108 protein-coding genes and 1 pseudogene (1 of these 109 cut by a window edge) are annotated in these 110011 nt (G+C 71.5%); 57 read left to right on the forward strand and 52 right to left on the reverse strand.

Annotated elements, in window-relative coordinates:
• Window positions 1-171 precede the first annotated feature (171 nt).
• From V6M57_RS05115 to V6M57_RS05125, 3 genes are all read right to left on the reverse strand, one after another.
• The gene (locus tag V6M57_RS05115; protein WP_332813906.1) at window positions 172-1284 is read right to left on the reverse strand and encodes a 5-methyltetrahydropteroyltriglutamate--homocysteine S-methyltransferase; all 1113 of its coding nucleotides are present in this window, start codon (window positions 1282-1284) and stop codon (window positions 172-174) included.
• A 139-nt stretch (window positions 1285-1423) separates the two neighbouring features.
• Entirely contained in the window at window positions 1424-2380 is a 957-nt protein-coding gene (locus V6M57_RS05120) for a PDR/VanB family oxidoreductase (protein WP_332813907.1), read from the reverse strand.
• A 100-nt stretch (window positions 2381-2480) separates the two neighbouring features.
• Complete coding sequence (locus tag V6M57_RS05125) at window positions 2481-3524, reverse strand: aromatic ring-hydroxylating dioxygenase subunit alpha (protein ID WP_332813908.1); 1044 nt, start codon at window positions 3522-3524, stop codon at window positions 2481-2483.
• A gap of 152 nt (window positions 3525-3676) precedes the next feature.
• Here V6M57_RS05125 and V6M57_RS05130 point away from each other — a divergent pair, with 152 nt between their 5' ends.
• The 11 genes and pseudogenes from V6M57_RS05130 to V6M57_RS05180 form a co-directional block, all read left to right on the forward strand.
• Window positions 3677-4414 carry a GntR family transcriptional regulator gene (locus V6M57_RS05130; RefSeq protein ID WP_332813909.1) on the forward strand — a complete coding sequence of 246 codons (738 nt, stop codon included), beginning with the start codon at window positions 3677-3679 and terminating at the stop codon, window positions 4412-4414.
• Between the two features lie 181 nt (window positions 4415-4595).
• Entirely contained in the window at window positions 4596-5771 is a 1176-nt protein-coding gene (locus V6M57_RS05135; RefSeq protein ID WP_332813910.1) for an ABC transporter substrate-binding protein, read from the forward strand.
• Window positions 5772-5952: 181 nt separating this feature from the next.
• The gene (locus V6M57_RS05140; RefSeq protein WP_332813911.1) at window positions 5953-6825 is read left to right on the forward strand and encodes a branched-chain amino acid ABC transporter permease; all 873 of its coding nucleotides are present in this window, start codon (window positions 5953-5955) and stop codon (window positions 6823-6825) included.
• Window positions 6822-7850, forward strand: coding sequence for a branched-chain amino acid ABC transporter permease (locus V6M57_RS05145; protein WP_332813912.1), 1029 nt, complete (start codon window positions 6822-6824; stop codon window positions 7848-7850). Before V6M57_RS05140 ends, V6M57_RS05145 begins: the two co-directional genes overlap by 4 nt.
• Window positions 7847-8626 (forward strand): ABC transporter ATP-binding protein, encoded by a 780-nt coding sequence (locus V6M57_RS05150; protein WP_332813913.1) that lies wholly within the window; start codon window positions 7847-7849, stop codon window positions 8624-8626. Before V6M57_RS05145 ends, V6M57_RS05150 begins: the two co-directional genes overlap by 4 nt.
• Window positions 8619-9323 carry an ABC transporter ATP-binding protein gene (locus V6M57_RS05155; protein WP_332813914.1) on the forward strand — a complete coding sequence of 235 codons (705 nt, stop codon included), beginning with the start codon at window positions 8619-8621 and terminating at the stop codon, window positions 9321-9323. The genes V6M57_RS05150 and V6M57_RS05155 overlap by 8 nt, the downstream gene beginning before the upstream one ends.
• Window positions 9324-9377: 54 nt before the next feature.
• Window positions 9378-10355, forward strand: a complete 978-nt coding sequence (locus V6M57_RS05160; protein ID WP_332813915.1) for a tripartite tricarboxylate transporter substrate binding protein — start codon at window positions 9378-9380, stop codon at window positions 10353-10355.
• Window positions 10356-10364: 9 nt separating this feature from the next.
• Entirely contained in the window at window positions 10365-11264 is a 900-nt protein-coding gene (locus tag V6M57_RS05165) for a DUF1932 domain-containing protein (protein WP_332813916.1), read from the forward strand.
• Window positions 11265-11270: 6 nt separating this feature from the next.
• The gene (locus tag V6M57_RS05170; protein WP_332813917.1) at window positions 11271-12236 is read left to right on the forward strand and encodes an AEC family transporter; all 966 of its coding nucleotides are present in this window, start codon (window positions 11271-11273) and stop codon (window positions 12234-12236) included.
• 52 nt (window positions 12237-12288) lie between these two features.
• Window positions 12289-13281 carry an acrylyl-CoA reductase family protein gene (locus V6M57_RS05175; RefSeq protein WP_332813918.1) on the forward strand — a complete coding sequence of 331 codons (993 nt, stop codon included), beginning with the start codon at window positions 12289-12291 and terminating at the stop codon, window positions 13279-13281.
• A 66-nt stretch (window positions 13282-13347) separates the two neighbouring features.
• Window positions 13348-13632: pseudogene (locus tag V6M57_RS05180) on the forward strand (LmrA/YxaF family transcription factor); the annotation flags it as partial.
• Here the strand turns inward: V6M57_RS05180 and V6M57_RS05185 are convergent.
• Window positions 13599-13952, reverse strand: a complete 354-nt coding sequence (locus V6M57_RS05185) for a DUF1428 domain-containing protein (protein WP_332813920.1) — start codon at window positions 13950-13952, stop codon at window positions 13599-13601. The pseudogene V6M57_RS05180 and the gene V6M57_RS05185 overlap by 34 nt on opposite strands.
• Before the next feature lie 225 nt (window positions 13953-14177).
• On the opposite strand from V6M57_RS05185, the gene V6M57_RS05190 reads away from it, so the two are divergent.
• A complete protein-coding gene (locus V6M57_RS05190; RefSeq protein WP_332813921.1) occupies window positions 14178-14717 on the forward strand; it encodes a hypothetical protein in 540 nt (179 codons plus the stop codon).
• A 40-nt stretch (window positions 14718-14757) separates the two neighbouring features.
• Here V6M57_RS05190 and V6M57_RS05195 read toward each other — a convergent pair whose 3' ends face one another.
• Together V6M57_RS05195 and V6M57_RS05200 are read right to left on the reverse strand one after the other, a co-directional pair.
• Complete coding sequence (locus tag V6M57_RS05195; RefSeq protein WP_332813922.1) at window positions 14758-15762, reverse strand: cysteine synthase A; 1005 nt, start codon at window positions 15760-15762, stop codon at window positions 14758-14760.
• An 83-nt stretch (window positions 15763-15845) separates the two neighbouring features.
• Entirely contained in the window at window positions 15846-16580 is a 735-nt protein-coding gene (locus tag V6M57_RS05200) for a Mut7-C RNAse domain-containing protein (protein WP_332813923.1), read from the reverse strand.
• 126 nt (window positions 16581-16706) lie between these two features.
• On the opposite strand from V6M57_RS05200, the gene V6M57_RS05205 reads away from it, so the two are divergent.
• Window positions 16707-17870 (forward strand): SGNH/GDSL hydrolase family protein, encoded by a 1164-nt coding sequence (locus V6M57_RS05205; RefSeq protein ID WP_332813924.1) that lies wholly within the window; start codon window positions 16707-16709, stop codon window positions 17868-17870.
• A gap of 24 nt (window positions 17871-17894) precedes the next feature.
• Here the strand turns inward: V6M57_RS05205 and V6M57_RS05210 are convergent, their stop codons facing one another.
• From V6M57_RS05210 to V6M57_RS05240, 7 genes are all read right to left on the reverse strand, one after another.
• The gene (locus V6M57_RS05210) at window positions 17895-18653 is read right to left on the reverse strand and encodes an alpha/beta hydrolase family protein (protein WP_332813925.1); all 759 of its coding nucleotides are present in this window, start codon (window positions 18651-18653) and stop codon (window positions 17895-17897) included.
• Window positions 18650-19579, reverse strand: a complete 930-nt coding sequence (locus V6M57_RS05215) for a DUF5996 family protein (RefSeq protein WP_332813926.1) — start codon at window positions 19577-19579, stop codon at window positions 18650-18652. The genes V6M57_RS05210 and V6M57_RS05215 overlap by 4 nt, the downstream gene beginning before the upstream one ends.
• A gap of 10 nt (window positions 19580-19589) precedes the next feature.
• The gene (locus V6M57_RS05220) at window positions 19590-20147 is read right to left on the reverse strand and encodes an NADPH-dependent FMN reductase (RefSeq protein WP_332813927.1); all 558 of its coding nucleotides are present in this window, start codon (window positions 20145-20147) and stop codon (window positions 19590-19592) included.
• An 87-nt stretch (window positions 20148-20234) separates the two neighbouring features.
• Window positions 20235-20522 (reverse strand): hypothetical protein, encoded by a 288-nt coding sequence (locus tag V6M57_RS05225; protein ID WP_332813928.1) that lies wholly within the window; start codon window positions 20520-20522, stop codon window positions 20235-20237.
• A 221-nt stretch (window positions 20523-20743) separates the two neighbouring features.
• Window positions 20744-21184 (reverse strand): hypothetical protein, encoded by a 441-nt coding sequence (locus V6M57_RS05230; RefSeq protein WP_332813929.1) that lies wholly within the window; start codon window positions 21182-21184, stop codon window positions 20744-20746.
• 92 nt (window positions 21185-21276) lie between these two features.
• Window positions 21277-21639, reverse strand: coding sequence for a DUF4148 domain-containing protein (locus V6M57_RS05235; protein WP_332813930.1), 363 nt, complete (start codon window positions 21637-21639; stop codon window positions 21277-21279).
• Between the two features lie 283 nt (window positions 21640-21922).
• On the reverse strand, window positions 21923-23845 hold the full coding sequence (locus V6M57_RS05240; RefSeq protein ID WP_332813931.1) for an FAD-binding monooxygenase: 1923 nt from the start codon (window positions 23843-23845) through the stop codon (window positions 21923-21925).
• Window positions 23846-24157: 312 nt separating this feature from the next.
• On the opposite strand from V6M57_RS05240, the gene V6M57_RS05245 reads away from it, so the two are divergent.
• Window positions 24158-24601 (forward strand): hypothetical protein, encoded by a 444-nt coding sequence (locus V6M57_RS05245; RefSeq protein WP_332813932.1) that lies wholly within the window; start codon window positions 24158-24160, stop codon window positions 24599-24601.
• A 64-nt stretch (window positions 24602-24665) separates the two neighbouring features.
• Here the strand turns inward: V6M57_RS05245 and V6M57_RS05250 are convergent, their stop codons facing one another.
• The 6 genes from V6M57_RS05250 to V6M57_RS05275 all read right to left on the reverse strand — a co-directional run bounded on the left by V6M57_RS05250 (window position 24666) and on the right by V6M57_RS05275 (window position 28727).
• Window positions 24666-25148, reverse strand: a complete 483-nt coding sequence (locus tag V6M57_RS05250; RefSeq protein WP_332813933.1) for a DUF456 domain-containing protein — start codon at window positions 25146-25148, stop codon at window positions 24666-24668.
• 62 nt (window positions 25149-25210) lie between these two features.
• Entirely contained in the window at window positions 25211-25801 is a 591-nt protein-coding gene (locus tag V6M57_RS05255) for a DUF6064 family protein (protein ID WP_332813934.1), read from the reverse strand.
• Between the two features lie 3 nt (window positions 25802-25804).
• The gene (locus tag V6M57_RS05260; RefSeq protein ID WP_332813935.1) at window positions 25805-26695 is read right to left on the reverse strand and encodes an aldo/keto reductase; all 891 of its coding nucleotides are present in this window, start codon (window positions 26693-26695) and stop codon (window positions 25805-25807) included.
• A 100-nt stretch (window positions 26696-26795) separates the two neighbouring features.
• Window positions 26796-27458 (reverse strand): peroxiredoxin, encoded by a 663-nt coding sequence (locus tag V6M57_RS05265; protein WP_332813936.1) that lies wholly within the window; start codon window positions 27456-27458, stop codon window positions 26796-26798.
• A 158-nt stretch (window positions 27459-27616) separates the two neighbouring features.
• Window positions 27617-28054, reverse strand: coding sequence for an OsmC family protein (locus V6M57_RS05270; RefSeq protein WP_332813937.1), 438 nt, complete (start codon window positions 28052-28054; stop codon window positions 27617-27619).
• A gap of 88 nt (window positions 28055-28142) precedes the next feature.
• On the reverse strand, window positions 28143-28727 hold the full coding sequence (locus V6M57_RS05275) for a gamma-glutamylcyclotransferase (protein WP_332813938.1): 585 nt from the start codon (window positions 28725-28727) through the stop codon (window positions 28143-28145).
• A gap of 135 nt (window positions 28728-28862) precedes the next feature.
• Between V6M57_RS05275 and edd the strand changes: the two genes are divergently transcribed.
• Window positions 28863-30704, forward strand: coding sequence for a phosphogluconate dehydratase (gene edd / locus V6M57_RS05280; RefSeq protein ID WP_332813939.1), 1842 nt, complete (start codon window positions 28863-28865; stop codon window positions 30702-30704).
• Window positions 30695-31339 (forward strand): bifunctional 4-hydroxy-2-oxoglutarate aldolase/2-dehydro-3-deoxy-phosphogluconate aldolase, encoded by a 645-nt coding sequence (eda, locus tag V6M57_RS05285; protein WP_332813940.1) that lies wholly within the window; start codon window positions 30695-30697, stop codon window positions 31337-31339. Before edd ends, eda begins: the two co-directional genes overlap by 10 nt.
• On the opposite strand, the gene V6M57_RS05290 is transcribed toward eda, so the two are convergent.
• From V6M57_RS05290 to V6M57_RS05300, 3 genes are all read right to left on the reverse strand, one after another.
• The gene (locus V6M57_RS05290) at window positions 31302-33677 is read right to left on the reverse strand and encodes a hybrid sensor histidine kinase/response regulator (RefSeq protein ID WP_332813941.1); all 2376 of its coding nucleotides are present in this window, start codon (window positions 33675-33677) and stop codon (window positions 31302-31304) included. The two genes, eda and V6M57_RS05290, sit on opposite strands and share 38 nt — an antisense overlap.
• Window positions 33678-33756: 79 nt before the next feature.
• Window positions 33757-34638 (reverse strand): DMT family transporter, encoded by an 882-nt coding sequence (locus V6M57_RS05295; protein ID WP_332813942.1) that lies wholly within the window; start codon window positions 34636-34638, stop codon window positions 33757-33759.
• Window positions 34639-34668: 30 nt separating this feature from the next.
• A complete protein-coding gene (locus V6M57_RS05300) occupies window positions 34669-35445 on the reverse strand; it encodes an SDR family NAD(P)-dependent oxidoreductase (RefSeq protein WP_332813943.1) in 777 nt (258 codons plus the stop codon).
• A gap of 44 nt (window positions 35446-35489) precedes the next feature.
• Here V6M57_RS05300 and V6M57_RS05305 point away from each other — a divergent pair, with 44 nt between their 5' ends.
• The gene (locus tag V6M57_RS05305) at window positions 35490-35738 is read left to right on the forward strand and encodes a DUF3297 family protein (RefSeq protein ID WP_332813944.1); all 249 of its coding nucleotides are present in this window, start codon (window positions 35490-35492) and stop codon (window positions 35736-35738) included.
• Between the two features lie 60 nt (window positions 35739-35798).
• Here the strand turns inward: V6M57_RS05305 and V6M57_RS05310 are convergent, their stop codons facing one another.
• The 13 genes from V6M57_RS05310 to V6M57_RS05370 all read right to left on the reverse strand — a co-directional run bounded on the left by V6M57_RS05310 (window position 35799) and on the right by V6M57_RS05370 (window position 49695).
• Window positions 35799-36347 (reverse strand): hemerythrin domain-containing protein, encoded by a 549-nt coding sequence (locus tag V6M57_RS05310; protein WP_332813945.1) that lies wholly within the window; start codon window positions 36345-36347, stop codon window positions 35799-35801.
• Between the two features lie 129 nt (window positions 36348-36476).
• Complete coding sequence (locus tag V6M57_RS05315; RefSeq protein WP_332813946.1) at window positions 36477-37025, reverse strand: hemerythrin domain-containing protein; 549 nt, start codon at window positions 37023-37025, stop codon at window positions 36477-36479.
• Complete coding sequence (locus tag V6M57_RS05320; RefSeq protein ID WP_442968781.1) at window positions 37022-37573, reverse strand: nitroreductase family protein; 552 nt, start codon at window positions 37571-37573, stop codon at window positions 37022-37024. The genes V6M57_RS05315 and V6M57_RS05320 overlap by 4 nt, the downstream gene beginning before the upstream one ends.
• A 45-nt stretch (window positions 37574-37618) precedes the next feature.
• A complete protein-coding gene (locus V6M57_RS05325; protein WP_332813947.1) occupies window positions 37619-38884 on the reverse strand; it encodes an NnrS family protein in 1266 nt (421 codons plus the stop codon).
• Entirely contained in the window at window positions 38881-41292 is a 2412-nt protein-coding gene (locus tag V6M57_RS05330) for an adenosylcobalamin-dependent ribonucleoside-diphosphate reductase (RefSeq protein ID WP_332813948.1), read from the reverse strand. Before V6M57_RS05330 ends, V6M57_RS05325 begins: the two co-directional genes overlap by 4 nt.
• Before the next feature lie 15 nt (window positions 41293-41307).
• Window positions 41308-41451: a hypothetical protein gene (locus V6M57_RS05335; RefSeq protein WP_332813949.1), complete on the reverse strand. Its 144-nt coding sequence runs from the start codon at window positions 41449-41451 to the stop codon at window positions 41308-41310.
• 295 nt (window positions 41452-41746) lie between these two features.
• Window positions 41747-42988: a hypothetical protein gene (locus V6M57_RS05340; protein ID WP_332813950.1), complete on the reverse strand. Its 1242-nt coding sequence runs from the start codon at window positions 42986-42988 to the stop codon at window positions 41747-41749.
• A complete protein-coding gene (locus V6M57_RS05345; protein WP_332813951.1) occupies window positions 42988-43323 on the reverse strand; it encodes a metal-sulfur cluster assembly factor in 336 nt (111 codons plus the stop codon). The genes V6M57_RS05340 and V6M57_RS05345 overlap by 1 nt, the downstream gene beginning before the upstream one ends.
• Window positions 43320-43787 (reverse strand): RrF2 family transcriptional regulator, encoded by a 468-nt coding sequence (locus V6M57_RS05350; RefSeq protein WP_332813952.1) that lies wholly within the window; start codon window positions 43785-43787, stop codon window positions 43320-43322. The genes V6M57_RS05345 and V6M57_RS05350 overlap by 4 nt, the downstream gene beginning before the upstream one ends.
• A 58-nt stretch (window positions 43788-43845) precedes the next feature.
• Window positions 43846-46122 carry a nitric-oxide reductase large subunit gene (locus tag V6M57_RS05355; protein ID WP_332813953.1) on the reverse strand — a complete coding sequence of 759 codons (2277 nt, stop codon included), beginning with the start codon at window positions 46120-46122 and terminating at the stop codon, window positions 43846-43848.
• A 30-nt stretch (window positions 46123-46152) separates the two neighbouring features.
• A complete protein-coding gene (locus tag V6M57_RS05360; RefSeq protein WP_332813954.1) occupies window positions 46153-46434 on the reverse strand; it encodes a DUF2249 domain-containing protein in 282 nt (93 codons plus the stop codon).
• Window positions 46435-46594: 160 nt separating this feature from the next.
• Window positions 46595-48112, reverse strand: coding sequence for a copper-containing nitrite reductase (gene nirK, locus V6M57_RS05365; protein ID WP_332813955.1), 1518 nt, complete (start codon window positions 48110-48112; stop codon window positions 46595-46597).
• Window positions 48113-48276: 164 nt separating this feature from the next.
• Window positions 48277-49695 (reverse strand): NarK family nitrate/nitrite MFS transporter, encoded by a 1419-nt coding sequence (locus V6M57_RS05370; protein WP_332813956.1) that lies wholly within the window; start codon window positions 49693-49695, stop codon window positions 48277-48279.
• A gap of 169 nt (window positions 49696-49864) precedes the next feature.
• On the opposite strand from V6M57_RS05370, the gene V6M57_RS05375 reads away from it, so the two are divergent.
• From V6M57_RS05375 to V6M57_RS05415, 9 genes are all read left to right on the forward strand, one after another.
• Window positions 49865-51148 carry an MFS transporter gene (locus V6M57_RS05375; RefSeq protein WP_332813957.1) on the forward strand — a complete coding sequence of 428 codons (1284 nt, stop codon included), beginning with the start codon at window positions 49865-49867 and terminating at the stop codon, window positions 51146-51148.
• 109 nt (window positions 51149-51257) lie between these two features.
• On the forward strand, window positions 51258-55046 hold the full coding sequence (locus tag V6M57_RS05380) for a nitrate reductase subunit alpha (protein ID WP_332813958.1): 3789 nt from the start codon (window positions 51258-51260) through the stop codon (window positions 55044-55046).
• Window positions 55043-56572: a nitrate reductase subunit beta gene (gene narH, locus V6M57_RS05385; RefSeq protein ID WP_332813959.1), complete on the forward strand. Its 1530-nt coding sequence runs from the start codon at window positions 55043-55045 to the stop codon at window positions 56570-56572. Before V6M57_RS05380 ends, narH begins: the two co-directional genes overlap by 4 nt.
• Window positions 56569-57240, forward strand: coding sequence for a nitrate reductase molybdenum cofactor assembly chaperone (narJ, locus tag V6M57_RS05390; RefSeq protein ID WP_332813960.1), 672 nt, complete (start codon window positions 56569-56571; stop codon window positions 57238-57240). Before narH ends, narJ begins: the two co-directional genes overlap by 4 nt.
• Before the next feature lie 11 nt (window positions 57241-57251).
• Window positions 57252-58040 (forward strand): respiratory nitrate reductase subunit gamma, encoded by a 789-nt coding sequence (gene narI / locus V6M57_RS05395; protein ID WP_332813961.1) that lies wholly within the window; start codon window positions 57252-57254, stop codon window positions 58038-58040.
• Window positions 58037-59002, forward strand: a complete 966-nt coding sequence (locus V6M57_RS05400; protein WP_332813962.1) for a peptidylprolyl isomerase — start codon at window positions 58037-58039, stop codon at window positions 59000-59002. The genes narI and V6M57_RS05400 overlap by 4 nt, the downstream gene beginning before the upstream one ends.
• Complete coding sequence (locus V6M57_RS05405) at window positions 59002-59295, forward strand: hypothetical protein (RefSeq protein ID WP_332813963.1); 294 nt, start codon at window positions 59002-59004, stop codon at window positions 59293-59295. Before V6M57_RS05400 ends, V6M57_RS05405 begins: the two co-directional genes overlap by 1 nt.
• Complete coding sequence (locus tag V6M57_RS05410) at window positions 59270-59494, forward strand: hypothetical protein (RefSeq protein WP_332813964.1); 225 nt, start codon at window positions 59270-59272, stop codon at window positions 59492-59494. The genes V6M57_RS05405 and V6M57_RS05410 overlap by 26 nt, the downstream gene beginning before the upstream one ends.
• A gap of 160 nt (window positions 59495-59654) precedes the next feature.
• Window positions 59655-60272, forward strand: coding sequence for a DUF2231 domain-containing protein (locus V6M57_RS05415; protein WP_332813965.1), 618 nt, complete (start codon window positions 59655-59657; stop codon window positions 60270-60272).
• 47 nt (window positions 60273-60319) lie between these two features.
• Here V6M57_RS05415 and V6M57_RS05420 read toward each other — a convergent pair whose 3' ends face one another.
• Window positions 60320-61225, reverse strand: coding sequence for an acyltransferase (locus tag V6M57_RS05420; protein ID WP_442968782.1), 906 nt, complete (start codon window positions 61223-61225; stop codon window positions 60320-60322).
• A 212-nt stretch (window positions 61226-61437) separates the two neighbouring features.
• Between V6M57_RS05420 and V6M57_RS05425 the strand changes: the two genes are divergently transcribed.
• On the forward strand, window positions 61438-62631 hold the full coding sequence (locus V6M57_RS05425) for a hypothetical protein (protein WP_332813967.1): 1194 nt from the start codon (window positions 61438-61440) through the stop codon (window positions 62629-62631).
• A 45-nt stretch (window positions 62632-62676) separates the two neighbouring features.
• Here V6M57_RS05425 and V6M57_RS05430 read toward each other — a convergent pair whose 3' ends face one another.
• Together V6M57_RS05430 and V6M57_RS05435 are read right to left on the reverse strand one after the other, a co-directional pair.
• Complete coding sequence (locus V6M57_RS05430; protein WP_332813968.1) at window positions 62677-63102, reverse strand: universal stress protein; 426 nt, start codon at window positions 63100-63102, stop codon at window positions 62677-62679.
• 34 nt (window positions 63103-63136) lie between these two features.
• Window positions 63137-63580, reverse strand: a complete 444-nt coding sequence (locus V6M57_RS05435; RefSeq protein ID WP_332813969.1) for a universal stress protein — start codon at window positions 63578-63580, stop codon at window positions 63137-63139.
• A gap of 153 nt (window positions 63581-63733) precedes the next feature.
• On the opposite strand from V6M57_RS05435, the gene V6M57_RS05440 reads away from it, so the two are divergent.
• The 11 genes from V6M57_RS05440 (at window position 63734) to V6M57_RS05490 (ending at window position 73505) form a co-directional block, all read left to right on the forward strand.
• Window positions 63734-66040, forward strand: coding sequence for a heavy metal translocating P-type ATPase (locus tag V6M57_RS05440; RefSeq protein WP_332813970.1), 2307 nt, complete (start codon window positions 63734-63736; stop codon window positions 66038-66040).
• A gap of 13 nt (window positions 66041-66053) precedes the next feature.
• Window positions 66054-66191 carry a cbb3-type cytochrome oxidase assembly protein CcoS gene (gene ccoS, locus V6M57_RS05445; protein WP_271235053.1) on the forward strand — a complete coding sequence of 46 codons (138 nt, stop codon included), beginning with the start codon at window positions 66054-66056 and terminating at the stop codon, window positions 66189-66191.
• A 95-nt stretch (window positions 66192-66286) separates the two neighbouring features.
• Window positions 66287-67717, forward strand: a complete 1431-nt coding sequence (gene ccoN / locus V6M57_RS05450) for a cytochrome-c oxidase, cbb3-type subunit I (protein ID WP_332813971.1) — start codon at window positions 66287-66289, stop codon at window positions 67715-67717.
• A gap of 15 nt (window positions 67718-67732) precedes the next feature.
• Complete coding sequence (gene ccoO, locus V6M57_RS05455; protein WP_332813972.1) at window positions 67733-68362, forward strand: cytochrome-c oxidase, cbb3-type subunit II; 630 nt, start codon at window positions 67733-67735, stop codon at window positions 68360-68362.
• Between the two features lie 142 nt (window positions 68363-68504).
• Window positions 68505-68648: a cbb3-type cytochrome oxidase subunit 3 gene (locus tag V6M57_RS05460; RefSeq protein ID WP_332813973.1), complete on the forward strand. Its 144-nt coding sequence runs from the start codon at window positions 68505-68507 to the stop codon at window positions 68646-68648.
• Window positions 68649-68661: 13 nt separating this feature from the next.
• Complete coding sequence (gene ccoP / locus V6M57_RS05465) at window positions 68662-69579, forward strand: cytochrome-c oxidase, cbb3-type subunit III (protein WP_332813974.1); 918 nt, start codon at window positions 68662-68664, stop codon at window positions 69577-69579.
• A gap of 185 nt (window positions 69580-69764) precedes the next feature.
• Entirely contained in the window at window positions 69765-71204 is a 1440-nt protein-coding gene (ccoG, locus tag V6M57_RS05470) for a cytochrome c oxidase accessory protein CcoG (protein ID WP_332813975.1), read from the forward strand.
• A gap of 10 nt (window positions 71205-71214) precedes the next feature.
• Window positions 71215-71481 carry a nitrogen fixation protein FixH gene (locus tag V6M57_RS05475; protein WP_332813976.1) on the forward strand — a complete coding sequence of 89 codons (267 nt, stop codon included), beginning with the start codon at window positions 71215-71217 and terminating at the stop codon, window positions 71479-71481.
• 9 nt (window positions 71482-71490) lie between these two features.
• Entirely contained in the window at window positions 71491-71736 is a 246-nt protein-coding gene (locus V6M57_RS05480) for a hypothetical protein (protein WP_332813977.1), read from the forward strand.
• 69 nt (window positions 71737-71805) lie between these two features.
• Window positions 71806-72867 (forward strand): sensor histidine kinase, encoded by a 1062-nt coding sequence (locus V6M57_RS05485; protein WP_332813978.1) that lies wholly within the window; start codon window positions 71806-71808, stop codon window positions 72865-72867.
• A complete protein-coding gene (locus V6M57_RS05490; RefSeq protein ID WP_332813979.1) occupies window positions 72864-73505 on the forward strand; it encodes a response regulator transcription factor in 642 nt (213 codons plus the stop codon). Before V6M57_RS05485 ends, V6M57_RS05490 begins: the two co-directional genes overlap by 4 nt.
• A 5-nt stretch (window positions 73506-73510) precedes the next feature.
• Here the strand turns inward: V6M57_RS05490 and V6M57_RS05495 are convergent, their stop codons facing one another.
• From V6M57_RS05495 to V6M57_RS05505, 3 genes are read right to left on the reverse strand one after another with little or no spacing between them, the layout of a single operon-like run.
• On the reverse strand, window positions 73511-73870 hold the full coding sequence (locus tag V6M57_RS05495; RefSeq protein WP_332813980.1) for a hypothetical protein: 360 nt from the start codon (window positions 73868-73870) through the stop codon (window positions 73511-73513).
• Entirely contained in the window at window positions 73857-74708 is an 852-nt protein-coding gene (locus tag V6M57_RS05500; protein ID WP_332813981.1) for a hypothetical protein, read from the reverse strand. The genes V6M57_RS05495 and V6M57_RS05500 overlap by 14 nt, the downstream gene beginning before the upstream one ends.
• A gap of 14 nt (window positions 74709-74722) precedes the next feature.
• Window positions 74723-75154 (reverse strand): hypothetical protein, encoded by a 432-nt coding sequence (locus V6M57_RS05505; RefSeq protein ID WP_332813982.1) that lies wholly within the window; start codon window positions 75152-75154, stop codon window positions 74723-74725.
• A 295-nt stretch (window positions 75155-75449) separates the two neighbouring features.
• On the opposite strand from V6M57_RS05505, the gene V6M57_RS05510 reads away from it, so the two are divergent.
• The 4 genes from V6M57_RS05510 to V6M57_RS05525 are packed head-to-tail and all read left to right on the forward strand — an operon-like array spanning window position 75450 to window position 78260.
• A complete protein-coding gene (locus tag V6M57_RS05510) occupies window positions 75450-75839 on the forward strand; it encodes a response regulator (protein ID WP_332813983.1) in 390 nt (129 codons plus the stop codon).
• Between the two features lie 29 nt (window positions 75840-75868).
• Window positions 75869-76657 carry a fumarate/nitrate reduction transcriptional regulator Fnr gene (gene fnr / locus V6M57_RS05515; RefSeq protein ID WP_332813984.1) on the forward strand — a complete coding sequence of 263 codons (789 nt, stop codon included), beginning with the start codon at window positions 75869-75871 and terminating at the stop codon, window positions 76655-76657.
• Between the two features lie 11 nt (window positions 76658-76668).
• Window positions 76669-77274, forward strand: a complete 606-nt coding sequence (locus tag V6M57_RS05520; RefSeq protein WP_332813985.1) for a hemerythrin domain-containing protein — start codon at window positions 76669-76671, stop codon at window positions 77272-77274.
• A gap of 29 nt (window positions 77275-77303) precedes the next feature.
• Window positions 77304-78260: an aldo/keto reductase gene (locus V6M57_RS05525; RefSeq protein WP_332813986.1), complete on the forward strand. Its 957-nt coding sequence runs from the start codon at window positions 77304-77306 to the stop codon at window positions 78258-78260.
• A gap of 18 nt (window positions 78261-78278) precedes the next feature.
• Here the strand turns inward: V6M57_RS05525 and V6M57_RS05530 are convergent, their stop codons facing one another.
• The 5 genes from V6M57_RS05530 to V6M57_RS05550 all read right to left on the reverse strand — a co-directional run bounded on the left by V6M57_RS05530 (window position 78279) and on the right by V6M57_RS05550 (window position 85939).
• Entirely contained in the window at window positions 78279-79430 is a 1152-nt protein-coding gene (locus tag V6M57_RS05530; protein ID WP_332813987.1) for a PAS domain-containing sensor histidine kinase, read from the reverse strand.
• A gap of 151 nt (window positions 79431-79581) precedes the next feature.
• Window positions 79582-79848: a translation initiation factor IF-1 gene (gene infA / locus V6M57_RS05535; RefSeq protein ID WP_332813988.1), complete on the reverse strand. Its 267-nt coding sequence runs from the start codon at window positions 79846-79848 to the stop codon at window positions 79582-79584.
• A 296-nt stretch (window positions 79849-80144) separates the two neighbouring features.
• Window positions 80145-81527 (reverse strand): efflux transporter outer membrane subunit, encoded by a 1383-nt coding sequence (locus tag V6M57_RS05540; RefSeq protein ID WP_332813989.1) that lies wholly within the window; start codon window positions 81525-81527, stop codon window positions 80145-80147.
• Between the two features lie 11 nt (window positions 81528-81538).
• Complete coding sequence (locus tag V6M57_RS05545; RefSeq protein ID WP_332813990.1) at window positions 81539-84712, reverse strand: efflux RND transporter permease subunit; 3174 nt, start codon at window positions 84710-84712, stop codon at window positions 81539-81541.
• Window positions 84713-84727: 15 nt separating this feature from the next.
• Window positions 84728-85939 (reverse strand): efflux RND transporter periplasmic adaptor subunit, encoded by a 1212-nt coding sequence (locus V6M57_RS05550; protein WP_332813991.1) that lies wholly within the window; start codon window positions 85937-85939, stop codon window positions 84728-84730.
• Window positions 85940-86333: 394 nt separating this feature from the next.
• Between V6M57_RS05550 and V6M57_RS05555 the strand changes: the two genes are divergently transcribed.
• From V6M57_RS05555 to V6M57_RS05605, 11 genes are read left to right on the forward strand one after another with little or no spacing between them, the layout of a single operon-like run.
• Window positions 86334-87953: a serine/threonine-protein kinase gene (locus V6M57_RS05555; RefSeq protein ID WP_332813992.1), complete on the forward strand. Its 1620-nt coding sequence runs from the start codon at window positions 86334-86336 to the stop codon at window positions 87951-87953.
• On the forward strand, window positions 87950-88717 hold the full coding sequence (locus V6M57_RS05560; RefSeq protein WP_332813993.1) for a serine/threonine-protein kinase: 768 nt from the start codon (window positions 87950-87952) through the stop codon (window positions 88715-88717). The genes V6M57_RS05555 and V6M57_RS05560 overlap by 4 nt, the downstream gene beginning before the upstream one ends.
• Window positions 88714-89604, forward strand: a complete 891-nt coding sequence (locus tag V6M57_RS05565) for a response regulator (RefSeq protein ID WP_332813994.1) — start codon at window positions 88714-88716, stop codon at window positions 89602-89604. Before V6M57_RS05560 ends, V6M57_RS05565 begins: the two co-directional genes overlap by 4 nt.
• Window positions 89601-89972, forward strand: coding sequence for a response regulator (locus tag V6M57_RS05570; RefSeq protein WP_332813995.1), 372 nt, complete (start codon window positions 89601-89603; stop codon window positions 89970-89972). The genes V6M57_RS05565 and V6M57_RS05570 overlap by 4 nt, the downstream gene beginning before the upstream one ends.
• Before the next feature lie 13 nt (window positions 89973-89985).
• A complete protein-coding gene (locus tag V6M57_RS05575; RefSeq protein WP_332813996.1) occupies window positions 89986-92082 on the forward strand; it encodes a chemotaxis protein CheA in 2097 nt (698 codons plus the stop codon).
• Between the two features lie 27 nt (window positions 92083-92109).
• Window positions 92110-92616 carry a chemotaxis protein CheW gene (locus tag V6M57_RS05580; protein WP_332813997.1) on the forward strand — a complete coding sequence of 169 codons (507 nt, stop codon included), beginning with the start codon at window positions 92110-92112 and terminating at the stop codon, window positions 92614-92616.
• A 13-nt stretch (window positions 92617-92629) separates the two neighbouring features.
• Entirely contained in the window at window positions 92630-94198 is a 1569-nt protein-coding gene (locus tag V6M57_RS05585; protein ID WP_332813998.1) for a methyl-accepting chemotaxis protein, read from the forward strand.
• A gap of 9 nt (window positions 94199-94207) precedes the next feature.
• The gene (locus V6M57_RS05590) at window positions 94208-95521 is read left to right on the forward strand and encodes a methyl-accepting chemotaxis protein (protein ID WP_332813999.1); all 1314 of its coding nucleotides are present in this window, start codon (window positions 94208-94210) and stop codon (window positions 95519-95521) included.
• A 7-nt stretch (window positions 95522-95528) separates the two neighbouring features.
• Window positions 95529-96350: a CheR family methyltransferase gene (locus V6M57_RS05595; protein ID WP_332814000.1), complete on the forward strand. Its 822-nt coding sequence runs from the start codon at window positions 95529-95531 to the stop codon at window positions 96348-96350.
• A 3-nt stretch (window positions 96351-96353) separates the two neighbouring features.
• Window positions 96354-96959: a chemoreceptor glutamine deamidase CheD gene (gene cheD / locus V6M57_RS05600; RefSeq protein WP_332814001.1), complete on the forward strand. Its 606-nt coding sequence runs from the start codon at window positions 96354-96356 to the stop codon at window positions 96957-96959.
• Window positions 96956-98002, forward strand: a complete 1047-nt coding sequence (locus tag V6M57_RS05605) for a protein-glutamate methylesterase/protein-glutamine glutaminase (RefSeq protein ID WP_332814002.1) — start codon at window positions 96956-96958, stop codon at window positions 98000-98002. Before cheD ends, V6M57_RS05605 begins: the two co-directional genes overlap by 4 nt.
• A 263-nt stretch (window positions 98003-98265) precedes the next feature.
• Here V6M57_RS05605 and V6M57_RS05610 read toward each other — a convergent pair whose 3' ends face one another.
• From V6M57_RS05610 to V6M57_RS05630, 5 genes are all read right to left on the reverse strand, one after another.
• A complete protein-coding gene (locus V6M57_RS05610; RefSeq protein ID WP_332814003.1) occupies window positions 98266-100143 on the reverse strand; it encodes an ABC transporter ATP-binding protein in 1878 nt (625 codons plus the stop codon).
• Window positions 100133-101875 carry an ATP-binding cassette domain-containing protein gene (locus V6M57_RS05615; protein WP_332814004.1) on the reverse strand — a complete coding sequence of 581 codons (1743 nt, stop codon included), beginning with the start codon at window positions 101873-101875 and terminating at the stop codon, window positions 100133-100135. Before V6M57_RS05615 ends, V6M57_RS05610 begins: the two co-directional genes overlap by 11 nt.
• 189 nt (window positions 101876-102064) lie before the next feature.
• Entirely contained in the window at window positions 102065-103339 is a 1275-nt protein-coding gene (locus V6M57_RS05620; protein WP_332814005.1) for a hypothetical protein, read from the reverse strand.
• A 153-nt stretch (window positions 103340-103492) separates the two neighbouring features.
• Window positions 103493-103903 carry a PaaI family thioesterase gene (locus tag V6M57_RS05625; RefSeq protein WP_332814006.1) on the reverse strand — a complete coding sequence of 137 codons (411 nt, stop codon included), beginning with the start codon at window positions 103901-103903 and terminating at the stop codon, window positions 103493-103495.
• Window positions 103904-104038: 135 nt separating this feature from the next.
• Complete coding sequence (locus V6M57_RS05630; RefSeq protein WP_332814007.1) at window positions 104039-104875, reverse strand: sensor histidine kinase; 837 nt, start codon at window positions 104873-104875, stop codon at window positions 104039-104041.
• A 170-nt stretch (window positions 104876-105045) separates the two neighbouring features.
• On the opposite strand from V6M57_RS05630, the gene V6M57_RS05635 reads away from it, so the two are divergent.
• A complete protein-coding gene (locus V6M57_RS05635) occupies window positions 105046-105786 on the forward strand; it encodes a Crp/Fnr family transcriptional regulator (RefSeq protein ID WP_332814008.1) in 741 nt (246 codons plus the stop codon).
• A gap of 202 nt (window positions 105787-105988) precedes the next feature.
• The gene (locus V6M57_RS05640) at window positions 105989-106234 is read left to right on the forward strand and encodes a hypothetical protein (RefSeq protein WP_332814009.1); all 246 of its coding nucleotides are present in this window, start codon (window positions 105989-105991) and stop codon (window positions 106232-106234) included.
• Window positions 106235-106288: 54 nt separating this feature from the next.
• On the opposite strand, the gene V6M57_RS05645 is transcribed toward V6M57_RS05640, so the two are convergent.
• A complete protein-coding gene (locus tag V6M57_RS05645) occupies window positions 106289-106648 on the reverse strand; it encodes a cupin domain-containing protein (RefSeq protein WP_332814010.1) in 360 nt (119 codons plus the stop codon).
• Between the two features lie 147 nt (window positions 106649-106795).
• Between V6M57_RS05645 and V6M57_RS05650 the strand changes: the two genes are divergently transcribed.
• Both V6M57_RS05650 and fdhF read left to right on the forward strand, forming a co-directional pair.
• Entirely contained in the window at window positions 106796-108607 is a 1812-nt protein-coding gene (locus tag V6M57_RS05650) for an NADH-ubiquinone oxidoreductase-F iron-sulfur binding region domain-containing protein (RefSeq protein ID WP_332814011.1), read from the forward strand.
• Window positions 108594-110011 carry the start of a formate dehydrogenase subunit alpha gene (gene fdhF / locus V6M57_RS05655; RefSeq protein WP_332814012.1) on the forward strand. The gene runs 1456 nt beyond the window's last position, so only the first 1418 of its 2874 coding nucleotides appear in the window; the start codon lies at window positions 108594-108596; its stop codon lies off the right edge, out of view. Before V6M57_RS05650 ends, fdhF begins: the two co-directional genes overlap by 14 nt.

The raw sequence follows: 110011 nt of genomic DNA on the forward strand, positions 1-110011 counted from the left end.
GGCGCAAGCCGGGATCCATCTCCCGACGTCGGTGTGCCACAGCACGTGTTCGGACGACAGGAGATGGATTGCGGCTCGAGGCCGCAATGACATGGCAGGTGCCAGCCCGCCATGCCGACCCGGCGCGCATCCTGTCGGGCGACTGCGGCTCGAGGCCGCCAAGACTCCCGGTCAGGCGTCGCCCCAGACCTCCTGCGCCGTCTCGATCACCAGCCGCAGCTTGTTGCGCTGGTCTTCCACGGCGATGTTGTTGCCATGGACGGTGCTGGAGAAGCCGCACTGGGGCGACAGGGCCAGTTGCTCCAGCGGTGCGTGCCTGGCGGCCTCCTCGATGCGGCGCTTGAGCACGTCCTTGCTCTCGAGCTGCCCGAACTTGGTGGTCACCAGGCCCAGCACCACGGTCTTGCCCTTGGGCAGGTAGCGCAGCGGGCGGAAGTCGCCGGAGCGGTCGTCGTCGTACTCCATGAAATAGGCGTCGATGTCCATCTCCTTGAGCAGCGCCTCGGCCACCGGCTCGTAGTTGCCGGCGGCGGCGAAGGTGCTCTTGAAGTTGCCGCGGCACAGGTGCATGGCCAGCAGCATGCCCTCGGGCTTGTGCGCCACCACCTTGTTGATGAACTTGGCGTAGCGGTGCGGCAGTTCGTTGGGATCGTCGCCGCGCTGGCGCGCCGCCTCGCGCATCTTCTCGTCGCACAGGTAGGCCAGGTTGGTGTCGTCCATCTGCACGTAGCGGCAGCCGGCTGCGTACAGCGAGCGCAGTTCGTCGCCGTAGGCCTTGGCCACGTCGTCGTAGAACACCGGGTCCAGCTCGGGGTAGGCCTGCCTGCTGATGCCGGCGCGGCCGCCGCGGAAGTGCAGCATGGTCGGCGAGGGGATGCACACCTTGGGCGTGCGGCCGGCGCCGACCTGGGCCTTGAGGAACTCGAAGTCGGCCTTCTGGATGTCCTTCGCGTGGCGCACCTTGTCGATCACGCGGATCACCGGCGGGGCCAGTTCCTCGCTGCCGTCGGGCTTGCGGATGGTGACCGGGATGTCGGTCTTGACGCCGCCGAGTTGCTCCAGGAAGTCGATGTGGAAATAGGTGCGGCGGAACTCGCCGTCCGTGATGCTCTTGAGGCCCACGCCCTGCTGGAATTCGACCACCTCGGCAATGGCCTTGTCCTCGACTTCGCGCAGCTGGGCGGGCGTGATCTCGCCACGGGCCTTCTTCTCGCGCGCTTCCAGCAGGTACTTCGGGCGCAGGAAGCTGCCGACGTGGTCGAAGCGGGCGGGGAGTTTCATCATGGGGGTGTCCTCGGGGTGGTTGCGTGGTTGGCCAAAGATACTCCCTCCACCCCCGGGGGAGGGTGGGGGAAGGGGGCACGCCGCGGCCACGCATGCCCCCACTCCGGCTTCCCAGCGGGGAGGGAGGCATGCAGGGTCCTCACAGGTCCAGCACCAGCAGCGGGCTCTTGGCGCGCGAGCAGCACGGCGTGAACTGGTCGTTGCGGGCCTTTTCCTCGTCGGTGAGGTACAGGTCGCGGTGCTCGCATTCGCCTTCCAGCACGCGCGTCAGGCAGGTGCCGCACACGCCCTGTTCGCAGGACGTCAGGATCTCGACGCCGGCGGCGGCCAGGGCCTGCACCACGGTCTTGTCGGCCGGCACGGTGACCACCTGCCCGCTGCTGGCGATCCTCACCTCGAATGCACCGTCGCCGCGGGTGTCCTGCGGCGCCGCGCCGAAATACTCCAGGTGGATCTGCTCGGGCCGGAAGCCGGCCGCGCGGGCGCCCTGCACCGCGAAGTCGATGAACCCCATCGGCCCGCAGACGTGCACATGGGTGTCGGCGTCCGGTGCGCCCAGCGCGGCGCCCAGGTCGAGCTTCTGTGCCGCCTCGCCGTCGTCGAAGTGGAATTGCGCGCGGCCGGCCCAGGGCGAGGCCAGGATCTCGTCGCGGAAAGCCGTGCGCCCGACCGACCGCGTGCAGTAGTGCAGGTCGAAGTCGGCGCCGATCGCCGCCAGCCGCTGCGCCATGCACAGCAGCGGCGTGATGCCGATGCCGCCGGCCAGCAGCACGGTGCGCCGCACGTGCACCAGCGGGAAGTGGTTGCGCGGCTCGCTGATGGCGAGCGTGTCGCCCTCGCGCACGCGCTCGTGCATGCCGGCCGAGCCGCCGCGGCTGGCGGCATCGCGCAGCACCGCGATGCGGTAGCGGTGCTGCTCGCCGTCGTCGTTGCACAGCGAGTACTGGCGGATCGGCCCGCCCGGCACGTGCACGTCGACGTGCGAGCCGGCGCCGAAGGCCGGCAGCGGCCCGCCGTCGGGCCGCACCAGCTCGAAGCTGGCGATGTCCTGTGCTTCCTGCTTGCGGCGCAGGACCTTGACGATGATGTCGCTCATGGCCGGATGGTGCCCCGAATGCCGTTGCGGGGCTGACCCGCGACCCATCTCCTGCACGTGGTTCGCCTGCCTCGCGGGACGGGGCGCCAGGTTCGCGCTGTCATGCGGCCAGCTTCGCCGGCTGCTCGGCCGCGACCAGCCGGTCGATGATGCGGCGCGCCTGGACGCCGCCGGCATCGATGTTGAGCATCAGCAGCCGGCGGTCGGGCCAGGTGGCGAGGTTGCGCTGCTGGGCTTCCAGCACGGCCAGGTCTTCGGCGAACACCCTGCCCTGGCCTTCGCGGATCTGCGCCGTCAGCGCGGCGTCGCCCGGCCGGAAGTTGCGCGCCATGCCCCAGAAGTACCACATGGTGCCGTCGGTCTCGGGCGTGATGAAGTCGACCACGATGCTGGAGACCTTGTCCTTCGCGTCGGCGTGGTAGCCGCCCTTGCCGGCATGCGCCACGCCCACTTCGATCATCACGTGGCTGGGCGGGTAGAAGTGGCAGACCTGCCAGCGGTCCACCGGCACGTCGTCGGCCAGCCCGGCGCCGCGCAGGTTGGCGCGCCAGAACGGCGGGGCCATCACGTTCTCCATGAAGCGGCTGGTGATCACGTGCTCGCCCTCGGCGCGGGTGCCGACCGGCGCCTGGTCGATCTCCTTCTGGCCGATGCTGCCCACGTGCACGTAGGCCTCGTGCGTCAGGTCCATCAGGTTGTCCACCATCAGGCGCCAGTCGCAGGCGATGTGGTACAGCCCGCCGCCGTAGGCCCAGGCCGGGTTGTCGGCCCATTCCAGGTGGTGGATCGTCGCCGGGTCGGCCAGCACCGGATCGCCCGGCCAGACCCAGATGAAGCCGTACTTCTCGGCCACCGGGTAGGCCCGCACCTTGGGAAAGCCCTGCACGCGCTGGCCGGGCATGGACACGGTCTTGCCCTCGCAGCCCATCACCAGGCCGTGGTAGCCGCAGACCAGCTGGCCGTCGCAGACGCGGCCCAGCGACAGGGCGGCGCCGCGGTGCGGACAGAAATCCTCGACCGCCGCCACCTGGCCGGGGGCCGGGCGCCAGAAGACGATCTTCTCGTTGCAGACGGTGCGCCCCAGCGGTTTGGCTTCGATCTCGTCGGGGGTGCAGGCGACGTACCAGGCGTTCTTGGGAAACATGCAGCTTCGTGGAGGGGGGTCGGATCGGCCGGATTGTGCCACCAGGATACTGGTTGTATACATAAAATCGCAAAACTGCCAGAAAGTGGCTGGAAATCCAGCCGTTAGCCAGGAGATGTATACATGACGAGGGATACATGACGAGTGTTCCCATGGAAACGGAAGCGACCGCCTCCCAGGCCGTCAAGGCGCAGCTGCGGCTGCGCGAGCTGATCCTGTCCGGCGAGTTGCCGGGCGGCAGCCGCATCGCCGAACTGGCCATCGTCGAGAAGCTGGGGGTTTCGCGCACGCCGATCCGCACGGCCCTGATGCGGCTGGAGCAGGAGGGGCTGCTGGAAGCCCTGCCCAACGGGGGCTATGCGGTGCGCACCTTCAGCGAGCGGGACGTGGCCGACGCGATCGAGCTGCGCGGGACGCTGGAGGGCCTGGCCGCGCGGCTGGCCGCCGAGCGCGGCGCCCCGGCCGGGGTGCTGGCCGAAGCCCGGCAGTGCCTGGCCGGCATCGACGAAGTCCTGGCGCAGCCCGCGCTGGACGACGCGGCCTTCTTCCGCTACGTGGCCCTGAACAAGCGCTTCCACGCCCTGCTGGCCGAACTGGCCGGCAGCCCGGTGGTGGCGCGCGAACTCGAGCGGGTCGTCTGCCTGCCTTTTGCATCCCCCTCCGGATTCGTGGTCGTCCAGGCCAATTCGGCCCGCGCCCGCGACATGCTCATCGTGGCCCAGGACCAGCACCGCCAGGTGCTGGAGGCCATGGAGCAGCGCGAGGGCGCGCGCGCCGAAGCCATCATGCGCGAGCACTCCCGCCTGGCGCAGCGCAACCTGCGCGAGGCCGTGCAGACGCACGATCTCGACCGCATGCCGGCGGTCCGCCTGATCCGCAGGCGCGCCTGAGATCCCCCTGCCGGCTGGGCCGGGGCCTTGCGCTCGCCGGATATCGCACCGCCAGCTATGCTGAACCGGGATAGCTGATAGACAGGCCCCTGCCTTGGCCGGGGGACCGGCGCTATCCAGAATCACAGCCCGGCAGCGGATGCGCGGCCCGCGTTCATTTCCTTCCTTCGAGGAGACCTTCATGCACAAGAGAACCCTGCTGCGGGCCACTGCCTGCGCGGCCCTGCTGGCCGGCGGCGGCGGCCTGGCATTCGCCCAAGGCGCGCCCTTCAAGATCGGCCTGATCCTGCCCATGACCGGCCAGCAGGCCACCACCGGACGCCAGGTCGAAGCGGCGGCCCGCCTGTGGATCGCGCAGAACGGCGACACCGTCGCCGGCCGCAAGGTGGAACTGATCGTCAAGGACGACACCAGCCTGCCCGACATGACGCGCCGGCTGGCGCAGGAACTGCTGGTGAACGACAAGGTGGACGTGCTGGCCGGCATGGGCATCACGCCTTCCGCGCTGGCCGTCGCGCCGCTGGCCACCCAGGCCAGGACGCCGCTGGTGGTGATGGCCGCGGCCACTTCCAGCATCACCCAGGCCTCGCCCTTCATCGTGCGTTCCAGCTTCACGCTGCCGCAGGTGTCGGTGGCGCTGGCCGACTGGGCGCCCAAGAACGGCATCAAGACGGTGGTGAGCCTGGTCAGCGACTACGGCCCGGGCATCGACGCCGAGAAGTACTTCAAGGAGCGCTTCGTGCTCAACGGCGGCAAGCTGCCCGAGTCGCTGCGCGTGCCGCTGCGCAACCCCGATTTCGCCCCGTTCCTGCAGAAGGTGCGCGACCTCAAGCCCGACGCGCTGTTCGTGTTCGTGCCCTCCGGTGCCGGCGCGGCGGTGATGAAGCAGTTCGCCGAGCGCGGCATGGACAAGGCCGGCATCCGCCTGATCGCCACCGGCGACGTGACCGACGACGACCAGCTGGGCGAGATGGGCGACGTCGCCCTGGGGGTGGTGACCTCGCACCACTATTCGGCGGCGCACCCGTCGGCGGCCAACCGCAAGTTCGTCGAGGCGTTCCAGAAGGCCAACAACGGCCTGCGGCCCAACTTCATGGCGGTGGGCGGCTACGACGGCATGCGGCTGATCTACGAGGCGGTGAAGAAGACCGGCGGCAAGGGCAAGGGCGAGGCCCTGGTCAACGCCATGAAGGGCCAGATGTTCGAGAGCCCGCGCGGCCCCGTGCTGATCGACGCGCAGACCCGCGACGTCGTGCAGAACGTCTACCTGCGCAAGGTCGAGAAGAAGGACGGCCAGCTCTGGAACGTCGAGTTCGACGTGATCAAGGACGTGAAGGACCCGGGAAAGTCGAAGTGAGACGGCGCGGCGGCATCGGCCCGCGGCCGGCACCGCCCCACCGTGTCATCCCGGCGAAAGCCGGGATCCATCACCCGACGTCGGCAAACGCCCGTCGCTGTTCAGGCCGCAGGTGATGGATTGCGGGTCAAGCCCGCAATGACACGTTGCTCCGGGCACGTGCGCCCATGACAAGGAACTGATGCTCACCATCCTCTTCGACGGCATCGCCTACGGCATGCTGCTGTTCATCCTGGCGCTCGGCCTGGCCGTGACCATGGGGCTGATGAACTTCATCAACCTCGCCCACGGCGCCTTCGCCATGGCGGGCGGGTACATCACGGTGCTGCTGATGCAGCGCGCCGACGTGCCCTTCCTGGTGTGCCTGCCGGTCGCCTTCATCGTGCCGGCGCTGCTCGGGGCGGTGGCGGAGCGGACGCTGTACCGGCCCCTGTACGACAAGCCGCACCTGGACCAGGTGCTGTTCTCCATCGGCCTGGCCTTCATGGCGGTGGCGGCGGTGGACTACTTCGTCGGCTCCACCCAGCAGATCATCCAGCTGCCCGACTGGCTGCGCGGCCGCACCGAACTCGCGGCCGGCGACTGGCGCCTGGGCATGGGGCACTACCGCCTGTTCATCATCGCCGTCTGCGCCGCGCTGACGCTCGCGCTGCAGTACGTGCTGTCGCGCACGCGCTTCGGCAGCCGCCTGCGCGCGGCGGTGGACGACCAGCGCGTGGCCGCCGGCCTCGGGATCAACGTCAACGTGGTGTTCCTCACCACCTTCGCCTTCGGCAGCGGCCTGGCCGGGCTGGGCGGCGCGCTGGGCGCCGAGGTGCTGGGGCTGGATCCGACCTTCCCGCTCAAGTTCATGATCTATTTCCTGATCGTGGTGGCCGTCGGCGGTACGACCTCGATCACCGGACCGCTGCTGGCGGCCCTGCTGCTGGGCATCGCCGACGTGGCCGGCAAGTACTACATCCCCAAGCTGGGCGCCTTCATCGTCTACACGCTGATGATCGTCATCCTGATCTGGCGGCCGCAGGGCCTGTTCTCGCGGGGAGCCAAGGCATGAGCGCCGTCCGGCCCGCCGAACCCGCCGCCGCGCCCCGCCCGGACGGCTCCCGGTCCGGCGAGCGCGCCCAGGCGGCGCTGCTGCGCACCGGCCGGTGGCGCCCCTGGGAGCCGCTGCTGTGGCTGGCGGCCTTCGCCGCGCCGCTGCTGCTGTCGCAGTACTCGGCCATCGTCAACGAGATCGCCATCGTGGCGCTGTTCGCCATCTCGCTGGACCTGGTGCTGGGCTACACCGGCATCGTGTCGCTCGGGCACGCGGCCTTCTTCGGCTTCGGCGCCTACAGCGCGGCGCTGTTCGCCAAGCACCTGATGCCCGACCCGCTGGCCGGGCTGGCCTTCGGCGTCGCCACGGCCACCGTCCTGGGTGCGGTCGCCAGCCTGACCGTGCAGCGCGGCAACGACCTGTCCCGGCTGATGGTGACGCTGGGCGTCGCGCTGATCCTGCTGGAGCTGGCCAACAAGCTCGACTGGCTCACCGGCGGCGCCGACGGGCTGCAGGGCGTGGTCATGGGCCCGGTGCTCGGCCGGTTCGAGTTCGACCTGATGGGCCGCACGGCCGCCTGGTACTCGCTGGCGGTGCTGCTGCTGTGCTTCCTGCTCGTGCGCCGCTTCGTGCGCTCGCCCTTCGGCGCCACGCTGGAGGCGATCCGCGACAACCGGCTGCGCGCGATGGCCGTCGGCATCCCGGTCGGCTCGCGCGTGGCCGTGGCCTACACCGTCGCCGCCGCGCTGGCCGGCGCCGCCGGCGCGCTGCTGGCGCAGACCACCGGCTTCGCTTCGCTGGACGTGTTCGAGTTCCACCGCTCGGCCGACGTGCTGCTGGTCCTGGTGGTGGGCGGCACCGGCTGGCTGTATGGCGGCGTGCTCGGCGCGATCGTCTTCAAGCTGATGCAGGACTTCCTGTCCGCCATCACGCCGCAGTACTGGACCTTCTGGCTGGGCCTGTTCCTGGTGGTGCTGGTGCTGGTCGGCCGCGACCGGCTGCTCAGGCCCTGGACCTGGTTCGGGCGGGGGCGCGCGGCATGAGCGACATCGTCCTTTCCGCCCGGGGGCTGGTGAAGAAGTTCGGCGGCATCACCGCCACCAGCAACGTCACGCTGGACCTGCAGCGCGGCGCGCGCCACGCCCTGATCGGCCCCAACGGCGCCGGCAAGACCACGCTGATCAACCTGCTGACCGGGGTGCTGGAGCCCACCGCCGGCCGCATCACGCTGGAGGGCCGCGACATCACCGGCCTGGCGCCGCACCAGCGCGTGCGCCTGGGCATGGTGCGCACCTTCCAGATCAACCAGTTGTTCCCGTCGATGACGCCGCTGCAGACGCTGGCCCTGGTGGTGTCGCAGCAGCGCGGCTTCGGCGCCCGCGTCTGGCAGGCGATGGGGCGCGACCGCGGCGTGGCCGCGCGCTGCGAGCAGCTGCTCGAGCAGTTCCGCCTGGCCGAGGTGATGGAGCAGCGCACCGAGCACCTGGCCTACGGCAAGCGCCGCCTGCTGGAGATCGCGATCGCGCTGGCCTGCGAGCCGCGCGTGCTGCTGCTGGACGAGCCCGTCGCCGGCGTGCCGGCGGGCGAGCGCGAGGAAATCCTGCAGACCGTCGCCGCGCTGCCGGCCGACGTGTCGGTGCTGCTGATCGAACACGACATGGACCTGGTCTTCAGCTTCGCCCGGCGCATGACGGTGCTGGTCAACGGCGCCGTGCTGACCGAGGGCACGCCCGAGGAGATCGCCGCCGACGCCCGGGTGCGCGAGGTGTACCTGGGCAGCGGCGAGGCCCAGCGCCATGCGGAGGCGGCCCATGCCTGAGCTGCTCAAGGTCGAAGGCCTCAGCGCCGGCTACGGCGAGGCCGTGGTGCTGCAGGACGTGTCGCTGGCGCTGGACGAGGGCGCCACGCTGGCCCTGCTGGGCCGCAACGGCACCGGCAAGACCACCCTGATCAACACCCTGGCCGGCGTCACGCGGCGGCACGCCGGCAGCATCGCGCTGGGCGGCCGGGCGCTGCACAAGCTGCCCGCGCACCATCGCGCCGGCGCCGGCATCGGCTGGGTACCGCAGGAGCGCAACATCTTCAAGTCGCTCAGCGTGCACGAGAACCTCACCGCGGTGGCCCGCCCCGGCCGGTGGACGCCCGACGGGGTCTACGCGATGTTCCCGCGGCTGGCCGAGCGCAAGGGCAACCTGGGCACGCAGCTGTCGGGCGGCGAGCAGCAGATGCTGGCCGTGGGCCGTGCGCTGGTGCTGAACCCGCGCCTGCTGCTGCTGGACGAGCCGCTGGAGGGCCTGGCGCCGATCATCGTCGACGAACTGCTGCGCGCCATCCGCCGCATCACGCGCGACGAGGGGCTGTCGGCCATCATCGTGGAGCAGCATCCGCAGGCCATCCTGGCGATCTCGGATCGCGCCGTGGTGCTCGATCGTGGCACGGTGGTGCACAGCGGCACGGCCCGCGGGCTGCTGGACGACGACCGCCTGCTCGACCGCCTGCTGGGCGTGGCGCGTTGAAGCGGCGTGGCATCGGGCCGCGGCCGGCCGCCGGGATGTCCTAAGCTCGCGCCGATGTCCAGCCGCCGCCTGTTCCTGCTGCACGCCTGCGCCCTCGCGGCTGCTCCGCTGCCCGCGCGGGCGCAGGCGGCGTTTCCCTCGCGGCCGATCCGCATCGTGGTGCCCAACGGCGCCGGCGGCGCCGCCGACCTGACGGCCCGGGCCGTGGGGCAGGCGATCGCGGCCGACCTCGGCCAGCCGGTCGTGGTCGAGAACCGGCCGGGCGCGGGCGGCGTGGTCGCTGGCGAGCGGGTCGCGCAAGCCGAGCCCGACGGCCACACGCTGTTGCTCGTGTCCAGCGGCACGGCCGTCAGCGCGGCCCTGTTCAAGTCGCTGCCCTTCGACACCCTGCGCGACTTCGCGCCGGTGTCCCCGCTGGCCGCCTTCGACCTGGTGCTGGTGGCAGCGGAGGGCGGGCCCTTTCGCACGCTGCAGGAACTGCTGGCCTGGGCGCGCGCCCATCCCGGCCGGCTGAACCTCGGCACGCCCCAGGTCGGCACCACCCAGAACCTGGCCGCCGAGTTGTTCAAGTCCGCCGCCGGCCTGGACGCCCAGGTCGTGCCGTTCAACGGCACGCCGCCCGTGGTCCACGCGCTGCGCGCAGGGCAGCTCCAGGCGGCGATCGACATCGCCGGCCCCTTGATGGGGCAGATCCGCGGCGGCGCGCTGAGGCCGCTGGCGGTGCTGGGCGAGCGCGAGGCCGCGCAATTGCCTGGCGTGGCGCCGGCGCGCGCCGCCGGCGGCCCCCTCGCCGGTTTCAGCGTGCGATCCTGGAACGGCCTGGCGGCCCCGGCCGGGACACCCGCGGAGGCCATCGGGCGCCTGAACCGCGCCATCAACGCCGCGCTGGCGCGCCCCGAGGTGCGCCGGCAGCTGGCCAACCTGAACATGGAGGCGCAGGGCGGCACGCCCGCTGAACTGGGTGAGCGCCTGGCCTCCGACGTCCGGCGCTGGGCCGAGGTGATCGCCCGCGCCGGCATTCCACGCCAATAGGAGGACAGCATGCAATTGCCACGCATCGGCCTGGTCGGCTACGGCGAGGTCGGCAAGATCTTTTCGGCCGGCCTGAGGGACCAGCCTGGCGTCTCCCAGGTGAGCGCCTGGGACCTGAAGTTCGCCCGGCCGGCCAGCCGCGAAGCCGAACGCGCGCATGCGCGTGCAGCCGGCGTGATCGCGCAGGATTCCATGGCGGCGCTGTGCGAGGCCAGCGACCTGGTGATCTCGGCCGTGACTGCGTCCAGCACCCTGGCCGTCGCGCAGGAGGCTGCCCGGCACCTGCGCCCCGGCACCGTGTTCCTCGACCTGAACTCCGCCTCGCCCGGCACCAAGCAGCAGGCCGCCGCGGGGGTGGACGCGCGCGGCGCCCACTATGTCGAGGCGGGCGTGATGACCTCGGTGCCGCCCTACGGCATCCGGGTACCCATGCTGCTGGGCGGCGCGCAGGCGGCCGGACTCGCGGGACTGCTGCGCGGCTGGGGCATGGACGCGAAGGCGGTGTCCGACCGGCTGGGCGTGGCCAGCGCCATCAAGATGTGCCGCAGCGTGATGATCAAGGGCCTGGAGGCGCTGGTGATCGAGAGCTACGCCACCGCGCGCCAGTACGGCGTGGAGGACCACGTGCTGCCCACGCTGGCCGAGACCTTCCCCGGCATCGACTGGCCGAAGCAGGGTGCCTACTTCTTCAGCCGCGTGGCGCAGCACGGCCAGCGTCGGGCCGAGGAGATGCGCGAGTCGGCGAACACCGTGCGCGAAGCGGGCTTCCCGCCGCTGATGGCGGCGGCCATCGCCGACAAGCAGCAGTGGGTGGCCGACCAGGCCGCCGCCGGCGTGTTCCAGGGTCTTGCGAAGGACGCGCCCTGGCAGGACTGGGCCGATCGCCTGATCGCCGCGCGCAAAGGCTGATCCGGCTTGGGTTCCGTCCTCTCGATCACGCTGCCGATCTACCTGGTGATGGCGGTGGGCTACGTCGCGACCCGCGCCGGCCTGTTCGCGCGCGCCGACATGCGCCTCTTCGGCAAGTACGTGATCAACCTGGCGCTGCCGGCGCTGCTGTTCAACGCGCTGTCCTCGCGCAGCGTGGCCGAGGTGCTGGAGCCGGTGTTCGTGCTGGCCTACGGCGGCGGCGCGCTGGTGGCGATGGGCGCCGGCATCCTGTGGGCGCGCAAGGCGGCCGGCAAGAGCGTGTCGGGCGCCGCCACCGTGGGCATGGGCATGTCCTGCCCGAACAGCGGCTTCATCGGCTTTCCGCTGGTGCTGCAGCTGTTCGGCGCCTCCACCGCCGGGGTCGCCCTGGCGCTGGCGATGGTGGTGGAGAACCTGCTGCTGCTGCCGCTGGCGCTGGCCATCGCCGACAGCGACCAGGGCGACGCCGCGCCTGGCAGCACGCGGGCCGGGCGCCTGCGCGCGGCGCTGTGGCAGTCGGCCCGCGGCGTCGCCCGCAATCCGATGATCCATGGGATCGTCATCGGCTTCCTGTTCTCGCTGTTCGGCTGGCACCTGCCCGAACCGGTGGCCAAGGCGGTGAACCTGTTCGCCGTGTCGACCGCCGCCATTTCGCTGATGGTGATCGGCGGCTCGCTGGTGGGGATCCCGGCCCGGGGCATGGCGCGCGATGTCTCCGCGGTCGCCCTCGGCAAGCTGCTGCTGCACCCCCTTGCGGTGCTCGCCCTGGTCTGGCTGCTGCCGCCGATGCCGCGCGAGCTGCAGGTCACGGTGGTGGTGATGGCGGCCGTGCCCATGCTGGGCATCTATCCGATCCTGGCCCAGAAGCACGGCCACGACAGCATGGCGGCGGCCGCGCAGCTGGGCACCACGGTGGCGTCCTTCTTCACCCTCACGGCCCTGTTGTGGGCGTTGCCGCAACTGCCGCGCTGACGGCCGCGGCTGTGTAGCATCGGGCGATCCCCCCGAATCCGAAGGAGCACCCATGGACAAGTTCAAGGCTTACCTGGTCACCAAGCAGGACCGCGTCTGCGCCGCGTTCACCGAAATGGACGAATCGCAGCTGGACGACGGCGAAGTGGACGTGCGGGTGGAGTACGCCAGCATCAACTACAAGGATGCGCTGGCGGCCATCGGCAGGATGCCCGTCATCCGGCGCTTCCCCTGCATCGGAGGCATCGACGCCACCGGCACCGTGCGCGCGTCGCGCTCGCCGCTGTTCAAGCCGGGCGACCCCGTGATCGTGCACAGCCACGGTTTCGGCGTGTCGCACCACGGCGGCTACTCCCCGCTGGCGCGCGCCCCGGACGGCTGGGTCAATCGCCTGCCTGCGGGCATGAGCACGCTGGAAGCCATCACGATCGGCGTGGCGGGCTACACCGCGGCGCTGGCGGTGGAACTGATGGAGCTGAACGGCCTGGCGCCGGACAAGGGCAAGGTGCTGGTCAACGGCGCCTCCGGTGGCGTCGCCAGCGTGGCCATCGACCTGCTGTCGCAGCGCGGCTTCCATGTGGTGGCGGCCACCCGCAAGCTGGCCGAGCGCGACTACCTGATGGGCCTGGGCGCCGCCGAAGTCGTCGATGCCGCCAGCTTGCCGGTGGGCACGCGCCCGCTGGAAAGCGCGGTGTGGCAGGGCGCCGTCGACTCGCTGGGCGGCGAGGCGCTGGCCGGGCTCACGCGCACCATGCAGCGCGACGGCGTGATCGCCAGCATCGGCAACGCGCTGGGCGTGGAGTTCACCACCACCGTGATGCCCTTCATCCTGCGCGGCGTCCGCCTGGTGGGCGTGAACTCCGACAACGACCGCGCGCTGCGCGACCACCTCTGGCAACGCCTGGGCAGCGACCTGCGGCCCAGGTACCTCGCCAACATCGCCCAGGTGCATCCGTTCGAGGAGCTGCCGAAGATGATCGATGCGGTGGCGGGCGGGCAGATCAAGGGCCGCACGGTGATCCGCGTGCAGGCACCGGCCGCCTGAGGCTCACAGCGCCGTACGGCGGCCTTGCGCAGCAAGGCCCAACCGGTCTAGAGCTGCGCCTTCGGCTGCGTCGGGCTCGACCTCGACGTCGAGACGGAGCCGCTTCGCGAAGTGGTGGCGCAGACCTTCGGGGCCTGGCAAGGGATGCTGGCCACCCACTTCCAGTCGCTCGGCCCCAAGGCTGCGGCGGAATTCGCGAGCCTGCTGCTCACGGGCATCGAAGGCGCCTACGTGCGCACGCGCCGGGCATTCGGGCGACGCCTTCCGCGAAGCGGGCCGCTGGCTGTCCCGGCTGGCGCGCCCGCCCCGGCCGCCCTTCAGGCGCTGACGATCACCTCGAAGCCACCGTAGATCAGCCGCTTCCCGTCGAAGGGCATCGGGTTGGTCTCCGGCTGCAGCCGCGGGTCGGCCATGGCGCGCTTCATCCCTTCGTCGCGGGCTGCGCGCGAGGGCCAGGTGATCCAGGAAAAGACCACCGTCTCGTCGTCCTTGCGCTGCACCGCCATCGGAAACGACGTCAGCTTGCCTTCCGGCACGTCGTCGCCCCAGCATTCCACGACCGCCAGTGCCCCGTGCTCCTTGAACACGGCGGCAGCGGCTTGCGCGTGGCGAAGGTAGCGATCCCGGTTGGCGGTCGGGACGGCGACCACGAATCCATCCACGTAGTTCATGCGAGTCTCCTTGGCAGGGTCAGCGGCAAACCGCTGCATCCGAAGGTACGACGAACCGGGTCCGCCGCCCTCGACACCCGTTGTAAGGGCTGGTAGCCCAGCCCGGCCTTCGAATGGCCGGCGTCCGCCGGCCGGAAGTGCGCTTCGGGTGTATCGTGATCCGTAGGCCCGGGCGAGGCTGGCCCGCCGGGGCGGCCAGCGCGACAGCGGCATGGAGGCGCGAGGATGACTGCATCACCCGACGGCAGCCGCCGGATGGTCACCGGCTTGTTCAGGGACGGCGGCGATGCCGAGCGCGCCTTCCGGGCCTGCGTCGAGCGCGGCTACGAGATCGGCGAGGTGAACGTCGTGATGTCCGAAGGCACGCGCCAGCGGCTCCTCGCCGGCGACGGCGAAGTCGCGGCGCTGCTCGCGCGCAAGAAGGCGGAGGGCGGCGAACTGGGTGGCCCCGCAGGGGGGCGCATCGGAATCCTGGTCTCCGTCTTCGCGGCGGTAGGCGCCGCGCTGGCGCTGCCCGCCCTCGGCTTCGTCGTGGCCGGCCCGATCGCCGCGGCGCTGGCCGGCGCCGGCGCGGCGGGGCTCGCCGCCGGGCTCGTGGGGGCGCTTGGCGACTGGGGCATCCCGGAAGACCGGATCCGGGCCTACGAAGCGGGGATCCGCGAGGGCGGCATCCTGATGATGGTGGAGGTCCGCACGGACGAGGATGCCCGGCACGTCGAGCAGCAGTGGCAAGCCATCGGCGGCCGCGATATCCAGTGCTGTTGACGGCCGGCGCGGGGCGCGGCAGGCGCTGCGCCCCGCCCGGTCAATGGGTGAGCCAGGCGGGCACCGGCAGCGACTTCTCGCGCAGGAAGGCCGGGTTGTACAGCTTGGACTGGTAGCGCGTTCCGGCGTCCGCCAGGATGGTCACGATGGTGTGGCCGGGCCCGAGGTCGCGCGCCAGCCGAATGGCGCCGGCCACGTTGATGCCGCTGGAGCCGCCCAGGCACAGCCCTTCCTCCTTGAGCAGGTCGAACAGCAGCGGCAGCGCTTCCTCGTCGCCGATCTGGTACGCGTCGTCGATCGGGGCGCCCTCCAGGTTGCGCGTGATGCGGTTCTGGCCGATGCCCTCGGTGATGGAGCTCCCCTCGCTGCGCAGCTCGCCCTCCTTGACCCAGTGGTACATCGCCGCGCCCATCGGGTCGGCCACCGCGATGCGCACGTCGCGGCGCTGCTCCTTCAGGTACAGGCCGATGCCGGCCAGGGTGCCGCCGGTGCCCACCGAGCAGGTGAAGCCATCGACGCGGCCCGCGGTCTGCCGCCAGATCTCGGGTCCGGTGGTGCGCACGTGCGCCTCGCGGTTGGACAGGTTGTCCCACTGGTTGGCATAGAGCACGCCATGGGGCTCGCTGCGGGCGAGTTCCGCGGCCAGGCGTTCGGCCACGTGCACGTAGTTGTCGGGGTTGCTGTAGGGCGCGGCAGGCACCTCGCGCAGTTCGGCGCCGTAGAGGCGCAGCGCGTCCTTCTTCTCCTGGCTCTGCGTCTTCGGAATGACCACGATCGTGCGATAGCCGCGCGCGTTGCCGACCAGCGCCAGCCCGATGCCCGTGTTGCCGGCCGTCCCTTCGACGATGACGCCGCCGGGGCGCAGGTCGCCGCGCTTCTCGGCGTCCAGCACGATGTGGAGCGCGGCCCGGTCCTTGACGGAGCCGCCCGGATTCATGAACTCGGCCTTGCCGAGGATGGTGCACCCGGTCCGTTCGGAGGCCTTGCGCAACTTGATCAGCGGGGTGTTGCCCACCGCTTCGGTGAAACCGTCGCGTACGTCCATGACGAGTCAGGATAGCGCTCCCGGGCCCCGGCGCGCGATAAGACTACTGGCGAGTCGAGCATCTCCCGCAGGCGGCCATGGGGTCACCGGGGCGCATCCACCAGGGCGCGAAGGCGCTGCCAGTGTTCACCCTCCCAGAACACCCGCCCGCAGGCGTCGCAGGTGCCGAAGCGGTGGTAGAGCCCGCGCACGCCCGGCGGCAGCCGGTGCTCCACGCGTGCCTCGGCGACGGGCTGCAGCACCGCATTGCAGGCCGGGCAGAGCGTGAAGGGGCGGGCGCCGCGCGCGAGCTGCAGCCGCTCGAGGACCTCGCGCAGCTGCAGCTGCGGCCGCAGCGCGTGCACATAGCAGCCGTGCGTGATGCTTCGCCGCTTGAGCAGGTCGCGGTCGCGCGTCAGCACGATGCGCCCTTGCGTCGCGGCGATGCGCTCGATCTCGGCGTCGGCAAAGGCCTTCTCGTACAGCGTGTCGAATCCCATCATCCGCAGCAGGCGGGCGAGCGAGCCCAGGTGGCAGTCGGCGACGAAGCGGGGCTCCCGCAGCGGCTGGTCGCGCACGCGCAGCAGCGGCGTGATGTCGAACGCCTCGAATCGGGGGTACACGGCCACGCGGTCGCCCTCGCGCAGGAGCGCGCCGAAGCCGACCGACTCGCCATTGAGCAGGATCAGCTCGACTTCGGTGTGCGGAACGCCGAGCGCCTCGATCATGTGCTTGGTGGTGGCCGCGCGGGCGCAGCGCACGGTGAACTCGCGCCGCCGCCGCGCGGGGGCGAGGAAATCGTTCAGCTCCTCGTAGAAGCGGAAGCTTGCCGTCACCATGGGAGGCGACAGGGTACGCCGGCCCTGGCCCATTGGAGCCATGGCGCAGGCACCGGGCCCGGCGGACGCTTGCCGGTCGCGGCGGGCCCGGCAACTGCCGAGGCCCGTCGACAAGGATCCGCTGCCATGGCCATCCCGCTCCCCCGCCGTGCGTTCGCTGCAACGCTGGCCGCGCTCGCGCTGATGCTCGCCACGGCGTGCGGGGGCGGCGGTGATGGCGGGACCGCGCCGCCGCCGCTGGCTTCGGCCACGCCGGTCTCGCGCGTGTTCGTGGCGGGCGACAGCCTGGCCGACGTCGGCACCTTCGGCCTGAAGGCCACGGTGCAGAACGCGGCCGATCCCGCTGCCGGGTACCCGGTCTTCCCGGAGCGGGTCGCCGCGGAGCTGGGCGCCGGCAAGCTGTGCAACTTCTTCTCCAGCGACGGGGGCCTGGCTTTCACCACCCATGCCGGTTGCACCGACTTCGCCGTGAGCGCCGCGCAGATCGTCAACCCGATCACCCGGGGCGGGTCCGGGGTGCCCGTTTCGCTCGGGTTCCAGCTCGAAGCGGCGGTGGCCGCCAACGGTGGTGCCTGGCGGGCCGGCGACCTCATCCTGGTCGACGCCGGCGCCAACGATGCGGCGGCGCTGGCGGACGCCTACCTGGACGCTCGCGCCGGCGGCGAGGCGGAAGCCGCGGTCTACCTGGCCCTGCTGGCGCAGCTGCTCGACGGATCGACGATGGCCGCGGCGCTCGCGCAACCCGACGGCAAGGAAGTGGCCGCCGGCCTGTACATGGAGCAGCTGGCGCAGCGCCATTGGGCCGTCGTGAAGGCGAACACGCTGGACCAGGGCGCCACGCGCGTCGCCTTGCTGGACGTGCCCGACATCACCCTGACGCCGCGGTTCCGGCGCATCGCGGCGGAGCTCGCGGCCGCCGCGGGCCCGGCCGCGGGCACCGGCTTCCAGTCTGCGCTGCGGCAATGGATCGGCCGCTTCAACACCGAGCTGGCCCGGCTCGCGGACGGCGAGCCACGCGTGGTGCTGGTCCCGTATTTCGCGGAGATCACCGCGCAGCTGTCCCGCCCGGCCGAGTTCGGGCTGACCAACGTCAGCGACGCGTCGTGCCCGCCCGCCGGCGGCTTCCCGGCCTGCACGGACGCCGCCCTGGACGCGTCGCCGCCGGCCGGGCTGGGCCCGGGCTGGTGGAAGACCTGGTTCTACTCCGACGACTTCCATCCCTCGCCGCGCGGCCACGAGCTGCTGGCCGCCACCGTGCTGCGGGCGCTGCAGCGGGCCGGCTGGCTCTGAGGCGCGGATCGCGCGGCCCGGCCTTCAGGGCAGGTATCTCCCGCTCCACGCGGCGATGACGTTCGCCGCGTACTCCGCATCCCTGCGCCGCCTGAGCAGGTGGTCGGCGTCGGCCAGCGACACGAAGCTCTTGGGGTGCCTCGCGGCGACGAAGAGGCCGGTGGCGTTGCCGATCGCCACCGTCTCGTCCACCGGCGAATGCAGGATCAGCAGCGCACGATCGAGCGCGGCGACCTTCTCGCGCACGTTCTGCTCGGCCGCGTCGGCCAGGAATTCGCGCCGGATGCGGAAGGGGCGGCCGGCCAGCTGCACCAGCGCCTCGCCGCGGGCCTCGATCTCGGGGACGTGCTCGCGGAAGAGTCCGCTCACGTGGGCGGCGTCGCTGGGCGCGGCGATGGTGGCCACGGCTCGCACCTCCGGAATCGCGCCTGCGGCCACGAGCACGGCCGCTCCGCCCAGGCTGTGGCCGATCAGCAGCGCGGGCGCCTGGTGGGCGCGCCGCAGCCAGTCGGCGGCCGCCACCAGGTCCTGCACGTTGGACGAGAAGTCGGTGTTGGCGAACTCGCCTTCGCTGTGGCCCAGGCCGGTGAAGTCGAAACGGAGGACCGCGATGCCGTGCTCCACCAGCGACTGGGCGATGCGGCTGGCGGCGAAGATGTCCTTGTTGCAGGTGAAGCAGTGCGCGAACAGGGCATGCGCACGCGGCGCGTCGTCCGGCGAGTCCAGCCGCGCGGCCAGCAGGGTGCCGTGCGCGCCCGGGAACGATGCTTGTTCGCTCTTCATGGCTGACGCTCCAGCGCGGGCCGATCCCAGTGGCCGAGGTTGGCAGCCGCGCCATAGGTGCTCTGCAGGAACCGCAGCAAGGTGGCGTCGGGATCGGCCGAGGTGCGCACGGCTTCGTACGCCAGGATGAACTCGCGTGCCTGCGGGTGGTAGTGGGCCAAGGCCGGTTGCACCGACGCGGCCGCATAGCCGTCCGGCTCCGGCCAGGCGTACGCGTAGAACGCGGCCTCCTGGACAGCGCCACCGCCGGGCCAGAAACCCGCGCTGCTGCACTCGTGCGAATAGGCTTCCACCATCACGTAATCCGGGCAGTTCGGTGCGCCGCCGGGATGGCGCGGGGCCGGGCGGCCGGAAAAGCGCGTCACCGCCAGGTCGAAGCTGCCCCAGAAGAAGTGGCTGGGGCTCTGCTTGCCCGTGAAGCTGCTGCGGAAGCGCTTGAACACGCGGTCGATCCGGACCAGGGCACGCCACCAGCGGTGAGTCGCATCACGGTCGTAGCTCGCGTGTTCCTCGTCCTCGGCAAAGGGGATCGCCGGCTCCACCTCCACTGGCCGCGCCAGCATCCGGAACTCGAAGCGCAGTTCGCGCAGGGCCTGCCGGTACTGCTCGTGGAAGCGGGCCACCGACTGGGCAAGCAGCGGCAACCGGCGCTTTTCGCCGTCCGAAGTGCGCAACACCAGCAGGTGGTCGATGAAATCGAAGTCCACCGTCAGCAGCCGCTCGCCGGCCGGCATGGCGGTGGTGGTCAGTCCGCGCTCCGAGACGTACAGCGGGGTCTGCCACCAATGGTTCTCCATCGGCGCCAGTGCCAGCCGGGTCTTGCCCACCACCTGCGTCCACATGTGCAGGGTGGCCAGGGTGTCGCGCCAGGCGGCCAGGGGCAGCGGCGGCCAGGTTTCAGCGGAGGGCGATGCGGTGTCGGGCACGGGGATCGGCCTAGCGGCCGGCCTGAACCGAGGCGACGAACCCCTGCAGGAACTGCTGCAGCTGCGCCTTCGTCCTGTCGTCGGTCATTTCGCCTGCTTCGCCGAACACCTGCCCGGCGCGCGAAACCATCAGCCGCCCGCCGAACCACGGGCGGGTGCCCAGCGTGCGCAGCACCGGCAACCAGGCGTTCTGCGCCAGGATGGTGCCGAAGCCGCCGGGCGAAGCGCCCATCACCGCGACCGGCCGGTTGCCGAACACCCGGGCGATGTCGTTGGCGGGACGGCTGAGCCAGTCGATGCCGTTCTTCAGCACGCCGGGGATGCCGTTGTTGTATTCGGGCGTGACCAGCAGCAGGGCATCGCTGGCGACGATCCGCTCCTTCAGTTGCTGCACCGCCGGCGGCAGGCCGGCACGGGCCTCCTCGTCGCCGTCGTAGAGCGGAATGCCATGCAGCGTCGCGATGTCCAGCGTCGCGCCTGCCGGCATCAGCCCGGCCGCGGCGCGCAGCAAGGCCGTGTTGTAGGAGCCCGAGCGCAAGCTGCCGGAGATTCCGAGGAGCGTGGTCATGGCGGTCCTTGCCTGGGGGATGGACGGACGATAGCACCGCGACCCGACTGGATCCGGGTGCGCAACCCGATGCTGGCGGTCAAGCCGTTACTGGCCGGAAAGACAACTGTCGCAGCCCTGCGCCCCCAGGTGCCGGGTGCAGGATTCGCGCAGCCATGCGTCCTCGCCGCGCCCCTGGTAGCTGCGGAAGACCTGGCACATCCGGGCGTTCATCTCGGCCCGCATGTCGCCTGAAGCGCCTGCCGCACGCGTGCTGCTTGCCGCCGACGTGCTGCTGCCGGACGCTCCCGACGCTGCCGTCGATGGGGATCGCATATCCGTGGCGCAGCCGGTGAGGGCGGCAGCCACCAGAAGGGCGCATGTGGCGAGCTTCATGGAAGACTCCTTGGTCAGTGTTGTTGGAGGTCTGGAACCTCGAGCCGAGGCAGGTGCAGAGTGCCACCATGCATTCGGCGAGTTGGGCGCGGACATGCAACGTTTGGCGCAAGTCATTGCGCGCCGTAGCCAAGCGTCGGCCGGCGTGACGCGCAAGGGCCCTCTCCAGGTCGGCCATTGCGCGCCTCAGCGCGGGGCTCCTGCGTCGGGGACGACGCCGCTCAGCAACTCCGGCCGCCAACGCCGGTCGCCGCCAGCCACCTGGCAGTGAGCAGGCTTCGGCCCACCCGCCATGCCATCCAGGCTGCGGCCGGCACCATCAGCAGGAGCAGGGCCGAGCTGCCCCACTCCCGCAAGGTGCGAAGGCCGAGTCCGATTTGCGCCTGGAAGGCCATGCCCAGCGCGAGTCCGGCAGCCGACCACAGGGCGCTGGCGGCCAGCTGGATGGCGAGGAAAGTCCGGGTGCGCATCCCAAGTGCACCGGCCAGCGGTGGAGCGATGACGGAAATACCCGGCACGAACTTGCTGGCCATCAGGCTCACCGAATCGGAGGCGCCGTCGGGCGAAGCCACCAGGCGCAGCTTGCCGCGCTTGCTTTCTGGCTCTGTGTTCATGGCAGGTGGAGGCGGCAGGCCAGCCTCGGTAGGGCCGGATGCGGCCATGCCCTGTTGCGCTTGGATCAATGGCCGGGCCCGCAAGGCACGAAGGGGCTGCGGTTGCCCGCAGCCCCTCCGGCGTGCGTCATGCGCCCCGTTCAACGCGACTGGCTGGCCACGCGCTCGACGTCCACGGCAGCAGCGCGGTCGCGCGCCAGGTAGGCGGATCCGCTGTCTTCGCGGGTGAAGGCGGCCACCCGATCGCGCGCTTGCACGTATTCGGCGGCGACCTGGTCGCGCGACTTGGTGCTTACGAAGCTCTTGAGCGGGTCATACGACCGCGACCACGGGTTGACGCCGGCCTGCTTGTACTGGGCCAGCTCGGCCTGCACCTCGGCGCGACTGCGCTCGGAGGTGAAGGCGTCGGTTTCGAAGGCGATGTCGCCGACGTAGGCGGTCCCGGCCATGGCACTGCCGGCGGCAGCTGCGGCAACGAGGGTGAGGGCAAGTTTGCGGATCATGGTCATTCTCCAGTTCACGTTGGTTCAGGTTCCGAATGGCTGGGGTGCAGCGACTCGAAGGCTGGGCCGACGGCGCTGTGTGGATTGGTCGTCGGCGTGAGGAGAATTGTGGAGACGCAGGCGCTTGGGAAAAACGGCCTGCGCGCGCATGCGGCATTGCCGAAGCCGCAACAATCCCGCGAGCACGGCCGGCACCGCGCTGGCGGTAGCCGGCGCATCGAGGACGAGGTGCGCTCGGGCGCTGCGAGCAGCCCGGCCGAAGGCAGGGGCGAGCGCCGAGCCTTCAGTTGGGCCGCATGAATGCCGCGAAGAACGCGGCCAGTTCCTGGTGTGCGTCCAGCGGCAGCACATGGGCGACGTACTGGTCCGGGCGCACCACCACCAGGACGCCCTGGCCGCGGTCGACGCCACGCAGGTCGAAGATGTCCGGCCCGTGCTTCAGGTCCGGGCAGAACACCTTCTCATGGTCCTGCAAGCCGTGCCGCCCCTTGCGCGGCAGCAGCAGGGCGGGCATGGATTCGATGGCCAGTTCGCGATGGGACTGCTGGAAGATGGCGCGCAGGTCGAACACCGAGTCGATGTCCTGGCCGGCGCGCGTGTACCTGCGCACCGGCGATTGCGGCGAATCCTCCAGGAACCTGCACAAACCAGGGACACCCGCCCCGGGCGTGCGGTGATCGTTGGCACCCGCGAAGGCGTACAGGCGCCAGCGGCCATCGGCCTTGCCGGCGTGGCCCAGTTGCAGCGGCCGGGCATCCGCCAGGCGCACCACCGGGGCCGAGTGGAAGCGCGTGCCGATCACGAAGCCGGCGGCCAGCCGCTGGTGCGTGGCCTCGCCGCAGACGAGGGAAGGGCGGTAGTGCGTGCCCATGCCGGCCGTGAAGCGCCCGTGCTGCTCGAAGTACTTCTGGAACTCCTTCGGGTCCACGCCCGCGGATCCACCGGCCGCGCCGTCGCTGGCACGGTCGCTGAACATCTTCGCCCACTCGCGGTCGAAGTCGATCAGCTCCTGCGCGGCGGGCTGGCGCTCCTGCGAATAGGTGTGCAGCAGCGCCGGCGCGCACTGCCCGCGCAACACCGCGGCGAGCTTCCAGCCCAGGTTGAAGGTATCCTGCATGGAGAAGTTCATGCCCTGGCCCGCCTTCGGGCTGTGGGTGTGGCAGGCATCGCCGGCGATGAACACGCGCGGCAGCTGCGCGCCGCCGCCTTCGGGCACGTCGTCGTACCGGTCGCAGATGCGCTGGCCGATCTCGTAGACCGACCACCAGGGCACCTCCTTCACCTCCAGCGTGTAGGGGCGCAGGATCTGCTGCGCGGCGGCGATGAGCTTGTCGACCGTGATGTTGCGGCTGGCGACCCGCTCGTCCTCGCCCAGCTTGTCCATCTCGACGTACAGGCGCACCAGGTATCCGCCCTCGCGCGGAATCACCAGCAGGTTGCCGCGCGAGGACTGCACCGCCGACTTGTAGCGGATGTCGGGAAAGTCGGTGACGGCCAGCACGTCCATCACGCCCCAGGCCTGGTTGGCCGAGTCGCCCACCAGCTGGCGGCCGATGGACTTGCGCACGGCGCTGCGCGCGCCGTCGCAGCCGACGACGTATCGTGCGCGCACGGTCTCCACCTGGCCCGCGTGCGCCGCGTCGGTCCGCTCCATGCGCACCGTGACCGGGTAGTCGGCCGCCGCGGTGGCGTCCACCGCCACGTCCAGCACGCGGCGCGAATAGTGCGGCTCCAGCCGGCTGGGCGAATGGCGCATGGCGTCCAGGTAGAAGTCGTGTACCCGCGCCTGGTTCAGCACCACGTGCGGGAACTCCGACAGGTCGTCTTCCGTGTCCTGGACGCGGCCGTGGCGCACGATGGCGGCGGGCTGCCTCGCATCGGGCTTCCAGAACGTGACTTCATTGATCCAGCAGGCCTCCTTGAGCACCCGCTCGCTGAAGTTGAAGGCTTCGAACATCTCCATGGTGCGGCAGGCGATGCCGTCGGCCTGGCCCAGCTGCAGCGGGCCGTCCTTCTGCTCGACGATGCAGGTGCGGATGTCGGGAAAGGCCGCCAGCTGCGTCGCCAGCGTCAGGCCGGCAGGCCCGCAGCCCACGATCAGCACGTCGACCTGCGCCGGGACGGCATCGCCATGCGGGGACGCCTGGGGAGAGGCCTCGGCGACGTGGGGGTCGCCGGGCCTGAAGCCGTTCAGATGGAATTGCATCGCTCTGCCTTCGTTCGTGTCGGGCGCATGCGGCCCAGCCGCCTGTCTGCCGTCATTGTGCAGATTCCCCCGTTGCCGCTCTGGCTGGTGCACGCGAAGTGCGGGGGAGCCACCGCATCCGCGCGGTCTTCGATTTCCTCGCGCAGCCGTGCCGCGGGCGCTGTAAGGACGGGCGCGCACAGCCGAGCCCGGCGACCGTAGTCTCCGTCCGACCGGCACTCCCAACCCATGCTGACAGACGATGCAGGCACCCTGCTCGTCGGCGGGGCTGCGGATGCGCCAAGAATTCCTTCTCTTCGAAAGGAATGCACCATGCAGAAGCACCTCCTCGCCCTCACCATCGTCCTGGCCGGCGGCTTCGCCGGCAGCGCCTTCGCGGCCGACGGCATGAGCAAGGACGCCTACAAGGCGGCCAAGGACAAGATCGAAACGCAGGCCAAGGCCGACAAGAAGGCCTGCGAAACCATGAAGGACAACGCGCAGGATGTCTGCGAAGCCGAGGCCAAGGCCAAGGAGAAGATCGCCAAGGCCGAACTCGACGCGCAGAACAAGCCCGGGGCCCGGGCCGACGAAAAGCTGCGCATGACCAAGGCCGAAGGCGAGTACGAAGTCGCCAAGGAGAAGTGCGAAGACCAGAAGGGCGCCGCCGTGGAGACGTGCAAGAAGGACGCCCGGGTCGCGTACGACAAGGCCAGGAACGAGGCCCAGGCCAAGGGCAAGAGCGACACGCGGGCCGCCGGGGCGAACAAGTCCTGACGCGTCCACGCGGCTGCGCCGGAGCGTGCCGCCGACGGCGGGCTCCGGCCGCACGGCAGCGCGCTCACACCAGCAGCGCGACGGCGTAGATCCCGATCATCACGAAGGCCAGCACGAACTTGCCCAGCATGCCGGCCAGCAGCCCCAGCCAGGTGGCGATGCCGACATGCACCGCACGCCCGTGGTCGCGGCGGTCCCAGTATTCGCCGAGCGCCGCGCCCACCAGCGGCATGAACAGCACGCCGACGATGCCCATGAAGATGCCGGCGACGGTGCCCAGCGCGGCGCCGGCCAGGGCCTTGCGACTCGCCCCGGCCCGTTTGGCGCCCAGCAGCGCCGCGACATAGTCCAGCAGCCAGGCGAGGACCGCCAGCACGGTGACGGTCGCCACCGCGAACCAGCCGACGCGCGTGAAGTCGTCGATCCACGCGCCCAGCACGATGCCGGCCAGCACGAACAGCGTGCCGGGCAGCGCGGGCAGCACGATGCCCGCGAGTCCCACCACGATCAGTGCGGTGCTCAGCACCCACCACAAGGCGTCGGCCATGTCGTCCTTTCTTCCCGTCTGGCGCGCAGCCACTGTAGCCGCCCGCTGCCACCCGGCGGGCATCACCGGGCTCCCAGCAGCCAGGCGGTGGTCCAGCCCAGCGCGAGCGACAGCAGCGGGATGGGCATCAGCACGGCACGCCGGCGAAGCGGCAGCGCCAGCAGCAATCCGGCCGTGAACAGCGCGGTCGGCTCCGGGAACAGCCCGGCGACTTCGGCCTGCGCCCAGCCGCGGCCGCCCAGCGGTGCGGCCAGCGGATAGCCCACCAGCGCGACCAGCGCGGTGCCGAGTCCGGCGCCCGCCTGCCAGGCCGGCGGCCGTTGCGGGGCGGCACGCGTGCCGAACACGAGCAGCAGCCCGGCCTGCAGGGCCCAGGCGGCGGCCAGCCAGGGCGCCGCGGTGCTGATGTCGGCGTGGCGCTGCCCATGGAAGGACCACGCCACCCAGCCCCATGCACAAGCCAGCACGACCCCCGACCACGGGAGCGCCGAACGGGGCTGCCGCAGGGACTGCCACAGCAGGACCAGCCCGATCGCCAGCAGCACCGGTTGCAAGGGCCAGGCCTGGCGGTTGTGCGCCTCCAGCAGGCGGCCCCAGGTCCGCGCCGAGAACATCAGCAAGTCCGAGGGCTGGTAGGTCCACCACTCGGACATGGCTCAGAGCTGGCCGATGTGGGATTCGATGCGCCGGCGCAGCCCGGCGTCCGGCAGGGGCCCGGAGGCGGCGGCCAGGTTCTCGCGCACGTGGTCCACCCGGCTGGTCGCCGGGATGGCGCAGGTGATCGCCGGGTGCGACACGATGTGCTTGAGCACCAGCTGCGCCCAGCTGCGACAGCCGATGTCGGCGGCGAAGGCGGGCAGGGGATGGCGCGCCAGCCGGTCCAGCAGCTCGCCCTGCCGGAACGGCCGGTTGGCCAGCACCGCGATGCCGCGCTCGCGCGCCAGCGGCAGCAGGCGCTGCTCGGCCTCGCGGTCGACCGGGTTGTAGGTGAGCTGGACGAAGTCGAGCCGGTGGTCGCGCATCAGCTGCTCGAATTCACGGTGGCGCCGGCCCTCCGAAGTCGTGATGCCGACGTAGCGCACCTGGCCGGCCTTCTTCATGCCCAGCAGCAGCGGCAACTGCTCCTCCCAGGCCAGCAGGTTGTGCACCTGCAGCAGGTCGAAGCGCGGCACGCGCCAGAGCCGGCGCGACTGTTCGACCTGGGCGGCGCCGTCGGAAGAGGTCCACACCTTGTCGGCGGAGAACAGCGCCTTCGGGCTCCCGAGCCTGTGCAGGCCTTCGCCGACCACGGGCTGCGCGGAGCCGTACATGGGCGAGGAGTCGATCAGGCGCCCGCCCGCGGCGAAGAAGGCCCGCATCACCTCCGTGCACTGCTGGCGGCCTTGCGGGTCCCTGCCGACGTTGAAGGTGACCCAGGTGCCCAGGCCGACGAGGGGAAGCTGCTCGCCCGAGGACGGGATGGGTCTCGTGAGCGGCGCAGGCGCGGCTTGCGCCAGGGCCGGCAAGGCCGGCCAACCCAGCAGCTGGAGCAGGTGCCGGCGGTTCATGGCGGGCAGGGTAGCAATTTCCCGGCACCGCTGCCGGTCGTGCCGCGTGCAGCCCCGCGAACGCGCCGGAGCGCGGGCCCGCCGGCCCGTGACGGCCCGCTCAGGCCGACGGCTGCTTGACCACGCGCAGGTAAGGGCGGACCGCGTTCCAGCCCTGCGGGAACAGCTGCTTGGCGTCTTCGTCGCTGACCGAACCCGCGATGATGACGTCCTCGCCCTGCTTCCAGTTCACCGGGGTGGCGACCTTGTGGCGGAGGGTCAACTGCATCGAGTCGATCACGCGCAGGATCTCGTCGAAATTGCGCCCGGTGGTCATCGGGTAGGTCATCATCAGCTTGATCTTCTTGTCGGGGCCGATCACGAACACGGAACGCACGGTCTGGTTGGTCGTGGGCGTGCGGCCGTCCGACGTGCCGGGCTCGTCGGCCGGCAGCATGTTGTAGAGCTTGGAGACCGCCAGGTCGCTGTCGCCGATGATCGGGTAGCCCACCTTGGCACCCTGCGTCTGCTCGATGTCGGCCAGCCACCGGCTGTGGCTGTCCACCGGGTCGACGCTCAGGCCGATCAACTTGACGTTGCGGCGGCGGAATTCCGGCTCGATCTTCGCCATGTAGCCCAGCTCGGTGGTGCACACCGGGGTGAAGTCCTTGGGATGCGAGAAGAGGATCGCCCAGGCATCGCCTATCCATTCGTGGAGCCGGATCGGCCCCTGCGTGGTCTCGGCGCGGAAGTCGGGCGCAGTGTCGTTGATGCGCAGTGACATGGTGGCCTCCTTCAGCCCGGAAAGGGCGGGGCCATGATGCGGCGCGGGCGGTGGCGATGTCAACGCGGTTGCGCGCGAGCCGGGCCGTGTGCTGCGCCGTGTCGCCAGCGCGATGCCGGCCGAGCCAACCCCCCCGCATGGGGAGGCATGCCAGGGACTCAGCGGCCGACCACCACCGTCGCCTTCAACTCGCTGCGCGCGTTCAGCGAGTTGGTGATCAGGCAGACCCTCTTGGCCTTTTCCAGCACGTTCTCGGCCAGGTGCTGCTGCTCGGCGCCCGGGATGCGCAAGGTGGGCACGAAGCGCAGTTCGGTGAAGCGGGTGACGCCTTCGATACGGTCGAGCACGCCCTGCACATCCACTTTCAGCTCATCCCAGGCCAGCCTGGACGCGCGGGCGACGGCACGGAACGACAGCGCATAGCAGTCGGCCGCGGCGGCCAGCAGCAGGGTCTCGGGCGACCAGTAGCCGGGCGGGCCGTCGAATTCCGGCGGCGGCGTGCTCTCCAGCACGGGCAGCCCGGCCGAGCCGAGTGCCACCGGACCCTCGGTGCCGAGTTCGGCGTGGACGCTGTAGTGATGCGGATACGGGTGCATGGGCCCATCGTGCCGTACTCGCCGCGGTCGGGCTTGAGTGGGGTCAAGTCCCGCCGTCCGGAAATGCGTATCCGACCCCCATTGCCGGTCATTCGATCAGTTTCAGCAGCCGCTCCAGGTGCCGGTCGCGGATGTTGTGGCGGCGCAGTTCTTCCAGCGTGCGGGCCGCGTAGTCGAGCGTGGTTCCGTAGCGACCGCTGGCGGCGCTGAAGATGCGGCGGTACTGCTCTTCGGTCAGCACGCCGGTGTGGTTGGGGCTCTTCTTCGACAGGGTGAAGGCCAGGCCGCGGACGTTTCCGGCGGGCGTGCGGCAGGCCAGCCAGCGCGGGTCGTACACGCCGGTGGGCATCTCCCGTCCCCACAACTCCGTCAGCACGGCGCTGCCCGCCTCGCGCGGGATGCGGAAGGCGAAGCCCTGGCAGCTGCCGCCGGCCAGCAGGCCGAACACCAGGCCGGGGCATTCCGGCGTGCCGCGGTTGACGCGGCTCCACATCTTCAGCGCGCGGTGCCAGCCCAGCACGCGGGCCGGGCGCCGCTCGGCGTAGTCGAACTCGGGGTTCCAGATCAGCGAGCCATAGCCGAAGATCCACAGGTCCTCGCGGCCGCCCCAGTCGGCCAGCGCCTGCTCCAGCATCGGCACCGGGTCGCGCAGGGGTTGCGGCATCTGGCTCATGGGCTTGCACTGTAGCGCGGCCCCCGCAGGCATTCGTAACCGCATGGTCACCGCCCCGCCGGCCGGGTCATGGCTTGGGGGTAGGATGAACCGGTCCCTTCCAACCCCTCCAACCCTTCCACCCCCCGCATCCCCATGCAACTGAACTCCGTGGTGGCCCGGGTCACCGACCGCATCCGGGAGCGCAGCGCGCCCGCCCGCAGTGCCTACCTGCGGCAGCTGGACGAGATGGCGGCGCGCGAGCGCGGCAGCGACCGGCTGGGCTGCGCCAACGTGGCCCACGCCATTGCCGCGCTGCCGGCCGACGAGAAGCGCAAGGTGGTCGTGCAGCGCCTGCCCAACATAGGCGTCGTCACCGCCTACAACGACGTGATCTCCTCGCATGCGCCGTACGCGCGCTACCCGGACCTGATCAAGGACGAGGCGCGCCGGCAGGGCGCCACCTGCCAGGTGGCCGGCGGCGTGCCGGCGATGTGCGACGGCGTCACGCAGGGCACGCCGGCCATGGACCTGTCGCTGTTCTCGCGCGACGTGATCGCCATGGCCACCGCCGTGTCGCTCAGCCACGACGTGTTCGACGCCGCGCTGATGCTGGGCATCTGCGACAAGATCGTGCCGGGCCTGCTGATCGGGGCCCTGCATTTCGGCCACCTGCCGACGGTGTTCGTGCCGGGCGGGCCCATGCCCAGCGGCCTTTCCAACACCGAGAAGGCGAAGGTGCGGGAGCTGGCCGCGCAGGGCCTGGTCGGGCGCGAGGCGCTGATGGACGCGGAGATGAAGGCCTACCACGCCCCGGGCACCTGCACGTTCTACGGCACCGCCAACAGCAACCAGATGCTGATGGAGGCGATGGGGCTGCACGTGCCGGGCGCCGCCTTCGTCAATCCCGGCAACGGCCTGCGCGAGGCGCTGACGCGCGAGGCGGTGCGCACCGTGCTGGGCAACATCCGCGCGCGCCGCTTCCTGCCGATCGGCCGGCAGGTGGACGAGCGCTGCATCGTCAATGCCATGGCGGCGCTGCTCGCGACCGGCGGCTCGACCAACCACCTGATCCACTGGGTGGCGGTGGCGCGGGCGGCCGGCATCACGATCGACTGGAACGACTTCTCGGCGCTCTCGGCCGTGGTGCCGCTGCTGGCGCGCGTGTATCCCAACGGGCAGGCCGACGTGAACGGCTTCCAGGCGGCGGGAGGGCCGGGGTTCGTGATCCGGGAGCTGCTGGACGCCGGGCTGATGCACGAGGACGTGGCGACGGTGCGCGAGGGCGGCCTGCGCGAGTACACGCGCGAGCCTGCGGCGCAGGCCGGATCGCTCGCCTGGCGCGAGATCGGCCCCAGCCGCGAGCCGGCCATCCTGCGACCGGCTTCCGACCCCTTCAGCCCCACGGGCGGCTGCAAGCTGCTCACCGGCAATCTCGGCCGCAGCGTGATCAAGGTGTCGTCGGTCCCGCAAGACCGCCACGTGATCGAGGCGCCGGCCCGCGTCTTCGACACCCAGGAAGCGCTGCAGAAGTCCTTCCTGTCCGGCGAGCTGGAGCAGGCCTGCCAGACCAACGGCCGCAACGGGCTGGTCTGCGTGGTGCGCTGGCAGGGCCCGCAGGCCAACGGCATGCCGGAGCTGCACAAGCTCACGCCCACCCTCGCGGTGCTGCAGGGCAAGGGCTACCGGGTCGCGCTGGTCACCGACGGCCGCATGAGCGGTGCGTCCGGCAAGGTGCCCGCGGCCATCCACGTGTCGCCCGAAGCGGCCGCCGGCGGACCGCTGGCCCTGCTGCGCGACGGCGACGTGGTCCGTCTCGACGCCGACGAAGGCCGCCTGCAGGCCCTGGTGCCGCAGGAGGAATGGATGCGGCGCGAGCCGGCCCGGATCGGCGATGCGCAGCGCGCCGCCAACGGCGCCCGGCTGGGCCGCGAGCTGTTCGCAGCCATGCGGCGCAACGCCACCGAGGCGGAGCAGGGGGCCTGCACATGGCTGTGAAACCGGCCGGCCTGCTGACGCCGCTGGACGTGATGCGGGATGCCGCGGTGATCCCGGTGATCGTGCTGGACGACGTGGAGCAGGCGGTGCCGCTGGCGCGCGCGCTGGTCGGCGGCGGCATCCGCATGCTGGAAGTGACCCTGCGCACCCCGGCGGCGCTGGCCTGCATCGAGGCGATCGCCGCCGAAGTGCCGGCGGCCGTGCCGGGCGCCGGCACCGTGCGCAGCGGGGCCGATGCGCGCGCCGCCGCCGCCGCCGGCGCCCGTTTCGCCGTCAGCCCCGGCTACACGCCTGCCATCGGACAGGCCTGCCGCGAGCTGGGCTTGCCGCTGCTGCCCGGCGTGGCGACCGGCAGCGAGATCCTGCAGGCACAGGAAGGCGGCTACACCGAGCTGAAGTTCTTCCCGGCGATGCAGGCGGGCGGCGCCGCCATGCTGAAGGCGCTGGCCGGCCCCTTCCACGACGTCCGGTTCTGCCCCACCGGCGGCATCACGGCCGCCAATGCGCGCGAGTTCCTGGCCCTGCCCAATGTGGCGTGCGTCGGCGGATCGTGGCTGACGCCGGCCGACGCGGTGAAGGCGGGCGACTGGGACCGCATCACGCAACTGGCGCGGCAGGCGGCCGGCCTGCGCTAGGCGGCTCGCCGGCGGCCGCTGCCTCGGCGGCCCGCTTGGCGCGCAGTTCCTCGATCGTGCGCACCAGCACTTCGGGCGCGACGGGCTTGACCAGGTGGCCGTCGAAGCCCGCCTCGGCGGCGCGCTGCAGGTCGGCCGGCTGGCCCCATCCGGTCAGCGCCACCACGATCATCTTGCGTCCCCACTCGGTGGCTCGCAGGGCCCGGCAGGTGCCGTAGCCGTCCAGCCGCGGCATGCCGAGATCGAGGATCACCACCTCCGGCCGAAAGGCCTCCGCCTGGGCCAGGCCCTCGACGCCGTCGTAGGCGGTGCCGACCTCGTCGCCCATCAGCCGCAACACCTCGGCCAGGATGTCGGCCGCGTCCCGGTTGTCATCGACGATCAGCACGCGCTCGCGTTTCGGCGCCTGGGCCAGCGCATCGTCGGCGCGCCCCGGATCCGCGACCGGCTCCGCCGGCAGCGGCAGCCGCACGGTGAACTCGCTGCCCTGGCCCAGCCCGGCGCTGTGCGCCTCGACCGAGCCGTGGTGCAGCTCGGCCAGCAGCTTCGCCAGCGGCAGGCCGATGCCCAGCCCGCCGGTGGCCCGCTCCGCGGGGCTGCCGCCCTGGTAGAACAGGTCGAACAGCCGCGGCAGCTGGTTGGCCGCGATGCCTATGCCCTGGTCCCGCACGCGCAGCACGGCCTGCGCGCCCTCGACCTGCACGTCCACCGCGACGGGCCGGCCGTCCGCCGAATAGCGCAAGGCATTGGTCAACAGGTTCTGCACGATCTGCACCAGGCGGACCTCGTCGCCGACCATCCGCACGGGTCGATCGGGCAGCGCCAGCTGCAGGGGATGGCGGCCGGCCTCCAGCTCGGCCTGCACGTTCTCCAGCGCCGAGCGCACCACGTCCTGCAGGACGACCGGGGCCAGCCGCAATTCGAGCTTGCCGCGGCTGATGCGGCTGGCGTCCATCAGGTCGTCGATCATCCGCGCCAGGTGGCCGACCTGCCGGCCGATGACCTCGGCGTGGCGCGCGAGCCTCGAGTCCTGCGCGCTGATGAGGCGCAGCAGCTCGGCAGAGGCGCGGATCGGCGCCAGCGGATTGCGCAGCTCGTGCGCCAGCGTGGCCAGGAACTCGTCCTTTCGACGGTCCGCTTCCACCAGGGCGGCTTCGGCCCGCTTGCGCGGCGTGATGTCGCGCTGCGTGCCCCAGGCGCGCACCAGCAGGCCGTCCTCGATGACGCCTGACAGGTTGTTGGCGAACCACAGCGGCCGTCCGTCGATGCCATGTTCCTGGGATTCCACTTCGCTGGCGCGATAGCCCGACTCCGCCAGTCGCATCAGGTAGGCATGCACCTGGGGACCGCCCGCGTCCATCATCAGCTCGAGCCCGTGGCCGACCACGTCGGCCGGCGAGGCCAGCCCATACATGCGCGCGAACACCTCGTTGCACTCGGCGAAGCGGCCGCTGCGCAGGAAGGCGTCCGCCTGCTGCGCAGCGGGCAGGCGGGTGTCGACCGGGGGGCGGAACTCCATGCGCCAGATGCCTTCGGTGCTGTTGGCCACGAAGGCCCGGTAGCGCTCTTCGCTGCGGCGCAGCCGGTCTTCCGCCGTGCGCCGGTCGTGGATGTCGGTGACCGAGCCGACGAATCCCAGGAACTCGCCGCCGGCCCCGAGGCGCGGGCGCCCGGAATCGATCACCCAGCGCCAGGCGCCGTCGGGACGGTGCAGCCGCAGCTCCAGCGCGAACGCGGCGCGGTCCAGGTGGGCCTGCCGGCAAGCGGCTCCCGCCCTGTCGCGGTCGGCGGGATGCACCATCTCCAGCCAGCCGAAGCCCAGTGCGGCGACCTCCGCCTGGCCGGTGAATTCGGTCCAGCCGCGCGACAGGAAGGTGCAGCTGCCGTCGGGCTCGGTGATCCACAGCATGCCCGGCGCGGAGTCGGCGAACTGGCGCAGGCGCCGGTGCACCTCGACCTGGTCCGTGACATCGGCCGTGAGGCCGTCGAACCGGCGCTGCCCATCGGCGTCGCGGCTGTGCCGGCCCAGGGCGTGGATCCACTTCAGCTCGCCGGCCGGGCCGACGGTGCGGAACACTTCGTCGAACGGCTGGCCCTGCTCGACGGCTCGCCGCAGGGACCGGCGCACCCACTCCCGGTCCTGCTCGTGCACCTGCTGCAGGAACAGCTCCTCGGACGGCGAGGCGTCCGCCGGCAGCTGGAAGTGGTCCCGGATGTTGTCGTTCCAGGCCAGCTCGCCCGATGTCGGGGACTGGAACCAGACCCCGACGCCGGAGTTCCGCACGGCGGCGTCCGTCCTTTCGGGGTCGAAGGCGGCGGGCCGGCCGGGGTTGGGCATTTCTGCGATTCGGACAAACAGAAGTTCGTACTGTGGCGGCGCGGCAGCTGGGCCGCAAGAACTTTCGGTGACAGCCTGTTCAGCGCGAGCGCGCCCGGGCCAGCGGATTGAATCCGGTCACCAGGGCGCAGGCCGCCAGCACCATCAGCACGCCCGGCACCATGCCGGCGGTCACCGGTTCGCCCAGGAACAGCGCGCCCCAGGTCACGCCGAACATCGGGATCATGAAAGCCGAAGAGGTGGCGGCACTGGCCGGAATCTCCCGCACCAGCCGCATGCTGATCCAGTACATGAAGCCGGAGGTGAAGGTGCCCAGCAGGGCCAGCGCCGCGAGGGCGCCCGGCGTGACCTGTATGGCCGGCGCCGCCACGCCCGCCGGCACCAGCAGCAGCAGGACCCCGGCCACGTGCACCGCGGCGGAGGCGGACAGCGGGTCGTGCGTCAAGGTTGCCCGCTTCATCAGCACGGCGCCGAAGCCGTAGCTGGCCGAGGCCGCCACGCACGCCAGGACCGCCATCGCCACGGGCAGGTCGACCCGCACCGGCCCCAGCTGCACCAGCAGCGCGACGCCGGCCAGGCCCACCGCGCAGCCCGCCAGCTTGCGCCGGGTCAGCCGCTCGTCGCCGAAGGCCGCGCCGGCCATCACCCCGAACAGCGGGACGGTCGCATTGAGCAGCGCCGAATAGCCCGCCGGCAGCACCAGCCCGGCCGCATTGAACAGCACGAACGGCGCCGCCACGGTCAGCGCGCTCAGGATCGCCAGGGAGCGCCAATGTTCGCGCGCCGGCCAGCGCAGCCGCATCACCCGCATCAGCAGTGCGAGCACCGCGGCGGCCAGCGCACAGCGCAGGCAGGCCATCGGCCAGGGGCCGAAGGCCGGGGCGGCGATGCGGATCAGGGGAAAGGAGGCCCCCCAGACGGCGGACAGCAGCAGCAGCTGGAGGAAATGGCGGGCGTGCATGAGGCAGCCGCCATTGTCGGGGCAGAAGCGCTAGCGCCGCGGCGTGTCGCGCCCCAGGTGCACGCCGCTGTCCAGCAGGATCAGCTCGCCGGTGACGGTGCGCGCGCCGGTCACCAGCCAGACGATGGATTCGGCCACGTCCTCCGGCGTGCTGGAGCGGCCCAGCGGCACCTGCGCCTCGTAGGCCTGGCGCGTCTTCTCGTACGCCTCCTCGCCGATGCCGCGGGCGAACCAGCGCGAGGTGATCAGGCCCGGGCACACGGCATTGACGCGGATCTCGGGCGCCAGCGCGCGGGCCAGGTGCAAGGTCATCGAATTCACCGCGCCCTTGGAGGCGACGTAGGGCACCGAGGAGCCTATGCCCAGCGCGCCCGCGACCGAGGACACATTGACGATGCTGCCCCGCGCGGCTTTCAGGTGCGGGACGGCCGCCCGCACCATCTGGAAGGTGCCTACCGTGTTGACGCCCAGGATGTGCTGGAACACCTCGGCGTCCAGTGCGTCCCACCTGGCCGCCTCGCCGAACACGGTGGTGCCGGCGTTGTTGACGAGGGCGTCCAGGCGGCCCCAGCGCGCCACGGTTGCTGCCACCAGGCGGCGGCAGTCGGCGTCCCGGGCCACGTCACCCTGCAGCACCAGCGCGTCTGCGCCGGCTTCGCGGCAGGCCTGCGCCGTCTCCTGCGCCTGCGCTTCGCTGCGCGAGTAGTTGATCGCCACGTTCCAGCCGCGCCGGGCCAGTTGCAGCGCGGTGGCGGCGCCGACGCCGGTGGCGGAGCCGGTGATGAGGGCGGCGGGTTGGTCGGTCATCGGGAGGGTCCTTTGCCTTGGAAGAACCCGCAGAATAGCGCCCCATGGAAGAACCGAAGCCCCGCCCCGACCTGCCTGACCGCCTGTCGATCGACCCGCGCAGCCCGCATCACGTGCCCGCCATCTTCGAGCACGAGGTCGGCATCCGCTTCAACGGCAAGGCGCGCGACGACGTCGAGGAATACTGCATCAGCGAAGGCTGGATCCGCGTGCCGGCCGGCAAGACCGTCGACCGCAAGGGACAGCCGCTGATGATCAAGCTGAAGGGGAAGGTGGAGGCGTTCTATCGGTGAGCGCTATGCGCGGCCTCCGTTGCCGACCTTCCCACTCCGGCGCGGCCCGCCGCACGCGATTCAGATATAGGCCGTCGGCACGTGCGCGTGCCGCATGTGCAGGGCCAGCCCCAGCGCCGCCATGTGGTTGCCGTTGCGCCCCAGGATCTCGGCGGCCAGCGGCAGGAACTCGCGCTCTTCCAGCTGCGCGTGGGCCTCGTACGACTCCACCAGCAGCTTCACGGCTTCGGCGCGCAGCTGGGCCGGCTTGCCGGCGGCGACCAGCTGGACTTGCGCGCGCATGCGCTTCCACGCGTCCTCGATCTCGCGGTGCTCGGCGGTGAGGCGGTCGACCAGCACCTTGACGCGATCGCGCTCGGGCCCGGGGCGGGCGCTGCGCGTCACGGCGTCGAACAGCTCGTCCTCTTCCTCGGAGTGGTGCTCGGTCACGGCGTGGTCCAGCAGCTTGAGCGTGTCGGCGGCCAGGTTGCGGGCGCGCACCGCGGCGTCCTGCAGCGCCGGCAGTTCGCTGAAGCCATGCAGGCCGTTCAGGATGCCGCCGTGGCAGTTGGAGAACTGCTGCACGGGGGTGGGCTCATCGACGGCGCGGGCGGTGGCGATGGGGGTCATCTGCTGCTCCTGGCGGCGGCGTGCCGCATGCAGCGAATGTAGGCGCCGGCCGCGCGACCAGGTTGACACGCGTCAATTCCTGCGCCGAGGGCCGGCATGCCGCGGCCGCAGGCGTGCGGAAGTGGCGCTTCAGCGCACCCCGCGGCGCCGCATCATCTCCTCGCCCATGGCGCGGGTGGCCGCTGCGTCCATGCCGGCCGAGGCGGCCGGATAGACCAGCTGCTCCTCGGCGCGGATGTGTCCGTCGTAGAGCCCGGCAAAGTCGTCGAGCGCCTGCTCGTGGCCGGGACCCAGCGCGCCCAGCTCGCCGGCGGCCAGCGGTGCCAGCACCTCGCGTGCGGCGGACCAGGCGGCGTCCATGCGCCGGTGGTCGTCGCGCAGGCGGCGGACGATGGCGGCCAGGGCGGCGTCGCCGCTGCCGTCCAGGCGCGGGAACACATGCAATTCCTCGTCCAGGTGGTGCTGGGGCGCGGCCTGGTCGAAGTAGCGCATGACGTCGCGGGCCGCGCCGCGCGCCTGCTCGTCGGCACCGTGCCGCAGCACGTGCTCCCGCAGCCGGCCCAGCAGGGCCAGCATGCGGTGCACCCGCTCATGGCAGGCTTCCAGCATCTCGTAGGGCTGCTCGAACGTGGGCGAGGCCGGGCCGCCGGGCGGCGCGATGGAGATGACAGGGCTCATGGCGCAAGGTGGGTGAGGTACTGGTCCGGCTGCGGCCGGGGCTGGCCGGGCTTGTGGCCGGCGGCGGTGCCCATGCTGGCGAAGCACACGGCCTGTTCGTCCGGCGCCAATGCGAACAGTTCCTGCAGCGGCCGCGAGCCCAGCGCCTTGCCTCGGGTCAGGGCCGACGCGAAGCCCAGCGCGGTGGCCATCAGCTGCATGTTCTGCACGGCACGGCCGAGCGACAGCAGGCGTTCGGCGTCGGGCACTTCGGCCGCCTCGCCGGCCAGGCGCACCACGGCCAGCAGCAGCACCGGCGCGCGGAAGGCTTTCTCGCGGGCCTGCTCGCGCTGCTCGCGCTGCTCGCGCTGCTCGCCGGTGGCGGCGGGGTCGCGCTCCACCAGCGCCGGCTCGAAGGCAGCGGCGAGCCGCGGGCGCGCCGCTTCGGGCACCAGCACGAATCGCCAGGGCAGCAGCCGGTCGTGGTCCGGTGCCGCACCGGCGGCCTGCACGATGCGCGCCAGTTCCTCGCCGCATGGGCCTGGCGCAGCGAGCCGCCTGGGCCGCACGGTGCGGCGCGATTCGATCCAGGCCCGCGCCCAGGGGCCGCGGCCTCATCCGGGGCGGCCGTCGGGGCGGGTGCGTCCATACCAGTCTCCCAGTCGAAGGGCCCAGGCCAGCACCACGCCGGCCCACAGCACGGCGGCGCCCGCCAGCAGCATCTGCCCCGCGGTGAGCGGCAGGGAGCCGGCGATGCGCAGCACGGCGGCGGCCTGCAGCGCCCAGAACAGCGCCCAAGTCGGGTTGTCGGCGGCCTGTGGACGGCCGCCGTGGCCGGCCGAGACACGCGTCACCATGGCCAGCAGCAGCGAGCCGAGGCAGCCCATCGCCAGCGCGTGCAGCGGTGCCAGCGGCAGCACCGGCCGGCCGCTCCAGCCGTGCGCCAGGTGCGCGCCGCCGGCCAGCAGCAGCGACGCACCCAGCCAGGCAAAGCCCAGGTGCAGCATGCGCATCAGCCGCACCTTGAGGCTCTGCACCCGGCTCCAGGCCACCGCCACCGCGACCAGCGCCCCGCCGGCCGCGACCTCCACCCCGCCGCGCAGCAGCAGCCAGGCCGGGTGCGACCAGCCGCCGGCGTCGGCCCACGCGGCGGCGGCCTCGAACAGCGCGGCACCCACCATCAGCCACAGCATCCAGAACGGCCCCCAGGCCTGCACCAGCGGCACGGCGTCGGAGGTGAAGAACGGAAGCATGCGGTGCGCCACCGTGACGAACACGACCACCACGAAGGCCCAGAGCCCGCATTGCACCAGCGCCCGCTGCGGGCCGGCCGCGCCCAGCATGAGGGCCATGGCCAGCCCCAGCTGGCAGGCGATGCCCGCGAGCAGCGCCCAGCCGACCAGCATCGGGTGCAGGCGGTCCTCCTCGGTGCTGGCCCGCACCATCGCCCAGAACTTCGCCGCCGCCCAGGCCAGCCCGGCCGTGCCGGCCAGCAGCCCGGTGATCGCAGCGGCCGGCCGCCAATGCCCGCCGGCCAGCCACAACAGCCAGCCGCCGGCCTGCAGCAGCGCCGGCGGCAGCAGCGCGCGGGCCGGCAGCGGCCGCACGTGCAGCCAGCGCGGCGCCGCGGTGAACAGGAAGCCGACGAAGAACAGCGGCAGGAAGCCGAACACCATCAGCGCCGAGTGCAGCGTGACCGCGGGCAGGGCCGGCACGGGCGCCGCGACCCCGCCGGCGCGCGCCAGCTGCACCCAGGCCCACCACAGCGACGCCGCAACCAGCAGCGTGCAGCCGAGGAAGAACCCCAGGCGGTGCGGCGCCAGCAGCAGGTGCCGCGGGCGCCAGGGGGAAAGGGGCGGAACCGGTGGCTTGCCGGTCAACCGCAGGCCCCGAGGTGCCCGCAGGAGGTGCAGTACTCGCAGCCGTCCCTGCGGATCATGGCGCGCGCCCCGCACTCGGGGCACTTGGCGCCCGGCATGACGGCGCCGGGCGCCGGTGCACTGGCCAGGGGCGGCGCCGCCGCGGCGTCGGCGGCCTTGCCCTGCCGGCGCGCGATGATGTTCTGCACGGCGTAGGCGATGGCGGCCACTTCCGAGTCGTGCCACAGCGGCACCTGGGCGCCGTCGGCGCGCAGGAAGGTGCCCAGGCGCACCGGACCGCGGTCCCAGGCGACCTTGCGCATGTCGGCCAGCGCGCGGTCGAGGAAGCCGCCGCGCGCGGCCAGCGACAGCAGGCGCATGCTGGAGGTGATCCACTGCTGCGACTCGCCGCTCTGGCCGACCGGCATGAAGAACTCGATGGCGCGCTCCTGTCCGCCCTCGACCGGCAGGAAGGACACCACGATGTACAGGGTCTGCTGGCCTTCCTGGGTCCAGTAGCTGATCTTCTCGGCGACGGCGGGCAGGGCGCCGGGCGGCCGGCGGCCGATCACGGCGCGCATCGGATCGGACTGGGGCGCCGGCGGCTCGGCCGCCGCGGCCGGGCCGGTTTCCAGCACCGCGCCGAGGATGGTGTTGGGCCGGTAGGTGGCCAGCCCCTTCAGCCCGGATTCCCAGGCCTGGCGGTACAGGTCCTTGAAGTCGTCGTAGGGGTAGTCGACGGCGACGTTCACGGTCTTGGAGATCGCCGTGTCGATGAAGGGCTGCACCGCGGCCATCATGGCCAGGTGGGAGCCGGCGTCCATCTCCAGCGCCGAGACGAAGTACCCCGGCAGCTGGGCCGTGTCGCCACCCAGCGAGCCGTACAGGCGGTAGGCGTGATCCTCCACCTCGTACTCGGTGCGGCTGCCGTCGCCCTCGCGCTTCTTGCGCCGGTAGGTCCAGGAGAAGGCCGGCTCGATGCCGTTGGAGGCGTTGTCGGCAAAGGCCAGGCTGACGGTGCCGGTCGGCGCGATCGACAGCAGGTGGCTGTTGCGCAGTCCGTGGGCGCGGATGCGGTCCTTCAGCGCCTGCGGCAGGCGGCTGGCGAAGGTGCCTTCGGCCAGGTAGGGGTCGGCTTCGAACTTCGGGAACGCGCCCTTTTCGATGGCCAGGTCGACCGACGCCGCATACGCGGCATCGCGCATGCGTTCGGCGATCCGGGCCGCCAGTGCGCGGCCTTCCTCGCGGTCGTAGCGCAGCTGCATCATGACCAGGGTATCGCCCAGGCCGGTGAAGCCCACGCCGATGCGGCGCTTGACCCGCGCTTCTTCCTGCTGCTGCGGCAGCGGCCAGTGGGTGAGGTCCAGCACGTTGTCGAGCGCGCGCACCTGCGTGGCCACCGCCCGCTCGAAACCCTCGAAGTCGAACGCGGGCTCGCCGCCGTAGCCGAAGGCCTGGCGCACGTAGCGCGTCAGCACGATCGGGCCGAGGTCGCAGCAGCCGTACGGGGGGAGCGGCTGTTCACCGCAGGGGTTGGTCGCCGTGATCTTCTCGCACCAGCGCAGGTTGTTCTCGCGCTCGATGGTGTCGAGGAACAGGATGCCCGGCTCGGCGAAGTCGTAGGCCGAGCGCATCACGGTGTCCCACAGCTGCGCGGCGGCGATGCTGCGGTAGACCCACAGGCCGTCCTCGCGTTGGCGCGCGCCGGCCTCGATCAGCGCGGCGCCGGGTTTGGCCCGGTGCACCAGCTCCCAGGTGCCGCCGGCGCGCAGGGTCTGCATGAAGGCGTCGCTGACGCCCACGGACACGTTGAAGTTGGACCAGCGCCCCGGCGTGCGCTTGGCGGTGATGAACTCCAGCACGTCGGGGTGGTCGATGCGCAGCACGCCCATCTGGGCGCCGCGGCGCGCGCCCGCGCTCTCCACCGTGGCGCAGGAGTGGTCGAACACGTCCATGTAGCTGCACGGGCCGGAGGCCAGCGACGCGGTGGCCTTGACCTCGGCGCCGCGCGGCCGGATGGCGGAGAAGTCGTAGCCCACGCCGCCGCCGCGGCGCATGGTCTCGGCCGCCTCGCGCAGCGCCTCGTAGATGCCGGGCAGGCCGTTGGCGTCGCTGCCCTGGATGCAGTCGCCCACCGGCTGCACGAAGCAGTTGATCAGCGTGGCTTCCAGGCCGGTGCCGGCGGCGCTCATGATGCGGCCGGCGCCGATCGCGCCGGCCTGCAGGTTGGCCAGGAACTTCGCTTCCCACTCGGCGCGCAGCGGCTCCGCCTCGACGCTGGCCAGCGCGCGCGCAACGCGGCGGTACAGGTCGTCGACCGAGCGCTCGCCGTCCTTGAGGTACTTCTCGGCCAGCACGTCCTCGCTGATCGGCTGCGGCGGCAGCGCAGGCGTGGTGTCCAGCAGGGCGGGAGCGTCGTCTCTCTTCATGTTCTCGCTTCTTTCTCAGCAGGGTTGGGGGCGCAGGCCGGCGACCAGCCAGCGGAACAGCTCCTGGACGGAGCGGATCTCGGTGCCGAACGGCAGCGATCCGGCGCCACGGAAGGACAGGCCGTTGCGCACGTCGCCGGCCAGGGCGTGGCCGAGCACTTGTCGATGCAGGACTGCCCCCATTCTGGCTTGCCGTCGCGAAGGCCGCACGCGGCCAGGCAGTCGAACCACAGGGTGCAGTGGCTCTTGGCATGGGTGGCGGCCGGCCAGCTGCAGGAGGGACAGCCCCTGCTGCTCGGCCTGGACCCGCAGGCGATCGGCATCGCGTCCGGTGTCGGTGCCGGCGGGCGGGGGAAGCTCGCCGGCGGAATTCGGAGGGTGCATGTGGGCGGAAATCCTAGGGGTCGACGGGGGCGGCTGGCTGATGCAGATCAACTCGGCAGGCGCGGTCCTCTCAAGCGTCCTTTCCGCCCCCGGCCCCGCGAGCAGGCAGCTGGGGGCGCCGGGCAGCCGGGCTCCCGCCACCACCCGCCGCCGCAGGGGCCGGCGGCCGGGCGCGGCGCGGGGCCAGCGCGTGTTTGCGCCGCCAGGCGAACACCGCGCCGATCGCGGTGAATGCGAACAGCGCGATCGCGGCCGCATTCAGCTCCGCTCCGCGCGGCAACCAGCCGGCGTCGAAGGCGCGCAGGCCCAGCCGCACCAGCAGCGAGCCGTGCAGCAGCGCCAGCGGCAGGTAGAAGGGCCAGCCGAACAGCAGCTTGACTCCCGCCACCGCCGGCAGGATGACCGGGGCGTGGCCCATCATCATGCTGAAGACGAATCCCAGCCCGAGCGCGTGCAGCGCGGCGTCGCGCCAGGGCGCGCCCGTCGCGGTGGCCGCCCAGGCCACCCCACCGACCGCCAGCCAGGCATAGCCGCTCAGCAGGCACACGGCCATGTAGCGCGACAGGCCTTGCGTGAACAGGGTGCGGCGGGCGATATCGAAGCTGAGCAGCCAGGCCGACAGCCCCAGCAGCGCGACCCCGTACAGGACGCCGCCGGCCACCGGATCCGCGGCCGACCCGGCAGCCCCAGCCGCCAGCAGCGCCAGCAGGCCGACCAGCGCCGGCAGCGCTGCGCGGCGGCGCCGCATCAGCCGTGTCATCTCCAGCCGTTCGGCGGCGATCGTCATCACCAGGAATCCGAACCACCAGGGCACCACCGCGGCAGGCGCCAGGCCCGCGGCGAACAGCGAGTTGCCGGCGAACCAGGCGACAGCGCTGGCCAGCAGCAGCCAGGTGTGCGGTTCGCTTTGCCGCTGCACGACGACCACATTGACGGCGACGAACGCAGCCCCGGACAGCACCAGCAGCCCGCCGCCCACGGCCGCATGGCCCAGCAGCAGGGCCGGGCCGGCCAGCGCCGAAGCGGCCGGGGCCAGCCAGGCCATGGCCAGCTTGACGGCGACCGCGCGCTCGACCGCGATCACCGTGCCCATGAAAGCGCAGATCATCAGCGCCGCATGCTGCACGGCGGCCTGGCCCAGCCAGTCGGGGGCGCCGGCGCGCGCCAGCGGGACGCCGGCGCGCAGCAGGCCGCCGGCCACCGCGGACAGCAGCCCGGCCGCGATGCAGAGCAGCAAGCCCACCGCCAGCAACCGGGTGGCGGGCGAAGCCGGCTCGCCGCGGGGCTGGCGCTCGCGTGCGGGCGGGCGCATCACCAGCCCATGAAGTTGCGGGCCGACTCGCTCATGCGTTCGGGCGTCCAGGGCGGATCCCAGACCAGTTCGGTGCGCACCGTGTACTCGGGCGGCAGCACCCGGTCGAGTTCGCGCTCGATGTCGTCCATGATCACGTCGGCCACCGGGCAGGCGGCCGACGTCATCGTGATCTCCAGCTGGATCTCGTGGCCGGCCAGCCGCACGCCGTAGATCAGGCCGACGTCGACGATGTTCATCGCGACCTCGGGGTCGACCACCCGCTGGAGCGCCTCCAGCACGGGCAGTTGCAGCGCCTCGGGCAGTTCGAAGGGGAAGGGCAGGTCCTCGATCATGCGCGGCTCCTTGCCGGCACGCGGCCGGCTGTGGGGTGGAACAGGATGGCGGCCAACTCCTCGCGGTTGCGCACCAGGTCCTCGAGCGTATATCGCGCCAGCACCGCGTAGAAGGCAGCCACGGCGTCGCCCATGACATTGCGCAGCTTGCACACCGGTCCGATCACGCATTTGCCGCCGTCGGCGGCGAAGCATTCGGCGACCCGCGTGTCGCCCTCGGCGTCGCGCACCACGTCGGCGATGCCGATGCGGTCGGCCGGGCGGGCCAGCTCCAGGCCGCCGCCCTTGCCGCGCACGTTCTTCAGCCAGCCCGCCTTGCCCAGGAAGTGCACCACCTTGACCAGGTGGTTCTCCGACACCTGGAAGGACTGGGCGATCTGGGCGATGGTGGCGCGCTGCCCCGGCCGCATGGCCAGGTAGATCAGCACGCGCAGGCTGTAGTCGGTGAAGGCGGTGAGTTTCACGGCGGTCTCCTTCGCAAAAGGAAAAAGGGCCGGCTTGCGCCGGCCCCCCTGCCTGTCCTCAGCGGCGTGCCGTGGCAGCCCCGACCGGCACCGTCGACGGGCGCTGCCCGCCGCGGCCGAGCAGCCGCACCACGTACAGGGCCAGGATCGCGGCGCCGGCGGCGAACACCACGTCGCCCGGCACCCGCAGCCACACCAGCGTTTCCATCACCGGCGAGTGGATGATTTCCGCCGAGCGCGCGTACCACAGGCCCTCGGTGATCGCGGCCCAGGCCTGGTAGATGCCGGCCGGCAGCAGCGACAGGAACACCATCATGGCCAGGCCGATGTTCAGGCCCCAGAAGGCGGGCTTGAGCAGGCCGTCGGCGTGCAGGTGGCGCGCATACAGGCCGCGCAGGCAGAACAGCATCAGGCCGATGCCCAGCATGCCGTAGACACCGAACAGGGCGGCGTGGCCGTGGGCCGCCGTCATGTTCAGGCCCTGCACGTAGTACAGCGAGGCCGGCGGGTTGATGGCGAAGCCCAGCAGGCCGGCGCCGACGGTGTTCCAGAAGCCCACCGCGACGAAGCACAGCACCGGCCACTTGTAGGCCTGCAGCCAGGAGATGCCCTGGGTGCGCTTCCAGGTCTGCAGCGCTTCCAGGCCGATCAGCGTCAGCGGCACCACTTCCAGCGCGGAGAACACGGCGCCGACGGCGATCACGGACGTGGGCGTGCCGGTGAAGTACAGGTGGTGCAGCGTGCCCAGGATGCCGCCGAACAGGAACACGATGGTCTCGGCGATGATGGCGCGGTTGGCGCTGCCAGCGCGCACCAGGCCGAGCTTGGTGAAGATCAGCGCGATCACGGCGGTGGCGAACACCTCGAAGAAGCCTTCCACCCACAGGTGGACCAGCCACCAGCGCCAGTATTCGACCATCGAGTAGTGCGTGTTCTGGCCCCAGGTCAGCGAGGTGACGTAGAAGCCCGCGATGCAGGTGGCCGACAGGAACACCATGGCGATCAGGCCGCGGCTTTCCGAGGGCTTCTTCAGCGCCGGCCACAGGGCACGGCCCAGCAGCACGGCCCACAGCACCAGGCCGACGAACAGCAGGTACTGCCAGACGCGGCCCATGGAGGTGAACTCCAGGCCCTGGTTGCCGATCCAGAAGGCGAAGTCGGTGCCGTTGCGCTGCAGCGTGCCGATCCAGCCGGTGACGCTGGAGCCGACCACGATGACGATCAGCGCCCAGAACAGGAAGTCGACGCCCAGCTTCTGGAACTTCGGCTCCTTGCCGCTCAGCATGGGCGCGATGTACAGGCCGGTGGCCAGCCAGGCGGTGGCGATCCAGAAGATGCCCACCTGGGTGTGGATGGTGCGGCTGGTGACGTAGGGCAGCAGCTCGGAGATCGGCAGGCCGAAGAAGGAGCTGCCTTCCACCGCGTAGTGGGCGGTGACGATGCCCATCCCGATCTGCAGCAGCAGCAGGCCGGCGACGGCGAAGAAGTACTTGCGCACCGCCTTCATCGAGGGCGTGGCGGCCGCACCGAGCAGCGGGTCGGCCTTGGGCGGGACGGCGGGCTCCTCGTGCTTGCCGGCGCCGTGCAGCCACAGCATGGCGGCGATGCCGGCCAGCAGCAGGATCACGCTGACCATCGACCACATCGCGGCCGAGCCGGTCATGGTGTTGCCCACCATCGGCTCGTGCGGCCAGTTGCTGGTGTAGGACAGGCCGGTCTCGCCGGGGCGGTCGGTCACGGCGGACCACGCGCTCCAGAAGAAGAACGCGTTCAGCGCCGCGCGGTCGGCGGCGTCGGGCAGGGTGTCGTCGCGCATCGCGTACTGCTCGCGCAGCTTTTCCAGCGAGGCGGCGTTGCCGAACAGGCCGTCGTAGTGGGCGGCGACCTCGCGGATGGCCCTGGCGCGCACCTCGGACACCGTCACCTTGCCGGTGGCGGCGTCGTGGGTGTTGGCGCGCATTTCCTCCTTGAGGGCCGCGTCGACGGCGCCGCGCTCGCTGGTCGTCAGCGCCGCGGGATCGCTCTTGATCGCCTTGGCCCGCAGGTCGCGCAGCGCCACGGCTTCACGGTGCAGCCAGTCGGCCGACCAGTCCGGCGCCACGTAGGCGCCGTGGCCCCAGACGCTGCCCTGCTGCTGGCCGCCCGAGGCGAGCCAGACTTCCTGGCCCTTCTGGATCTGTTCGCCGGTGAACAGCACGTCGCCGCTGGTGGTGACCACCGCGGTCGGGATGGGGGGCGCGGTCAGGTAGATCTGCCAGCCCAGGTAGCCGAGCGCGCCGAAGGACAGGACGAATACGAATCCCAGCCAGCGCCACAGCACGTTGTTGCTTCTCATGGTGTCTTCATCCGAAGTTGCAAATGGGGTTCAGCCTCCGCACGAGCCGCAGCACGAGCCGTCGGAGCCATGCGGGGCCTTCAGGCGGGTGATGGCCACGCGCCAGGTGTCCGGGCCCTGTTCCAGGTAGGTCCACTCGAACTCGCCGGGGGTGCGGTCGTTGAACTGGTAGTACAGCGGCCGGGGATCGTGGTCGTTGACCAGTTCCAGGGCCTGGCCGGTGGCGAGCGCATCGAAGGTCGAGAAGATCAGCGAATGGCGCTCGCGCGGGGCGATGGTGCGAACGTCGATGCGGGATGCCGGAGTCGTCATGGGAGTCCTTTTTGAAGGTGCATTGCGGATACACCTAATGCTAGGGACGGCCCTGATTTCCTCCTTGACGCACGTCAAGTCGGCGATGCCCCCGCGCCCGCTTGCGCATGAAAAGGGGCGCCGAAGCGCCCCATCCCTCACTCACTTACCAACCACCCTGTCAATGCTCGACGTGCATCGCGCCGCTCGAGGCCTTGTAGATGCTGTCGTCGGCCGGACCGGTCACTTCCAGGGCCCCCGCCGCGCCCTTGCCGACGCGCGACAGGGCATGGTCCACCAGCAGGAACTTGCCAGGGTAGTTGACCTTGAAGTCGACGATGGTCGCGCCGCCGGGGGCCACCAGCGTGGTCTGCACGTCGGTCTTGATCGCCTTGACCGAGCCTTCGCTGTAGACCCTGTCGAAGATCTCGCCGATCACGTGGAACGAGGAGACCTTGTTCGGGCCGCCGACGCCGAAGTACACGCGCACCGTCTCGCCGACCTTGGCCGTCATCTTGTGTTCCTTGGTCAAGGCGCCCACCGAGCCGTTGAAGGTGTAGCAGGTGGGCAGCTCGTCCGCGGCGCGGCCGTGGTCGAACGCCTGGTGGCCCTTGGTGCCGTGCGCGTGCGAGGTGTAGTGGTCGCCCTGCATGACGTAGAACTCCTTGTCCACCTTGGGCAGCCCCTCCGGCGGCTCGACCAGGATCATTCCGTACATGCCGGCCGAGATGTGGTGCGGCACCGATGCGGTGGCGCAGTGGTACACGTACAGGCCCGGGTTGAGCACCTTGAAGCGGATCGTCTTGGATTCGCCGGGCGCCACCTGGGTGTGCTCGCCGCCGCCGTGGCCGCCGGTCACCGAGTGCAGGTCGATCGAGTGGATCGCCTTGCTGTTGGGCGCGTTGCTCAGCGTCAGTTCGACCGTGTCACCCTGCTTCACCCGCAGCATCGGGCCGGGCACCTTCTTGCCGAAGGTCCAGTAGGTGAAGGTGGTGCCGTCGTCCAGCTTGCCTTCCAGTTCCACCGTTTCGATGTGGTACTTGACCAGCTGGGGCGGCCGCTTGCCGATCGGCTTGGGCACCGCGTTCGGGTCCATGGAGATGCTCACCGCGTTGGCGGCGGCCGGGGCAATGGCCTTGGCATCGATGGCGCCTGCCGGGCCGGCGCCCAGTGCGACGGTCTTCACGGCGCCGGCGGGGACGGTGACGGCCGCGGAACCGGCCGGCCCTTCGACTTCCACCGTGCCTTCCATCCCGATCTGCCTGTGGCCCGGGATGGAGCAGTAGTAGGTGAACTTGCCGCCCTGGGTCAGGGGCACGGTGACCTTGACCACGCTCTTGCCGCTGAACTTGGCCGAGGCGACCTTCAGCTCGGGGAACACGATGTCGTGCTCGGCGCCTTCGCCGCTGGAGATGGTGATTTCCAGGGTGTCGCCGACCTTGCCCTTGAGCACCGGGTTGGCGTTGCCCTTCTCGTCCAGGTAGACCATCTTGCCGCCCGCCATGCCGGTCTTCAGCGTGATCTTGTGCACCTGGCCGGCAGCGGCCGGGGCCCTGGCCTTGGCGGCCACCGCCGCGGGCGCGGCGGAGCCGGCGTTCTTGCCGGTGACGACGGTCGCGCCGACCGAGCCGATCAGGGGTGCCGCGGCAAACAGCAGCGCGACGGCAACGGCAGTGGGGGCGAACTTCGGGGCTTTCATCGTGGGACCTTGTTTCCTCTGATTCGCGGGGCTGGCCCCCGCTGGCCGACAGCCTTGTGAGCCGTCGAGAGGAATTTAGGGTTTACCCGGGTTGACCGGCTTGATCCTGGTCAAAAGGTACCCTGTCGGTGCACCTTTCGAGCGGCGACCCTGGAGAGAAGGCGTCAGCAGGGCATTTCCGCGCCCCGCCGGCTGTAGAACCACCACGTGACGGCGATGCACAGCAGGTAGAAGGCGATGAAGACGTACAGCGCGGCCTCCGGCCCGCCGGTGTTGGCGATGGAGGTGCCGTAGCTCTTGGGGATGAAGAAGCCGCCATAGGCGCCGATCGCGCCGGTGAAGCCCAGGGTGGCGGCGCCCTCGGTGTTGCCCTCCCGGGTGGCGCGGGCCACCGCCGCCGCGTCGTTCGGGTCGACCCCGCGCAGGGCCTGGGTCAGGAAGATGACCGGGATCATGCGGAAGGTCGAGCCGTTGCCGATGCCGGTGGTGATGAACAGGACCAGGAAGGCCAGGAAGAAGCCGGCGAAGGAGCCCCCGCTTGGCCCGCTGGGCAGGAACCACAGCACGCCGGCGACGCCGGCGGCCATCGCGACGAAGTTCCACAGCGTCACGGTGGCCCCGCCCCAGCGGTCCGAGAGCCAGCCGCCGAACGGCCGCACCACCGCGCCGAGCAGCGGCCCCAGCCAGGCGAAGGCGAGCGGGTTGATGTCGGGGAATTGGCTCCTGATCAGCAGCGGGAAGCCGGCCGCGTAGCCGATGAAGGAGCCGAAGGTGCCCAGGTACAGCAGGCACATCAGCCAGTTGTGCTTGCGCCGGAAGATCGCCGCCTGCGCCGCCACCGAGGCCCTGGCTTCGGCGATGTCGTTCATGCCGAACCAGGCGGCCACCGCGGCCAGCGCGATCCAGGGCACCCAGATGAAGGCGGCGTTCTGGGTCCACACGCGCACTTCGTTGCCGTTGCGCAGGATGGTCTGCGGGTCGCCGGCGAAAATGCCCAGCACGCCGGCGGTGACCACCAGCGGGCTGAGGAACTGCACCACCGAGACGCCCAGGTTGCCCAGTCCGGCATTCACGCCCAGGGCCGAACCCTTGCGCTCCTTCGGGAAGAAGAAGCTGATGTTGGACATGCTGGAGGAGAAGTTGCCGCCGCCGAAGCCGCACAGCAGGGCCAGCACCAGCATGGTCGTGTAGGGCGTGGTGTTGTCCTGCACCGCGATGCCGATGCCGATGGCCGGGATCAGCAGCGAGGCGGTGGAGATCGCCGTCCAGCGGCGCCCGCCCACCAGCGGCACCATGAAGGAATAGAAGATGCGCAGCGTCGCGCCCGACAGCGCCGGCGCCGCCGCCAGCCAGAACAGCTGGTCGGTGGTATAGCGAAAGCCCAGCGCCGGCAGGCTCACCGCCACCACGCTCCACAGCTGCCAGATCGCGAACGCCAGGAACAGCGCCGGCACGCTGATCCACAGGTTGATGCGGGCGATGGCCTGGCCTTCCTGCTCCCAGAAGGCCTTGTCCTCGGGGGTCCAGAGGTGCAGCGTGCGGCGCGCGGCCCGCGTGCTGCGCGGAGGCGAGGTGGTCGGCATGGCGGCGGCCTGCGGTGGGGGTTGGCCGCAATCTAGCGGCGGGCGCCGCCGCGGTGGGCGGGCTGTCAGCGCATGTAAGAGCCTGGCTCAGGCGTTCCCAGCCCGGCCGCAGTCGGCTGTTACAGCGGTGCCCCCCGCGCGCCACCGGTTGCTAATCTGCCCCGCAACCATGGCCACCCACTTCACATCCGGGGCCGCGCCGACCGCGGGCACGGCGCCGATCGGGCGCAAGGCGCTGTCGGTGCTGGTGGTGAGCACCCTGGCGTTCACCGTCTGCTTCATGGTGTGGATGATGTTCGGCGTGATCGGGATTCCGCTGCGCCAGCAGCTGGGCCTCAACGCCACCCAGTTCGGACTGCTCACCGCCACGCCGGTGCTGACCGGCTCGCTGGTGCGGGTGCCGCTGGGCATCTGGACCGACCGCTACGGCGGGCGCGTGGTGATGGCGCTGTTGATGGCGGCCACCATCCCGGCGATCTGGCTGATGGCCTATGCCACCGCCTACTGGCACTTCCTGGTGATCGGCCTGTTCGTCGGCCTGGCCGGCGGCTCGTTCTCGGTGGGCACGCCCTACGTGGCGCGCTGGTTCCCCAGGCACCGCCAGGGGCTGGCGATGGGCGTCTACGGCGCCGGCAATTCGGGTGCGGCGGTCAACAAGTTCGTCGCACCGGCGCTGGTGGTGGCTTTCGGCTGGGCGATGGTGCCGCAGGTCTATGCGGCCGTGATGCTGGGCGCGCTGCTGCTGTTCTGGTTCTTCAGCCACGACGACCCGTCGCACCGGGTACCGGCCGACGTCAGCTTCGGCCAGCAGCTGCGGACGCTGAAGGACCCGCGCGTGCTGCGCTACTGCCAGTACTACAGCATCGTGTTCGGCGGCTACGTGGCGCTGTCGCTGTGGATGGTGCAGTACTACGTGGGCGAGTACGGCCTGGACATCCGGGTGGCGGCGCTGCTGGCCGCCTGCTTCTCGCTGCCGGGCGGCGTGCTGCGCGCCATCGGCGGGGCCCTGTCGGACAAGTACGGCGCCCAGAGCGTGACCTGGTGGGTGATGTGGGTCAGCTGGATCTGCCTGTTCCTGCTGTCCTACCCGCAGACCCAGTTCACCGTCCTCACGCTGGACGGCCCCAGGACCTTCCACATCGGCCTGAACGTCTATGCCTTCACCGCGCTGATGGCCGTGCTGGGGGTCGCCTGGGCCTTCGGCAAGGCCAGCGTCTTCAAGTACATCAGCAACGACTACCCGCACAACATCGGCGCCATCAGCGGCATCGTCGGCCTGGCCGGCGGCCTGGGCGGCTTCGTGCTGCCGATCCTGTTCGGCGCGCTGCTGGACTTCACCGGCATCCGGTCCTCGGCCTTCATGCTGCTGTACGGGGTGGTCTGGGTGTCGCTGATCTGGATGTACCTGACCGAGGTGCGCCGCACCGAGGTCCTGCACCCGGCGGCCGCATGACGAATGACGCCGGCTTCGCCGGGCAATGACAAATGACGAAGGAACCCCAGTCATTCGTCATTCGAAGCGCAGCGAGGTCATTCGTCATCGTTGGAGCAAGGAACATGAGATGAGCCACTTCCTGGATCGAATCACGTACTTCCGCCAGGCCCGGGAGACCTTCTCCGGCGGCCACGGGATCACCACCAACGAGAGCCGGGCCTGGGAGGACGCCTACCGCAAGCGCTGGGCGGCCGACAAGATCGTGCGCTCCACCCACGGCGTGAACTGCACCGGCTCGTGCTCCTGGAAGATCTACGTCAAGGGCGGCATCGTCACCTGGGAGACCCAGCAGACCGACTACCCGCGCACCCGCCCCGACCTGCCCAACCACGAGCCGCGCGGCTGCCCGCGCGGCGCCAGCTACAGCTGGTACCTGTACTCCGGCACCCGCATCAAGTACCCGCTGGTGCGCGGGCGGCTGCTGCGGTTCTGGCGCGAGGCGCGCGCCAGCATGAGCCCGGTGGCGGCCTGGAAGTCCATCGTCGGCGATCCGGCCAAGCGCATGGAATGGGTCAGCAAGCGCGGCCGTGGCGGCTTCGTGCGCGCCGGCTGGGACGAGGTGAACGAGCTGATCGCGGCAGCCAACGCCTGGACGATCAAGGAATACGGCCCCGACCGCATCGCCGGCTTCTCGCCGATCCCGGCCATGTCGATGATCTCGTACGCCTCGGGCAGCCGCTACCTGTCGCTGATCGGCGGCAACCTGCTGTCCTTCTACGACTGGTACTGCGACCTGCCGCCCTCGTCGCCGCAGACCTGGGGCGAGCAGACCGACGTGCCCGAGAGCGCCGACTGGTACAACGCCGGCTTCCTGCTGGTGTGGGGCTCCAACATTCCCATGACCCGGGCGCCGGACGCGCACTTTTACGCCGAGTCGCGCTACCGCGGCACCAAGAGCGTGGTGATCGCCCCGGACTACAACGAGGCGGCCAAGTTCTCCGACATGTGGCTGCACCCCAAGCAGGGCACGGACGCGGCGCTGGCGCTGGCCTTCGGCCACGTGGTGCTGCGCGAGTTCCACCTGGACCGGCAGGTCCCGTACTTTGAGGACTACACCCGCAAGTACTCCGACTTCCCGATGCTGGTGAAGCTGGTGGAGCAGGGCGGCCGGCTGGTGCCCGACCGGCTGCTGCGCGCGGCCGACCTGATCGACAACCTGGGCGAGGCCAACAACCCGGACTGGAAGACCATCGCCTTCGACGAAACGAGCAACAAGCTGGTGGCGCCGCTCGGCTCGGTGGGATTCCGCTGGGGCGAGCAGGGCCAGTGGAACCTCGAGGAGAAGGACGGGCAGGGCCGCGAGGTGAAGCTGCTGCGCAGTTTCGAGAAGCAGAACGACGGCGTCGTGGCGGTGGCCTTCCCCTATTTCGGCGGCGAGGCGCCGCACGACTTCGTGGCCACCGCCCACGACGAGGTGTTGATCCGGCACGTGCCGGTGCGCGAGATCGCGCTGGCCGGCGGCGGCACGGCCCGCGTCGCGACGGTGTTCGACCTGTTCTGTGCCAGCTACGGGCTGGACCGCGGCTTCGGCGGCGCCAACGTGGCCCGCAGCTTCGACGACGACGTGCCGTTCACGCCCGCCTGGGCCGAGAAGGTGACCGGGGTGCCGCGCGAGCGGATCATCCAGGTCGCCCGCGAGTTCGCCGACAACGCGGCGAAGACCCAGGGCAAGTCCATGGTGATCCTGGGCGCCGGGCTGAACCACTGGTACCACATGGACATGAGCTACCGCGGGATCATCTCGCTGCTCGTGATGTGCGGCTGCATCGGCCAGTCCGGCGGCGGCTGGAGCCACTACGTCGGCCAGGAGAAGCTGCGGCCGCAGACCGGCTGGCTGCCGATCGCCATGGCCTCCGACTGGGTGCGTCCGCCGCGGCAGATGAACGCCACCAGCTTCTTCTACGCCCACACCGACCAGTGGCGCTACGAGACGCTGCGCATAGCCGACATCATCTCGCCGACGGCGCCGCCGGGCGACTGGTCGGGCGCCATCATCGACTACAACGTGCGGGCCGAGCGCATGGGCTGGCTGCCCTCGGCGCCGCAGCTGCAGCTCAACCCGATCGAGCTGGGCCGGCGACTCAAGGCATCGGGCGCCGACATCCAGCAGGAGGTGCCGCGCCTGCTGAAGTCCGGCGAGGTGAAGATGTCCTGCCTCGATCCGGACAACCCGGTCAACTGGCCGCGCAACATGTTCTTCTGGCGCGGCAACGTGCTGGGGGCCAGCGGCAAGGGCCACGAGTACTTCCTCAAGCACTACGTGGGCTCGCTGCACGGCATCGTCGGCACCGACGACGTGCGTGCCGGCATCCAGAAGCCGAAGGAAGTGGTCTGGCACGAGCAGGCGCCGGTGGGCAAGCTGGACCTGTACGTGAACATCGACTTCCGCATGTCCACCACCAGCCTCTACGCCGACGTGGTGCTGCCCACCGCCACCTGGTACGAGAAGCACGACCTCAACACCACCGACATGCACCCGTTCATCCACCCGCTGACGGCGGCGGTGGACCCGGCCTGGGAGGCCCGCACCGACTGGGCGATCTTCCGCGGCATCGCCGAGAAGTTCTCGCAGGTGGCGCCCGAGGTGCTGGGCGTGGAGCACGACCTGGTGCTGCAGCCGCTGCAGCACGACAGCAAGGGCGAGATCGCCCAGCCCTACCAGCCGCGCGACTGGGGCCGCGGCGAGTGCGAGCCGGTGCCGGGCCGGACCATGGCCAACGTGTTCCTGGTCGAGCGCGACTACCCGGCGACCTATGCCCGCTTCACCTCGCTGGGGCCGGCGCTGGACCAGCTGGGCAACGGCTCCAAGGGCATCCACTGGGACACCCAGCACGAGATCCAGGGCCTGAAGGCCCTCAACGGCACCGTGCCCGATGGCCCCGCCGCCGGCCGGCCGCGCCTGCAGACCGACATCGAAGCCTGCGAGGCCGTGCTGTACCTGGCGCCCGAGACCAACGGCGAAGTGGCGGTGAAGGCCTGGGAATCGCTGTCGAAAGCCACCGGCCGCGAGCACGCCCACCTGGCCGAGGGCCGGCACGAGGAGAAGATCCGCTTCCGCGACATCACGGCGCAGCCGCGCAAGATCATTTCCTCGCCCACCTGGTCCGGCATCGAGAGCGAGAGCGTCTGCTACAACGCCGGCTACACCAACGTGCACGAGCTGATCCCCTGGCGTACGCTGACCGGCCGCCAGTCGCTGTACCAGGACCACCCGTGGATGCTCGCCTTCGGCGAAGGTTTCGTCACCTGGCGCCCGCCGATCGACACCCGCACCGTGCGGCAGGTGCTGGGCAAGCTGCCCAACGGCAACCGGGAGATCCAGCTCAACATCCTGACGCCGCACCAGAAGTGGGGCATCCACTCGACCTACACGGAGACGCTGATCATGCTGTCGCTCAGTCGCGGCGGACCGACGGTGTGGATCAGCGAGGACGACGCGCGCGAGGCCGGCATCGAGGACAACGACTGGATCGAGGTCTTCAACATGAACGGCGCGCTGACGGCGCGTGCCATCGTGTCGCAGCGCATCATGCCGGGCACGGCCATCATGTACCACGCGCAGGAGAAGCTGGTGAACGTGGTCGGCTCCGAGATCACCGGCCAGCGCGGCGGCATCCACAACTCGGTGACGCGCATCAACATGAAGCCGACCCACATGATCGGCGGCTACGCGCAGCTGGCCTACGGCTTCAACTACTACGGCACGGTGGGCGCCAACCGCGACGAATTCGTGATCGTGCGCAAGATGAGCCAGGTCAACTGGTTCGACAAGGCGGCCGACGACGCCGTGCACGCCGGCGGCGGCAGCGCCGACTGGGGCCGGGGCGTGGTCGCCCGCAAGGAGGTGCTGCGATGAAAGTCCGCGCGCAGATCCCGATGGTGCTGAACCTGGACAAGTGCATCGGCTGCCACACCTGCTCGATCACCTGCAAGAACGTCTGGACCAACCGCGAAGGCCAGGAGTACGCCTGGTACAACAACGTCGAGTCCAAGCCCGGCATCGGCTACCCCAAGGACTGGGAGAACCAGGAGCGCTGGCGCGGCGGCTGGGTGCGCAAGAAGAACGGCCGCATCGAGCCGCGCCTGGGATCCAAGTGGCGCATCCTGGCCAAGATCTTCGCCAACCCGCACCTGCCGGAGATCGACGACTTCTACGAGCCCTACACCTACGACTACGGCTGGCTGCAGAACGCCGGCGAGCTGCAGGCGCAGCCGGTGGCCAAGCCGCGCTCGCTGGTCACCGGCGAAGTGCTCAACAAGATCGAGTGGAGCGGCAACTGGGAGGACATGCTGGGCGGCGAGTTCGCCAAGCGCTCGCACGACCGGAACTTCGAGGGCATCCAGAAGGAGATCTACGGCCAGTTCGAGCAGACCTTCCTGATGTACCTGCCGCGCCTGTGCGAGCACTGCCTGAACCCCTCGTGCGCGGCGGCCTGTCCCTCGGGCGCCATCTACAAGCGGGTGGAAGACGGCATCGTGCTGATCGACCAGGAGAAGTGCCGCGGCTGGCGCATGTGCGTGTCGGGCTGCCCGTACAAGAAGATCTACTACAACTGGTCCTCGGGCAAGAGCGAGAAGTGCATCTTCTGCTTCCCGCGCATCGAGACCGGCCAGCCCACCGTCTGCTCGGAGACCTGCGTGGGCCGCATCCGCTACCTCGGCGTGGTGCTGTACGACGCCGACCGCATCGAGGCCGCGGCCTCGGTCGAGGACCCGAAGGCGCTGTACCAGGCGCAGCTGGACCTGATGCTGGACCCGCGCGACCCCGAGGTGCAGCGCCAGGCCGCCCTCGACGGCGTGCCGCGCCAGTGGATCGAGGCGGCGCTGCGCTCGCCCTGCTGGAAGATGATGAAGGAGTGGAAGGTCGCGTTCCCGCTGCACCCGGAGTACCGCACCCTGCCGATGGTCTGGTACATCCCGCCGCTGTCGCCGATCCAGTCGGCCGCCGAGGCGGGCAAGCTCTCGGCCAAGGACGGCATGCCGGACGTGCGCTCGCTGCGCATCCCGCTGCGCTACCTGGCCAACCTGCTGACCGCCGGCGACGAGGCGCCGGTCGCGGCCGCGCTGGAGCGCATGCTGGCCATGCGCGCCTACATGCGCGCCAAGCGGGTCGACGGCCGCATCGACGAGGCGATCGCGCAGCGCGTGGGCCTGTCCACCGCGACGCTGGAGGACATGTACCAGGTCATGGCGATCGCCAATTACGAGGACCGCTACGTGATCCCCACCGTGCGGCGCGAACTGGAGGAAGACGCCTACTGGCTGCGCGGCTCCACCGGCTTCGGCTTCCGCGACCAGACCGAAGGCCGCAGCGGGCTGAACCTGTTCGGCGGCGGACCCAAGCAGACGCCGCGCCACAAGGACATGGACGTGCCGACATGAAACGCACCGCCAAGGCCCTGAGCGCGCTGCTGGGCTATCCGGACGCGGACCTGCAGGCGGCGGTGCCGGAAATCCGGGCCGCCTTCGAGACCGAGGGTGCGCTAGGCGCGCGCGAACAGCGGGCGCTGGAGCCGCTGCTGGCGCGGCTGGCGGCCCACGACATCTGGGACCTGCAGGAGCACTACAGCTCGCTGTTCGACAGCTCCGGCGCCCTGTCGCTGCACCTGTTCGAGCACGTCCACGGCGAAAGCCGCGAGCGCGGCCGAGCGCTGGTCGACCTGGCCGGGCGCTACGAGGCGAACGGCTTCCTCATGGGGACCTCGGAACTGCCCGACTACCTGCCGCTGTTCCTCGAGTTCGTGTCCTTCCTGCCGCCGCGCGAAGCGCGCGAATGGCTGGGGCAGCCGGCCCACGTGTTCGCGGCGCTGGCCGAGCGGCTGCAGCAGCGCGGCACGCCGTATGCCGCCGTGTTCACCGCGCTGCTGGCGCTGGGCGAGGGCGCGCCCGACCCCGATGCGCTGGACGAGGTGCGCCGGCGGCTGGCCACGCAGGAGGCGAAGTCGCTGGACGAGACCTGGCAGGAAGAGCCGGTCACCTTCAGCGGCGCGCCGGCGCCGCAGGCGGGCGGCGGCATCGTGCAGCGGCTGAAGGCCGCGATGGGACGCTAAGGAGACAGGCGATGGACGATTACCTCAACCAGCTGGCCTTCGGCTGGTTCCCCTACGTGGCCGTGATCGTGCTGGTGGTGGGCAGCATCCTGCGCTTCGACAAGGACCAGTACGGCTGGCGCTCGCAGTCCAGCCAGTTCCTGCGCCGCAAGCAGATGCTGGTCGGCTCCAACCTGTTCCACCTGGGCGTGATCGTGCTGTTCTTCGGCCACTTCGTGGGGCTGCTGACGCCGGTGTGGGTGTTCCATGCGCTCGGCGTGGAGAACCAGACCAAGCAGATGATGGCCATGCTGGTGGGCGGCATCGCGGGCGTGTCGGCACTGGTCGGCTGCACGCTGCTGCTGCACCGGCGGCTGTTCGACGCGCGCATCCGCCGCAGTTCGTCCTGGGGCGACATCGCGGTGCTGGCGCTGATCTGGCTGCAGCTGGTGATGGGTGTGGGCACCGTGTACTGGAGCATGCAGCACCTGGACGGCAGCGAGATGGTGCAGCTGATGGGCTGGGCGCACGGCATCCTGGTGCTGGACCCGGCCGCCGCCGGCCGGCTCGACGAGGTGGGGCTGGTGTTCAAGCTGCACATCATCCTGGGGCTGGTGCTGTTCCTGATCACCCCCTTCACCCGGCTGATCCACATCTGGAGCGTGCCGATCTGGTTCCTGCTGCGGCCGGGCTACCAGATCGCGCGCTCGCGCGCGCCGCTGGGGCGCAAGCGCCCGCCGTCGGACCCGACCGGTCTGGGCCAGCCCTACGCGAGCGAGGTGGTCTCGCGGGCGCAATCGCAGAGCGGGCAAGCGACATGAGCGGACCTTCGGCATTCGACACCCGCGCCGCGCGGCCCGAGCCGCAGATGCCCGCGGCCTGCTCCAGCGGCGGCTGCGGCGGGGGCGGCGGGACCACCGCCACCATCCACATCCACAAGCGCGTGGGCGGCGCGGCCGATCCCGGGCCTGCGGCGCCGCCCGCCTACGTGAGGGTGAGCGTCAACGGCACCGTGATCGCACCCGAGGCGATCGCCGAGGAGGCGCAGCAGCATCCCGCGCCCGACCCGGCCAGTGCCTGGCGCGCCGCGGCGCGCGCGCTGGCCATCCGCGAATTGCTGCTGCAGGAGGCGCAGCGGCTGGGCGTCGCGGCCCGGCCCGAAGTCGACGAAGCGGGCCGGCGCGAAGTGGACGAGGAGGCGCTGATCCGCGAAGTGCTGGACACGCAGGCCGCGCCGGCCGCGCCCACGCGCGAGGAGTGCCTGCGCGTGTACGAGCAGCGGCGCGAGCGCTTCCGCACGCCGCCGCTGCTGGAGGCACGCCACATCCTGGTCGAGCCCGGCAGCGACGACGAGGCCGGCTGGACCGAGGCGCAGCGGCAGGCCGCCGTCATCGCGCAGGAGGTCGGCGACGACCCGGCCGCCTTCGCGGAAGCGGCGCAGGCGTTCTCGTCGTGCCCGTCGAAGATGCAGGGCGGATCGCTCGGGCAGCTGCAGCCGGGCGACCTGGTGCCGGTGGTGCAGTCGGCCATCGAGGCGCTGCCCGAGGGGACCACCGGGCGCGAGCCGGTGCGCTCGCGCTTCGGCTGGCACGTGCTGCGGCTGGACCGCCGCATCCCGGCGCGCGAGCTGCCGTTCGAGCTGGTCGAGGGCCGCATCGCCGACATGCTGGAAGCCCGTGCGTGGACGCTGGCCGCCGCTCGCTACACCGCCACGCTGGCCGGCGCCGCGCGGCTGGAAGGCGTGTCGCTCGGGCCGGACGAGCTGGAGGCCCAGCTGTGGTGATGCTGGGCGACCTGCTCGCTCGCGCGCAGGGCGCGGCGGCCGCGCTGTCGCCCGCGCTGGCGAAGGACATCGAGGCCGCCGGCGGGCAGCCGGAGGCGTTCGCCCGGCTTGCGGTGGCGCGCTTCGAGCGGCATGCTGCGCCGGAGGACTGGGTCAACCTGATGTCGCGGTTGTCGGACGCCGCCGATCCCGCGCAGGCCTGCCTCGAGTTCATGGTTCGCTGGAGCCTGCGCCGCGCGCAGCCGGCCCCCGTGCAGGAGGGATCGCATGACGAACACCACGCCCACGAATGACGACGCCGCCGGCCGCGAGGGGCTCAATCCGGCCCTGCACCGCAGCACCGACGAGACCCATGGCAAGGACTTCCACGGCACCGACCCGATGAAGACCCTGTCGGTGCAGGACGCCAAGGAAGGCGACAACTGGCCGGCGATCTGGGCGATCGTCACGGGGATCTGCATCCTGGTGACGCTGTACCTGGTGGTGACCTGACGCGCGCCCCTGCCGCGAAGGAAGGGATTTCAACGGTGCGATCCGGATGGATCAACCGGAGGGTGGGGTGCAGGACAGGGCGCCCGGGAAATCCAAGAGATGTCCTACAGCCGCGCTGTCGCGGCGGGTCCACAGTCGAATGGATTGAAAGGTTACAGCCATGCGCACACCTGCCCAGATAGCCGGCCATCCGATCCACCCCATGCTGGTGACCATCCCGATCGGGTTGTGGATCTTCTCGCTCGTCTGCGATTTCGTGGCCTTGCGCTCCGGCGCGCCGGGCAGCTGGGAAATCGCCTCGTTCTATGCCATGGTCGGGGGCATCCTGGGGGCACTGGCGGCCGCCATCCCGGGGCTGGTCGACCTGATGTCGCTGCGCGACAAGCCGGTCTTCTCCACCGCGCTCACGCACATGGGCCTGAACCTCGCGATCGTGGTGCTGTACATCGTCAACGCCTGGCTGCGCTGGGCCGATGCAGCCACCGGCGGGACCCCGCTGATGCTGTCGCTGGTCGCCATCGCGATGCTGCTGGTGTCCGGCTGGCTGGGCGGCAAGATGGTGTACGAAGCCGGGGTCGGCGTGCACGCGGACGAAGCGACCGGCGCCGTGTCCGTCGATCGCTCGTGGAAGGAGCCGGCCGGTGCGCCGCGCGCGGGCTGGTCGCCGGCATCGGCGAGTCCGGATCGCGCCATGGCCAGCGACTCGGCGCGCCCGCGCGACACCGGTCGCACGGACAAGCCGACGGCGGACCGGTCGAGCGACAACCTGGGCAAGTAGCCGGGCGGTGCCCCGGATCCGCGCCGGGTGCGGGTGGCGGGCGTCCGCTACGCCGTGCCGCTGTCCTGCAGCAGCTCGCCGATCTGCCGGTCCTTGTCGCGCCAGAGCTGGTCCAGCCACTGGTGGAAGCTCGAGCGCAGCGCAGGGTCGCCCTCGTAGTTGCCGCTGCAGAACACCTCCGGTATCGGCAACTCGCGGATGCGCACCCGCACTTCGGGCACGCGCCCGCACAGGAAATCCCAGAACGTCGGCGCGCCACCCGGATAGACGATGGTCGCATCGACCAGGCTGCGGAACCGCGTGCCCAGCGCGCCCATGGCGAAGGCCAGCGCGCCGGCCCTGGGCTTGAGCAGGTGGCGGTAGGGCGAGGACTGGCCGCGGTGCTTGGCGGGGGTGAAGCGCGTGCCCTCGGCGAAGTTGGTCACGCTGGTGGGCGTCCGGGCGAACTTCTCGCAGGCCCGGCGCGTGGTTTCGGTGTCCTGGCGGCGCAGGCCCGGATTGGCGCGCAGCGCCGCCTTGCCATGGCGCCGCATGAAGGGGAAGTCCAGCGCCCACCAGGCCAGCCCGATCACCGGCACGTAGATCAACTGCTGCTTGAGGAAGAACTTGAGCAGCGGGATGCGCCCGCTCAGCACGCGCTGCAGCACGAAGATGTCGACCCACGACTGGTGGTTGCTGTTGACCAGGTACCAGCCGCCGGGCGCCAGGGCATCGGCGCCTTCCACGTCCCATCGCGTCGGCTGCGTCAGCCGCATCCAGCCCGTGTTGCAGGCGATCCAGGCGGTGGCCACCGCATTGAGCAGCCGGTCGAGGCGGCGGCGCGCCGGCTCGAAGGGCAGGGCCAGCTTCACGAGCGCCAGCACGAACAGCAGCAGGCACCAGAACAGCGTGTTGGCCGACAGCAGCAGGAAGGCGAAGGCGCCGCGCAGGTTCTCCAGCAATTTGCGCAAGATGGTCATCGCCGCCGATCGTACTGCCGCGGCTCGGCGAGCCCCGACGCGGGGTCATCCACGGCCTTGATCCTGCGCAATGGAGGGGCCGGGGTCCGGGCCGGCACACACCTGCGACATCCTTCACGCCTTCGGAGACCCCCGATCGCGCCGTGTCCGCATCGGGCGGCGGAACACGATCCGCACGCTAGCATGGCGGGCGCCAGGAACCTTCGATGTCCCGCGTCCCCTGCGCCCCCCGTCCACCCCACTGGCTCGCGGCGATCGCCGCGGGGCTGCTGCTGCCGTGCGCGGGTGCGCAGGACGGGTTGCCGCTCGCGCCCGTGGCGCCGTCCGGCGCGGTGATGCGGCCCGTGCCCGGCGTGCGGATCCAGTACGAGCCGCTCGCGGGCGAAACCGGCGTGCCAGGCGCCGGGCAGCTGGATGGCGCACTGGACACCGGCGCCGGCACGCTGCGCGGCGGCCTGCGCATAGACCCGGCGGCGCAGGCACCGCTGCAACGCCTGGATGCGAACTGGGAGGCGCGGCTGCCCGGCCCCTGGAAGACGCTGGTGCTGGGCGAAACCCACGGCAGCGGCGGTGGCTGGAGCCGGCCGGTGGCGCTGGCCGGGCTGCGCTTCGGCCGTCCGCTGGCGCTGCGTGCGCCCCCACCGGGTGCCGACACCGCCTTCGGGCTGCCGGCATCCACGGCCCCGGCGGCATCGTGGCCACCCGGTTTCGCGCAGCCGGAGGGAGCGCGCCTGCGCGACGTCGCCGGGATGGCAGCGCAGGACACGCGCGCGCTGCTCCGGCCCGGCTCGCTGTCCAGCGGTCCGCCGGTGCGCGGCCCCGAGTTGCTGCAGGCCGGCGCCACCGACTACGAAGTGGAACTGGGCCGCCTGCGCGACCAGCCGGGCGCCTGGGCGGCGGCGGCGTGGCGCATGGGACTGCGGCAAGGGCTGACCGCGGAGGCCCGCTCGGAGTGGATGGACACGCGCGTGGCGCACGGCCTGGAACTGGTGCAGTCCGTCGCCGGCGCGAAGCTGCATGCGAGCGTGGCGCAATCGGCCGGCCCGTCCGACACGGGGCTGCGCTGGGCGACGGGCCTGGCGCAAGGGGGCGAGGGTGGCCAGTGGAGCCTGGGCTGGGACGGCTCGGAGCGCGGGTACAGCCCGGCCGGCGGCGGCAGCGAGGCCCGTGCGGCCTGGCGCGCCGCCACCCGCTGGCCACTGGGGGACCGGGCCAGCGCCGACCTGAGCTACACGCGGTCGCTGGCCTGGGATGCCGGGGAGGCGGATTCGGCCCTCAAGCTGGCCGCGCAACTGCCCCTGGCGCGCCGGGCCAGCCTGTCGGTGGGCCTGTCGCTGCAGGACGGGGTGCAGGCGGGGTGGGGCGCGGCCCTGTCGCTGTCGCTGCCGCTGCAGCCCTGAGGCGCGCGCGACCGGCAGGCGGATGCCGCCGCCGGCACGCCCGGCTTACTTGACCAGCAGCACCGGCACCTGCGAGTCCACCAGCACGCGCTGGGCCACGCTGCCCATGACGGCGCGGCCGATCATGCCGTACCCGTGGGTGCCCATGACGATCATGTGCGCGTCGAAGCGCTTGGCCGCCCCGACGATCTGCGAGGCCGGCTCCCCCGACTTCCATTCGCAACGGAAGGCCAGGCCCTTGCGCTGGAGGAACTTGCGGATCGGCGCCAGCACCTTCTCGGCCTCTTCCTCCTGGTAGCTCTGGACCGCAGCCGAGCCGACCATGCTGCGCACGCGCGGCGGCATCGCCGGCTGTACGTTGACGACCAGGATCTCGTCGTCGGGGCCGGCCAGGGTCTCGTGCGCGACGAGGAAGGCCAGGGCCTTCTTGGTGTACTTGCTGCCGTCGGCGGCGAGGAGGATTCGCATCATGGCGGAAGGGTCCTTGTTGTCGATGGGGATCCGGCTAGCGTAGCACCAGCACCGGCAATTCGCCGCGCGTGAGCACGTGCTGGGTCTCGCTGCCAAGCAGCAGCCGGTGCAGCCCGCGCCGCCCGTGCGAGGCCATGACGACCAGGTCGCAGCGGTGCTTCTTCGCCGCTGCCAGGATCGCGTCGGCGATCGCATCCGACTGCGCGACCACGCCGTGTGCGAGCACCCCCGCGGCCCGTGCGGCCTGCACGGCGGCCTCCGTCACCGCCTGGCCCTTGTCGGCCCACTGGCCCTCGACTCGGGCGATCTCATCCGGCTCCAGCGCGACCGCGCCATGGAAGAAATCGGTGGGGTAGCGCGGCACCACGTGCAGCACCACCAGTTCGGCCCGCAGCGGCGCGGCGAGCGCAATGGCGGACTCGACGGCCTGGCGCGACACGGCCGAATCGTCGGTGGCGACGAGTATGCGTTGGTACATGGCGGCTCCTGCAGGCCGCAGGGTAGCGCAGGCCGCGCCGCCGGTGGCCGGGCCGCGTCAAGCCGCGCTGCCGCGGCACGGCCGGCACGGATGGGCCGGATCGGTTGACTTACGTCAATCGGGTGGCGCCGGGCGGCCGCTACCCTCCGCCGCATGCCGTCCGTACCCCTCGCACTGCCGATCGCTGCGGCCGCCCCGGGCGCCGGCCCGCCGGTGCTGGACGAGCCGGGCGCGTGGCAGGAATTCAGCCGTGCCGTGCCGGGCAGCGAGGGCCGGTGGGAGTCGTACATCGCCATCGAGGGCATGTATTGCGCCGCCTGCACGCTGACCATCGAGCAGGCGATCGGCGCCCTGCCGGGGGTGGATTCGGTGCAGGTCAACGGCACCGCCGCCACCGCCCGAGTGGTCTGGTCGCCGCAGCGCAGCCGGCCCTCCGACTGGTGGCGCGCGCTGGAGCGGGCCGGCTACCGCGGCCTGCCCGCCGGCGACGAGCTGCAGGCGCAGCCGCGCCAGCGCGAACGCCGGCGCCTGCTGTGGCGCTGGCTGGTGGCGGGCTTCTGCATGATGCAGGTGATGATGTACGCGGTGCCGGCGTACATCGCGCAGCCGGGCGAGATCACGCCCGACATCCAGGCGCTGCTGCGCTGGGCGTCGTGGATGCTCACCGTGCCGGTGCTGCTGTTCTCCTGCCAGACCTTCTTCGCCTCCGCCTGGCGCGACCTGCGCCACCGCCGCATCGGCATGGACGTGCCGGTGGCGCTGGGGATCCTGATCGCGTTCGGCGCCAGCAGCGCCGCCACCGTGGACCCGGGCGGGCCGCTGGGCAGCGAAGTCTGGTACGACTCCGTCACCATGTTCGTGTTCTTCCTGCTGTCCGGGCGCCTGCTCGAGCAGCGCCTGCGCGACCGCACCGCCGGCGCGCTGGAAGCCTTGATGCGCCGGCTGCCGGCCAGCGTGGAACGCCGGCGCGCGGATGGTTCCTTCGAGCGCGTGGCCGTGCGCCGCCTGCAGCCCGGCGACGTGGTGCGCGTGCTGCCGGGCGAGGCCTTCCCCGCCGATGGCACGGTGCTGGCGGGCGACAGCCGCGTCGACGAAGCGCTGCTGACCGGCGAATCCGAGCCGCTGCCGCGGCGCGCGGGCGACACGGTGATCGCCGGCAGCCACAACCTGTCGGCCGCGCTGCTGGTGGACGTGGAGAGGGTCGGCGAAGACACCCGCTATGCCGGCATCGTGGCCCTGATGGAACGCGCCTCCGTGGACAAGCCGCGGCTGGCCCGCCTGGCCGACCGGATCGCCGCGCCCTTCCTGCTGGCGGTGCTGGCGGCCGCGGCCGCCGCCGCCGCCGCGTGGTGGCCCTCCGGCCCCGGCCACGCACTGGGCATCGCCGTGGCCGTGCTGATCGTCACCTGCCCCTGCGCGCTGTCGCTGGCCACCCCGGCCGCCACGCTGGCCGCGGCCGGCGCGCTGGCGCGGCGCGGCATCCTGGTGCGGCGGCTGGAGGCGCTGGAGGACGCCGCCGCGATCGATACCGTGGTGTTCGACAAGACCGGCACGCTGACGCGCGACCGCATGTCGGTGACGGGGGTGCGCACCCGGGCCGGCTTCCCAGCCGGGGAGGCGCTGCAGGCCGCGTCGGCCCTGGCGAGCCAGTCGCTGCATCCGGCTTCGCGCGCGCTGGTCGCCGCCGGCGGCCCCGGCCCCTGGCAGGCCAGCGAGGTGCAGGAGGTCGCCGGGCAGGGACTGCAGGGCTGGGTGTCGGCGGGCGAGGGGCAGCCCCCGCAGCGCCTGCGCCTGGGTTCGGCCGCGCTGTGCGGCGCGCCCGACAGCCGCAGCGCGGTGGCCGAGGCGCACCTGGCCGACGAGCACGGCTGGCTGGCCACCTTCAGCCTGGACGAGTCCCTGCGCGACGATGCCGTGCCGGCGGTGGATCGCCTGCTCCGGCGGGGCCTGGGCGTGCAGCTGCTGTCCGGCGACCGCAACCGGGCGGTGCAGCGGCTGGCCCGGCGCGCCGGCATCGAATGGAGCCGGGGCCGGCAGTCGCCGGAAGACAAGCTGGAGCACGTGCGCTCGCAGCAAACCAGGGGGCGGCGCGTGGCGATGGTGGGGGACGGCCTGAACGACGGGCCGGTGCTGGCGCGCGCCGACGTTTCGTTCGCGATGGGGCAGGGCGCCCCGCTGGCCCGGTCGCGCTCCGATTTCGTGGTGCTGGGCGGGCAGCTCGATGCCGTGCCCGCAGTGCTGGCGATCGCCCACCGCACGCGCCGGATCGTGCGCCAGAACCTGGCCTGGGCGGCCGGCTACAACGCCGTGTGCGTACCGCTGGCGCTGGCCGGCTGGATGCCGCCCTGGCTGGCCGGCCTGGGCATGGCGGCGAGTTCGCTGCTGGTGGTCGCGAACGCCGCGCGTCTGTCGCGGCCGGAGCGCCCCATGCAGTCCCCAGCCCCAGCCCCTAGCCCCTAGCTCCTCCCCCCCCGTGGACATCCTCTTCCTCCTCATCCCACTGTCGGTCGTGCTCGGCCTGCTGATCCTGGGCGCCCTGGCGTGGGCGGTCTGGCGCGGGCAGTTCGAATCGGTCGACGCCGAAGCGCAGCGCATCCTCGACGAGGGCTGAGGCGCAGGGCGAAGAGCCAAGCCCGTTGACTTTCATCAACGGCACCCGCTCTTTCGACCCCGACACTCGAAGGGTCACGACAAGGTGTTTCCCCGATGAACCTCCAATCCTCCCCCGCCCAGTACCACGACACCGTGGTGCGGCAGTTCTCGCTGATGGCGGTCGTCTGGGGCGTGGTGGGCATGCTGGTCGGCGTGTTCATCGCGGCCCAGCTCGCCTGGCCGGAACTGAACTTCGGCATTCCCTGGCTCAGCTACGGGCGCCTGCGCCCGCTGCACACCAACGCGGTGATCTTCGCGTTCGGCGGCAGCGCGCTGTTCGCCACCAGCTACTACGTGGTGCAGCGCACCTGCCACGTCCCGCTGTTCATGCCGAAGCTGGCCGCCTTCACCTTCTGGGGCTGGCAGGTGGTGATCCTGGCGGCGGCCATCAGCCTGCCGCTGGGCTACACCCAGGCCAAGGAATACGCGGAACTGGAGTGGCCGATCGACATCCTGATCACCGCCGTGTGGGTGGCGTATGCCATCGTGTTCTTCGGCACCATCGGCGTGCGCAAGGTGCGTCACATCTACGTGGCCAACTGGTTCTTCGGCGCCTACATCATCGCCATCGCCCTGCTGCACCTGGTCAACAGCGCGGCGATCCCGGCCGGCTGGATGAAGTCCTACTCGGCCTACGCCGGCGTGCAGGACGCGATGGTGCAGTGGTGGTACGGCCACAACGCGGTGGGCTTCTTCCTGACCGCCGCCTTCCTGGGGATGATGTACTACTTCATCCCCAAGCAGGCCGAGCGCCCGGTCTACAGCTACCGGTTGTCGATCGTGCACTTCTGGGCGCTGATCTTCACCTACATGTGGGCGGGCCCGCACCACCTGCACTACACCGCGCTGCCGGACTGGACCCAGTCGGTCGGGATGATGTTCTCGCTGATCCTGCTGGCGCCCAGCTGGGGCGGGATGATCAACGGCATGATGACGCTGTCGGGCGCCTGGCACAAGCTGCGCGACGACCCGGTGCTGCGCTTCCTGATCGTGTCGCTGTCGTTCTACGGCATGAGCACCTTCGAGGGCCCGATGATGTCGATCAAGACGGTGAACGCGCTGTCGCACTACACCGACTGGACGGTCGGCCACGTGCACGCCGGCGCGCTGGGATGGGTCGGGTTCATCACCATGGGCTCGCTGTACTACCTGATCCCGCGCCTGTTCGGCCAGAAGAAGATGTACTCGGTGCCGGCCATCGAACTGCACTTCTGGATCGCCACCATCGGCGTGGTGCTGTACATCGCCGCGATGTGGATCGCCGGCGTGATGCAGGGCCTGATGTGGCGCGCCATCAACGCCGACGGCACCCTGACCTACACCTTCGTCGAATCGGTCAAGGCGAGCTATCCCTTCTACGTGATCCGCGTGCTCGGCGGCCTGCTGTACCTGGGCGGCATGCTGGTGATGGCGTGGAACACCTGGATGACGGTGGCCGGCGGGCGCGCGGTGCGCGTCAACGTGCCCGCGCCGCAGGCCGCCTGACCCAAGGGAACCCCCATGAGCCAAAACGCCAATCCCCAAGCCGGTTTCAGCCACGAGAAGGTCGAGACCAGCAACTTCCTGATGATCGTGCTGATCCTGCTGGTCGTCGCCATCGGCGGCCTGGTGGAGATCGTGCCGCTGTTCTTCCAGAAGTCGACCACCGAGCCGCTCCAGGGCGTCAAGCCCTACACCGCGCTGCAGCTGGCCGGCCGCGACGTCTACATCCGCGAGGGCTGCTACAACTGCCACTCGCAGATGATCCGGCCGTTCCGCGCCGAGACCCTGCGCTACGGCCACTACTCGATGGCCGGCGAATTCGTCTACGACCGCCCGTTCCAGTGGGGCAGCAAGCGCACCGGCCCCGACCTGCACCGCGTGGGCGGCAAGTACAGCGACGAGTGGCACCGCATCCACCTGGTCAACCCGCGCGACGTGGTGCCCGAGTCCAACATGCCCGCCTACCCCTGGCTGGAGAAGAACGCCGCCGACGCCGGCAGCATCGCCACCCACATGAAGGCGCTGCGTGCGGTCGGCGTGCCCTACACCGACCAGGAGGTCGCCGAGGCGCCGGCGCAGCTCAAGGGCAAGACCGAGATGGACGCGCTGGTGGCCTATCTGCAGTCGCTGGGGCTGGCATTGAAGTGACCCCCATCGGATCGTTCCCGCGAAGGCGGGAATCCACGGACGACACCGCGGCTCACGCGTGGACCCCGGCTTGCGCCGGGACGACACGGAGGGTCGGACGTGGATCCCGGCTTTCGCCGGGATGACCAAGGAGAGACGAAACATGGAATTCGACGTCACCACCCTGCGCATCGCGGCCACCCTGGCCTCGTTCGGCACCTTCATCGCCATCGCCGCCTGGGCCTACGCCCGGCGCAACCGCAGCCGCTTCGACGAGGCGGCCGACATTCCCTTCCAGCACGACTAAAGCCGAGGACGTCATGAGCGACTTCACGGGCCATTTCTGGTCGGTCTACGTGGCCGGCATCACCCTGGCCGGCATCCTCGGCTGCCTGGTCCTGCTGTGGCTGACCGCACGCAAGAAGGTGCCCGCCACCACCGACAACACCACCGGCCACGTCTGGGACGGGGACCTGACCGAGATGAACAACCCCATGCCGCGCTGGTGGATGTGGCTGTTCGTGATCACCGTGATCTTCTCCCTGCTGTACCTGGTGGCCTATCCGGGCCTGGGCAGCTACCAGGGTGAGCTGGCCTGGAGTTCGAAGTCCGAGTACGAGAAGGAAGTGGACCGGGCCAACCGGGAGCTGGCGCCGCTGTACGCCCAGTTCTCGGCGCGCAAGTCCGAGGAGGTGGCGGGCGACCCGCAGGCGATGGCCATCGGCGAGCGCCTGTTCATGAACAACTGCGCCCAGTGCCACGGCTCCGATGCCCGCGGCAGCAAGGGCTTCCCGAACCTGACCGATGCCGACTGGCTGCACGGCGGCTCGCCGGCCAAGATCGCCGAGACCATCAAGGCCGGCCGTGTCGGGGCCATGCCGCCGATGGCGGCGGCGGTGGGCAGCGCGGACGACGTGAAGAACGTGGCGCACTATGTGCTGTCGCTGTCCAACAGCCCGCACGACTCGCTGCGCGCGCAGCTGGGCAAGGCCAGGTTCGCCGCCTGCGCCGCCTGCCACGGCATGGACGGCAAGGGCAACCCCGCCCTGGGCGCGCCCAACCTGGCCGACGACACCTGGCTGCACGGCTGGGGCGAGCAGGCGGTCGTCAACATCGTCACCCAGGGCAAGACCAACACCATGCCCGCGCAGGAAGGCAAGCTGACCGACGCCCAGATCCACGTGCTGGCGTCCTACGTCTGGGGCCTGTCCAACAAGCCTGCACCCGCGAAGCCTTGACCCGGGCCTGCGGCGTCCCCCGCCCGGGGGGGCGCCCGCCACCCGATGGAGCCGGTTCCGCGGTCGCAGCGGAACCGGAGCGGAGATCGGGGAAATCGGGCTGTTTCCTCGTGACCTTGACTTAACGCAAGCCCCCGGGCCGGGGCACGGGCACGATGCGGTGGTCGGTGAACAGCCCTGCCGCGATGAACCAGAAAGTCATTCCGATCCAGCCCCTCCCGCCGTCCGGCGAACCGCCCCAGGCGCAGTCGCTGTACGAGGCGCAGAAGAAGATCTACCCGAAGTCGGTCACCGGCCTGTTCGCCCGCTGGCGCTGGGTGTTCGTCTGGCTGACGCAACTGGTGTTCTACGGGCTGCCCTGGCTGCCCTGGGCCACCGAGGCCGGCGCCCGCCAGGCGGTGCTGTTCGACCTGGCGGCGCGGCGCTTCTACCTGTTCGGGTACGTGCTGTACCCCCAGGACTTCATCTACCTGACGGCGCTGCTGGTGATCAGCGCACTGTCGTTGTTCCTGTTCACCGCGGTGGCCGGGCGGCTGTGGTGCGGCTTCGCCTGCCCGCAGACGGTCTACACCGAGATCTTCCTGTGGATCGAACGCAAGGTGGAGGGCGACCGCCAGCGCCGCATGAAGCTGGATGCCGGCGGTATCTCGGCCGGCAAGCTGGGCAAGAAGTCGCTCAAGCACTTCGTGTGGATCTCGGTGGCGCTGTGGACCGGCTTCACCTTCGTCGGCTACTTCACGCCGGTGCGCGAGCTGGGCGGCGAGATGCTGGCGGGCCGCATGGGTTCCTGGGAGGTGTTCTGGGTGCTGTTCTACGGCTTCGCCACCTACGGCAACGCCGGCTTCCTGCGCGAGCAGGTGTGCAAGTACATGTGCCCGTACGCGCGCTTCCAGGCCGCGATGTTCGACAAGGACACCCTGATCGTCAGCTACGACGCCGCCCGCGGCGAACCGCGCGGCTCGCGCGGGCGCAAGGCCGACTTCGCCGCCCAGGGGCTGGGCTCCTGCGTCGACTGCACGCTGTGCGTGCAGGTCTGCCCGACCGGCATCGACATCCGCCAGGGGCTGCAGTACGAGTGCATCAGCTGCGCCGCCTGCGTGGACGTGTGCGACAGCGTGATGGACAAGATGGACTACCCGCGCGGGCTGATCCGGTTCACCACCCAGAACGCGCTGGCCGGCAAGGGCGGCGGGCGCGACGTGCTGCGCACCATCCTGCGACCGCGCGTGCTGGCCTACACCACCATCCTGGCGGCGTTGTCGATGGGCCTGGCCATCCACCTGGCCACGCGCACGCCGCTGAAGGTGGACGTGGTGCGCGACCGCGCCGCCCTCTCGCGCATCGTCGGCGGCGGCAAGCTGGAGAACGTCTACCGGCTGCAGCTGATGAACGCCACCGAGGAGACCCAGCGCTACCGCATCGGGGCCGAGGGGCTGGCCGGGCTCGAGGTCGCGTCCGACAACGAAGTGACCATCGGTCCCGCCGAGTCCCGCTGGGTGGCCGTGCGCGTGCAGATCCCGTACGGATCGGCCGATCCGGGCTCGCACACGATCCACTTCACGGTCGAGGCCGGCGGCGGCGACGCGCAGGTGCGCGAGAAGTCCGTTTTTCTCGTCCCCCGTTGAAGGAGTCCGCATGAAATCCGCAGACCAGACGACGCAGCCGCCCACCCGGCCCTGGTGGAAGCAGGGAGTGGTGTGGGGCCTGATCGCCGGCCCGGCCCTGGTGGTGGTCGCGGGCGTGATCACCACCGCGATCGCCGCCGTCGGCGCCGACTCGCTGGTGCCGGTCGACCACGTCCGGCGCAGCGTGAAGATCGACGCGCAATCGGGCAGCGAGCGGGCCCACATGCCCGCGCACCAGGCGCGCAACCACGCCGCGACCCCGACCGACCGGCCCTGAGCAGCCGCCATGGACGCGCACAAGCTCATGCGGATCGGCTGGCCGTCGTTCCTGGCCGCATGCGTGCTGCAGCTGGTGGTGTTCGCGCTGGTCGACCCGCTGGAGCTGCAATGGGCCGGCCGGGAGCTCGCCTGGTCGCGCCAGGCCGTCTACGCGGGCGGATTCTTCCTGTTCTGGGGGGCCACCCTGCTGTCCAGTGCCCTGACGGCGCTGCTCGGGACACCCAGGTCCGAGCTCGACCGCGCCGTGGAGTGACGCCGGCGGCGGCGCGGTCGCACCCGGTCCGGGGGGCCGCGCTCTTCAGGGCTGTTAAATTCAGCCTTGATGCCTTCCTCGGTCACCCTGCAAAGCGACGACGTCGTGGCCGCCCGCCTGGCCGGGCTGCTCGACTCGGCCATGGACGCCATCCTGTCCGTGGACCAGCAACAGAACGTCGTCCTGTACAACCGTGCCGCCGAAAAGATCTTCGGCTGGAGCGCCGACGAGATCCGCGGCCGCCCGCTGAGCCTGCTGATGCCGGCGCGCTTCCGGGCCGGCCACGCGGCGTCGGTGCAGCGCTTCGGCAAGACCGGGGTGACCTCGCGCCGCATGGGCGACGGCACCGTGATCATGGGGCAGCGCAAGAACGGCGAGGAGTTCCCGATGGAGGCGGCGATCTCCCAGCTGGACACCTCGGAGGGCAAGCTCTACACCGTGATCCTGCGCGACATCACCGAGCGGCTGCGCGCGCGCGAGGAGCTGGCCACCTTCGCGGCCGAGGCCAGCGGCGTGCGCGAGCAGGAGAAGACCCGGATCGCCCGCGAGCTGCACGACGAGCTGGCGCAGTCGCTCACCGCCCTGAAGATGGACACCATCTGGGTGCGCGACAACCTGGCGGCCGACCCGGCCGGCGCCACCGCCCGCCTGTCGCAGATGCTGGCGATGCTCGATGCCAGCGTGGCGGCCACCCGCCGCATCGCCGCCGACCTGCGGCCGCTGGTGCTGGACGACCTGGGCCTGGCGCCGGCGATCGAGTGGCTGGTGCAGAACTTCAGCCAGCGCACCGGCGTGCCCTGCGACCTGGACATCGACGAGGAGCTGGAGCTGCAGGAGCCCTATGCCACCGCGGTGTTCCGCATCGTGCAGGAGTCGCTGTTCAACGTCGGCAAGCATGCGCAAGCCGGCAGCGTGCAGGTGCGGGTGGCGCGCGAAGGCGGCGAGATGGTGCTGAGCGTGCAGGACGACGGCGTCGGCTTCCAGGTGTCCGACCCGCGCAAGCCGCAGTCGCTCGGCCTGGTGGGCCTGCGCGAGCGCGCCCACCTGCTGCAGGGCAAGCTGGACGTGGCCAGCACGCCGGGGCAGGGCACCCGGGTGGAAGCCCGCATCCCGGTGCGGGAGGCGGCGTGATCCGGCTCGTGCTGGCCGATGACCACGCGATCGTGCGCGAAGGCCTCAAGCGCATCGTCGCCGAGGCCGGCGACCTGCAGGTGGTGGGCGAGGCCGCCGACGGCACCGAGGTCATGCAGCGGGTGCGCGAGCTCGATTTCGAGGTGCTGGTGCTGGACCTGTCCATGCCCGGGCGCAGCGGCATGGAGCTGATCAAGCTGGTCAAGGCCGAGAAGCCCCGCCTGCGCATCCTGGTGCTGTCCATGCACCAGGAGACCCAGTACGCGGTGCGCGCCATCAAGGCCGGCGCCAGCGGCTATCTCACCAAGGAAAGCGCGCCCGCCCAGCTGGAGCAGGCGCTGCACAAGATCGCCGGCGGGGGCGCCTACATCAGCGCCGAAGTGGCCGAGCAGCTGGCGCTGGGCGCCATGCCCGGCGGCACGGCGGCGGCCCCACACGAATCGCTGTCGCACCGCGAGTTCGAGGTGATGCGCCGGCTGGCGGCCGGCGAGTCGGTCACCGACATCGCCACCGCGCTGAACCTGTCGGTCAAGACCGTCAGCACCCACAAGGCCAACCTGATGGCCAAGCTGGGCCTGCAGAACCAGACCGAGCTGGTGCGCTACGCGCTCAAGCACGGGCTGATCGAGCTGGGCTGAGCCTTTCAGCCGCCGGTGGCGCCGTACGCCGGGCGCGCGCGCAGCCTGGCCAGCTGCCCCGAAGGGTCGAACAGCAGCACCAGTTCGGGGGTGGCCCGCGCGTCGCCCTTGCCCCGGGTCCGGTAGACCCAGACCTCGTAGCCGCTGTCGAAGCGCAGGACCTCCGCCGGACCGAGGCGCGCCTGGACCTCGGACCTGGCCTGGCCCTGGGAGAGCAGCTGGGCGGCCGTCGGCACCATCAGCTGCGGATCGGCGAAGGGGTGGTCCGGCTCGTCGGGGTCGAACCAGCCGCCCCGCGTCGCGCAGCCGGCCAGCAGCAGGGCAGCCAGCAGGGCGGCCAGGGCATTCGAGTCAATCGGGCGCATGGCGATCCTCCATGTAATCGAACACCACCCGGGTGTCGTCGGGCCAGCCGGCATCGGCCAGGGGCAGGAAGTAGGTGCGGTCCAGCAGGACCTCGCAGTCGCAGTACGGCAGTTCGCGCGCCAGGTCGCTCTCGTCGATGCCCCCGGCCCACAGCCGCGCGGCCGGCACCATCTCGCGCCGCGGACCGGATTCCAGCGTCACCCCGAAGATCGGCCGGTCGGCGAAGAACAGGTAGCGGTTGCCCTCGCTGCCGCAGTACGCCGGCGTGGTCGACAGCTCGGAGAAGAGGCGCGTGATGAACGAGGGGCTGTTGGAGTACAGGCCCGCCTCCATGCCGACGCGGCACTCCAGCCGCAGGTCGCCCAGGCGGCGCGTGCCGGGCGGCAGCCCCGGCGTGCGCACCTCGGCGCGCCAGGTCATGGTCAGTGCCTTGCGGTCGGGCGTGACCTTGGCGTCCTCCGCCCAGGCCTTGTCGTCGCGCGGCAGCTCGAAGGTCCGGTCCGGCGCCACCTGCAGCGGGATCTCCACCGTACGGCCCAGCACCAGCAGCTCCAGCCGGTCGAGGTCCACGCCGCGCTTGCGCGGCAGCAGCTTGAACCGCAGCCGGCCCTCGGGCGAGCGCGCGCGCTCGCGCTCGAACAGGTCCATGCCGCGGACCATGCGGCGGTACGACTTCTCGACCGGGTCCTCGACGGCGTCGTAGGTGATGGTCACGCCGGGCAGCGCGTCGCGCCCGCCCGTGCCCTGCTGTGCGGCGGCGGGCAGGGGTTGCAGCGCGCCCGCCAGTGCGAGCGCGATCGCGGGCGCCAGGGCCCGCAGGCTGCGCGTGGCCCGCATCGACGGCGGCCCGCTCAGCGGTTCTGGCGCGACTTCCAGTTGGCGTAGGCCTCGTCCATGCGCCCCCGCCGGCCCGGGTCGGCATCGGGGTCGGCGTCCATGGACCGGCCCGGGGCGCCCATGGCGCGCGCGTCGCCGCGGTCGCGGGCCGCCTTTGCGTGGCGTTCGCCGGATCGCTTGTCCGCCTTTCTCGCCTGCCGGTCGTCGGCCCTGCTGGCGTCGCGGGCGGCCTCCCTGGACTCGCCCCGGGCCCTGTCGAACGTGCGCCGTGCCGCATCGCCGACCTTGTCGGCGGCGCTGCGCACCTTCTCGCCGAAGGTGCGGCCGTCGGCGGCCGCGTCGGCCGCGGCATGCTCGCCCGGCGTCTGGGAGCCGTCCCGGGCCTGCGCCCAGGCGCCGCCGCTGGCGGCCAGCACGGCGGCCAGCACGATGGGGGTGATCTTCATGGGCAATCCTTTCCAGGGCGTTGTGCGACCTCCATCTGAAACGGCGCCGGCATGCAGCCGTGTCGGAGGCGTTTGCGAGGCCGTGTCGGGCGGCGCTTCGAGCGCGTGCAGGCGGTCGATGACCCGCCCGCGGCCGGCAGGGGGATCCGGGGGCGCCGACGCGCCTGGCTCGGCGGGCCTAGGAGTTTTCCTAGCCGGGCTAGGAGCCGGCGCCTGCGCATTCCGGAGTCCTCCTAGCCGCACATTCATCCTGCGCCGATGGCCCCGGGGCGGCCCGGCGGGCACAGTACATCCCATGGCAAACGCCCCCCTCCCCGTGAGAGTCTTCCTGGCCGACGACTCGGCTCCCATCCGCCAGCGCGTGGCCGAGATGCTGGCCGTGCGCGCGATGGACATCGTCGGCGAGGCGGAAACACCCCGGGCCTCGATCGAAGGCATCCTGGCCGCCCACCCCGATGTGGTGGTGCTCGACGTGCAGCTCGAGGGCGGCACCGGCCTGGAGGTCCTGCGCGCCGTGCGCGAGGCCAATCCCGGCATCGCCTTCGTCGTGTTCTCCAACAACTCCGCGCCGGCCTATCGCAAGCGCTACCTGGGCGAGGGTGCCCGCTGCTTCCTCGACAAGAGCAGCGAGTTCGACCGGCTCGCCAGCGCCGTGGCGGAAGCCTCCGCCGTGCGCGTGCACTGATTTCCAAGCCTCCACGAAGAAAGACCGCCATGACCACCGCCACCCTCGAAGCCCGCCGTCCCGAGCCGACCCAGGTGATTGCCCTGCGGGAGGCCCGCGGCAGCGCGCCGGCGCCGCTGACGACCCTGTGCTCGAGCTGCCACCTCAAGGACATCTGCCTGCCCTGCGGGCTGACCGGCAACGAGGTGGAGCGCCTGGACGGCCTGCAGTTCGCGCGCCGCAAGGTCAAGGCCGGCCAGACCCTGTATCGCCAGGGCGACGCATTCCACTACATCTACGCGGTGCGCAGCGGCACCTTCAAGTCCAGCCTGATGCTGCCGGACGGCCGCGAGCAGGTCACCGGCTTCCACATGGCCGGTGAACTGATGGGCCTGGACGGCCTGGCCCAGGGCCATCACGCCAGCAGCGCCACCGCGCTGGAGGATGCCGAGATCTGCTCCATCCCGTACGCCCAGCTGGCCGAGCTGTCGAGCGCCAGCATGAACCTGCAGATGGTGGTCAGCCGCCTGATGAGCCGCGAGATCGTGCGCGAGCACAACCTGATGGTGCTGCTGGGCAGCATGAACGCCGAGGAGCGCCTGGCCGCCTTCCTGCTCAACATCTCGCAGCGCATGAAGGCGCGCGGCTACTCGCCGCACGAGTTCCACCTGCGCATGACCCGTGCCGAGATCGGCAGCTACCTGGGCATGAAGCTGGAGACGGTCAGCCGCACCTTCTCGGCCTTCCAGCAGCAGGGGCTGCTGGAAGTGGACAAGCGCCACATCCGCATCCTGGACCTGGCCGGCCTGACGCGCGCGTTCGAGCTGCGGGTGCAGTGAAGGAGACGAAGATGGCCACCCCCGGCACCTCCCTGCAGGTCCTGCGCGACGAGCACGGCGCCGTCGCCGCGGTCCTGCGGTCCATGCTGATGATGATCGAGCAGGGCCCCGGCGACGCCCCCGAGCGCTTCTTCGACGTGCTGCGGGCCATGTTGTTCTACATCGACGAGTTCCCGGAAAAGCTGCACCACCCGAGCGAATCCAACCTGCTGTTCCCCAAGCTGGCGCGTGCCCGGCCCGACCTGATGCCGGTGATCCGGCAACTGGAGGCCGAGCACATGGAAGGCGAGGGCCGCGTGCGCGAACTGCAGCACCTGCTGATGGCCTGGGAGCTGATCGGCGACGCCCGCCGCGACGCGTTCGAGGAGGCCGCCAGGCGCTACGTCGATTTCTACCTCGGCCACATGCGGCTGGAGGAGAGCCAGCTGCTGCCCGCTGCCAAGGCCTGCCTGACGGCGCAGGATTGGGCCGAACTCGACGCCGAGTTCGCCGAGGGGCGCGACCCGCTGATCGCCCGCGATCGCGATCCCGGCTATGACCGCCTGTTCACCCGCATCGTGATGAACGCCCCGGCCCCGATCGGTGTCGGTCCTGCGCTGGAGAAGGCCGAGGCCTGAACCGGCCACGACGAGGCCACAATGGCCGCATGCAATTGCGACCCCTCGGCCAATCCCCCCTGAAGGTCTCGCCGCTGTGCCTGGGCGGCAACGTGTTCGGCTGGACGGCCGACGAGAAGACCTCCTTTTCGCTGCTCGATGCCTGGGTCGACGCCGGCTTCAACTTCATCGACACCGCCGATGTCTACTCGACCTGGGTGCCGGGGCACGTCGGCGGCGAGTCCGAAACCGTCATCGGCCGGTGGCTGGCCCAGGGCGGGCGGCGCGACAGGGTGGTGATCGCCACCAAGGTGGGCATGGACATGGGCCAGGGCCGCGTCGGCCTGAAGCCGGCGCGCATCCGCGAAGCGGTCGAGCAGTCGCTGCGCCGCCTGCAGGTGGACTGCATCGACCTGTACCAGGCGCACAAGGACGACGAGGACACGCCGCTGGAGGAAACGCTGGAGGCCTTCGGCGCGCTGGTCAAGCAAGGCAAGGTGCGCGCGATCGGCGCGTCCAACTACGGCGCCGCGCGCCTGTCGCAGGCACTGGAGGCGAGCCGCCGGCTCGGCCTGCCGCGCTACGAGAGCCTGCAGCCGCTCTACAACCTGTACGACCGCGCGGCGTTCGAGAAGGAGCTTCGGCCGCTGTGCCAGGGCGAGGGCATCGGCGTCATCAGCTTCCATGCGCTCGCCGCGGGCTTCCTCACCGGCAAGTACCGCAGCGAGGCCGATGCGGGAGCGAGCGTGCGCGGCGCCAGCACCACCAAGAAGTACCTCAACGAGCGGGGCCTGAGGATCCTCTCGGCGCTGGACGAGGTGGCCGCCCGCGCCGGCTGCAAGCCGGGGCAGGTGGCCGTGGCCTGGGCGATGGCACAGCCGGGCATCACCGCACCGATCGCCAGCGCCACCTCGCTGCCACAGCTGCAGGAACTGCTGGCCGCCACCCGCCTGAAGCTGGACGACGAAGCGCTGCAGCGCCTGGACGCCGCCAGCCGCGAGGACTGACCGCAGCCTCGGCGGCGATCAGCCGGCGCCGGGATCCGGGCCGCCCGCCTCCGGCCCTGCCATCGGCAGCCGCACCGTGAACTCCGAGCCGCGCCCATGGCCGGCGCTGCGCACCTGCACGATGCCCCGGTGCAGCCGCACCACCTCGTGCACCACTGCCAGGCCTATGCCCATGCCGCCCGGCTCCATCTGCTCGGCGCGCGGGTCGCGGGTGAACAGGTCGAAGATGCGCGGCAGCACGGCCGGGTCGATGCCGATGCCGGTGTCCTCCACCCGCAGCACGGCCTGGTCGGCTTCCTGGGTGGCCTTGCACCACACGCGTCCGCCGGCCGGCGTGTACTTGATCGCATTGGCCATCAGGTTGTTGAGCACCTGCTGGAAGCGCTCCCGGTCGATGGCCACGCACAGCGGAACGGGCGGCAGCACCGCCTCGAGCTGCACGCCCCGCTGCAGGGCGGCTTCGCGGTGCCCGAGCACGCAGTCCTCCACCAAGGGACGCAGGTCCACCCGCTGCAGGTTGAGCTCCACCCGGCCGGTGTCCAGCCGCGCGGCCTCCATCAGGTCGTCGGCGAGCCGGCGCAGGGTGGCGATCTGGCTCTTCATGATGGCGGCCACGCGCTGCAGGCGCTCGTCGCCGCCCACGCGCTCGAGGATCTGGGCCGACGACTGCAGGGGCGACAGGGGGTTGCGCAACTCGTGGCCCAGCGAGCGCAGGAACTGGGCGGTGCGCTCGCGGGCGCGGTCGGCTTTCTCCAGGTCGTTCTCCAGCGACTCGAGCTGCATGCGCAGGTCGGTGCGGTCGCGCAGCACCTTGACGAAGCCCAGCACTTCGCCCGCGTCGCCGCGGATCGCGACGACCGTTCCGGTGACCCAGATGTTCGTGCCGTCCTTGCGCCGGTGCCAGCGGTCGTCCTCGGAGCGGCTGTCGCGCAGCGCCACCGCCAGTTCGTGGCGGTCCAGCCCGCGGGCGCGGTCTTCTTCGGTGAAGACCACGGAAACCGGCATCCCCTGGACCTCGGCTGCGCTGTAGCCCAGGATGGCTTGCGCCGCGCCATTCCATCCGATGATGAGGCCGTCCGGGTCGGTCACGATGAAGGCGTATTCCCGGGTCTGGGCCAGGAACAGCTGGTGCAGGAGTTCCGCACGGCGCGGCGCAGGGGTGTCGGTCATGGGCAGGCAGGTGGCACGAGAGCCACGCTAGCCGACTCGGGCGGCGGCCTGCGTCAGCCGGGACCGGATTCGGGGCCGGGCGAACGGCGCAAGAGCCGCTCCGCGGCCGAGGCGCGCAGCGCCGGTGCCGGGCTGCCCTGCCCGTGTGCGTTCAACGGCGTCGTTGCGGCGCCGCTGCGGCCGCGTCGGGATTGCGCGGCGGCAGGTGGCGGAACATGATGCGGCCCTTGTTCAGGTCGTAGGGCGACAGCTCCAGCGTGACGTAGTCGCCGGCGATGATGCGGATGTGGTGCTTGCGCATCTTGCCGCCGCTGTAGGCGACCAGGTTGTGGCCGTTTTCCAGCACGACGCGGTAGCGCGAGTCGGGCAGCACTTCCTCCACCCGTCCTCGCATTTCGATCAGTTCTTCCTTGGCCATGGACTTCCTTTGCTCAATTGCGAATCTGCGTCCCGCGCCGTGCGCGGAGTCGGCGTGCAGGCCCGTGCCCATGGCCCCTGCCGGCGTGCCGCGCGGCGGCAGGACACTTGCACAGGGCTTAGGAAGGGTTGAGGGGCCGGCACCAAGCCGGGGCGTGGCAGGACCGTTCGCGCGTGCGGGCCCGTCCTGCGTACGGCCCGCGCGCAGGCGGGCCTGGGTCAGCCCGCATTTTAAACGCCGCGCGCTCATCGCGCAGGCCGCCTCCTCGTGAGGCGCCGAGGGGGCAGGAGGCTGCCTCAGTTGGCGGCCGCCGCGGTCCAGCCGCCGCCCAGCGCGCGGTACAGCAGCACCCGGTTCTGCAGTTGCGCCAGGCGCACCTGGATCTCGGCCTGGCGAGCCGAGAACAGCGAGCGCTGCGCATCGAGCAGGTCGAGCGTGCTGGCCACCCCGGCGTCGAAGCGCATCTGCGACAGGCGCGCGCGAACCGTCTCGGCCTGCGCGACCCTGGATTGCGCCTGCAACTGGTCGCCCAGCGTGGCGCGGCCGGCCAGCGCATCGGAGACCTCGCGGAAGGCCGACTGGATGGCGCGCTCGTACTGCGCCACCGCGATGTCGCGTCCGACCTGGGCCGAGCGCAGGCCGGCCTCGTTGCGGCCGGCGTCGAAGATCGGCTGCAGCAGCGAAGGCGCGATGGTGTAGGCCCAGGAGCCGCCGCCGTCGAACAGGCCGGACAGCTGGCTGCTGGCACGGCCGGCGCTGGCGGTGAGCGTGATGCGCGGGAAGAAGGCCGCGCGCGCCGCGCCGATGTTGGCGTTGGCCGCCACCAGCAGCTGCTCGGCCTGGCGCACGTCGGGGCGTTGCACCAGCACGTCCGAGGGCATCCCGGCCGGCACGTCCGGCAGCGCGACCGCCGCCAGGGTGGTGCCGGTCTGGAAGCCCGCCGGCAGGGCGCGCCCGACGAGCAGGCCGAGTGCGTTCAGGTCCAGCGCGCGCTGGCGCTGCTGCTGGGCCAGCGCGGCGCGGGCGGTTTCGGCCAGCGACTCGGCGCCGCGCAGGTCCAGCTCGGACGACACGCCGTTGTCGAAGCGCAACTGGATCAGGCGCAGCGATTCCTCGCGCGTGGCCAGCGTCTGGCGGGTCAGCGCCAGCAGTTCCTCGTCGGCGACGAGGGCAAGCCAGGTGCTGGCGACGGCGCCCACCAGCGTGACCTGTGCGGCCTTGCGGCCCTCTTCGGTGGCCAGGTACTGCGCCAGTGCCGCTTCCGACAGGCTGGCGATGCGGCCGAAGAAGTCCAGTTCCCAGGTGGTGAGCGCCAGGCCGGCCTGGAAGCTCGAGACCTGCTCGCGGGTGGTGGGGCTGGGCGCGCGGCTGGCATTGATGCCGATGCCCACGGTCGGCAGCCGGTCGGCGCGGCGGATGTCGTACTGGGCGCGGGCCTGCTCGATGTTCAGCACCGCCATCCGCAGGTCGCGGTTGTCGGCCAGCGCGGTGTCGATCAGTCCGCGCAGCCTGTCGTCGGCGAAGAAGCGTTGCCACTCGAGCGTGCGGGCAGGAGTGCCCTCGGCTGCCGCGGCGTAGGGGAAGGCGGCCGGCACCGGCGCCGGCGGCCGCTCGTACGTCGGCATGAACGAGCAGCCGGCCAGCACGGCCGCGGCCACGGGCGCGGTCAGGGTTTTCATGCGCAGCGGCCTCATACCTGGTCTCCCGCGCGGGCACCCGCCGGCAGCTCGGGGCCGCCCAGCTCGTGCGTGTACAGCTTGTTCTGCCGCTCGCTGCCCCTGAAGAAACTGCGCACCACCACGAAGAACACCGGCACGAAGAACACGGCCAGCGTGGTGCCGGTGAGCATGCCGCCCAGCACGCCGGTCCCGATGGCCCGCTGGCTGGCCGAGCCTGCGCCCGTGGCGATCGCCAGCGGCAGCACGCCCAGGCCGAAGGCCATGGAGGTCATGATGATCGGCCGGAACCGCAGGTGCGCGGCCTCCAGCGCCGCCGAGATCACGTTCTTGCCCTGGGCCTGCAGGTCCTTGGCGAACTCGATGATCAGGATGGCGTTCTTGGCCGACAGGCCGATGATGGTGATCAGCCCGACCTGGAAGTACACGTCGTTGGCGTAGCCGCGCAGCAGCGTGGCCAGCAGCACCCCCAGCACGCCCAGCGGCACCACCAGGATCACCGCCAGCGGGATCGACCAGCTCTCGTACAGCGCCGCCAGGCACAGGAACACCGCCAGGATCGCGAAGCCGTACAGGATCAGCGCCTGCGCGCCGGCCAGCTTCTCCTCGCGCGACTGGCCGGTCCACTCGAAGCCGAAGCCGGCCGGCAGCTGCGCCGCCAGCCGCTCCATCTCCTCCATCGCGGCGCCGCTGCTGTAGCCGGGCGCGGCCATGCCCGAGAGGCGCATGGCGGGGTAGCCGTTGTAGCGGATCGCCTGCATCGGGCCGGTGGCCCAGCGCGTGGTGGCGAAAGCCGACAGCGGCACCGGCTTGCCCTGGTTGTTCAGGGCGTTGAGGCGCAGCAGGTCTTCCGGCTGCATGCGCGCCGGCGCATCGGCTTGCACGATCACCCGCTGCAGCCGCCCGCGGTTGGGGAAGTCGTTGATGTAGGACGAGCCGAGCGAGGTGGACAGCGCCGAATTGATCGCATCGAACCCCACGCCCAGCGCCTGGGCCTTCTCGCGGTCGATGTCCACCTGCAGCTGCGGCGCGTCCTCCAGGCCGTCCGGGCGCACCTGGGTCAGCACCTTGCTCTGCGCCGCCAGCCCGAGCAGCTGGTTGCGTGCGGCCACCAGCGCCTCGTGCCCGTTGCCGCCGCGGTCCTGCAGCCGGAAGGTGAAGCCCGAAGCCGTGCCGAGCTCGGGGATGGGCGGCGGGCTGAGCGGGAAGATGAACGCATCGCGGATCGCGGAGAGCGCGCCGAACGCGCGGCCGGCCAGCGCCTGCGCCGACTGGCTGGCCTCGGTGCGCTCGTCCCAGGGCTTGAGCGTGATGAAGGCGATGCCGGCGTTCTGGCCCTGGCCGGAGAAGGAGAAGCCCAGCACGCTGACCATGCTCTGCACCTCCGGCTGCTGGAGCACCCAGCCCTCCACCTGCTCCATCACCTCGCGCGTGCGCTGGGCGGTGGCGCCCGGCGGCAGCTGCACGTTGACCAGCATGTTGCCCTGGTCCTCCTGCGGCAGGAAGGACGTGGGCAGCCGGGTGTAGACCAGCGCGGCGGCGGCCGCGATGGCCCCGTACAGGATCAGGTACCAGGGCGCCCGGCGCAGCATGCGCGCCACCAGCCCCTCGTAGCCATGCGCCGTGCGCTTGAACGAGCGGTTGAACCAGCCGAAGAAGCCGCGCTTCTCGACGTGGTGGCCGGCCTCCACCTGCTTGAGCAGGGTGGCGCACAGGGCGGGCGTGAGCGACAGCGCCATGAAGGCCGAGAACGCGATCGAGGACACCATCACGGCGGCGAACTGGCGGTAGATGTTGCCGGTGGAGCCGGCGAAGAAGGCCAGCGGCACGAACACCGAGATCAGCACCACGGTCACGCCGATGATGGCGCCCTGGATCTGGCCCATGGCCTTGCGCGTCGCCTCGCGCGGCGGCAGGCCTTCCTCGCTCATGATGCGCTCGACGTTCTCCACCACCACGATGGCGTCGTCCACCACGATGCCGATCACCAGCACCATGCCGAACATGGTCAGCACGTTGATCGAGAAGCCCAGCGCCAGCAGGGTGGCGAAGGTGCCCAGCAGCGCCACCGGCACCACCAGGGTCGGGATCAGGGTGTAGCGCCAGTTCTGCAGGAACAGGAACATCACCAGGAACACCAGCGCCACCGCCTCCAGCAGCGTCACCACCACCTGGGTGATGGAGATGCGGATGAAGCGCGAGCTGTCGTACGGGATCTCCCACTTCATGCCGGGCGGGAAGTAGGCCGCCAGCTCGCCCATGCGGGTGCGGATCAGGTCGGCCGTCTCCAGCGCATTGCCGCTGGGCGACAGCTGCACGCCCATGCCGGTGGACGGCTTGCCGTTCAGGCGGGCCGAGGTGGCGAAGGTCTGCGCGTTCAGCTCGACCCGGGCCACGTCCTTCAGCCGCACGGTGGAGCCGTCGGTGTTGGCGCGCAGCACGATGTTGCCGAACTGCTCCGGCGTGGTCAGCTGGCCTGGCACCACCACGGTGGCGGCGATGCCCTGGCCGGCGACGTTGGGCAGTTCGCCGATGGAGCCGGAGGACACCTGTGCGTTCTGGGCGCGGATGGCGGCGTTGACTTCGGCGGTGGACAGGCTGTAGCCGACCAGCTTCTGCGGGTCGATCCAGATGCGCATCGCCGCCTCGGTGCCGAACAGCTGCGCCTGGCCGACGCCGGGGATGCGCTGGATCTCGGGCAGCACGTTGCGCGAGGCGTAGTCGCCCAGCTGCACCGGGGTGAAGTTCGGGTCGTCCGACGAGATGATCGTGAACAGCAGGAAGTTGGAGCGGGCCTTGTCGACCCGCACGCCCTGCTGCGTCACGGCCGAGGGCAGGCGCGGCGTGGCGCGCGAGAGGCGGTTCTGCACGTCCACCTGCGCCAGGTCGGGGTTGGTGCCCGGCTCGAAGCTGAGCGTGATCTGGCCGGTGCCGTTGGCCTGGGTGACCGACTCCATGTAGATCAGGCCGGGCGAGCCGTTCATCTCCTGCTCGACCACGCTGATCACGCTCTCCTCCATGGTGGTGGCGGAGGCGCCGGGATAGGTGGCGGAGATGACGATGGACGGCGGCGCGACCGGCGGGTACTGCGCGATCGGCAACTGCGTGATCGCCACGGCCCCGAGCACGATGACGAAGAGCGCGATCACCCACGCGAAGATGGGCCGGTCGATGAAGAACTTGGCCATGCGGTGGCGCTCCCGTCAGTTCCGGGGCGCGGAGGCGGTCGAGGCAGCGGGCGCCGCCGGCGTGGCCGGCTTGCCGTCCTTCCAGGGCACCGGCTTGACCGGGTTGCCGGGTTGCAGTTTCTGGAAACCGTCCACCATCACCTGCTCGCCCGCCTTCAGGCCGTCGAGGATCACCCACTGGCCGTTCTGCGAGCCGCCGACCTTCACCGGCCGCGGGGCGACCTTGCCGTCGGGTGCGACCACCATCACGCTGTCGCCCTGCTGCGAGCGGGTCACGGCCTGCTGCGGCAGCAGCACCGCGTTGCTGGCGGTGGCCTGTTCGATCTGCACCCGCACGTACATGCCGGGCAGCAGCAGGCCCTTGGGGTTGGGCACCTCGGCGCGCAGCGAGACGTTGCCCGTGGCCGGGTCCACCTGCAGGTCGGCGAACAGCAGGCGGCCGGGCTGCGCGTAGGTGCTGCCGTCCTCCAGCACCACCTTGACCGGGGTGGCGTCGGCGCCGGAGCGCTTCAGCCGGCCCTGTTCCAGGGCGCGGCGCAGGTTCAGCACCTCGGTCGAGGACTGGGTGATGTTCACGTACAGCGGGTGGATCTGCTGGACCAGGGCCAGCGGCGTGGCTTCGCCCTGTCCGACCAGCGCGCCCTCGGTCACCAGCGCGCGTCCGATGCGGCCGGAGATGGGTGCGTTCACCAGCGCGTGGCCCAGGTTGATGCGCGCCGTCTTCACGGCGGCCTCGCCGGCCGCGACTTCCGCCTCGCCGGCCTTCTGCGCCGCCACCGCGTTGGCGTACTCCTGCTTGCTGATCGCGTTGGCCTCCACCAGCGGGCGATAGCGCTCGGCCAGCGCCCTGGCCTGGCCCAGGTTGGCCTGGCCGCGCGCCAGCGTCGCCTGCGCGCTGGCCAGCGCCGCCTCGTAGGGCGAGGCGTCGATGCGGAACAGCGGCTGGCCGGCCTTGACGTCGCTGCCTTCGCGGAACAGGCGCTCCTGCACGATGCCGGCGGCGCGCGCGCGCACCTGCGCCGTGCGCGAAGCCTCCAGCCGGCCCGGCAGTTCGGTGACCAGGCCGACGTCGTGCGGCTGCACTGTCACCACGCCGACTTCCGGCGGGGGCATGCCGCCACCCGGTGGGGCGGAGGCGTTCGGATTGTTCGACTGGCCGCAGGCGGCAAGCAGGAGCGCGGCGGCGAGGACGGGGGCGATCAGCAGGTTCTGGCGCGACAGGGGCATGGTGCCGGGCGAAGGCAAAGCCGGTCAGTATACGAATCGGCCCTTGTGCGTGCAGGGGCTACCCGTGCATGGGCTCGCGCACGCTTCGGGTCATTGCCGCGGGTTCGTGCGCGCCGGCGAAATCCGTGCGCACGATCGCGTGCGTCATTTGCGCGACGGCCCCGCGGACCGCGCGTCGCCCGGCCGCGACCGGCTGTCGCGGATGCCGCCTGCGTGGGTGTAACAACCGGTGACACCGCGGTGGCGGATGAGGTACAACCGCCGCCAAGTCCAACCTACCCGACCGTGGCGGTCATCGTGACCCCGATTCCCATCGACCATGCAGTGCCAACGGCAGTACCGGCCCCTCAGGTCTCCCCATCCCCCTCCCTCCCCCGGCGGGGCTGCCTGAGTGATGGGTCACGAGAGCTTTTCCCGCGGCGACGCTGATTTCCCGGCCACCGAAGCGGCGCCGCTCGACGCCCTGTTCACGCCGTCGCGGCCCACCGACATCGACGAAGGCGGACCGGCCACCCAGTCCCCCGCGGAAGACCACGGCGCGATCTGCACCTTCCTGTATGCGCGGCTGCACAACTTCGCGGCGGCGTGCTCCACCGTCGCCGGCCCCGAGCTGACGGCCTTCGTCAACGAATCCCGGCGCGCGTTGTCGTCGGCGGCGATCAAGCTCGGCGGCGAGATCGCCCAGCGCCGCCCCGACTCGATCCTGTGCGCCTTCACGCACAACCCCGAAGACCGCATTCCCACCCACGCCAAGCGCGGACTGCACGCGGCCATCCTGACCGTGCACGAGGTCATGCAGCTGGCCGCCCGCGTCGGCCCGCAGCTCGAGGCGGCCGGCGTGCCGCCGCTGTGGATCGCCGTGGGCGTGCACCTGGGCGCGGGCGAGGTCACTCCGCGTGCCAACAATGCCGAGCGCATGGTCCATGCCACCGGCGAGGCGGTCGAGATCGCGCGCCTGCTCGAGGGCGTGGCGGCCGACCTGCGCTGGGGCCTGGTCGCCTCGGCCGGCACCCGGCTGGCCGCCGGCACCCGGGTGGAGAACGGGCGCAGCGCCAGCATCGGGCTGCCCGACGACTCGTTCCTGGAACTCACCGAGATCAGCGGCCTGGTGCCACGCGCCGGCTCGAGAACGCCGCCCAGCCACTACGCCATGCTGCGCGAGTCGCTCCAGCTCAACCAGCAGGTCGCCCGGACCAGCGCCGGTGCGCCCGTCGGCACCGGCAACCTGCTGATCGAGGACTACCGCGTGCTGCGCAAGATCGGCGAGGGCGGCAATGCCTCGGTCTACCTGGCGCAGCCGGTGGGCGGCGGCCCGACCCAGGTGCTCAAGGTGATGCGCACCGACGGGCCCGGGGGCGACGCCGGGCTGCAGCGCTTCCTGCAGGAGTACGCGCTGCTGGCCGGCATCGACCACCCCAACGTGGCGCGCTTCTTCCGCCAGGGCTTCTCGGCCGGGTGTGCCTACATCGCGATGGAGTACTTCCCGCTGGGCGACCTGCGCAGCCGCATCCGCCGCCTGCTGGATCCCGCCATCGCGCTGTACTACCTGCGCCAGATTGCCGCCGGGCTCGAGGCGATCCACCAGGCCCACATCGTGCACCGCGACCTCAAGCCGGACAACATCATGATCCGGCACGACGGCATCGTCGCCATCACCGACTTCGGGGTCGCCAAGCAGGTCTCCATGCTGATCACCGACACCGGCGCCGGCGAGGTCGTGGGCACGCCCTACTACCTGAGCCCGGAGCAGGCGCAGGGCCACCGCGTCGACGCGCGTTGCGACCTGTACAGCCTGGGCGTGCTGGCCTACGAGATGCTCACGGGCAACAAGCCCTACCACGCCACCACCACCAGCGAACTGCTGCGGCTGCACGTGGAAGCGGCGGTGCCCACGCTGCCGCCGCAGCACCGCCAACTGCAGCCGATCCTGGACCGGCTGATGGCCAAGGATCCGCGGCAGCGCTACGCCTCCGCCGCCGAGCTGCTGGACGACCTGGACGGGCTGCAGGCATGACGGTGTCGGCAAGCCTCACCTTCGCCGGCCCCTGGGAACTGGATGCCGTGCTGGGCCGCGGCCGCCACGCCACCGTCTACCGCGGCTTCGATCCCCAGGGCCATGCCGCGGCGGTCAAGGTCGCGCGCCATGCCGACCTGGCGCGCGAGCACCGATTGCTCGCCACCTTCAGGCATCCGCACCTGCTGCAGCCGCTGGGGTGCGGCCGTGGGCCGCAGGGCCAGTGGCTGGCCACCGAATGGGCGCAGGGTGGGGCGCTGCAGGAGGCCCCGCCGGGCGGCTTCGACGAGGCGCGGCTGCGCCGCTGGCTGGGCGAGGCGGCCGGCGCGCTGGCCCACCTGCACCGCTGCGGCTGGGTGCACCGCGACCTCAAGCCGGCCAACCTGCTGCTGCGCGCCGACGGCGCGCTGGTGCTCGCCGATTTGGGCGAGGCGGTGCCCGCGGGCACGGCGGGCCCGGCCGTGGGCGGCACCCTCGTCGGCTCGCCGCGCTACGCCGCGCCGGAGCAGTCCGGGGGCGCGCCCGCCACGCCGGCCGCCGATGTCTACAGCCTGGGCGTGCTGCTGCACGAGTGGCTGACCGGGCGGCCGCCGTTCGGCGGCGAAACGCCGGCCGAGGCCCTGGCGCAGCACCTGGTCGCCCCGGTGCCGCGGCTCCCGGCCGCTCGCGCCCGCTGGCAACCGCTGCTGGATGCCTTGCTGGCCAAGGATCCGGCCCACCGCCTGCCCGACGGGCAGGCGGTGCTCACCAGGAACGCAACGTGAATTCCAACGACCACTACCTCGTCGACGTCATCGGCTTCAACGACGTGGAGCGCGCCATGCTGGCCAGCATCTTCGCGCTGGCCGCGCGCCGCGACCCCGGCTTCGCCCAGTTCGAGCCCGGCACGCCCGGGCGCACGCCCGACGTCTACCTCGTCGACGCCGACCAGCCCGAGGCGATGAAGGAGTTCCGCTCGCTGCACCAGCGCGCCGGACTGCCGTCGGTGCTGATCGGCACCAGCGCCCAGGGCACCGACTTCCCGGTGCTGCCACGACCGCTGCAATGGGCGCGCCTGCTGCAGGCGCTGGACGACGTGGTCTCCGCCGGCGACGACGGCGCACCGCTCGTGGCGCCGGCCGCCGACGCGCACGCCCACCTGCGCCGCAGCCTGCCCGGCCACGGCCGCAGCCAAGGCCACAGCCATGGGCACGGCCGGTCCAACTCGCCCCAGGCGGTGCCCGAGGCCGGCGCCGCGAAGCGGATGATGGCCGACACGGTGCTGGTGGTCGACGACAACGCCACGGTGCGGGCGTTCATGCAGGCCAAGCTGGCGCCGTTCGGCTTCGACGTCGACTTCGCCGAGACCGGCGAGGAGGCGATCGGCCTGTCCGGCTCGCACGAATACACCTGCGTGTTCCTCGACGTGGTGCTGCCGGGCATCGACGGCTACCAGGTCTGCAAGCTGATCAAGTCGAACAGGCAGGCGATCCGCAAGACGGCGGTGGTCATGCTGACCAGCCGCAGCTCGCCCTTCGACAAGCTGCGTGGCTCGCTGGCGGGCTGCGACGAGTACCTCACCAAGCCCCTGGACGAGGATCGCCTGCTGGAGGTGATCGCGAAGTTCCTGCCCAGCGGGCGCAAGCAGGCGGAACGGGCGGCGCGCAAATGAACGGCAACGGCAAGTCCATCCTGGTGGTCGACGACACGCGCTCCATGCGCAAGATGGTCTCGGCCGTCCTGGCCGGCGCCGGCTACGAGGTCTCGGAGGCCGGCGACGGCGCCGAGGCGCTGCAACTGGCCCGGGCCCGGCAGTTCGACCTGGTCGTGACCGACCACAACATGCCGGTCATGGACGGCGTGACGCTGGTGCGCGAACTGCGGCAATTGCCGCAGTACGACGCGGTGGCGCTGATCGTGCTGTCCACCGAGGTGGACCCGGTGCTCAAGCAGAAGGGGCGCGAGGCCGGCGCCACCGGCTGGATGGCCAAGCCCTTCGACCCGCAGCGCATGCTGGACATCGTAGGCAAGTTCGTCTGATCCGGGCCCGGCCATGAACCAGCCGTCCACTGCCTTCGGCGACGCCAACGCGTACCGCGAGATCTTCTTCGAGGAGACGCACGAGCACCTGGCGCAGGTCGAGTCCATCCTGCTGCGCCTGCAGCCGGAGCAGGCCGGCGGCGACTGGCAGGCCGACCTGAACGCGATCTTCCGGGCCGTGCATTCGATCAAGGGCAGCGCGGCCATGCTGGGCTGCCAGGACATGGCGGCGCTGGCGCACCTGCAGGAGAACCTGCTGGACCTGCTGCGCAAGCAGGAGCGGCCGCTGGAAGCGGCCGACGTGCAGGCGCTGCTGCGCGCCGGCGACGCGGTGCAGGCGCAGGCGCTGCGCCACCGCGGCCTGGCCGACAAGGCGCCCGAGACGGCCGTGGTGGAGGCGCTGCTGCGCGAGCAGCTCGCCCGCCCGCGCGGCGGCGCCCAGGGCGCCGCGCCCGGCCCGGTGCGGCGCGCCTTCCGCGTGCAGCTGGGCCCGCTGGCGCAAGCGATCCCCGGGTCGGAGCTGGAGATGATGCTGGCCGGCCTGGCCGAGATGGGCAGCGTGGGCGACACCCGGGTCGACAACGTCGCCGGCGGCGGCGTGGCCTTCGACGTCGAGCTCGAGGGTACGGCCATGGACCTGCAGAGCGTGCTGGCGCTGCTGGTGCCGCCGGAGCTGGTCGCGATCGAGCCGCGCCAGGCGAGCGGCGCGCCCGCGGCCGTCCCGGCGGGCGCGGCGCCGCCCGCCACCCCGGCCCCGCTGCCGGGCGTGGACCTCGGCGACGAGCTGTTCGTCGACCCCGAGGAGTTCCGCCGCCGGCGCGAGGCCGCCACGCCCGCGCAAGCGGCCCGGCCCGATCCGGTCGAGGCGCCGGCGCCGATGCCGGCCCCGGCCGAGCTGGCCGAGCCGGTCGGCCTGTCCGCCACCGACACCGGCTACATCCGCGTGGCCACCGAGAAGATCGACCTGCTGGTCAACCTGGTGGGCGAACTGGTGATCACCGAGGCCATGCTCGCGCGCACCAGCCACCTGGCCGGGCCGGACGTCGGCGGCGCCCGCTTCTCGGAAGGCGGGCTGGCCGACCTGTCGCGCCACACGCGCAACCTGCAGGAGGCGGTGCTCGCGATCCGCATGCTGCCGATCTCCAACGTCTTTTCGCGCTTCCCGCGCCTGGTGCACGAACTGTGCACCCGGCTGGGCAAGCGGGTCGAACTGCGCTTCGGCGGCGAGAGCACCGAGCTGGACCGCGGCCTGATCGAGAAGATCTCCGACCCGCTCACCCACCTGGTGCGCAATGCCGTGGACCACGGGCTGGAAACGCCCGAGCACCGCAGCGAGGCCGGCAAGCCGCCGGTCGGCCTGCTTCGCCTGCATGCCACCCAGCGCGGCGGCAACGTGGTGATCGAGGTGAGCGACGACGGCCGTGGGCTGGATCGCGAGCGCATCCTCGCGCAAGCGGCGCGGCGCGGCATCCCGGTGCCCGAGGACGCCACCGACGCGCAGGTCTGGCAGCTGGTGTTCATGCCGGGCTTTTCCACCGCCGAGCAGGTGACCGAGGTGTCCGGCCGGGGCGTGGGCATGGACGTGGTCCGGCGCAACATCCAGGCGCTGGGCGGTACCGTGGACCTGTCGTCCGCCGCCGGCTGGGGCACCACGGTGACGGTGAGCGTGCCGCTGACGCTGGCCATCATCGAGGCCATGACGGTGTCCGTCGGCGACGCGATCTACGTGCTGCCGCTGTCGGCGGTGGTCGAGTCGCTGCAGGTGCAGCCGGGCGAGATCCACAGCCTGCCGGGCCACGGCGACACGCTGCGGGTGCGGGACGACTACCTGCCCGTGCTGCAGCTGGCGCGCCTGTTCCCGCCGCAGCACCCGGCGGAGGGTGCCGACACCATCGCGGTCATCGTCGAGGCCGAAGGACACCGCGCGGCCCTGGTGGTCGACCAGCTGGTCGGCCAGCAGCAGATCGTGGTCAAGAGCCTGGAGGCCAATTTCCGGCGCGTGCCGGGCCTGTCGGGCGCCACCGTGATGGGCGACGGCTCGGTCGCCCTCATCCTCGACGTGAGCCACCTGGTGCGCCTGTGCAGCGGCCGCCAGGCCTCGCACGCCTGAGTGCAGCCGCAGCAGGAGCTTTCCCCCATGCCAACCCAAACCCTCATGCGCAATCCCGGCGAGGCCGCGGCCGATGCAGCCGCGCGCGAATTCCTCACCTTCCGCCTCGGCGCCGAGAGCTACGCCATCGACATCCTGAAGGTGCAGGAAATCCGCGGCTGGGAGCCGCCCACCGCGATCGCCAACTCGCCACCCTTCATCAAGGGCGTCATCAACCTGCGCGGCGTGATCGTGCCCATCCTGGACCTGCGGGTGAAGTTCCGCCTGCCCAAGGCCGAGTACGACGACTTCACGGTGGTGATCATCCTGAACGTGGCCGCGCGCGTGGTCGGCGTGGTGGTGGACTCGGTGTCCGACGTGCTGGCCCTGGCGCAGGAGGCGATCCGCCCGACGCCGGAGTTCTCCTCGGCCACCTTCGACACCCGCTACATCACCGGCCTGGCCACCGTCGAGGAGCAGCTGCTGATCCTGCTGGACATCGAGAAGCTGATGACCTCGGCCGACATGGCCCTGGTCGACGCCGCCACGCACTGAGGAAGGAAGTTCCATGTCGATCCGATTCGAGGCCGAGAAGCTGCTGAGCCTGCAGATCGTCACGCTGCTGTTCGCCACGGCCTGCGCCGCGGGCTTCGGCTACTACGCCACCCAGCAGGTGCGCGCCGAGGCCGACGCCGCCATGACCCTGGTCCGCGACCACGGCATGGCCGCCGGCCGGGCCAAGGGCGAGGAGAACTTCCTGCGCCGCGAGATCGCCGAGTTCGAGCAGTCGCCCCAGCGCGCCGACGCGCCGGACCTGGACCCGGGCGAGGCGGCGGCGCTGCGCGCATCGGCCGAAGCCCACCTCAACGCATTGCGCCAGAAGGCCGAGGAGTCGCGCCGCAAGGGCGACCAGGCGCTGATCGCCGCCCAGCGGGAGACCGACCGCATCGCCGAAGAGAGCGACCGCCTGCTGATGCAGGCCGGCGGCATCCTGGCGCTGGTGTTCGGCATCGCCTGCCTGCTGGCCTGGAAGTTCCGCGACTGGATCCGCGAGGCCAACGTGGGCCCGCTGCGCAGCGCCGTGCAGCTGGTGCGCCGGGTGGCCGACGGCGACCTCACTGCCAGCGGCGAGGGCATGGACCGGCTGCACACGCGCAAGCTGGCCACGGCGCTGGAGGACATGACGGCCAAGCTGCGCACGCTCACCAGCGAAGTGCAGCGCAGCGCCCGCACGGTGGCCGACACCAGCGCGCAGATCGCGCAGGGCCACCTGGACCTTTCCCAGCGCACCGAGGAGCAGGCCAGCACGCTGGAGGAGACCGCCAGCTCGATGGAGGAACTGACCTCCACCGTCGCCCACAACGCCGACAACGCCCGCCAGGCCAGCCAGCTGGCGGCCGGCGCGTCGGATGTGGCGCGCAAGGGCGGCGAGGCGGTGTCGCAGGTGGTTGCCACCATGAACGACATCGCCGGCGCGTCGCGCCGCATCGGCGACATCATCGGCGTGATCGACGGCATCGCCTTCCAGACCAACATCCTGGCGCTCAACGCCGCAGTCGAAGCGGCGCGGGCCGGCGAGCAGGGCCGCGGCTTCGCCGTGGTGGCCGCCGAAGTGCGCGGGCTGGCCCAGCGCAGCGCCGCCGCCGCCAAGGAGATCAAGGGCCTGATCGGCGACTCGGTCCAGAAGGTCGATGCCGGCACCCGCCAGGTCGACGCCGCCGGCCGCACCATGCAGGAGATCGTCGATTCGGTGCGCCAGGTCAGCGCCCTGATCGCCGAGATCGCGGCCGCCAGCCAGGAGCAGAGCTCCGGCATCGGGCAGGTCAACACCGCCGTCGCGCAGATGGAGCAGGTGGTGCAGCAGAACGCCTCCCTGGTGGAGGAGGCCACGGCCGCCACCGAGTCGCTCAAGGAGCAGGCCAGCGCGCTGCTGCAGTCGATCTCGCGCTTCAAGATCGGCGAAGGGCCGGCGCCCGCTGCGCTCGAGCCGCTGCGGCCGCCGGTGGCGCCGGCGCAGGCCGCGCCGCCGCCGATCCGGGTGCGGCCGCCCAAGCCGGCGCTGCCGCGCGCCTACGCCGGGCTGGCCAGCCGCATGCGGCAGGAGCCGCCGACGGACAGCAACTGGCAGGAACTCTGAAGGGGACCCATGTCTAGTTCCGACATTTCGGTGGCCGCCCGCCTCAACGCGCTGGTTGCCCTGCAGATCCTCGCCCTGCTGGCGGTGGCCGGCATCGGCCTGTACGCGCCGCAGCTGCCGGGCGGCATCGCCGCTGCCGCGGCCCTGATGGGGCTGGTCGTCGTCCTGGCCGCCGCCTGCGCCCTGTGGCTGCGCCTGCAGGTGCGCCGCGGCATCCTGCGCTCGATCCGTGCCGCCGCCGAGGTGATCGAGCGCGTGGCGCGCGGCGACCTCGGCGCCCGGGTGGAGGTGTCCTCGCATGGCGAGACCCAGAAGATGCTGGAAGGCCTGGACGCGATGACCGAGGGGCTGCGCACCCTGGTCGCCGAAGTCACGCGCGGGGCCGGCGCCGTGGCCGACACCAGCTCGCAGATCGCCCAGGGCAACCTGGACCTGTCGCAGCGCACCGAGGAGCAGGCCAGCACGCTGGAGGAGACCGCCAGCTCGATGGAGGAATTGACCTCCACCGTCGCCAACAACGCGGAGAACGCGCGCCAGGCCAGCAAGCTGGCCGCCGAGGCCGCCGACACGGCGCGCAAGGGCGGCGAGGCGGTCGACGACGTGGTGCGGACCATGGACGACATCCTGGACGCGTCGCGCCGCATAGCCGACATCATCGGCGTGATCGACGGCATCGCCTTCCAGACCAACATCCTGGCGCTCAACGCCGCAGTGGAAGCGGCGCGGGCCGGCGAGCAGGGCCGTGGCTTCGCCGTCGTGGCCGCCGAGGTGCGCAACCTGGCGCACCGCACCACCGCCGCGGCCAAGGAGATCAAGGGCCTGATCGCCGACTCCGAGCAGAAGGTGCAGGCCGGCTCGACCCGCGTGGACGCCGCCGGCCACACCATGGTCGGCGTGGTGATGTCGGTGCAGAAGGTCAGCGGCCTGATCGCCGAGATCGCCGCCGCCAGCCAGGAGCAGAGCGCCGGCATCGGCCAGGTCAACGGCGCGGTCGCGCAGATGGAGCGGGTGGTGCAGCAGAACGCCTCGCTGGTCGAGGAAGCGGCCGCGGCCACCGAATCGCTGAAGGACCAGGCCGACGCGTTGCTGTCGCTGGTGTCGCGCTTCGGCCAGGGCGGCGCGCCGGAGGCGGCGATCACGCCGCTGCAGGCGGTGCCGTCCGCGCCCGAGCCACCGGCGGCGCCGCCGCCGATCCGGGTGCGCGCGCCGCAACCGTCCCACGCGCCGCAACCGTCCCACGCGCTGCCGCCGGCCTACGCGGCCGCCATCGCGCCCGCCACGCGCAAGGGCTCCGCCGCCGCCGGCGACTGGGAAGAGTTCTAGGCCCGCCATGTCGCTCGAGGAGGCGGGCCTGCTCGGCGAAGCGGAGTTCGAGCTCGCGCGCCGGCTGATCGCCGATTACGCGGGTATCAAGCTCAGCCCGCACAAGCGCTACATGGTGCACAACCGGCTGTCGCGCCGGCTGCGCGCGCGCGGGCTGGCCAGCTTTGCCGAGTACCTGCAGCGGGTGCAGGACGACCCGGCGGGCGAGCGCGAGGACTTCGTCAACGCCCTCACCACCAACCTCACCGCCTTCTTCCGCGAGCCGCACCACTTCGAGCTGCTGCGCGAGCGCGCGGCGCGGCACCGCGAGCGCAGCCGCGAGCCGATGCGCGTGTGGTGCTCGGCCTGCTCCACCGGCGAGGAAGCCTGGTCGATCGCGATGACCCTGCGCGAGGCGGGCTGCCCGGCCGAGGTGCTGGCCACCGACATCGACACCGACGCACTGGACACGGGCGTGGCCGGCGTCTACCCGCACGAGCGCGCGGCGCACCTGCCGCCGGACCGGCTGCGCGCGCACTTCCTGCGCGGCGTCGGCCCGAATGCCGGCCGCGTGAACGTGCGGCCGGAACTGCGCCCGATGGTGAGTTTCGCCCAGCTCAACCTGCTGGCGCCGGCCTGGCCGGCGCTGGGCAGCTTCGACGCGATCTTCTGCCGCAACGTGGTGATCTACTTCGACCGCGAGGCGCAGAGGCGCCTGCTCGGCCGCTTCGCCGCGCTGCTGCGCCCGGGTGCGCTGCTGGCGGTGGGCCATGCCGAGAGCTTCCCGGCCGGCCACCCGGGCTTCCGGGCCTGCGGGCGTACCGCCTACGAGTTCACCGGGTCGGCCTGAGCCATGCAGGGCGAAAAGCCGCAGCGCTACTTCGACCGCGACTTCAAGGTCGAGTCGGTCAAGATCCTGCCCGGGCAGTACCACGCCGGCCGTGGTCCGGGCTCGATTTCCACCGTGCTGGGCTCCTGCGTGTCCACCTGCCTGTGGGATCCGGCCGAGCGCATCGGCGGCATGAACCACTTCATGCTGCCCGGCCAGCCCGGCACCGCGCCCTCGCCGTCGGAGGTCTCGGGGCGCCTGGGCGTGTACGCGATGGAAGTGCTGATCAACGAGATGGTCCACGCCGGCGCCGACCGACGCCGGCTGGTGGCCAAGGTGTTCGGCGGCGCCCGCGTGCTGCAGGGCTTCGAGACGCTGGACGTGGGCGCGCTCAACAGCCAGTTCGTGCTGGAGTTCCTGCACGAGGAGAACATCCCCGTGCTGGCCCAGGACCTGCTGGGCATCTCGCCGCGCAAGATCCACTTCTTCCCCGACACCGGCAAGGTGCAGATGCGCAAGCTGCACCTGCAGTCCGGCGACGCGCTGCAGCGCGAGGAGCGCGCCTATCTCGCGCGCCTGTCGCGCCAGCCGGGTGCCGGCGAGATCGAGCTGTTCGAGCCGCCGCGATGATCAAGGTCCTGGTCGTCGACGATTCGGCCGTGATGCGGGCCTTCCTGGGCCGCGTGGTGGGCTCGCAGCCGGACATGGAGCTGGCCGGGGTCGCGTCCGACCCGCTGCTGGCCATCGATCGCATCCGCCGTTCGCCCCCCGACGTGATCACGCTGGACGTCGAGATGCCGCGCATGAACGGGCTGGAGTTCCTGCGCAAGCTGATGGCGGTGCGGCCGCTGCCGGTGGTGATGGTGTCCTCGCTGACGCAGCAGGGCGCCGAGGCCACGCTGCGGGCGCTGGAGCTGGGCGCAGTTGACTTCTTTCCCAAGCCGGCGTCGCTGGAGGCGCTGGACGCCGTCGGCCCCGGCATCGCCGAGAAGATCCGCGCCGCGGCGCAGGCCCGCGTGGGGCGGCACGACTGGGCGGCCGCGCCCCTGGCGCCGCTGCGGCCGGCAACGGTCCGGCCGGCGGCGCGACCGGCCGGCGGCAGCATCATCGGCATCGGCGCCTCCACCGGCGGCGTGGAGGCGCTGCGCCACATCCTCACCGCACTGCCCGTGGCCATGCCGCCGATCGTGATCGCGCAGCACATGCTGCCCGGCTTCACGGAGACCTTCGCGCGCCGACTGGACGCGGATTGCGAACTGAGCGTGCGCGAGGCGCGCGACGGCGAGGAGGCGCGCGAGGGCGGGGTGTACATCGCACCCGGCGGGCGCCACCTGCTGGTGCAGCGCAGCGCCGGCGGCCTGCGCCTGCGCCTGAGCGACGATCCGCCGGTCAACCGCCACCGGCCGTCGGTGGACACGCTGTTCCGCTCGCTGGCGCAGGCGGCCGGCCCCCGCTGCATCGCGCTGATCCTGACCGGCATGGGGGCCGACGGCGCCGAGGCGATGCTCGACTTGCGCCGCGCCGGCGCCACCACGCTGGCCCAGGACGAGGCCAGCAGCGTGGTGTTCGGCATGCCGCGCCAGGCGATCGCGCTCGGGGCGGCCCGGGAGGTGGTCGCACTGGGCCAGGTCGCGGCGCGGCTGCTGGCGCTCAGCGCGCAGGCGGCGCAGTAGCGCGCGTGCCGGACCAGGCCTGGCGGTGTCATTCCGGCGCAAGCCGGAATCCATCTCCCGGCCGCTGACAGGCGACTGCGCGCATCCAGGCGGCAGGTGATGGATTGCGGCTCGAGGCCGCAATGACAAAGGAACCGTGTCATTCCGGCGCAAGCCGGAATCCATCTCCCGGGCCGCGGGTGGGCGGCGGCGCGCATTGGGGCGGCAGGTGATGGATTGCGGCTCGAGGCTGCAATGACAGGTCCTTGGGCAACGGCGCCCGCTCAGGCCTCGGGTTCCTCCTGCAACTGTTGCAGCAGGTACATCCGCTGGTAGATCCCGCCCTCCAGCGCCATCAGCTCCTCGTGCGTTCCCTCTTCGGCCACCCGCCCGTGGTTCAGCACCACGATGCGGTCGGCGCCGCGCACGGTGGACAGGCGATGCGCGATGGCCACCACCGTGACCCGGCCGTGCAGCGCGGCCAGCGCCCGCTGCACGGCCTGCTCGGTGTCGGAGTCGATGTGGGCCGTGGCCTCGTCCAGGAACAGGATGCGCGGCCCGCCCGCCAGCGCACGGGCAATCGCCAGCAACTGCTTCTGGCCCACCGACAGCCGCGCGCCCCCTTCGCCCAGCGGGGTGTCGTAGCCCTGCGGCAGCGCCGCCACGTGCCCGTGCAGGTGGGCGGCCCGGGCCGCGGCTTCGACCTGCGCATCGGTGAGCGGCCGGCCCATGGCGATGTTCTCGCGCACCGTGGCCGCCAGCAGGAAGGGCTCCTGCGGGACCAGCCCGACGCTGTCGCGGAAGTGGTCCTCGCCGATCGCGTCGACCGGCGCGCCGTCGATGCGGATGCGACCGGGCGGCGCCGGGTAGAACCGCAGCAGCAGCGACAGCAGCGTGGTCTTGCCGCTGCCGGTGTGGCCCACGATGCCGAAGAAACCGCCCGCCGGCACCTGCAGGCCGACGCCCTGCAGCACCGGGTGGCCGGGCTGGTAGGCGAAGTCCAGCGCGTCGATGTCGATGGCGCCGGCCGTCACCTGCGCCGTTCCGCCGGATGAAGGCGCCTCGCCCTCGCGCAGCAGCGCCTGCACGCGCGCGGCGCCCACCAGCGCCTGCTGCAGCTGGGCGAACTGCATGGTGATCTGGATCAGCGGTTCGACCACGCGCGAGAGGTAGCCGATGAAGGCGTACAGCACGCCGACCTCGGCGGTCCCGAGCGCGCCGCCCTGGCTGCGCAACCCGAACACCCCGATCAGCCCGGCCAGCAGCGCCACGTTCAGCAGGTCCAGCACCGGCCGCAGCAGCCAGGCGTTGGCGCGCAGTTCCAGCCGGCGCGACTGGTAGTGCGCTTCGTTCAGCGCCGCGAAGCGCGCGCCGAAGCGGGCGGCGGCGTTGCTGGCCTGCAGCACCGGCATGCCCGAGATCGCCTCCGCCATCTGCGCATTGAGGTCGCTGCGCAGTTCGCGCGTGCGCGACACGGCCGGCGCCGACAGGCGCTGGTAACTCGCCACGATCAACGCCACCGCGGGGGCCAGCAGGGCCACGATCAGCATCAGGCGCCAGTCCAGCCACAGCATGGCCACGCCGGTGCCGGCCAGCACGATCACGCTGTCCAGCATGACGAACAGCACCTGCACGTACAGCTGCTTGACGGCCTCCGTGTCGTTGGTGACCCGGCTGACCAGCTGGCCGGTGATGGCGCGGTCGAAGAAGGCCATGGGCAGGCGCAGCACGTGGCCGTACGCCTCCTCGCGCACGCGCTGCACCGAGCGCATCGCCAGCCCCGCCAGCCGCACGATCTGGCCGAAACGCAGCCAGCTCGCCAGCCAGCCGGCCACCAGGGCCCCCAGCAGCAGCGCGGCGATCTCCACCCACTGCGCGTGGCGCGGCAGCAGGTATTCGTCGATCAGGTACTTGCCGGCCAGCGGGCCCAGCGTCTCCAGCCCGGCGGCCAGCAGCAGCCAGCCGGTGGCGTGCAGCAGGTGGCGGCGCTCGGGGGCGGCGGCGCGCACCAGCAGCGCGGCCGCATCACCGAACAGCTCGCTGCGCGGCGTACGGGAAGGGCGGTCCTGCTCGCGGGCCGGCACGGTACCGGCTTCGCCGGGCCGCTGGTGGCGCCCCTTGAGGGCCTGCGAAGGCGCTTCGGGGTGGTCGTCAATCCTCATCCAGGCTGGCTTCCAGTTGTTGATAGCGCCACTGGCGCGCATACCAGCCATCCGCCGCCAGCAGGCCGGCGTGGTCGCCTTGCTCGGCGACGTGGCCCTCGCGCAGCACCAGGATGTGGTCGGCGTCCGCGACGGCGCTCAGCCGGTGGCTGGCGATCACCACGGTGCGGCCCACGCGCGCCTCGCGCAGGTGGGCCAGGATGCGGGCCTCGGTCGCCGTGTCCACTGCCGACAGCGCATCGTCCAGCAGCAGCAGCGGGGCATCGGCCAGCAGCGCGCGGGCGATGGCGACGCGCTGGCGCTGGCCGCCGGACAGCGTCACCCCGCGCTCGCCCACCGGCGTGTCGTAGCCGCGCGGCAGCCGGACGATGTCCTCGTGCACGGCAGCCAGGCGCGCGGCGCGTTCGATGGCTTCCCGCGTCGCCTGCGGCCTGGCCAGCGCGATGTTGTCCGCTACGCTGGCCGAGAACAGGAAGGCTTCCTGCGGCACCCAGGCGATGGCGGCGCGCAGCGCGTCCAGCGTGTAGTCCTGCAGGTCGCGCCCGTTCCACTGCAGCGAGCCGGCGTCCGGCGCGCGGTGCCGCAGCAGCAGGCGCAGCAGCGTGGTCTTGCCGGCGCCGGTCGGGCCGACCAGGCCCAGCGTGCGGCCGGGCGGCAGCCGCAGCGAAACGCCCTGCAACGCCGGCTGCGCCTGGCCGGGGTAGTGGAAGCCGACAGCCTGCGCAGCCAGCAGGCCGGGCTCGACCCGCGCGACCGTACCGTGGTCCTCGACGGTGAGCGGCGCGTCCAGCACCGGCTGCAGCCGCGACCAGGCGGCCCTGCCGCGCTCCAGCAGCGACAGCACCCAGCCGGCGGCGAACATCGGCCAGATCAGCTGCCCCAGGTACAGGCTGAAGCTGGTGAGCTGGCCGACGGTGAGTTCGCCGGTCCATACCAGCCAGCCGCCGGCGCCCAGCACCAGCGTGGTGGCGGTGGCCAGCGACAGCCCCACCGCCGGCTCGTAGGCCGCTTCCCAGCGCTGGGCGCTGAAGCTGGCGTCGGCGGCACCGGCCGCGAGCGCGGCGAACTGCGCCCGGCTGCGCGCCTGCAGGCCGAGCGCGCGCACCGTGCGCACGCCGGCCAGGGTCTCCTGCACCTGGTCGTTGAGCGCACCGAAGCGCTCCAGCGACAGGCGCGAAGCCTCATGCACGCGGCGCGAGATGAGCCAGAACGCCAGCGCCATGAAGGGGAAGGGCAGCAGCGCGAAGGCGGCCAGCCGCGCATCGACGCCCAGGGACATCATGGCGACCACCAGCACCAGCGTCAGCGTGCCGTCGAAGCCGGCCAGGATCGCTTCGCCGGCCGCCATCTCGACGGCGTCGATGTCGTTGGTGGCCAGGGCCATCAGGTTGCCGGTGCGGCGGTCCTGGTAGAAGGCCGGGCCTTGCCGCGACAGCCGCCCGTACAGGCGCTGGCGCAGTTCCACGCCCAGCCGGTAGGCCGCTGCGTAGAGCCGCAGGCGCCAGCCGACCCGCAGGATGTAGACCGCCACGCCGGCGCCCAGCAGCCAGGCCAGTTCGCGCTGCAATTGCGCCCGCGGCAGCCCGCCCGCGACCAGCTGGTCCACCACCAGGCCGATCTGCCGCGGGATCCACACGATCAGCAGTGCGATGCCCAGCAGCATCACGGCGGAGGTGGAGTAGGCGATCCAGTGGCGGCGCAGGAACTGGCCGATCAGGCGGTACAGCGACATGGGGGCGCGGCGCGCGGCGGCGCCGGGGAAGGCGTGACCGATTCTAGGGAGGCAGTGTCCGCCACGTGCGGGCCGTGGCGGGCGCGCCCGCCAACCATCACCACGGCCCCCTGGATGCCTGCAGCCGCCCGCCGCGGTGCGAGACGCGCATCCTGGCTGGCGCCAGGATGCCGTGGACGGACGCCGGCCTCAGCGCAGCCGCTGCGCCACCACGTCGGTGTCGCCGCTGGCGCCAGTCGCGGTCCAGGCCAGCAGCAGCCCGCCGCCGGCCAACGCGGCCACCTGCACGTCGGCGCCCGCTGCCACGGCGACCGGGTCGCCCACCGGGTGCGCCAGCGCGTCGAAGCGGTAGGCCACCAGCCCGCTCACCGGATCGCCGGCGATCACGACGAAGCCGCCGTCCGGCAGCGCGGTGGCGGCCAGGGGCGGAGTCGGCATGGTGCCGGCATAGCCCTGGGCCTGGCCATCGGCGGCATAGAGCTGGAGCGAGCCATAGACCTTGACCGGCGACAGCACGACCGTGCCGCCCCCTTGCAGCGGCACCAGCAGGCTGCCTTCGGCCATGCCCGCCGCCCCGGTCGGCAGCAGGGGCGCGCTGGCGCCCTCGAACGGGTGGTAGCGCAGCGCGGTGTGGCCCATCAGCCGGTGGAAGGTGGTCAGCACCCAGCCGCCGGACGGCGCCGCCGTGAGCTGGAAGCCCGAGTCCGTTTCCCCGGCGGCCGCCTGCGACGGCGAGCCCAGCGGTTGGCCGGTGGCGTCGAAACGCTGCACCCAGAACTGCGGGTGGCGGCCATCGGCGTCCTCTTCCACCTGCGCCCAGCCCAGCAGGAAGCTGCCGTCGGCCCAGCGCACCAGCGCCGGGTCGGCGACGTAGCGCAGGGTGGTGGCACCGATGCGGTCCTGCAGCACGGCCCCGACCTCGGTGTCCGCCAGCCGGTTGCCGCCCGCGTCGAAGCGCTGCACCCGGATCGCCGATCGCGTGACCCAGGGTTCCTCCGCCGAAGCCGGGCCGGACACGGTGCCGGCCACCACGAAGCCGCCGTCGGGCAGCACGGCCGCTGCGGGCCGTCCCTGGCTGGCATCGATGGGCGTGCTGAAGCCGTCGCCGGCGGCCACGCCCTGCGCGTCGAATCGCCTCATGTGCACGGTGGCCGAGGGACTGCCGTCGCCTTGCGACAGCCACGCGATGCCGTGCCCGCCGCCGGAGGCGCCGGTGGCCAGCAGCACCTGCTGGCCCGCGGCTTCGGGGTTCACCTGGGCGGCCGGGCCGGCCGCGTAGGTCTGCGAGAGGGCATTGGAGCCGGGTGCCTGCGCATTCACGGTCGCTCCTGTGGGCAAGGCGCCTGCGGCGCCGCCCCCGCCGCCGCAGGCGGCCAGGACAGCGGCCAGGGCCGCGATCGAACAGACGATGGAAGTCCTGCGTGCCGCATGGTTCCCTGCGGCGGGGGTACTGCTGGTGGTCATGGAAGGCCTTGGTTGAGGGCGTCCCATCGTAGGAAGGCGGTTGCGCGCCGCGTGTAGGTCAACCGCCGCGCCCGCTAGCTCCTTCGGGCTGCCTCGGCCGTGGCCGGCCTTGCCCCGGGGCCCGCCATCGGCACACCGGCGGCGTGCCGACGGTCAGCTGCGCGCATCGATCACCAGCTGGGTCTGGGTCACGACCGCGCACAGCTTGCCGGCTTCGCTGGTGATGGACGTCTGCCACACCTGGGTGCTGCGGCCGCGGTGCAGGGCCACGCATTCGGCGCGCACCGTGCTGCCCACCCTGGCGCCAGAGATGAACTTGGTGCTGGAGTCGGTGGTCGTGGTCGACTTGCCGGCGGGCAGGTTGACCAGGGTGCCGACGGCGCCCAGCGTGTCCGCGAATGCCATGCAGGCGCCGCCATGCAGGATCCCGCCGGCGGTGCACAGGTCGGGCCGCACGGCCATTTCGGCCCGCACGCGGTCCGGCTCCACCGCCAGCAGGCGCACGCCCATGAGGCCGGGGAACAGCGGCTGCAACAACGACTGGAGCGGGGCGGTGTCCATCATGGGGGGGGGGTGACCTCGGCGCAGTGGCAACGGGCTCCGATTGTGGGCCAGCGGCGCCGGGCGCGCCGTCTCGCTGGAGCGGTCGTCCATGCCGGCATCCTGGGGCCGGCGCGCGAGGGCGGCCGGCGCCGGAGCTCAGGCGTTCAGGGGCCGCCCGACCCGGATGCCCTGGCCCGCCGCGCGCGGCGCCCGCGCCATCAGCGGGACGCGCACCACGAAGGTGGCGCCGCGCTCGGGGCCGGCGCTTTCGGCCTGGATGGTGCCGCCGTGCAGCTCCACCAGCCGGCGCACCAGTGCCAGCCCGATGCCCAGGCCCGGTTGCCCGCGGGTGGCCCGGCGCTCGCGGCGGAAGATGCCGAAGATCGCCTCCAGTTCGCCGCGCGCGATGCCGCAGCCGTTGTCCGAGACGCGCAGTTCGGCCTGGTGCGCGTCCTCGTCCACATCCAGGCTGACGTGGATGGAGCCGCCCGGCTGGGTGAACTTGCAGGCGTTGTGCAGCAGGTTGGTGCAGACCTGGGCCCAACGCAGGGCATCGCCCCGGATCCAGGCGGGCTCGCTGCAGATCCGGCTGCCGACCTGCTGCCCGCGCTCGGCGAACATCGGTTCGCAGGCCGCCAGGGTTTCGTCCAGCACCTGCTGCAGCAGCATCGGCGAGCGGTCGAGCAGCACCTGGTTGTTGACGATGCGGCCGACGTCCAGCAGGTCGTCGACCAGGTGGCAGATGTGCCGCACCTGCCGGCGCGCCACCGGCAGCGCGCGGCGCAGCAGATCGGGGTCGGACTGGCCGCGCTCGAGGATCTCCAGCGCGGCGTCCAGCGGCGCCATCATGTTGCGAAGCTCGTGCGCGACCGTGGCGATGAAGATGTCCTTGCGCTCGTTGTCGCGCGAAACCCGCTCCAGCACCGCCTGGCTCGCCCGTGCCTGGAGTTCCTGCCTCAGCGCTCGCGCCGGCGCGTCGTCATGGGAATGCATGTGTCGTCTCTCCGGTCATGGAACGTAGGATGGCGGCGACTCGGCGGCCGCGTCAGTGCGGGTGTTCACGCAAGGCGAGGCCCATTTGTGTTCGGTTGTAAGGTGATTCCCTTGCACGGATCCGCCGCAGAACGCGTTAGGCTTGGCGGTCAAGGGAGACGGGCTCAACCATGAAGGAAGATGAGCTGGGGATCGCGGTGCGCGCAGGCCTGCGTCGCAACGCGCTGCTGGCCCGTCTTCCTGCGCCACTGGCGAACCGGCTGGGCCGGCAATTCGAACCGGTGATGCTGCCGGCCGGCGCCGTGCTGGCTTCGGCCGGGCAACCGGTGCGCAACGCCTACTTTCCCGTCAACTGCGTGCTCAGCCTGCTGCACAGCGACGTCGATGGCAGCACGCTGCAGGTCGGGCTGGTCGGGCGGGAAGGCATGTTCGGCTTCGGGGCGGTGCTCGGCGGCACCCACCTGGCCGGCGCCTCGGTGCTCATCCCGGGCCCCGCCCTGCGCATCCCCGGCGACAAGCTGCGCGAATGCTTCGAGGAGGATCGCGAGGTGCGCAAGCTCCTGCTGGGGTATTGCAACCAGCTGATCAGCCTGGCCTGGCAGGTGGCCGTGTGCAACCGCCACCACCCGCCGGAGCGCCAGATCGCCTTGCTGCTGCTGCTGGTGCAGGACCGCACGCCCCTGGTCGAGCTGGAGCTGACGCACGACCTGATCGCACGGCTGTTCGGCGTGCGGCGCGAAACCATCAGCCATGCGGCCCAGCGCATCCAGGAAAGGGGCTACATCCGCTACTCGCGCGGCCACATCCGCGTGCTCGACCGCGATTCGCTGGAGCAACTGGCCTGTGCCTGTTACGGGCGCATGCGTCCGCTGTTCCCGCCCGCCGATGCCGCTGTGCCGCCGGGGCGATGAGCGCAGCCGTCGACCGGTTGTGGCTCGTCGGGCTGGAGGGCACGTGGCGGCTGGCGCAGTAGCCGGCCGTGTCGACGATCTCGGCTGTCGGACGGCACCCAGGGGGAGTCATCGCGGACGAGGCGTCGGCTTGATGCGGCGCAAATCGCACCCTTGATGCGGAACAAACGGCGGGGTGGGGGCGGCGTGTCCAATTTCCCGCATGGATTCGACCCTCGCTGCCCGATTCGGCGACGCCCTGGCCCTGTGGCGCTCCGCGGAAGCCTGCGCCTGCGCAGCCGAATCGCACGTGCAGCAGGTCCTGGACCTCTATTGCGACGGCCGCGGCGCGGCCCCTTCGCCCGAGGTGGTTGCGGCCGCCCGTGCCCTGCGGCGCCATGCACGGCATGCGCTGGCCGGCGTGCTCGCCACGGTCTCGCGCGAGCGCATCGCGCTGCCGCTCATCTGAGGATGGCGAACCACGGTTGACGGATGCTCCCCGGGGCCCGTCCTTCGTCACGCGTCATTCGTCGTTCCCCTGGTCGCCGGCATCGCCGTTGCGCAGCAGCAGGGTCGCGAGCACGGCGCAGTCGGTCCGCGCCCGCAGCCAGTGCACCTCGCCCGCCGGCAGCACGACCACTTTGCCGGGCGACAGGTGGCGGGTGCCGCCCGGCGTCGCCACTTCGACTTCGCCTTCCAGGCAGTGCAGGATGCATTCCTCGTCCACGTGGTGCGGCGGCTGGTCCTGGTGTGCGCGCAGGACCAGGTGCAGCAACTGCAGCCGGCGCGTCTTGATCAGGCTGGTGCTCACGGCGCCGCCCAGCGCGGCGCCGAGCGGCGCGACATTGATGACGTCCATCGGTTGGGCATGCGGCAAGGCCATGGTTTCTCCGTTCGACAAGCCCTGCACGGGCACTCCCGCAGGCTAGCGCCGGTGGCTGTGCGGCCGTGTAGGCGCGGGCTGATGGAAGCCGGTGCGCGCTGCGTTCTGCAATGCCCCTGATGGCTGTGCAGGCGACAATCGCCTTCGATGAACCCGACCCCGAATGAACCCGCCGTCGCTGCGCTGCCGCCGGCCGGCGAACGGCCGGTGCACGAGCGCATCCGTCGCCAGGCCAAGCTCAAGGGGCGCCAACCCGAGGCACAGGCACTGGCCGAGGTGCAGGAGTGCATCGGCCCGCGCCCGGACGAGGGCCACCGCCGCGACCTGCTGATCGAGCACCTGCACCGGCTGAACGACCGGTTCGGCGCGCTGCGCGAGCCGCACCTGGTGGCGCTGGCGCGGGAAACCGGCATCCCCATGGCCGAGGTCTACGAGGTCGCGAGCTTCTACCACCACTTCGACGTCGTGCCCGGCGACGCGGCGGTGCCGAAGCTGACCGTGCGGGTGTGCGACAGCCTGTCCTGCGCGATGGCCGGCGCGCGCGACCTGCTGGAGCGCCTGCCGGCGCTGCTCGGCGCCGAGGTGCGCGTGGTGGCCGCGCCCTGCATCGGCCGCTGCGAGCAGGCGCCGGCGGTGGCCGTGCACCAGACAGCGGTGCCGCACGCGACGCCGGACACGGTGCTGCAGGCGGTGCGTCGTCACCCCGACACCGCGCCGGTGGCGCCGGTGGCGCCCGCCGCGTTCGATCCGGCCGCGCAGGCGCAACGCAGCGTGTCGCCGCCGCCCGGGCAGGTCCAGGTGCTCCCGGCCGTCACCGACTGCGCGCTGTACCGGGCCGGCGGGGGCTACGCCTTGCCGGCGGCGCTGGCGCGCGGCGAAGCCGACCGCGAAGCCGTGCTGCGCGCACTGGAAGACGCCGGCCTGCGTGGCCTCGGCGGCGCCGGCTTTCCGGCCGGGCGCAAGTGGCGCATCGTGCGCGAGCAGCCCGCGCCCCGGCTGCTGGCCGTCAACATCGACGAGGGCGAGCCCGGCACCTTCAAGGACCGTACCTTCCTCGAGCGCGACCCGCACCGCTTCCTCGAGGGCATGCTGGTGGCGGTGCAGGTGGTCGGCATCGAGGCCGTCTACATCTACCTGCGCGACGAATACCACGACGCGCGGCGGCTGCTGCAGCGGGAGATCGACCGCCTGGTGGCCGACCCGCCGTGCCCGCTGCCGCGCATCGAGCTGCGCCGCGGCGCCGGTGCCTACGTCTGCGGCGAGGAGTCCGCGATGATCGAGAGCATCGAAGGCAGGCGGGGCGAGCCGCGCCTGCGCCCGCCCTACATCGCGCAGGTGGGCCTGTTCGGGCGGCCCACGCTGGAGCACAACTTCGAGACGCTGTACTGGGTGCGCGACATCGTGGAGCGCGGGCCGCAGTGGTTCGCCGGCTTCGGCCGCCATGGGCGCCAGGGCCTTCGGTCCTTCAGCGTCAGCGGGCGGGTGAAGTTCCCCGGCGTCAAGCTGGCGCCCGCGGGCATCACCGTGCGCGAGCTGATCGCCGAGTACTGCGGCGGCATGCAGGACGGCCACGAGCTGTACGCCTACCTGCCGGGCGGCGCCTCCGGCGGCATCCTGCCGGCGTCCATGGCCGACCTGCCGCTGGATTTCGACACCCTGCAGCCGCATGGCTGCTTCATCGGCTCGGCCGCCGTGATCGTGCTCGGCCAGCACGACCGCGCGCGCGACGCGGCGCTGAACGTGATGCGGTTCTTCGAACACGAGAGCTGCGGGCAGTGCACGCCGTGCCGGGTCGGCACCGCCAAAGCCGCCGCGCTGATGGTCGCGCGGCAATGGGACCATGCGACGCTGGACGACCTGGCCCAGGTGATGGGCGACGCCTCGATCTGCGGCCTGGGCCAGGCCGCGCCCAATCCGATCCGCTGCGTGCAAAAGTATTTCCCTCATGAAATCCGCTGACCTGCCCCTCGTGGACTTCACGCTCGACGGCGAGCGCGTGCAGGCCGTGCAGGGCGAGACCATCCTGCAGGCCGCGCGCCGCGTGGGCGTGGACATCCCGCACCTGTGCTACCAGGACGGGATGCGCGCCGATGGCAACTGCCGCGCCTGCGTGGTCGAGGTGGCCGGCGAGCGCGTGCTGGCACCGAGCTGCTGCCGTGCGGTCACGCCGGGGATGGACGTGAAGGCCCGCAGCGAGCGGGCGCTCAAGAGCCAGCAGATGGTGGTCGAGATGCTGCTGGCCGACCTGCCGCAGCAGGGCTACAAGTGGAACGACGAGGTGGGCGGGCCAGCCACGCCGGCGGACCGCGTCGGCCAGCATGGCGAGCTCTCGTTCTGGGCGGAGCGCCTGGGCGTGGCCGCGCGGCCGGAACTCGTCGCGCTGCGCCGCGAGCAGCCACCGGCCGATCTCTCGCATCCCGCCATGGCCGTCAACCTCGACGCCTGCATCCAGTGCACGCGCTGCGTGCGCGCCTGCCGCGAGGTGCAGGTCAACGACGTGATCGGCTATGCGCAGCGCGGGGCATCGAGCCGGATCGTGTTCGACCTCGGCGACCCGATGGGCGCCAGCACCTGCGTGGCCTGCGGCGAATGCGTGCAGGCCTGCCCCACGGGCGCGCTGATGCCCAAGACGATGCTCGGCTCGCAGGCGGTGGACCGCAAGGTCGATTCGGTCTGTCCCTTCTGCGGCGTCGGCTGCCTGGTCACCTACCAGATCCGCGACGAGAAGATCGTCGGCGTCGAGGGGCGCGATGGCCCGGCCAACCAGGGCCGCCTGTGCGTCAAGGGCCGCTTCGGCTTCGACTACGCGCACCACCCGCAGCGCCTGACGCGACCCCTGATCCGCAGACCCGGCGTGCCCAAGGATCCCGCCCTCGCCCCCGACCCGGCCGACTGGGGCGACGTGTTCCGCGAAGCCAGCTGGGAGGAGGCGCTGGCGTTCGCCGGCGGCGGCCTGGCGCGCCTGCGCGACACGCGCGGCCGCAAGTCGCTGGCCGGGTTCGGCTCGGCCAAGGGCAGCAACGAGGAGGCCTACCTGTTCCAGAAGCTGGTGCGCACCGGCTTCGGCAGCAACAACGTGGACCACTGCACGCGCCTGTGCCACGCGTCCAGCGTGGCGGCGCTGCTGGAGGGCGTGGGCTCGGGCGCGGTCAGCAATCCGGTGCGCGACGTCGAGAAGGCCGACCTGATCCTGGTGATCGGCTCCAACCCCACGGCCAACCACCCGGTCGCCGCGACCTGGATGAAGAACGCGGTGAAGCGCGGCACCAGGCTGGTGCTGGCCGACCCGCGCGTCACCGACATCGGCCGTCATGCCTGGCGCGTGATGCAGTTCAAGCCGGGCAGCGACGTGGCCATGCTCAA

It is taken from the genome of Ramlibacter sp., from assembly GCF_036676645.1.
In the GTDB taxonomy this organism is placed as follows: Bacteria; Pseudomonadota; Gammaproteobacteria; order Burkholderiales; family Burkholderiaceae_C; genus Ramlibacter.

Excerpts from the sequence above, each read along its gene's own strand:
- V6M57_RS05115 (WP_332813906.1), bottom strand. The coding sequence starts at position 1,284 with ATGATGAAACTCCCCGCCCGCTTCGACCACGTCGGCAGCTTCCTGCGC.
- V6M57_RS05120 (WP_332813907.1), bottom strand. The coding sequence starts at position 2,380 with ATGAGCGACATCATCGTCAAGGTCCTGCGCCGCAAGCAGGAAGCACAG.
- V6M57_RS05125 (WP_332813908.1), bottom strand. The coding sequence starts at position 3,524 with ATGTTTCCCAAGAACGCCTGGTACGTCGCCTGCACCCCCGACGAGATC.
- V6M57_RS05130 (WP_332813909.1), top strand. The coding sequence starts at position 3,677 with ATGGAAACGGAAGCGACCGCCTCCCAGGCCGTCAAGGCGCAGCTGCGG.
- V6M57_RS05135 (WP_332813910.1), top strand. The coding sequence starts at position 4,596 with ATGCACAAGAGAACCCTGCTGCGGGCCACTGCCTGCGCGGCCCTGCTG.
- V6M57_RS05140 (WP_332813911.1), top strand. The coding sequence starts at position 5,953 with ATGCTCACCATCCTCTTCGACGGCATCGCCTACGGCATGCTGCTGTTC.
- V6M57_RS05145 (WP_332813912.1), top strand. The coding sequence starts at position 6,822 with ATGAGCGCCGTCCGGCCCGCCGAACCCGCCGCCGCGCCCCGCCCGGAC.
- V6M57_RS05150 (WP_332813913.1), top strand. The coding sequence starts at position 7,847 with ATGAGCGACATCGTCCTTTCCGCCCGGGGGCTGGTGAAGAAGTTCGGC.
- V6M57_RS05155 (WP_332813914.1), top strand. The coding sequence starts at position 8,619 with ATGCCTGAGCTGCTCAAGGTCGAAGGCCTCAGCGCCGGCTACGGCGAG.
- V6M57_RS05160 (WP_332813915.1), top strand. The coding sequence starts at position 9,378 with ATGTCCAGCCGCCGCCTGTTCCTGCTGCACGCCTGCGCCCTCGCGGCT.
- V6M57_RS05165 (WP_332813916.1), top strand. The coding sequence starts at position 10,365 with ATGCAATTGCCACGCATCGGCCTGGTCGGCTACGGCGAGGTCGGCAAG.
- V6M57_RS05175 (WP_332813918.1), top strand. The coding sequence starts at position 12,289 with ATGGACAAGTTCAAGGCTTACCTGGTCACCAAGCAGGACCGCGTCTGC.
- V6M57_RS05185 (WP_332813920.1), bottom strand. The coding sequence starts at position 13,952 with ATGAACTACGTGGATGGATTCGTGGTCGCCGTCCCGACCGCCAACCGG.
- V6M57_RS05190 (WP_332813921.1), top strand. The coding sequence starts at position 14,178 with ATGACTGCATCACCCGACGGCAGCCGCCGGATGGTCACCGGCTTGTTC.
- V6M57_RS05195 (WP_332813922.1), bottom strand. The coding sequence starts at position 15,762 with ATGGACGTACGCGACGGTTTCACCGAAGCGGTGGGCAACACCCCGCTG.
- V6M57_RS05200 (WP_332813923.1), bottom strand. The coding sequence starts at position 16,580 with ATGGTGACGGCAAGCTTCCGCTTCTACGAGGAGCTGAACGATTTCCTC.
- V6M57_RS05205 (WP_332813924.1), top strand. The coding sequence starts at position 16,707 with ATGGCCATCCCGCTCCCCCGCCGTGCGTTCGCTGCAACGCTGGCCGCG.
- V6M57_RS05210 (WP_332813925.1), bottom strand. The coding sequence starts at position 18,653 with ATGAAGAGCGAACAAGCATCGTTCCCGGGCGCGCACGGCACCCTGCTG.
- V6M57_RS05220 (WP_332813927.1), bottom strand. The coding sequence starts at position 20,147 with ATGACCACGCTCCTCGGAATCTCCGGCAGCTTGCGCTCGGGCTCCTAC.
- V6M57_RS05225 (WP_332813928.1), bottom strand. The coding sequence starts at position 20,522 with ATGAAGCTCGCCACATGCGCCCTTCTGGTGGCTGCCGCCCTCACCGGC.
- V6M57_RS05230 (WP_332813929.1), bottom strand. The coding sequence starts at position 21,184 with ATGGCCGCATCCGGCCCTACCGAGGCTGGCCTGCCGCCTCCACCTGCC.
- V6M57_RS05235 (WP_332813930.1), bottom strand. The coding sequence starts at position 21,639 with ATGATCCGCAAACTTGCCCTCACCCTCGTTGCCGCAGCTGCCGCCGGC.
- V6M57_RS05240 (WP_332813931.1), bottom strand. The coding sequence starts at position 23,845 with ATGCAATTCCATCTGAACGGCTTCAGGCCCGGCGACCCCCACGTCGCC.
- V6M57_RS05245 (WP_332813932.1), top strand. The coding sequence starts at position 24,158 with ATGCAGAAGCACCTCCTCGCCCTCACCATCGTCCTGGCCGGCGGCTTC.
- V6M57_RS05250 (WP_332813933.1), bottom strand. The coding sequence starts at position 25,148 with ATGGCCGACGCCTTGTGGTGGGTGCTGAGCACCGCACTGATCGTGGTG.
- V6M57_RS05255 (WP_332813934.1), bottom strand. The coding sequence starts at position 25,801 with ATGTCCGAGTGGTGGACCTACCAGCCCTCGGACTTGCTGATGTTCTCG.
- V6M57_RS05260 (WP_332813935.1), bottom strand. The coding sequence starts at position 26,695 with ATGAACCGCCGGCACCTGCTCCAGCTGCTGGGTTGGCCGGCCTTGCCG.
- V6M57_RS05265 (WP_332813936.1), bottom strand. The coding sequence starts at position 27,458 with ATGTCACTGCGCATCAACGACACTGCGCCCGACTTCCGCGCCGAGACC.
- V6M57_RS05270 (WP_332813937.1), bottom strand. The coding sequence starts at position 28,054 with ATGCACCCGTATCCGCATCACTACAGCGTCCACGCCGAACTCGGCACC.
- V6M57_RS05275 (WP_332813938.1), bottom strand. The coding sequence starts at position 28,727 with ATGAGCCAGATGCCGCAACCCCTGCGCGACCCGGTGCCGATGCTGGAG.
- edd (WP_332813939.1), top strand. The coding sequence starts at position 28,863 with ATGCAACTGAACTCCGTGGTGGCCCGGGTCACCGACCGCATCCGGGAG.
- eda (WP_332813940.1), top strand. The coding sequence starts at position 30,695 with ATGGCTGTGAAACCGGCCGGCCTGCTGACGCCGCTGGACGTGATGCGG.
- V6M57_RS05290 (WP_332813941.1), bottom strand. The coding sequence starts at position 33,677 with ATGCCCAACCCCGGCCGGCCCGCCGCCTTCGACCCCGAAAGGACGGAC.
- V6M57_RS05295 (WP_332813942.1), bottom strand. The coding sequence starts at position 34,638 with ATGCACGCCCGCCATTTCCTCCAGCTGCTGCTGCTGTCCGCCGTCTGG.
- V6M57_RS05300 (WP_332813943.1), bottom strand. The coding sequence starts at position 35,445 with ATGACCGACCAACCCGCCGCCCTCATCACCGGCTCCGCCACCGGCGTC.
- V6M57_RS05305 (WP_332813944.1), top strand. The coding sequence starts at position 35,490 with ATGGAAGAACCGAAGCCCCGCCCCGACCTGCCTGACCGCCTGTCGATC.
- V6M57_RS05310 (WP_332813945.1), bottom strand. The coding sequence starts at position 36,347 with ATGACCCCCATCGCCACCGCCCGCGCCGTCGATGAGCCCACCCCCGTG.
- V6M57_RS05315 (WP_332813946.1), bottom strand. The coding sequence starts at position 37,025 with ATGAGCCCTGTCATCTCCATCGCGCCGCCCGGCGGCCCGGCCTCGCCC.
- V6M57_RS05330 (WP_332813948.1), bottom strand. The coding sequence starts at position 41,292 with ATGAAGAGAGACGACGCTCCCGCCCTGCTGGACACCACGCCTGCGCTG.
- V6M57_RS05340 (WP_332813950.1), bottom strand. The coding sequence starts at position 42,988 with ATGCGCCCGCCCGCACGCGAGCGCCAGCCCCGCGGCGAGCCGGCTTCG.
- V6M57_RS05345 (WP_332813951.1), bottom strand. The coding sequence starts at position 43,323 with ATGATCGAGGACCTGCCCTTCCCCTTCGAACTGCCCGAGGCGCTGCAA.
- V6M57_RS05355 (WP_332813953.1), bottom strand. The coding sequence starts at position 46,122 with ATGAGAAGCAACAACGTGCTGTGGCGCTGGCTGGGATTCGTATTCGTC.
- V6M57_RS05360 (WP_332813954.1), bottom strand. The coding sequence starts at position 46,434 with ATGACGACTCCGGCATCCCGCATCGACGTTCGCACCATCGCCCCGCGC.
- nirK (WP_332813955.1), bottom strand. The coding sequence starts at position 48,112 with ATGAAAGCCCCGAAGTTCGCCCCCACTGCCGTTGCCGTCGCGCTGCTG.
- V6M57_RS05370 (WP_332813956.1), bottom strand. The coding sequence starts at position 49,695 with ATGCCGACCACCTCGCCTCCGCGCAGCACGCGGGCCGCGCGCCGCACG.
- V6M57_RS05375 (WP_332813957.1), top strand. The coding sequence starts at position 49,865 with ATGGCCACCCACTTCACATCCGGGGCCGCGCCGACCGCGGGCACGGCG.
- V6M57_RS05380 (WP_332813958.1), top strand. The coding sequence starts at position 51,258 with ATGAGCCACTTCCTGGATCGAATCACGTACTTCCGCCAGGCCCGGGAG.
- narH (WP_332813959.1), top strand. The coding sequence starts at position 55,043 with ATGAAAGTCCGCGCGCAGATCCCGATGGTGCTGAACCTGGACAAGTGC.
- narJ (WP_332813960.1), top strand. The coding sequence starts at position 56,569 with ATGAAACGCACCGCCAAGGCCCTGAGCGCGCTGCTGGGCTATCCGGAC.
- narI (WP_332813961.1), top strand. The coding sequence starts at position 57,252 with ATGGACGATTACCTCAACCAGCTGGCCTTCGGCTGGTTCCCCTACGTG.
- V6M57_RS05400 (WP_332813962.1), top strand. The coding sequence starts at position 58,037 with ATGAGCGGACCTTCGGCATTCGACACCCGCGCCGCGCGGCCCGAGCCG.
- V6M57_RS05405 (WP_332813963.1), top strand. The coding sequence starts at position 59,002 with ATGCTGGGCGACCTGCTCGCTCGCGCGCAGGGCGCGGCGGCCGCGCTG.
- V6M57_RS05410 (WP_332813964.1), top strand. The coding sequence starts at position 59,270 with ATGACGAACACCACGCCCACGAATGACGACGCCGCCGGCCGCGAGGGG.
- V6M57_RS05415 (WP_332813965.1), top strand. The coding sequence starts at position 59,655 with ATGCGCACACCTGCCCAGATAGCCGGCCATCCGATCCACCCCATGCTG.
- V6M57_RS05425 (WP_332813967.1), top strand. The coding sequence starts at position 61,438 with ATGTCCCGCGTCCCCTGCGCCCCCCGTCCACCCCACTGGCTCGCGGCG.
- V6M57_RS05430 (WP_332813968.1), bottom strand. The coding sequence starts at position 63,102 with ATGATGCGAATCCTCCTCGCCGCCGACGGCAGCAAGTACACCAAGAAG.
- V6M57_RS05435 (WP_332813969.1), bottom strand. The coding sequence starts at position 63,580 with ATGTACCAACGCATACTCGTCGCCACCGACGATTCGGCCGTGTCGCGC.
- V6M57_RS05440 (WP_332813970.1), top strand. The coding sequence starts at position 63,734 with ATGCCGTCCGTACCCCTCGCACTGCCGATCGCTGCGGCCGCCCCGGGC.
- ccoN (WP_332813971.1), top strand. The coding sequence starts at position 66,287 with ATGAACCTCCAATCCTCCCCCGCCCAGTACCACGACACCGTGGTGCGG.
- ccoO (WP_332813972.1), top strand. The coding sequence starts at position 67,733 with ATGAGCCAAAACGCCAATCCCCAAGCCGGTTTCAGCCACGAGAAGGTC.
- V6M57_RS05460 (WP_332813973.1), top strand. The coding sequence starts at position 68,505 with ATGGAATTCGACGTCACCACCCTGCGCATCGCGGCCACCCTGGCCTCG.
- ccoP (WP_332813974.1), top strand. The coding sequence starts at position 68,662 with ATGAGCGACTTCACGGGCCATTTCTGGTCGGTCTACGTGGCCGGCATC.
- ccoG (WP_332813975.1), top strand. The coding sequence starts at position 69,765 with ATGAACCAGAAAGTCATTCCGATCCAGCCCCTCCCGCCGTCCGGCGAA.
- V6M57_RS05475 (WP_332813976.1), top strand. The coding sequence starts at position 71,215 with ATGAAATCCGCAGACCAGACGACGCAGCCGCCCACCCGGCCCTGGTGG.
- V6M57_RS05480 (WP_332813977.1), top strand. The coding sequence starts at position 71,491 with ATGGACGCGCACAAGCTCATGCGGATCGGCTGGCCGTCGTTCCTGGCC.
- V6M57_RS05485 (WP_332813978.1), top strand. The coding sequence starts at position 71,806 with ATGCCTTCCTCGGTCACCCTGCAAAGCGACGACGTCGTGGCCGCCCGC.
- V6M57_RS05495 (WP_332813980.1), bottom strand. The coding sequence starts at position 73,870 with ATGCGCCCGATTGACTCGAATGCCCTGGCCGCCCTGCTGGCTGCCCTG.
- V6M57_RS05500 (WP_332813981.1), bottom strand. The coding sequence starts at position 74,708 with ATGCGGGCCACGCGCAGCCTGCGGGCCCTGGCGCCCGCGATCGCGCTC.
- V6M57_RS05505 (WP_332813982.1), bottom strand. The coding sequence starts at position 75,154 with ATGAAGATCACCCCCATCGTGCTGGCCGCCGTGCTGGCCGCCAGCGGC.
- V6M57_RS05510 (WP_332813983.1), top strand. The coding sequence starts at position 75,450 with ATGGCAAACGCCCCCCTCCCCGTGAGAGTCTTCCTGGCCGACGACTCG.
- fnr (WP_332813984.1), top strand. The coding sequence starts at position 75,869 with ATGACCACCGCCACCCTCGAAGCCCGCCGTCCCGAGCCGACCCAGGTG.
- V6M57_RS05520 (WP_332813985.1), top strand. The coding sequence starts at position 76,669 with ATGGCCACCCCCGGCACCTCCCTGCAGGTCCTGCGCGACGAGCACGGC.
- V6M57_RS05525 (WP_332813986.1), top strand. The coding sequence starts at position 77,304 with ATGCAATTGCGACCCCTCGGCCAATCCCCCCTGAAGGTCTCGCCGCTG.
- V6M57_RS05530 (WP_332813987.1), bottom strand. The coding sequence starts at position 79,430 with ATGACCGACACCCCTGCGCCGCGCCGTGCGGAACTCCTGCACCAGCTG.
- infA (WP_332813988.1), bottom strand. The coding sequence starts at position 79,848 with ATGGCCAAGGAAGAACTGATCGAAATGCGAGGACGGGTGGAGGAAGTG.
- V6M57_RS05540 (WP_332813989.1), bottom strand. The coding sequence starts at position 81,527 with ATGAAAACCCTGACCGCGCCCGTGGCCGCGGCCGTGCTGGCCGGCTGC.
- V6M57_RS05545 (WP_332813990.1), bottom strand. The coding sequence starts at position 84,712 with ATGGCCAAGTTCTTCATCGACCGGCCCATCTTCGCGTGGGTGATCGCG.
- V6M57_RS05550 (WP_332813991.1), bottom strand. The coding sequence starts at position 85,939 with ATGCCCCTGTCGCGCCAGAACCTGCTGATCGCCCCCGTCCTCGCCGCC.
- V6M57_RS05555 (WP_332813992.1), top strand. The coding sequence starts at position 86,334 with ATGGGTCACGAGAGCTTTTCCCGCGGCGACGCTGATTTCCCGGCCACC.
- V6M57_RS05560 (WP_332813993.1), top strand. The coding sequence starts at position 87,950 with ATGACGGTGTCGGCAAGCCTCACCTTCGCCGGCCCCTGGGAACTGGAT.
- V6M57_RS05570 (WP_332813995.1), top strand. The coding sequence starts at position 89,601 with ATGAACGGCAACGGCAAGTCCATCCTGGTGGTCGACGACACGCGCTCC.
- V6M57_RS05575 (WP_332813996.1), top strand. The coding sequence starts at position 89,986 with ATGAACCAGCCGTCCACTGCCTTCGGCGACGCCAACGCGTACCGCGAG.
- V6M57_RS05580 (WP_332813997.1), top strand. The coding sequence starts at position 92,110 with ATGCCAACCCAAACCCTCATGCGCAATCCCGGCGAGGCCGCGGCCGAT.
- V6M57_RS05585 (WP_332813998.1), top strand. The coding sequence starts at position 92,630 with ATGTCGATCCGATTCGAGGCCGAGAAGCTGCTGAGCCTGCAGATCGTC.
- V6M57_RS05590 (WP_332813999.1), top strand. The coding sequence starts at position 94,208 with ATGTCTAGTTCCGACATTTCGGTGGCCGCCCGCCTCAACGCGCTGGTT.
- V6M57_RS05595 (WP_332814000.1), top strand. The coding sequence starts at position 95,529 with ATGTCGCTCGAGGAGGCGGGCCTGCTCGGCGAAGCGGAGTTCGAGCTC.
- cheD (WP_332814001.1), top strand. The coding sequence starts at position 96,354 with ATGCAGGGCGAAAAGCCGCAGCGCTACTTCGACCGCGACTTCAAGGTC.
- V6M57_RS05605 (WP_332814002.1), top strand. The coding sequence starts at position 96,956 with ATGATCAAGGTCCTGGTCGTCGACGATTCGGCCGTGATGCGGGCCTTC.
- V6M57_RS05610 (WP_332814003.1), bottom strand. The coding sequence starts at position 100,143 with ATGAGGATTGACGACCACCCCGAAGCGCCTTCGCAGGCCCTCAAGGGG.
- V6M57_RS05615 (WP_332814004.1), bottom strand. The coding sequence starts at position 101,875 with ATGTCGCTGTACCGCCTGATCGGCCAGTTCCTGCGCCGCCACTGGATC.
- V6M57_RS05620 (WP_332814005.1), bottom strand. The coding sequence starts at position 103,339 with ATGACCACCAGCAGTACCCCCGCCGCAGGGAACCATGCGGCACGCAGG.
- V6M57_RS05625 (WP_332814006.1), bottom strand. The coding sequence starts at position 103,903 with ATGATGGACACCGCCCCGCTCCAGTCGTTGTTGCAGCCGCTGTTCCCC.
- V6M57_RS05630 (WP_332814007.1), bottom strand. The coding sequence starts at position 104,875 with ATGCATTCCCATGACGACGCGCCGGCGCGAGCGCTGAGGCAGGAACTC.
- V6M57_RS05635 (WP_332814008.1), top strand. The coding sequence starts at position 105,046 with ATGAAGGAAGATGAGCTGGGGATCGCGGTGCGCGCAGGCCTGCGTCGC.
- V6M57_RS05640 (WP_332814009.1), top strand. The coding sequence starts at position 105,989 with ATGGATTCGACCCTCGCTGCCCGATTCGGCGACGCCCTGGCCCTGTGG.
- V6M57_RS05645 (WP_332814010.1), bottom strand. The coding sequence starts at position 106,648 with ATGGCCTTGCCGCATGCCCAACCGATGGACGTCATCAATGTCGCGCCG.
- V6M57_RS05650 (WP_332814011.1), top strand. The coding sequence starts at position 106,796 with ATGAACCCGACCCCGAATGAACCCGCCGTCGCTGCGCTGCCGCCGGCC.